Raw genomic sequence first — 90632 nt, 5'->3', positions numbered from 1 at the left:
CTGCAAAAGCAGTTGGCCGGCGTTAAGCTGCTCATCATCGACGAACTGGGCTTCGTGCCGCTCTCCAAGACCGGCGCCGAGCTCTTGTTCGAACTAATCTCGCAGCGCTATGAGCGCGGGTCCACGCTGATCACCAGCAATCTGCCCTTCGACGAATGGACCGAAACCTTCGGCACCGAACGCCTGACCGGCGCTCTACTCGACAGGCTGACACACCACGTCAACATTCTCGAGATGAACGGCGAAAGCTATCGCCTCAGCCAAAGCCGCGCCCGAAAGGCCCAAGCCGCTACCTGATCACACCTGACAGAATTGGCCCTCCGGGCCAATGCGCCATGGCACGCGCCAGCTATTTGGGCAGCGCACGCGCCATGGCGCTTAGTGCCCCGCCACTGGCCTACTTTTGCACCGCCACGTGGCCGGTTTTGTCTCCGCCGTTGACAGCTGACTCCAATCAAGGGAGTTCACTACCCCTGAGGGGTTTTTGCCTCCAAGGGTCGGCATTAATGTGGTTTGTAATCAGTTTTTCCTCATGATTATTGTTTATTTTCAAATGTCTAAAGGGATTTTTTGGCGGAGGAAATGAGTCATCGAAAATCTCGGCTCAGAGTCCCGCAGTCATACGCTGGCAGAACTGCACGCGCACGCTCGTCTCCAAGCGATTATTGATCGCTTTCTCTCGGTTACGTCCGGTCGGTACCTCCCAAAACGGGGGTGCTGATCGCCGCATGGATCCGCGCCGTCGTTAATCCAGACGGAATGCGCGGAACTGCGCAACTAACGGACTTGCCTCGCATTTTCTTTCACGCCTTCGTTCAAACGCAACCAAACCGAGTTGCTCGAATGGAGGACGACATGAAACGGAACTGCATGACTCAAAAGGAACTTGCCGATCGCTGGACCATCTCTCATCGCACCCTGGAGCGGTGGCGGTGGGCTGGTGAAGGCCCGGCATACATGAAGCTCGGCGGACGCGTCGTGTACCGCGTCAGCGATATCGAGGCGTTCGAACAAGAGGTCATTCACTCCACGGCTGACCAGCGGGTCGCCGCGTCCTGACGCCATTCCCGACCTCTCGAATGCGCGTCACGCTCCAACGCTCTGATTTGCGACGCATTTCGATTGCGCCACCTTCCCGGCTCGGCTAGCCTCGGCTCAGGCCCAGTAAATGGGCGCGCATAGTTAACGTGCGCATCGCCCGAGCCGGGAGAGCGTGATGGACAACGACAGGTCGGAACTTCGCTGGGGAGTCGAGCAGCGCCTCGAGTTCATTGAGTTCCGCCTGTTCTGGGAGGGACATGTGAACCGCAGCGACCTGATGGACCAGTTCGGGGTTTCGGTGAACCAGGCGTCCACTGACCTGAACCGCTACATCGGCTTCGCGCCAGACAACATGGTCTATGACAAGAGCGCGCGGACCTATGTCCGCGGCTCAGGCTTCAAGCCACAGTTCCTCGAACCTGACGCCAGCCGCTACCTCGCGCAGTTGCGATCGGTGGCGGACGGGATCCTCGACCGCGAGGACTCCTGGATCGCCGATCTCCCGCCCTATGCCTCGGCCCCGACTCCGGTGCGCGGCGTTAATCCGGTGACGCTCCGCTCCGTGGTCGGCGCCATCCGTCGCTCCGAGGCGATCGAGGTGAAGTACCAGTCCCTGTCCAGCCCGGACCCGCGCTGGAGGTGGATCGCGCCGCACGCCATCGCGTTCGACGGATTTCGTTGGCACACGCGGGCGTTCTGCCTGACCGACAAAGCGTTCAAGGACTTCCTGCTCTCACGGATCCTCGACATCCGCGGATCGCGGGAGAGCGAAACGTCGGCCGAGAATGACCGCGACTGGCACTCAGAGGTCACCTTGGAGGTCGGCCCCCACCCCGACCTCTCGGAGACGCAGGCGAAGGTCATCGCGCTCGACTACGCCATGCGGGGCGGCAAGGCGAAGATCAAGGTTCGGCGCGCGTTGCTCTATTATGCGCTCAAGCGCCTCGGACTCGATACCGCGCCCGAGGCGCGCGCGCCCCAGGATCAGCAGATCGTCCTCATCAATCGCGATGAGATCATCAGCGGCATTCCAGTACGCGGTGCTCGGGAGGCCACGGCATGAGAGGGTGTGTCCAGAAACGGCGGATCCTTGGCCGAAGGCTGGCAAGAACATTCGAGGAGTGTGAGATTGGGTAAACAAGCGGCATTCAAGACCAACCCGGTCAGCCTCGAAGAGCTTTTGCGCCAGTGCGGAAACGGCAAGATCCAGTTGCCCGACTTCCAGCGCAGCTGGGTCTGGGACGAGGAGCGCATCAAGGGGTTGATCGCGTCGATCTCGCAGGCCTTTCCGGTCGGCGCGTTGATGACGCTCGAGGTCAAGCTGGGTGCGGCCGATACGTTCGCGCGTCGGCCGATCCAAGGGGCGGATGCAGCAGTTGGAGATAGCGCACCTGACCAGCTCCTACTCGACGGCCAGCAGCGCATGACTTCTCTCTACCAGACCTGCCTGCGCCGCGAGGTGGTGCAGACGGTGACACCGCGTCTCAAGCTCGTGAAGCGCTGGTTCTACATCGACATCAGACAGGCCATGAATCCGACCGAGGACCGGGAAAACGCCATCGTCTCGGTGCCGGAGGATCGGCGGATCAAGTCGGACTTTGACCGGAAGATCGACCTCGACCTTTCCACGCCGGAGCTCGAATACAAGAACCTCATGTTCCCACTAAACCAGGTGTTCGACTGGGACGAATGGCAGGATGGGTTCAACGAGTACTGGTTGGAGAACGATCCGGAGACGCGCAAGCTGTTCAAGCCGTTCAAGGATGAAGTCCTTCAGAACTTCAAGTCCTACCAGCTGCCCGTGATCGCGCTGAGCCCGGACACCTCGCACGAGGCGGTTTGTCTGGTTTTCGAGAAGGTGAACACCGGCGGCAAGCCGCTCGACGCGTTCGAACTGGTGACGGCGATGTATGCTGCCCGTGGCCACCGCCTGCGCGATGACTGGCTCGGCGCCGACGGCCAGCCAGGGCTGCAGACCCGCCTTCAGCTCTACGGCCGCGCAGCCGAGCAGAAGTTCGGCGTTCTGGAAAAGGTCGCTGCGACTGACGTGCTGCAGGCCATTGCCCTCCTGCACGGAGTCGAGAAGCGCGCGATTGAAATCGCTGCCGGTCGAAAGGACTCCGAGCTCTCCGCCGTCCGCGCCACTCGCCAGTCGCTGCTCGACCTGCCGCTCGATGCCTACCTGAAACACCGCGGCGCGGTCGAGGAAGGGTTCAAGACGGCGGCTCGATTTCTCCGGCAGAACCACATATATCGCGTCATCGACCTGCCTTATCAGGGCCAGCTTGTCCCCTTCGCCGCGATCCTCGCGATGATCGGGCCCAAATTCGATCATGCGGCGGTGCGCGATCAGCTTGCCCGCTGGTTCTGGTGCGGCATCTTCGGCGAGCTTTACGGCTCGGCCATCGAGTCACGCTTCGCCAAGGACGTGCTCGAGGTTCCTGCCTGGCTCGACGGTGGGCCCGAGCCCAGCACAATCACCGATGGCCGCTTCCGCCCAGAGCGACTGCGCACCCTGCGCACCCGCCTGTCGGCGGCCTATAAGGGCATCCACGCACTGCTGATGGCCGAAGGCGCGCGGGATCTACGCTCCGGCCAGCACTTCAAGGACACGGTGTTCTTCGACGAGTATGTCGATATCCACCACATTTTCCCGCAGGACTGGTGCAAGAAGCAGAAGATCGAGCCCAAGGTCTTCGACACTGTCATCAACAAGAGCCCGCTCAGCTACAAGACCAACCGGATCCTCGGAGGTGTCGCGCCGTCAGTCTATCTGGAACGGCTGGAGGCCGGCGGGAAGGACACTCCCCTGATCGCCCGAGAAGCGCTCGATCAATACCTAGCCTCGCACGCCATGGATCCCGACCTCCTGCGCGCTGACGATTTCACGGGTTTCATGGCAGATCGCGAGGCGAGGTTGCTCGCGATGATCTCCAAGGCAACCGGCCATGCGATCACAAGGGCAGACGCCGCGCCCGAGGAAGGCGAGGATGTCATGCAGGACGACGAGGGCTTCGACCTGCCAGATCCCGATGCAGAGGAGACCGCCTGAATGGACCCCATTCTCAAGCGTCCCGTCGTTCGCGACCAATGGGTCGGAATCTTGCCTCCGGCGAAGCTCATTGAGGTCGCGCCGTGACCAGACTGGAAGACATCAAGAATGGTGCCTCCGTTGCGGGCGTCGTTCCGAACCAGACGGTTGAAGCGGTTTCGGTCGAATGGATCGGGGATCAAGCGATCAACCTCGTCTACCGAATTCCAGGTGGCAGCGTTTCGGAGACGACGCTCTATCGCGATGACGAGCATCGTCTCGCCGTCGAGCAGCGAGGCCGGGCATGGTCCTTCGATGCCGACGCGAGTCTGCTGCGGTTGGTCACCGAAGCGAACCGGATCAAGCTCGCGCATTACTTCGATCCGTATCTGGCGATCCACACGAGCCTCGTCGACCCGCTTCCGCATCAGATCACGGCCGTCTACGGCGAAATGCTGCCACGGCAGCCGCTTCGCTTCCTGCTGGCCGACGATCCGGGAGCAGGCAAGACCATCATGGCGGGACTCCTGATCAAGGAGCTGATCGCGCGTAGCGATCTCGAACGCTGTCTGGTCGTCGCGCCCGGCAGCCTTGTCGAGCAATGGCAGGACGAGCTGGGAGAGAAGTTCTCGCTCGAGTTCGACATCCTATCCCGCGACATGATCGAGACCTCGCGTTCGGGCAACGTCTTCAATGACCGCAACCGGCTGATCGCTCGCCTCGATGTTCTCGCACGGAATGAGGATCTCCAGCAGAAGCTCGCATCGTCCACGGAGTGGGACTTGATCATCTGCGACGAAGCTCACCGCATGTCGGCGAGCTACTTCGGCGGTGACGTCAAATACACCAAGCGATACCAGCTGGGCCAACAGCTCGGCCGAGTCTGCCGCCACCTGCTGCTGATGTCCGCTACGCCGCACAACGGCAAGGAGGAGGACTTCCAGCTTTTCATGGCGCTGCTGGATGGCGACCGCTTCGAAGGTCGCTTCCGTGACGGCGTGCATTACGCCGACAGTGCCGACATGATGCGCCGCCTGACAAAGGAAGAGCTGCTGAAATTTGACGGCAGGCCGCTGTTTCCTGAACGTCGGGCGTACACGGTGAAATACGACCTCTCGCCCGAAGAGGCAGCGCTCTACAGCGCAGTCACGGAGTACGTTCGGACGGAAATGAACCGCGTGCAGCGGTTCGCGGAGCAGGATGGCAAGAAGCGGAATAATGTCGGTTTCGCGCTTCAGATCCTGCAGCGTCGTCTCGCCTCGTCGCCTGCCGCAATCTACCAGTCCCTGAAGCGCAGACGAGAGAGGTTGGAAGCTGAGCTGGCCGAAGCCAGGCTGGCGCGCAAGGGTGGCCGCGCCGATTTCCGCGAGCCGAGCGTCCCGGACGAAGTGCTGAAGAACATCGACGAGTACGGCCAGGACGAGGTCGATGAGCTCGAGGATCTAATCTCGACCGGCGCAACGACCGCAGAAACGGTCGAGCAACTCGAGATCGAGGTCCAGACCCTCAATGGACTGGAGATCATGGCGCTCGACGTCCTTCGCTCGGGCAAGGATACCAAGTGGACCCAGCTCGATCGCATCCTCGACGATGAGCTAATGGTCGACAGCGATGGAAACCGCCGCAAACTGATCATCTTCACCGAGCCCAAGGATACCTTGCAGTACCTGCTGGAAAAGGTGCGCGCGCGCCTCGGAAAGCCGGGAGCCGTCGAAGTCATCCACGGCGGCGTCACCCGGGAGGAGAGGCGCAAGGTCGTCGAACGCTTCATGCAGGATCGGGACATGCTGGTCCTGATCGCGAACGATGCGGCCGGCGAAGGCGTGAACCTTCAGCGTGGCCACCTGATGGTCAACTACGATCTGCCCTGGAACCCGAACAAGATCGAGCAACGGTTCGGCCGCATTCACCGGATCGGCCAGACCGAGGTCTGCCATCTCTGGAACCTCGTCGCCGCTGATACCCGAGAAGGCGAGGTCTATGCTCGTCTCCTGGAGAAGCTCGAGGCGGCGCGGGAAGCCCTCGGCGGCCGCGTCTACGACGTGCTGGGCGAGCTGTTCGAAGGAACGGCGCTGCGCGATCTGCTGGTGGAAGCCATCCAGTACGGCGAGCAGGAGGACGTGAAGGCGAGGCTGTTTCAGGCGGTTGACGGCGCAGTCGATCAGCAACACCTCCTCCACCTTCTGGAGCGCCGAGCGCTCACGAACGACACCATGCCCGCCGCCCGCGTGCACGAGCTGCGGATCGAGATGGAGCGGGCCGAGGCGCAGCGTCTCCAGCCGCATCATATCCAGAGCTTCTTCGTCGAGGCGTTCAAGCACCTCGGTGGCCAGATCAAGCGTCGTGAGGAAGGCCGATGGGAGATCACCCACGTCCCGCTCAGCATCCGCGAGCGGGATCGCCAGGTCGGCACCGGCGCCCCGATCCAGAAGAAGTATGAACGGATCTGCTTCGAGAAGAACAAGATCAACCAGCAACCCGTCGCGGCCTTTGTCTGCCCGGGCCATCCGCTGCTGGAGTCGGTGATCAGCCTTGTGCGAGAGCAATACGATCACCTCATGAAGCGCGGAGCGATCCTGGTCGACGACACGGATCCGGGGGAAGAGATCGCGGCAATTTTTCTTCTGGAGCACAGCGTTCAGGACGGCCGGCCCACGGCCGCTGGCAGGTCCCACATCGTCTCTGAGCGTCTGCAGTTCGCCGCGATCGACCGGAACGGCGCCGCGTCCAACGCCGGCATCGCACCCCACCTGAACCTGCGCCCGGCGCGCCCCGAAGAGATCGCGCGCGTCGAGGATCTGCTGCAGGCCGACTGGCTGCGCACGGACCTCGAAAAGACCGCCGTCCGCTTCGCCACCGTCGAACTCGCCCAGAAGCACGTCGCGGAGGTCAAGGCGCGCCGCATCCCCGAGATCGACAAGGTCGAGCAGGAGGTGAAGGCGCGGCTCAAGAAGGAAATCAACTACTGGGACGCGCGCGCCTTCGAGCTGAAGGAGGAGGAGCGCGCCGGCAAGAAGACCCGCCTCAACTGGCAGAACGCGCAGCGACGGGCCGAGGAGCTGGCCGAGCGTCTGAAGCGCCGTTTGGAAGCGCTCGACCAAGAACGCTTCATCTCTGCCCAGCCTCCGCGCGTGCGCGGCGGCATGGTCGTCATTCCGCGCGGCCTACTGATTTCTCGCGCGCCAGCGGACGAACTCGCGGCGACCGCGAACGGATTTTCCGAGGATCCGGTCGCCCGGCGCAAGATCGAGATCGCGGCGATGGACGCGGTCATGGCCGTCGAGCGCGCTTTGGGGAACGCACCCACCGACGTCTCCGCTCAGAAGGTCGGCTACGACATCGCCTCCTACGACCCCAAGGCGGACCACCTGCGCTTCATCGAGGTCAAAGGCCGCATCGACGGCGCCGACACGGTGATGATCACGCGGCAGGAGGTCATCACCTCGCTGCACGAGCCCGACAAGTTCATCCTGGCCGTCGTCCAGGTCGAGAACGGCTTCGCCACTGCGCCGCGCTATGTCCGCGGCGCGCTCGACACGCGCGAGCCGCCCTTCGAGCACAACGCCATTCAGTTCAGCATCAAGAGTCTGCTCGCGCGGGCGGAAACGCCGATATGATCAAGGGGAGAAGCCAATGCCGACCAAGAAGATGACGGCCAAGCGAGCCGCATTGCTCGCAGAACTGGAATACCTGATTGGAAGCGAATGCTACAACGGTAGCATCCAGAATTGGGGCCCCAACGGAACTCAGTACTCGTCCGGCAGAGAGTTTCGCTATCCTCTGACGGTGGTCGATGAAGGTGGCGATAAGACCAAGTACCGCTACAAGGCCGCTTCCAGCGATGCAATCCAACTCAGCTCCGGCCACTACGCTTTCGGCGCCAACCGGCTTCATGTAGTCGAGGGATTGAACAAGGTGCTCGACTACCTCGAATCCAACCACGGATTGAAGCTGTAGCATCTGCGAACGAAATTCCCGGCTGTTCACGAACTCCCGCGGCGGTACCCGAAGGCACATAATGACCAACTACAAGAAGAAACTCATCGAAGTCGCCATTCCGCTCGAGGCGATCAATGCGGCGTCGGCGCGGGAGAAGTCGATCCGGCATGGGCATCCCTCCACCCTGCATCTGTGGTGGGCGCGGCGGCCGCTGGCGGCGTGTCGGGCGGTGTTGTTCGCGCAGCTGGTGGATGATCCCTCGTCCTGCGTCGATGAGCTGATGGCCGATCCGAAACTGCGCGCGCGGGCGGAGGCGGAGCTGCCGGGGCGGGTGGCGGCGTGGGAGAAGAGCAAGGCGGCGGCCAAGGGGGCGGCAGCGAATGCGCCGGAGCCGACGCTGGAGGATGTGGCGGTCGAGATCGAGCGCAAGCGGCTCTTTGCGATCATCGAGGAGCTGGTGAAGTGGGAGAACTCGACCAACGAGGAGGTGCTGGAACGCGCTCGGGCCGAGATCCGGCGCAGCTGCGGCGGCGTGCTGCCCCCGGTCTATGACCCGTTCTCGGGCGGCGGGTCGATCCCGCTCGAGGCGCAGCGGCTGGGCCTGCCCGCCTATGGGTCCGACCTGAACCCGGTGGCGGTGATGATCGGCAAGGCGATGATCGAGATCCCGCCCAAGTTCAAGGACATGCCCCCCATCCATCCCGGCATCAAGGAGCGGTCGTTCTACCGCAACGCCGAGGGGCTGGCCGAGGACATGAAACACTATGGCGAGTGGATGCTGGAAAAGGCGCGGGAGCGGATCGGTCAACTATACCCCCAGGTGGACTTGCCAAAGGAGTATGGGGGCGGCAAGGCCACGGTGATTGCCTGGATCTGGACGCGTACGGTGCCAAGCCCGGATCCGGCTTTCTCGGATGTCCAGGTGCCGATTGCCTCGAGTTTTCTCCTGAGCACAAAAAAAGGAAAAGAGTCTTGGATCGAGCCAATCATCGATCGGCACGAAAAGAAAATCACTTATCGTATCAGACACGGAGGCACCAAAGCTGAACTTGCCGCTGCAAAAGAAGGAACGAAGGCAGGACGAGCTACATTCCGCTGTGTAATGTCGAGCTCTCCGATCGCTGGCGACTATATCGATCGTTGTGCCAATGCCGGGAAGATGACGCCTGAACTGATGGCAATCGTTGCTGACACAAAGTCGGGTCGTGTCTACTTGCCTGCGGATAACCCTGCGCATCTCAACGCCATTGAGGAAGCAGAGCGCTTGATTGAGAAATTTGATCTTGAGCACGCGGAAGCGCCAGCAAGAGGGACTTTTGCAAGTAACGCTCAAGGGCGGATATATGGCTTCAAGCGTTTTCGGGACTATTTTACAAGTCGCCAACTTATAGCACTCAACACGTTTGGGGACCTCATCGAATCTGTCCGACAAAAGGTGCGTGAGGATGCCATAGCTAGCGGCATTCCAGACTCACAGATGGGCTTGGCTGCTGGTGGGAATGGAGCCAAAGCATACGGTGAAGCAGTTTCAGTTTACCTGCATTTCTGCTTGGGCAAGCTATCTGACCTCGCGAATTCTCTTTGCCGCTGGGAGCCTGTAGCACAGTGCCCGAGAAACCTCTTTGGAAGGCATGCGATCCCAATGATTTGGGACTTTGCAGAAGGGAATATATTCTCGACCTCATCGGGCAGCTTTGATGTTGTCCTGAATGGTGTAACGCGAGCTTTTGCGAAGAATACCTTTAATTACCCCAACGAGCCAAATGGCATTTTTCAATCTGATGCCAGAACCTTCGATTTTGGCGGAAGCGGAGTACTCATCTGTACTGATCCTCCTTACTACGACAACATAACCTATGCTGACCTCTCGGATTTCTTCTTTATCTGGATGAAGAAATCTCTCAAGCCTGTTTTCCCCGACCTCTTCTCGACAATCGTGGTTCCAAAATCAGATGAGCTTGTCGCCGAGTCATACCGACATGGGAGCCAGGAGGCTGCGGAGGCATTCTTCTTATCGGGGATGACCGCCGCAGTCGCGAATATGGCAAGGAATGATGGTGAGTACGGACCAGCCGCTATCTTTTATGCGTTCAAGCAGTCTGAGTTTGAACAAGAAGGGCTCTCATCTACGGGATGGGCCGTATTTCTTCAAGCCGTGATCGACGCAGGTTATAGCATTGTCGGTACGTGGCCAGTGCGTACCGAGAATGCAAGCCGAATGGTTGCATCGGGACGAAATGCGCTGGCCAACTCGGTCGTCCTCGTCTGCCGCAAGAAGGAGGCCACGGCCGACACGATCACCCGTGCCGAGTTCATTCGCGCCCTGAAACGCGAACTGCCCCCGGCCATCGCAGAGCTTCAGGCCGCGAACATCGCCCCGGCCGACATGCCGCAATCGGCCATCGGCCCCGGCATGGGTGTCTACTCGCGCTACCGCGCCGTGCTCGAGGCCGACGACAGCGCGATGACGGTCAAGACGGCGCTGCAGCTGATCAATGGAGAGCTCGACGAATATCTCGGCGGCATCCAGGGCGAGTTCGACGCCGACACCCGTTTCGCCATAACCTGGTTCGAGCAGAACGGCATGGGCAAGGGGGACTTCGGGGTGGCCGACAGCCTGGCCCGCGCCCGCGGCATCGCGGTCGACAGCGTGAAGCATGCCGGAATCGTCGAAAGCGCGGCGGGCAAGGTGCGACTGTTGAAACGCGACGAGCTCGACCCCGACTGGGCGCCGGAGGAGGACGGGCATCTGACCGTCTGGGAATGCCTGCAGCACCTCGTGCGCCTGCACGAGCGGACGGGCCTGTCGCACGACAGCGCGGCGCTGCTGAAACGCCTGGGGCCCCAGGCCGAGGCGGTGAAGGATCTGGCCTACTGCCTCTATGACATCGCCGCCAACAAGCGGCGCGAGGCGTCCGAGGCCACGGTCTACAACGCCCTGATCGCCGACTGGTCAGAGCTGAGCCAGATGGCCGCCACGGTTTCGCTTGAAGGGCGGAACCGGCAAACGCGATTTGAACTGTAAGGATTCCCTCGATGGCCAAATCTACCCGTCAGCACGTGTTCGAGGGCATGGAGCTTCTGCCCGAGGCGCTGATCCCCTTTGTCGAGAAGCGACTGGAAAGCTCATTGCAGGGCCATTGGCAGGTGCAAGTGATTGAGCGCGTCCGGGGCTTGCGGGCCAACGGCAACGGCCAGGTAAACTGGGACCAGCAGGGGCTGTTGCAGGCCATGATGGCGTTCTGGAAGGATGCCTTCGCGATGGTGCTGGGGCATCCGGAGCGGTCCTACGTCTCCGAACTGCTCGACGTGCGCAACAAGCTCTCGCACAACGAGGCCTTCACCTATGACGACGCCGAGCGCGCGCTCGACACGATGCGGCGGCTGCTGGAGTCAGTCAGCGCCAAGGAGACTGCCGAGAAGATCAGCGCCTCGCGCGACACGATCCTGCGCACGAAATATGCCGAGCTGGCCCGGAACGAGGAGCGGCGCAGGACGCAGCGCTCGGACATCTCGGTCGACACGGTGGCGGGGCTGATGCCGTGGCGCGAGGTGGTCGAGCCGCACCAGGACGTGGCCACGGGTGAGTTCCAGCAGGCCGAGTTCGCCGCCGACCTAGCGAAGGTCCACAACGGCAGCGCGCCGTCGGAATACCGCAACCCGCGCGAGTTCTTCGCACGCACCTATCTGACCGAGGGGCTTAGCACGCTGCTGGTCGGTGCGGCCAAGCGGCTGGGCGCCGGAGGCGGCGATCCGGTCGTCGAGCTGCAGACGAACTTCGGCGGCGGCAAGACGCACTCGATGCTGGCGCTCTACCACATGGTGAGCGGCACGCTGGTGGAGGATCTGCCGGGGCTCGACCAGCTTCTGTCGCGGAGCGGGTTGACGGTGCCGGGCAAGATTAACCGCGCGGTGCTGGTGGGCACCTCGCGCGGTCCTCAGGACGTGATCTCGCTGGAGGGCGGCCGGAAGATCCGCACGACCTGGGGCGAACTGGCGTGGCAGCTGGGCGGCGCCGAGGCGTTCGAGATGCTGGCCGAGAACGACGAGCGCGGGATCGCGCCGGGATCGAACTTGCTGGAGGCGCTGTTCAAGAAGTATTCGCCAGCGCTGATCCTGATCGACGAGTGGGTCGCCTACCTGCGCCAGATCTACAAGGTGGAGGGGCTGCCGTCGGGGTCGTTCGACGCCAACCTGTCCTTCGTGCAGTCCCTGACCGAGGCTGTGAAGGCCAGCCCCGGCGTGCTGCTGGTGGCCTCGCTGCCCGCCTCACAGATCGAGGTCGGCGGCGAAGGCGGACAGGAAGCGCTGGCGCGTCTGAAGCAGACATTCAGCCGCGTGGAGTCGTCGTGGCGACCGGCCAGCCAGGAGGAAAGCTACGAGATCGTCCGTCGTCGCCTGTTCAAGGAAATCCCCGGCGACAAGTTCCATCACCGCGACAACACGCTGAAGCAGTTCGCCAAGCTCTACCGCGAGAACGCGAACGACTTTCCGAACGGCTGCTCCGATGAGGATTACAGGCGGAAGCTGGAAAAGGCCTATCCGATCCATCCGGAGTTGTTCGACCAGCTCTACACCAGCTGGGGCTCGCTCGAGAAATTCCAACGCACGCGCGGCGTGCTGCGCCTTATGGCGCAGGTGATCCACGAACTGTGGATGGGCAACGATCCCTCGGTGATGATCATGCCCGGCAGCGTTGCAATCAGCTCGGCGCGCGTCGAGCCTGAGCTGCTGCACTACCTCGACTCCAGCTGGCAATCGATCATCGCAGGTGACGTCGATGGTGTGACCTCGACGCCGTACAAGATCGATCAGTCAGCCCCCAACCTGAACCGGTACTCCGCGACCCGTCGCGTTGCACGGGCGGTCTTCATGGGAACAGCGCCAACGCACGGTCAGGAGAACAAGGGGCTCGACGACAAGCAGATCAACCTTGGCGTCGTCCAACCCGGCGAACGTCCGGCGATCTTTGGCGACGCCCTGCGCCGCCTCGCAAACCAGGCCAAGTTCATGCACAGCGACCTTGGCCGATACTGGTACTCGATGTCCGCCAGCCTCAACAGACTGGCCGCCGACCGCGCCGCGCAATTCGAGGAAGCGCTGGTCCTTCATGAGATCGACAAGGCGCTCGGCGGCTACATCAACGGCGTTGCGGATCGCGGCCACTTCGACACCGTTCAGGTCGCCCCTGGCAGCTCGGCCGATATTCCCGACGAGCCCGGCGGGGTCCGCGCCGTGGTTCTCGGCGTCGCCCATCCTCACACCGGCCGGGACGGATCAGAGGCTCTGGCGGAAGCCAAGGACATCATGATGCAGCGAGGCAGCACGCCTCGCGTTTACCGCAACATGCTGGTTTTCCTTGCCGCCGAACAGCGGCAGCTGGACAATCTGAAGGCGGCCCAGCGTGCGGCTCTGGCATGGGCCGAGATCGTTCGGGAGACTAAGCGTCTCAACCTGACGCAGAGCGACAGCGCTCTCGCCGAAGCCAAGCTAAAAGAGGCAAGCGAGACGCTGAAAACGCGGATGAAGGAAGCCTGGTGCTATCTGATCTACCCGGTCCAGGAGAGCGCCCAGTCCGACGTAGAGTGGATGTCAGCCAAGGTTCCGGCGCAGGACGGGCTACTCGCTCGCGCCAGCAAGAAACTGGTCAGCGACCAGGGGATCTGGCCCGAGCTTGGCCCGGACAACCTGAATCGTCAGCTCGAAAAATACATCTGGAATGGTAAACCGCATCTCCATCTCAAGGATCTGTGGGAGTACCTGAACCGCTACACCTATCTCCCCCGGGTGAAGAATAGAGCTGTTCTTTCGAAGGCTGTGCACGCGGCTGTCAGCGGCATGCTGCCGGGGCCCTTCGCCTATGCAGAACGTTGGGACGAGACGAAGGGGAGCTATGTCGGCCTAGCGATTTCCAGTGCCACGAGCGCTCAGGTCGTGATCGATTCTGAATCAGTGATCATCAAGCCGGATGTCGCAGAACAGTACCGGCAAAAGCAAACAGCTGCAGCACCCGCAGAGGGCCCGGCCCCTGCCGTAACCCATGGGCCAGACACGACAACGCAGCCTGCTCCGGGAACGCCTGCCACCGCCCCAACCGAACAAAAGCCTACCCGTTTCCACGGGACGGTGATGATTTCGCCCGAGCGCCCTGCGCGCGACATTCACCAGATCGTGGAAGCGATCATCGAGCAGCTAACGACGTTGCCGGGTGCCGATGTTTCGATCAAGCTCGAGATCGATGCCGAGGTGTCCTCCGGTCTTGACCGAGCAAAGGTTAGGACGCTGGTTGAGAATGCGACGACGCTGGGCTTCATAGACAAGTTGGTGAAATGAAACCCGATCTTCGATCTCGCAGGCATAAAGCGACGAACTAATTTCAGCCGATCTTGCAGCCCCAGAAAGAGGTGTGATCGGCGGCGAAGTAGCCGTCCGCGACCCGGAAATACCCCTGCAGCTCGACGGTGTCGCCCGCGGTGAGCGGCACCATTGTCTGCAGCCAGATTGCGGTGGCGAGCGAGACGTGGGTGGCTGAGATTTCGCCGAGGGAGCCACGGATTTCGGTCGTGCCGTTCAGAACGAGCCGCCCGCGCATGCGGGCGGTCGTGCTGGCGTTGACCTTGTAGAGCAGCGTCGCGCCGAAGAGGTAAGTGCCGTCGACGGGCGCGACGAAGTGGTTGTTGGCGGCGTCGAAGGCGCCCTGATCGTTGTAGTCGGTGTTGTTCAGGCCAATCTTCGTCCAAGTCCCGACGCCCACGTAGTTGTCGTAGTTCGTCCAGGCCTTGAACCGCGGCAGCCGGGGCTGATCGACGATGCCGTTCGCGTTGTCGACGCTGAGCCCGTCGAAGAAGGTGCTGCCGTCGGCCGAGACGGCGAGCCGGAAGCGGTCCGAGCCGAAGAGGCCCACCAGCGCCTTAGTCACGAAGCCGGTCTGCAGGGTCAGCCCAAGATCGTCGCCCGCAGCCTCCTTGTTCATGGTGTAGAAGAGATCGCCCGTACCGCCCTCGGCCACGGTCTTCGCGGTCCAGAGCGCGGCGTTCAGCTTTGCCGAGAACGGATTCGAGGCGTCCGCCGTCGTGCCGATCCCCAGCAGCGCCATGCTCTGCAGCGTCGCGGGCGTGGTGCCGATCCAGCCTGCGCCGTCATAGACCAGCAGCAGGCCCTCGTCCTCGACCCACGCCCGCCAGCCGGTCCGGGGTGGCAGGCGAAGCCAGGCCCCGTCCGTGAACAGCGCGACGTTCAGGTCCCAGCCAGCCCAGTCGCCCGTCGCGCCCGAGCCGACGATGTAGCGGTCGCCATCGGCGGGCGAACCGGGCGGCGCGGTCAGGTCCCGGTCGAGGACGGAGAGCTGCACCAGCCCGTCGAGCAGCCGCAGCGCCTCGTTGTGGGTGACATGCTTCTGGGCCTGCGCCGCGAGGATGTAGGGCAGCAGGAGATGGGTCGTGGCGTCGGACATTGGCGGTCTCCAAAACGAAGAACGCCGCCTGCATGGCAGGCGGCGGATGAAGGCGCGGCGATGGTAGGTGGCGGGCTACCCGCGCTCGGGCGTCTCCGCCGGAATGGCCGACAGAACCGGGTCGGGCTTCGGCGCGTCCCACTTCGCGGTCATTGCGGCCCAGCGATCGATCTCGGCCCTGAAGGCCGGGTCGTCGATCCGCAGATGGAAGGTGTAGAGGCGATCCACGATCTCGCGCATGAGCGCGCGCATCTCGTCGTCGTCGATCCGAGAGACCTCGGACCAGGGAATACGGTTCCCCTCGGCGTCCACGACGATGACGTCGCTGCCGTCGCCCGCGTGGGAGACGGGTGCCGGACCCGCATGCAAGTCCTCGAGCTGCGTGTTGCGCACGCAGGCCACGGCCATCACTCTGGCAAGCTGGGCTGCTATACGGTCTTCGTCTTCAGGAAGCATGACCCAAGCTTACGCCGCAGGATGCGTGCCCTGCCAGAACTCATTGCGATGCCTCAGAAGCTCAGCGTGACGGACTTGGGCGCGCCCCGTCCCACGAGGGCGGAGAGCTGCAAGATGCGGACGGTGAGGCTATCGCCGGGGCCGAGCGGCGCGCCCCAGTCGGCGGTCTGCTGGGCGGAGGTGTAGACCGCGCTTGTAGTGGTCGCGCTCAGCACCCGCTTCACGGTGGCACCGTCCAGGATCTCGACCTCGTAGGCTTCGAGTTCTTCACCGAGCGGCACCTCAAGCCCGCCCCAGCTGTCGGCCGAGAGCGCGCGGGACCGGCGCGTCCAGCGGATCGTCAGATCGCCGGGCGTGCGGGGGCGACGCCACGGCTGCTCGACATGGGCGACGGAGAACGGTCGCAGCCCGACGCCCTCGGGCGCGAAGGACTGCGCGAGGTAGGTCTCGTCGCTGACCGGACGGCTCGCGGGGCCGATGCGCCAGTTCCACGGCAATCCGAGGTCAGCCTCGGCAATCGGCAGGGACGCCAGCGCGGTGTCCAGCACGACGACCCGGGCGCCAGCAGGCGCCGGGTTGGCCATCGCGCCCTCGGTGCCGCGCTGGCCGCGCAGGAGCCGGGTCAGCCGATACCGACCCGGCGCCAGCAGTTCCGCCGCGCCCGCCTGCACGATCTCCCAGACGCCCGGCGCACTCTCGATGGCGAGCGCATTGGTGCCGCCGAAGAGCGTCAGGTCTGTCACGCTCTCCAGCGTGCCGGTGAGCAGATCGACGATCACCGCGTTGCCGAGGTCGAAGCGCGACGTCGGCCCCGCGAAGAAGTCCGAGACCAGTGTCCCGAGCCGAGCCCGCGTTCCGAAGGTGGTCAGTAGCTCGAAGCCATCGGTCGAAGGGCTGCGGAACACCGCCATCTCGCCGGGCCAGGGTACGGCATGCGCCGCGATCAGCGGCCGATGCGCGGGCTGGTCCTCGGTCAGCTGCGGCAGATCCATCAGCACTGCATCCGGCGCGCCGAACACGACCGCGCGGGTCAGCGACGCTGCCCGGGGATCGCCGGGCGGCAGATCGTAGGTCGCGCGGTCCTGGCGCACCGCCTCGATCCCGCGCGCCTCGGCGTCGGCGATGGAGACCAGCCGCAGATCGACCAGCCGCCCGTCATGCTCCAGCCGGACCGCGTCGGCCGGATCGAGGGCGAGGCGCGAGGGCGGCAGACGGAACGCCGCCGTCTCGCGGCCCACCCACGCCTCCATCAGCGCGCGGCGGCAGCGGCGCTCGGCCTCCTCGGGCGGCACGGCCATCGGGAAGGACTCGGACGCGATCCGGGTCGTGTCCACGGTGATCCGTCGCGCCTCGACGAGGGCCGCGTCGTAATCCTCGTCGGCCAGCGCGACCTGCCACTTCAGCGCCTGCGGCAGCTCGGTCTCCTGGCCGCGTGTCAGTTCCAGCAGGTCGCCCTCGCGGGCGGCCACGAGATCGTCGGGCCCGAGGGTGGCGACGGAGGCCCGGCCGCGCATGACAAAGCGGATCACACCCTCGGTCTCGACGGCGTCGAAGCCGAAATGCCGCGACAGCGTGGTGATCGAGGCGCGCGGGCTTTCCAGCGCCGTGATGGCGTAGCCCTCGACCGCGCACCAAAGCCCGGTGACGTCGATCCGAGACTCGGGCAGCCCGGCGCGCAGGCAGAGGTGCCGGACGAGTGCCGCCAGCGACACCGCCCCGAGCCGACCGGTCAGCCAGTGGCCGAGCCTCCAGTTCGCTCCGTCCGTCCAGACCTCGGTCAGCGCCGGGAAGAAGGGATAGGGCCGCGCGTCCCAGGTCCAGGCGGCGCATTCCGGCACATGCACCATCCGGCCGCCGTAGACCGAGGACACCGGGTTGTTCCCGGCATCGCCCCACCAGAGGTACGTCACCTCGAGATAGGCGCGCTGGATGGCGTCATCCCGCCAGCCCCGCGAGAAATGCGGCGTGAAGCTCTCGGACGACTTCGGGTCGAAGAAGACGTTCGGCTGGTTCGTGCCCCGATCGATGGCGGGACAGCCCAACTCGGTAAACCAGATCGGCTTGGACTGCGGCACCCACGCCGTCGCTGTGCCGCTCTCCACCCCACCCGGGCGATTATAGTGCGGGTTCGACCACCAGGCGCGCAGATCCTTGTAGCGGAAGACCCATGGCTTGCTGGCGCCGCCGTCCGTGATGGGCGTGCGGACCTGCGCCGACCGATCCGCCGCGCTGGCATAGAACCAGTCGAAGCCTTCGCCGCCCGCGATGTTCCCCTGCAGGTAGGCCCGGTCATAGATCGCGGGCCAGCCCTCGGCCGCGTCGGCATGCTCGAACCCGTCCCGCCAATCGGAGAGCGGCATGTAGTTGTCGATCCCGACGAAATCGATCTCCGGATCGGACCAGAGCGGATCGAGATGGAAGAACACGTCGCCGGTGCCATCGCCGGGCTGGTGCCCGAAATACTCCGACCAGTCCGCCGCGTAGCCGATCTTCGTGCCGGACCCGAGGATCGAGCGGACATCCGCGAGCAAGTCCCGATAGGCCTGCACCGCCGGATAGGTGCTGGCGCCCGAGCGGATCGTGGTCAGCGCCGGCATCTCGGTGCCGATCAGGAAGGCATCGACCCCTCCCGCCGCGGCACAGAGATGGGCGTAGTGCAGCACCATGCGCTGTAGGCCCCAGTCGCCGGGCGTGCCTGTCCAGCTGACGCTCTCGCCTGAGATGCTGAAGCTGGCAGGCGTGGCCGCGCCGAACAACGCCGCGACCTGTGTGGCGGCTGTGGCGGTCCTGTCCACGGTCCCGGCGTAGCCCGCCGCAGGCGAACAGGTGATCCGGCCGCGCCAGGGGAAGGCAGGCTGGCCGGTCACGGAGGCGTTGTCGGAATACGGGTTCGGCAGCGTGTTGCCGGGCGGCACGTCCATCAGGATGAACGGATAAAAGGTCACGCGCAGCCCGCGCGCCTTCATCTCCTGGATCGCCTGCACCACCGCGAAGTCGGACGGCGTGCCGCCATAGACGGGGCGGTCCTGATCGTCGCGGCTGACCAGGAAGGCATTGGCGCGGCTCACGCCGTTGACCGACCAGCTGGCGGGCGTGGTCGATTTGGCCGACACCTCGACGCCCGGCCGCACCTTGCAGGATCCCGCACGCAGGTCGTCGCCGAACCAGGCCACCACGAGGCTGACGCTCTCGACCGCAGGGGCCATCGCCTGCAGCCGGTCCAGCGCCTCCACCATGTCGGTGGAATCGGCCAGCGCGTTGAGGTTCTCGGGCACCGTCGCGCCGCCGTCGGTCTTGCGGATCGCCTGCGTGGCGTAGGTGAACTCGCCCGAGGCCGGGATCATGGTGACGGCGCGGGTCAGCCCCTCGGCGGTGTCGGGATCCGCCAGCGGCCGGAACACCTCGAAGGAGAGTTGCGGCAGGCGGTTGCCATAGGTGGAAAGCGCGAGTTCCTCGAAGACCACATAGGCCGTGCCGCGATAGGCGGGGGTGTTGGCGGCACCCATCTTCGCCGCGATGAACGGGTCCGCCGTCTGCGCGTCGTCGCCCGGATACCAGCGCCAGGTGACGCCGGAGAGGTCCATCGGCTTGCCGTCGGCCCAGATGCGCCCGATGCCGGTGATCGGGCCCTCGCACAAGGCGACGGCGAAGCTCGCGTAGTAGAGATACTCGGTGGTCTTGACCTTGCCGCCCCCGCCGCCCTTGCCACCGCCCTGCGTGGTGGTCTTCGTCTCCTCACGGAAATCCGTCGCCCAGATGATGTTGCCGCCCATGCGCATGCGGCCGTAGAGCCGAGGGATGACCGCGCCTTCGGTGGCGGAGGTGATGCGCAAAGTGTCGAGCCGCGCGCCCTCGATGCGTTGCGTCGGCGCCAGCGACGAGATGATCCAGCTGTCGACGACCGAGCCGATGCTGGAGCCGATGAAACCGCCAATGGTGGCGGCGCTCACGCCGAGGATCGCGCCGCCGATCGAGCCGCCAATGGCGGCGCCAGCGGCACCGAGGACAAGCGTTGCCATGTTCGGGTCTCAGCGTTGCGGGAACAGGAAGGCGAAGGCGATGCGCCGCCGCCAGGATTGCGTGAGCGGTTCCTCGATCACGCCGAGCCGCTCGTAGGCGTGGAGGAAGGTTTCGGGCCCGGCGAGAATCCCGACATGCTTGGCGATGGCGCGGGGCTTCATGCGAAAGAGGACCAGCGCGCCGGGACCGGCCTCGGTGCGCGAAACCTCGATCATCATGGCGCGCGCGCCCTCGGCCAGAACCTCGCGCGGGCCGGTCTCGCCCCAGTCCCGGCTGTAGGGCTGGATCGGGAATGGCTCGGGGCCGACGACCTCGCGCCAGACGCCCCGTGCCAGTCCGAGGCAATCGCAGCCGACACCGCGCAGGCTGGCCTGGTCGTGGTACGGCGTGCCCAGCCATGACCGCGCGATGGCGATGACGCGCTTCGGATCGGCGTTCACAGCACGGACCCTTCGTGGCCACCGTCCTTCGTGGCGTAGCGAAGAACGGCGTCCTGGCCGGGGATGTGCGGGAATCCCCGGAAATTGGCGATGTTGGCGAACTTCGCGCCGCAGGTCTCCATGCGCTTGTCGCACCCTGCGCGGATGGTGAAGGCGTCGCCCTCGGCGATGGCCCGCACCGGCGCCTCGAGCAGGGTCAGGATCGCCACGCCGTCCGTGACGTCATGGCCCAGCACCTCGATACGCCGCCCCGCGTTCGCGCCGCTTGTACAGTCCAGCGTGCCGAAAGTGAACCAGCCGGCCTCGAACCCGCCGAGCCCCGAGGCGGTGAAGGCCCGGTCGCGCAGCATGTCAATGACGGTGCCCGTGCCCTTGAGGGCCGGGTCCTCCAGATTGACGCCGCAGCGCGCGTCGCCGAGCGCGGCATCGCAGGTCGCCTGGAACGTCCGCCCGACTGTCTGGCCCAACACATGGGCGAGCGAGCGCACCTCAGCCACGAAGGCGAGCCGCCCACGCCGGATCTGACCGATGGCGCCGCGCCGCATCAGCACGCGCTGGCTCGTGTCCGCCCAGTTCACCCGCCAGACCTCGACCTCGGCGTTGTCCCAGCGGCCGTCGAGAATGTCGGTCTCGGTGATCCGGTCGGAGGTCAGCACGCCCTCAGCATCCTGCGCGTCGACCGACAGGTCCGACCCCGAGCGCACCTCGGACGCCGTGAGCCCGCTTTCGGGCTCGAAGTCAGTCCCATCGAAGCCCAGCGCGCGGTCGTGGTCGGTAAATCCGAAACTCGTGCCGTCGGCGCGGGCGATCCGCCAGCACCAGGCGAGCGTGGTCGTGCCCTCGTCGAGATGGGCCTGCAGGGCGGGATCGAAGGTCTTCATCGGCAGGTTCCCGTCATGCGGTCGTCGAGATCGGCGATCCAGTCCGCCCAGTCAGGCGGGACGTTGGCGACCGTTTCGGCAGCAGGCCGGCCTAGCCGAGCCTCGGCGTAGGACGCGCAACCCGCATCACCAGCGCCCATAGTTGCGGCGCAGCCGCTCAGCAGGATCGCCAGCACCGCGGCCGTCGCGAACCGCGTCGCGCCCGCGCTCGACGCGGTTGTTCTTGTCTTCGATGGCATCGCGTTCCGCCTCCCGTTTGCCCGCGCGTTCCCCTTCCGCACGCCCCCAGACCCGGCCGAGGACGACACCTCCGACCGCGCCCAGAGCCGCGACCAGCCAGATCAGGAACTCAGCCACCGTCCCGCTCCCCGTGCGCGGCGGCGACGCAGAGGGTGACGACGAAGACCCCGAGACAGCCGCCCACGACCAGACCGGCGAGAAATTCAAGCATCGCCGCGGAACCCGCGCTCGATCCGGTCGCGCAGGCCGATCAGGCCCAGCCCGAGGAACATCAGCCCGGCCGGCGAGGCATCGCCCGAGCCGGCAAGCAGCGCGACGAGACGGGACAGTTCGCCGAGCGAACCTGTGGCGGGCAGCGCAAGAGACGCGATGCCGGTGAGCATGGCGAGCAGTCCCGCCCACCAGGTGAGCGAGTTGGGGCGAACGTAGCGCATGGGTCAGGCCCTCCGGATCAGGGTGGAGAAGAAGGCGGCCAGCCGGGCGAGCCAGCCGGTGCGCGCGTCGGGAGCAGGATCGAGGACCGGCGGCCTCGGCAGCGGCGACGGCCGCAGCAGCGCCAGAGCCTCGTCTTCGGCCAGGCGACGGATCGGCCGCGAGAAGTCCACACGGCCCGTGCGATCCACGGACCAGACCGGGATCGTGCCGTCGGGATAGCGGGCGTGGCGGAACAGGTCGCGCTCGGCCTCCCGGCGCGGAATGATCGAGGCCGGTCGCCGCCAGTTCAGAAACGCGTCGGCGGCTGCATCGCGATTTCCGGCATTGAGGTGCCGGGTCAGCGCGGCCTTCGCGATACCGCCAGTGTTGTAGTGGAAACTGACCAGTGCATCGAACTCGTGCGGCGCCAGCGGCACCTTGATGGCGCGCAGCACAGCGGCCTCGTAGCGCGCGAGGTCGGCGCGGAAAACCCGAAACGCCTCGCGGATCCCGGCATCGAGATCGGAGGGCATGCCGCGCGGCATCGTGGCCGGATCGGGCGCCCCTGCCGCGGCCGTGTGGCCGATGCCGAAGGTCCAGACCTGTTTCACATCGAGATAGGGCCCGGGCACGATTCCTTCGTGCCGGACGAGGGCCAGCAGGCCCCGGTCGGTCATGTGCATGGAATTACCGGAGAAGCGAGAGGATCAGGATCAGTGCCGCGACGACGAGACCGATACGCAGGCGATGGGCGAAAGCCTGCCGGGAGTCGGCGGGGTCACAGCGGAGAGAGCGCGCGAGGCGGAGAAGCTCATTCATCGCCGTCGCCCTGCTTGGCGCGGCGCAGGCGGGCGAGCAGCATTTCGATGAAGGCCGGCCCGAAGACCCCCACGAGATAGGCGGCCGACCCTGCCGCCCCGCCCGCGGGGATCGCCTCGGTCGGAAGGCCCATCCAGCTCGTGATAACGGCCATCGACAGGCTGCCCATGCCTGCGGCGATCAGACCGCCGAGCAGGATGTGCCGCAGCGCGTCGCGCAGATGCATCTTCGTCGTCAGCGCGTTCGTGGCGCCGCCGAGCGCGCCCCAGGCGGCGAGGATCACGGCCGTCGAGGCCGCGAGCTCACGCAGGACAGCGGCCACAAAGCTGCCGGTGTCGTTCATCTTCGGATCTCCAGAAGCGGGATGGAGGTGATCGAGCCGAGCCGCTCGAGGTCGAGCGTCACGTCGAGCACGTCGGTGTCGAAACGGACCGGCACGTCGAACTCGAAGCCCGCGGTGATGGCGACGCCAGCGCCCGGTGCGGTGCTGAAGGTGACGACGCCGCTCGTGGTGTCGACCGACCAGCCGGAGGGCTGCTCGACCCCGCCGAGGGCGATGCGCACGCTGCCGGTCACCGGCTTCGCGATGGCGCGCGTCCAGGATTGGGCGCCCGAGGTATAGCGCTTGACCAGCTGGAAGGCGGTCGTCGCGCCGTCGCCGGTGCCGAGGGCCTGGTCCGTTGGTCCCGTTGTCTCAGACGGCAGGCAGGACTTGTGATCGCCCCAGTCCTTGAAGCGGAAACCATGCAGTCGGCCGTTCCGCGCCTCGAAGAAGGCGACGACCGCCGCCAGATCGTCGGCACGGCGGATGCCATAAGCCACATCATAGCGGCGGCGTGAGTTGGCCCAGCTGGCGTTGCGTTCCTCGTCGCCCGAGGCGAGCTCGACGATCTGGGTGCGCCGCTCCGGCCCGCCCCGCGCGCCGCGGCTGATATTGTCGGGAAACCGGATCTCGTGGAACGCCATTGGTCAAAGCCCCCTGCGTCCGAGCGAGACGGCGCGGGCGATGTCGGCCGCCACCTGCGTGCGGGACTGCCGGAAGCTCTCGGCGTCGCGGGCCATGATGGTAACGTTGACGCCGCCGCCTGCTCCGTAGCTCTGGGCCTCACGCCGGGACAGCACGCGCTCGCCCCGCTGCAGGATCGCGGGCACCTCGTCATGGCGCAGCCCCGCCATGCCGCCTGAATGCATTCGCGGGGCGGCGGAGAAAGCCATGGCCGGGACCATCCGCGACGGTCCGGCCGATCCGACCATCCCGCCCGCATGCAGGACGTTGGCGAAGATGCCGCCCGCACCGGAGAACACGCCGGAGAGCGCATTGGCGATCGGCCCGAGGATGAACCGCCGCGCCGCCAGCTGGGCGAGATCGGCGAGCAGCGAGGTGACCAGATCGCGGAAGTTCAGCTTGCCGGTCCGCACGAACTCGCCCACTGCGTTCTCGGCCGACTGGAAGGCGCCGACGAGGCTCTGGCCGATGTCGCCGCCGATCTCGCGGGCCTTGCTGGCGTATTCCAACAGCGCCGCCGTGACCGCCCGCCAGCCCGTGACGGTCGTCTCGGCGTTAGGTTCAGCGGCGGCAGCCGCCGCGCCTGCGGCAGCGCCGGCATCGGTCGCGGCCTGTCCGGCGCCGTCGAGCGCGGTCTCGAACCGCTCCGCAGCGGCCGTGGCCTCGGCAAGCGCATCGGCCCCATCCTCGTCGGTGCCGCGCACGGCATCCCGCAGCGCCTGCCAGCTTTCGAGCGGCGCGCGGGCCCCTTCCGCCAGATCGCGTGCGGCGCCGCGATAGACGTTGGCGGACTCGAGCGCGCGAGCGGCCGCGTCCGTGAGCCCGAGATCGGGCGCGGTCAGCGGGTTGTCCTCGAAAGCCCGATCAAAGGCTGCCTGCCCCGCTGTCGTGGCAGCACTGGCCGCGCCCTCGAACCGGTTCTCGATCTCGCCGAGGTCGAGGTCGGGCACCAGCGAGATGCGGCGCTCCGACCCGAGCGCTTCCAGCCCCTGGTTGATGCCGCCAATGAAGCCGTTGATGCGCGAGACCACGCCGTTCAGCATCGCCTCGACGCCGTCGACCAGGCTGTTGGCCGCCTGGAACGCCAGATCGCCGATGGCGGCGGGAAGCAGACCCCAGATCGCCTTGATCGCCTCGTAGGCGCCCTCGAACGTGTTCGCCGCGGTGTTGCCGAAACCGACCACGCTCTCGATGGCGCTCTGCATGCCCGACGCCGCATCGGCCTTCAGGTCGAAGAACATCGCCGTGGCGGCTGCGCCTGCCGCAGCAGCGCCCATCCTGATCCGCTCCCAGACCTCGACGGCGACATCCTTCAGGAGTGACATCGCTTCGCCGAAGCCGCCCGCGCCGGAGACGAGACGCGTGAACTGGTAGACGAGCTCGCCCGCGCCGACGATCAGTGCGCCGATGCCGGTGCGGATCAGCGCCCCCCGCAGGACGACGAGCGCGGTGGCGAGACCACGGACCGAGAGCGCGGCGGCGGCCATGCCGGCGACCCAGCGCCCAGCCAGGAAGGCGGCGAAGGTCGCGGCATAGGTGGTCAGGCGGCCGATGTTGTCGAAAAGCCCACGGATCGCGATGCCAAGCGGGCCGGTGCGGCTGGCGACCGCCGCCATGGCGTTGGCGACCGCTTCCAGCGCGGGGGCTGCGGCGACAGCGAGCTGGTTCGATAGCCCGCGCCAGATCAGCCCGAGCCGGGAGATCGCGTCGTTCGTGCGCTCGATCTGGTCGGCATGCTGCTCGGAGACAACGACCCCGAAGGCAAGCACGTCCTCGGTCGCCTGGCGCAGCGTCGCGGTGTCGATCCGCGACATGGCGATGGAGCCTTCCTCGCCGAAAAGCTGCCCCGCGACGGCGGCGCGCTCAGCTGCGGGCACGAAGTTCTCGATGGCCGCGTTGATCGCACCGACCCTCTGGTCCAGCGGCAACGCGATCAGCTCATTGGCCGAAAGCCCGAGCCGGTCCAGCGCGTCTGCTGCGGGGCCGGTCCCAGCGGCCGCCTGGCTGAGACGGCGCGTCAGATCCTTCGTCGCCTGCTCAATGCCGGACATCGAGACGCCCGCCAGCTCGCCCGCCCGCTCCAGCGTCTGGATCGAGGCGACCGTGGTCCCCAGCGACTGCGCGAGCTTGGCCTGCGCATCGACCGTCTGCAGGCCGGACCGGATCATCGCCACGCCAGCAGCGGCAGCGGCTGCCACGGCAGCGGCGGCCGCGACCCGCACCCGCCGCGAGAAGGCCGCGAGCCGGGCGTTCGCCGCCTCCATCTCCCGGCTCAGCCGTCCGAAGCCGCGCGCGCCAGCCTCGCCCACGCCTTCGAGTTCGGCGCGCACCTGCCGTCCGCCCACGGCCGCGAGGCGGACGCTGACGCGTTTCTCGGCCATCGGTCAGACTCCTTGCTTTCGCCGTATCGGCGTCTTACGTTTATGCAATCGATCAAGTGAAGGTATGACCATGGCCGAGACCGCGACCCTGTCCTCGAAGTTCCAGATCTCGATTCCCAAGGCGATCCGGACCGCCCAGCACTGGGAGGCCGGGCTGACCTTTGCCTTCATCCCGAAAGGCACGGGCGTCCTGCTTGTGCCGGTGCCCAAGCGGGAGGCGCTGAAGGGGCTCGCGCGCGGCGCGTCCGCCACCGATTACCGCGACCGGACGGATCGGTTCTGATGATCCTCGTCGACACGTCGGCGTGGATCGAATGGCTGATCGGCTCGCCGACCGGCGAGAAGCTGTCCGAGCAGCTGCCCGAACAGGCCAAGTGGCTCGTCCCGACCATGGTCCAGCTCGAGCTGGCGAAATGGCTGACGCGCGAGGTCGGCGAGGACAAAGCCGATCAGGTGATCGCCTTCACGCAGGTCTGCCATGTGGTGCCGCTCGACACCGAGATCGCGCTGGCGGCGGCGGAGGCGTGCCGGGAGCACAAGCTTGCCACCGCCGACGCCATCATCTTCGCAACCGCCCGCGCGCAGGGCGCGACGCTGCTGACCTGCGACGCACATTTCGAGGGACTACCCGGCGTCACGCTGATCGAGAAGATCAAGGCCTGACCCCCGGGCCGCCATTCGCGCTCAGCTCCTCGTTCAGCTTCCGCACCATCACCGCTTCGATGACGGGCAGCAGTTCAGCCATGGCGAGCGGTGGCACGCCGAGCGCGTCGCCGAGCGCCAGCGCCGCCGACATGTCCCAGCCGATCACGGCGCCCGGCAGCACGCGCAGCTGACCGCCGAGACGGCCGACGAGGTCCCATACCTGCCAACCCTCCGGAGTTTCCGGACGGTTCAGCCGCGCCGGGCAGTCCGGGCAGGCTTGCTCGCGGCCCTCGCAGGGTGCGCAGGCTTCGCAGTATCGCTCACCCCCGCCGAAGGACCAGTCGGCGAGAGCGCGGAGGCGTTTTTTTCCTGTTCCAGTAGCAGGCCCTTCGAGACGTAGGTCAGTTGGAAGGCCTCGAAAATCGGCCAGACGTCGAGCAGCGCGTCGATGGCCTCCGGGCTCGGGTCGATGAGCTTGCCGTCCGCGTCGCCGATGCCCTCCCAGCCGAGCACCGCCCGCCGCGCCAGCGCCTTAGCGAAGGCGACCGCGCGCTCCTCGTCGGAGGCTTCCTCCGGAACTGCCTCGACGGCCGGGTCGCTCCGCGTCGCCACCATCAGCGCGGTGGTCAGCGGGCGCAACTGCACCCGAACGCCGGGGGCGAGGTCGTGCCAGCGCGGGGCGTTCGTCAGGTCGAGCGTGAGCATCAATAGGTCTCCACATCGTTCTCGAGGGTGGCGGTGCACATCCGGCCGACCACGCTGTCGCGCGCCGCCTGCCAGTCGAAGGTGGCCTGCACGCCCTGCGGCCCGGAGATCTCGATGCGCGGGCGCGGCAGGTAGACGGCGTGCACGGTGAAGGTGAAGCTCTCGCCCGAGGGCAGGCTGTAGGCGAACTCCATCTCGCAGGCCTCGCCATTGATCGCCTGCGTCACCAGCGTCTGGTCGGCGAAGCGCACCTCGATCCGGCCGGTCAGCGCGGCGATGGATGGGTCCGCCCCGTCGATGCGGCCGTCCGAGCGGATGGTCTCGATCCGGTCGAGATTGTTGGCATAGGTGATCTCGGCCGAAACCACATTGCCGAGGGCGCTGCCATTCCGCGTGATCGCGCCGTTGAAATGCCCGAAGCGCTTCAGCTCTAGCGCGGCAGGCGTTCCGGCACTGGTGGTCGTGCCCACCGTCTCGCCCTGCGCCACCAGCCGCGCGGTTGCGGTCAGCAGGCCAGACCGCTGCATCTGCCAGGTAATCTGGTCGAGCACGCAGCCCGAGTACATCGCGTACCGCGGAACCTCCGGCATGCCGGTCTCGATCGACATGCTGGGCAGCGTCCAGGACCCCGACTGGAACTCGTGGCTGTACGGGGCCTCCGCGCCCGTGGTCGTCGGCGCGCCGAAGGCCGCCTTCAGCCAGAAGCCGAAGGCCTCGGCGTCGAGCGGCACGACGATATCGCCGTCTGCCGTGACCGCATCCTTGATCGGCGCCAACGGATCGCGGCCGTAGCCGAGAAGCTCCGAATTCAGCAGTGGCTGCTCAGCCCCCAGCGAGGTGCTGGCGAAGGGCATTCGGGTGAAGCCGCTGGCGGGCGGCGTTCCATAGGTCGTCTCGAACGCAAGCGCCATCAGCGCCCGCGCCCCCTGGGCTCGTGCCATGGTGTTCTCCTCGGGTTGTCGGGATCAGCCGAGCGGATCGGCCGTGGAATAGTGCAGCACGACCGGGATCACGGCGGCCTTCAGGCTGGCCGCGCCCTCGACCGGCAGATCGACCGGGCGCGGTGCTTCCGCTTCGACCCAGTCGCAGAGCCCGCCCAGCGTGCGGTCGGCGGCGAGCGCCGCGCCGATGCCGGCCGTCAGCGTGTCGAAAGCGACATCACGGTCGACGCCCTGCACGACCGCCTCGATCTCGGCGCGGTGCTGGTAGTGATAGGCGAGCGGCGAGAGCGTCACCTCGGGCTCCCCCGGCTCGCCATCCCGCAGGATCAGCAGGCCCTCGGCCGGCACGCGCTCGGGCAGCACCTCACCGCGCAGGGCGGTGGCGGGCAGCGCCGAGAGCCGCGCGAGCAGCGCGGTTAGGATGGTTTCGCGTGGGCTGGGCATCAAGCAATAAGCCTTTATACTTCAGCACACTTCGTTTCTGTTTGGGGTGACCTCACGAAGGCGCGGCCGAAACAACGAAGCAGCCGGCATTGAGCCACCGAAGGTGTGAGACAGCTGATGGATGATTTTACTATAGCTGCGACCATTGCGGGCCTGCTTCTCACCGCGCTTGGAATTAGAAACACGGTCAACATTGCAAAGCGGCAGGGAGCCTTTCGACGGGAGCGCCTCTTCGTTTCTTTGTCGATACCGCAGCTTCTTTCGTTGGCGAGCGGAAAGCCAATGTTCTCAAAACAACTCGGCCCTCCAGGAGGTGGACGCATGGGTTCAGTCTATCCCCTAATGATGAAGCCTCCTCCATGTGTTGCAATCAACATCTCTGAAAATCCAGGCAAGCATATCTTCTTCATTCCCATTTGCGTTTGGAACGAAGGTGACAAGGGTTCCACCGAGGTTACCCTCAGGCTTGTGACATCAAGCAACCTCGCCGCCGAGAAGACAACTGAGATCGGCCGAATCAAGGGAATAGATACAGACAGGCGCATAATCGAAGATCACGGTGAGCTTCAGATTTCTCACGAAATCGGCAACATAAAGCCTCACGACAGCGCACTGATCGGAGAGGTATTTTCCGTCGATCCGGAAGTCATTGAGATCGGCAAGAAGGCTGCTCGAGTGCTATTAAACATCTCGGCCCAAAGCAGTGATTCTTACGCTCAGACCCAGATACTTCTCTTCCTCGTGAGAGTAGGCTCAAAAGCTGAACTGATGCAGAGTCTTGCGTACCATGCGAAGACAGACCATCGAAGCCGAACCAGCGCAATAGGCAGATTCCTCAAGCTAAATCGCGCGCACAAGGGACATCCATCTCTCTGGATACTTCCAGATTACGAAAAAAAGCCCGATGGGGTTTACGTGCACAAGTTCAATCGTCCCGGAGATGGCACCCAAGCTGGTTTGCTAGTCCCGGTACCTTTCGGGAACTTCATGGAGGTATAAAGCTTAGCGGGGGACGCGCCGACAAATGGCTCACCTTGACTCCACCCAATTCACCACGATCAATCCCGGCACGCTGTCCAACGCCCGGTCTGCATCCCGCGCGAGGTCCAGCCGCTTCGGCAGCTTGACCTGCGGCACCAGCAGGAAGATCGGCGCGGTGACCTTACCGCGCCCGGTCTTCGATCGCGACATCACGGCCTGACCCTTCGTGTTCAGCCGTCCCTCCGCCACCAGCAGGCTCGGACCCGTCCGGCGATAGACGAAGCGCAGGCGCAGGCCACGGCGGCGCTCCCATTCACCGGGGGTGATCCGGCCGCCGCGCAGGGACTTGCCTGCGGCGGGCAGCGGGATCGCCAGCCAGAACCCGTTTTTCGAGCGGATCAGCGGCCCCGTGTCATGCGCGCCCACGATGACCGGAGCCTTGGACCAGACGAGAGCTGCCGCGTCCAGGCTCTCGCCCGACCTCGGGAAGTTCTGGCTCCGGATCGAGTTGGCCAGCCGGAGCCCGAGCCCCGCGCCGGTGATCTGCAGCCGCCACGCCGATTTCAGCCCGGTCCCGGCCTCGCGCATGGCGGCGGTGACGGCGCGTTCGCCCGCTGCCACCTCCGCCGCCATCATCGCGACGATGTCGGGATCGATGTCGAGCTTCAGTTTCACGCGGGCCTCAGATCGACGGTCCAGACCAGCCGCTCGCGGTCGCGAACAGGCTCACCCTGAATGAGGAAGGCGTCACCGTCGATCTCGATGCGGTCGCCTGGACGCGGGTTCGGCACCTCGACGACGCGCAGGTCGATCCGGGTGGTCTCGGACCAAAGCCGCGCATCGCCGAAGTCGGTGACCGCGTCGGCGCGCCGGGCGACGACGCGCACCAGCACGGGCGCGCCGCCGTCGGCGATGTAGACCGCGTCCCGGCCGATGTTCGGATCGGCGAAGAGTGCGCCGACAGCGGCGGCGAAGGCGCTCATCAGAACGTCGCGTTCAGGCGGACCCGGCCGATTGTATCGCCCGCACCGCTCGCCACCGCCTCGACGGCCACGCCGATGAGAGTGTTATCGGTCGCCACCGTGGTGCAGCGCTTGTTGGTGTCGTCCCAATACACCTTGGCGCCGACGGTCCAGGCTTGGGAGCCGACCTTGGTGATGTCGAAGACGCCGACGAGCGCCGTCTCGACAGGCTCGCCGAGGGCGGCCGCTCCGGCGGCGACGCCGAAGATGGAGCCGACGAGCAGCCCATCGCCGGAGGCGACGGCGTAGGGCGCGGTCAGGGTGATGGTGTTGCCGGGCTGGACGTAGTTTTTCATGATGGGGATCCTCTTGGAATGACGAAGGGCGGCCCATCAGGACCGCCCGGATGTCAGGCTTCAGCATGGGGTGCGGGTTACGCGCCCGGGTTCTTGTAGAGGCCGCGCCAGTCGATGGCCTTGGCGCCGAAATCGAGGCGGCACTTGATCTCGACGCCATCGACGTCGAAGCCGTTGCGCGTCTCGATGTAGGCGCCCTGCTGGCCCTCCAGATAGGCGTACTCGATGGTGTCGATCTGGTTCGGGCTGGCCGCCAGATACCACGCCGTTTCGCTCGCGGCGTCGAGGCGCGGCTCGCTGATCGGCGCGAGCGTGCGGATCGACTGCGGCACCACGCTGGACGTCGCGGCGGGCACGAGGTTCTGGGCGACCAGCTGCTCGGCTTTCAGTTCCAGCGAGGCGGGCACGATCAGGAAGGCTGGGCGGACGTTCAGCACCGTCTTCTTGTCGAGACCCGTCTGCTTGGCCATCGCCGCCCGCGCCGCGCCCACCGCATCGACCGCCAGCGCCGCGCCGGTGCCCGCGAGGTTCTTGTGGGTCGTGTGGAACAGCGCGTTGCCGTCGGCCATCGCCGGGTTGGCGGTGATGATCCCCCAGACCACGTCCGACTCCAGCTGGGCGATGGAGTTGCCGTACATCGCCGGGATGCGCGTGAAGGCGTCGAGATCGTCGTTGATCAGCGTCTGGCGGGTGATCGCGACCACGCGGCCATAGGTCTTGACCTTGTAGCTCTCCTTGCTCTCGCCGAGCGTGCCGCGCTTGAACTCGCCGCTCTCGCCCACCTCCAGAAGCTGCGGGGCTTCGCCGAGCTGGACCCGGTGCATGGCCTTGAAGTCGGTGGCGAGCACCTGACGGCAGAACAGCATGAAGGTGCGGGGATAGGCCTCGTAGGCCTGCCGCAGGGTCTTGTTCGTGACCGCCGACAGGATCTCGGGGAAGTCCGAGGTCGAGTGCAGCGCGCGCGTCGCCACCTCGTCGCGCGACAGGCCCCGCGTGTTGACCCCGGCATTGCCGAGGCTTTCGCGGGCCAGTTCCAGCAGCGTCATGCCGCGATACTGACGCGCGGCGTCTTCCAGCTGGAACAGCGTCGGGCTGTAGCGGTGCAGCAGCGCATTCGCCACGGCGTCGCGGCGGGTGATGCGCTCGTCGCGGCCGCCGAGCGGGACGGAGACATGGCCGAAGGTCCGGGTCTCGTCCGACTTCGCGGCGACCTGATCGAGGATCAGCCGGCGGGACTCGTCGACGCTGACGCCGCGCTTGACCAGATCCTCGGCGAAACCGCGCTCGAGGTTCAGGCGGCCCGCGAGATCGTAGATGGTGGACACACGCTCGCGCTCGGCCTCGCGGGCGCGGGTCGCGACCGCCTCTGTGTCGGGCGCGGGCGTTGCCTGCGTCTTCGGCTGGCTGCGGGTTTCGACTGCGGCGACCTTCGGGTCGGGCGCAGCCGCTTTCGGCTCGGTCATGGGGGTGTCCTCGGTTTCGACCGGCTCGGTCGGCTGGGTGGTGGCGGGCGTTGCGGCGTCGCGCGCCGGGATCTGGATCTTGTCCGTCATCGGGGATGCTCCTTGCGGTGTGGGGGCGTCCCGGCGGTGGAGGACGCAGTCGTGAAGGGGGTGCTGGGCGCGGAAGCCCGCGGCGGGGTCGGCGCCGACCGCGACGGCGGAGACCTCGAACGGCGTCCAGTCCACCGCGCGCCAGAGTTCGCGCGCGGCCTCGGGCTTCGAGACCTCGAAGCGGTGGACCTGGTAGCCGATGGAGACCGCCCGGATGTGGCCCGCCTGGATGTCGCGCCAGATCGGCTCGACATCGGCGCGTTCGCTGATCCGCACCAGCGCGATGCCGCGCCCGTTCTCGATCCGGGCCGAACCCGGCACGACCGAGCCGATCACTGCATCGAGCGTGTCGAGCTCGTGCACCTTCAGGAAGGGTGCCCCGGCATTCAGCCGGTCCAGCCGGACATGGGCGGGATCGAGGCTCAGTTCCTCGTCATAGGGCTCGCCGAAGAAGCTGGCGCGGCGCACGCGGGCCCCGGCCGACCAGACGACCTCGACGGTGCGGCTGTCGGCATCGGCGGTGTTCGGCGCAAGTTCCGCCGACCGGCGCATGGCCGGCAGTTCGATCATCGTGTCCATGAAGGTCAGTCCTGTTGGTCGGCCTGCGCCGGGTCTGTTTCCGCGTCGGCGGCCGGGTCGTCCGTGTCCCGTTCGTCAGCGGCCGGATCGGTCGCCGGATCGCTGGTCTGCGCGCTGCCGGTCTTGGTGACGCGGCGCGGATCGCTGTCGAGCACTAGCCCCAGCGCGTCGAGCTTGGCGTTCGTCGCGGCGATTTCGGCCAGCACGGCATCCGGATTGCGGCCCTGTTTCGCGATGACCTCGGCCAGCGTCATGGTGCCGGAGCGGATCGACAGCAGGTTCGCCATTGCGTCCTTCTGCGGATCGACCGCCTCGAACTTCGGCGGCGACCATTCGACCGGCACATCCGGCGTTGGGATCTGGCCCGCCGCCCATGCGGCTTCGGTGAACCAGCGCCAGACCGGGGCGCAGAACATCGGGATGAACAACTGCCACTGCACGGCGTCGATCTGGCGACGGAACTCCACCAGCCCGGCCCGGATCGAGGAATAGTTGACCTGGGACAAGTCCCCGGTGAGCAACTCGTAGGGCACCCGGAATCCGGCCGAGATGGTGTGCAGGCTCGCGCGCTTGTATTCGCCATAGCCGCCGGTGGCGGCGGGCTGGTTGAAGCGGATGTCCTTGCCGCCCCGGGCATAGGCGATGAGCCCCGGCTCGAACTGCTCGACGCGGTTGCCATCGGCATCGACCACGGAAGGCGCGATACCCTGCTGGGCCTCGTCATCACCGAAGACGATGGCGGTGACGCAAGCCTCGGTCTTCTTGCGGACCAGTTCCGCCACCTCGTAGTCGTCGAGATCGCGCAAGCTGCGGATCACCGGTGCGCCCCACGGGACGCCGCGCGCCTGCGTGCGCTGCTTCTCGTAGACATGGGCGATCTCGCTCGCCGGGACCGGGCGGCTCTGCAGACCGTTCTGCAAGGCCCCGTAGGCGTCGCCCGGATGTTCAGCGTGCAGCCAGTAGGCCCGGCGCTTGCCGAGCGGATCGAACTCGATCCCCTGGACCAGCCGCCCCGCGCCGAGGGCGCCGGATTTCGTCGCGTCGAGGAAGTCGGCCTCCAGCACCTGCAGCTGCAGCGGTACCGGCAGACCATCCGACGACCGGCGCAGACGGCGGCGCACCAGCACTTCGCCAGCCTCCACCATCTCGCGGCAGATCAGCGTCTGCAGGCCGTAGAAGTCGAGCTGGCCGTCGGCGTCGCACTCCGCCGTCCAGCGTTCGAACAGGGCATCGACCTTCCGATCGAGCTTGTCGTCGCCGCTCGCGGCGCGGGGCATGATGCCCGCGCCGATGATATTGTTCACAAGCACCGCCACGGCCTTGGCCGCATGCGGGTTGTTGCGCACCAGATCGCGCATCCGGTCGCGCAGCAGCGCCCCCGCCACGCCGATCTCGGTGTCGGCCGAGGATCCCGGTGCGCGCCAGCCCTCCGTCCGCCGCCCGCGTGCGGCGCCGTCATAGCCCCGCGTCAGGGTCTCGAAGGCCTGACGCGCCATCACGCGGCGGGCCGCCATGCGCGGCGCCACCGTGGCGATGGCGTGATCGAACCAGTTCGCCGACATCAGCGATCCCCGCGCGAGAAGCCAGCGAGCCCGGCGACCGGCAGTGGCCGGGTCGTCCCCGCGATGGCGCGTTCGATGGTGCGGATGCGGGCCAGCAGATCCTCGGCCGAGCCGTAGTCCACCGACTTTCCGTCATAGCTGACCCGGGTCGTGCCGCTGGCATAGGCGCGGCGCAGCGCCGAGAGCTCGGTTTCCGTCCAGTCGGTCATCAAAACCATCCTCCGCGCCGCCCGAGCCAGTCGGAGCGGCGCTTGCCCTGCGGGGCCTGTCCCGGCCGGTTGATCTGCCCGGCGTGATCGGTGTCGGTGGGGGCGGCCCCGAGCTGATCCTCGAGGTCACGCCATTTCTCGTCGGGCCAGCGGTCTGCGCCCGCGATCCAGGCGGCGGCGCGGGCGTAGACCCGGCAGTCCAGCGCTTCGTTACGTTCTCGCAGCTTCTGCCATTCCAGCCGGGCGAAGCCGCGCTTTGTGCGGACCGTCACCAGCTGTTCGGCCACGAATTGCTTCAGCCATTCGTTTTCGACCCAGTGCGGCAGATGCACGGATCCGGGCGGGAACGCCGCCCCGTCGGCGATGTCCTCCTCGGTCGGGCGCGCGAGCCGCAGGAAGCGGTAGGTCTCGGCCTTGAAGGTCGACACCGCCACGGTCCAGAGCCGCGCCCCGCGCCGGAGGCGTTTGCCGCCCTCGGTCGCATCGACGAAGGTCGGCCCCGACACCGGGCTCGAGCGGTTGAACCCCTCGACGCCCTTGACCGGCGACACCTGCCCAAACCCCTGCGCCCGCGACCAGGAATAGACCGCCGGGGCCTCGTAGCCGGTGTCGATGGCGAGCCGCGCGATGCGCAGATGCGCGCCGCGCTCGTGCAGCCAGCTTCGATCCAGCAGCGCGGTCAGCTCCGACCAGGCGTCATGCCGGTCGGGCCCGCCCTCGATGACGACATGGTCGACGAGCCACGACTCAAGTCCGCGCCCCCATGCCCAGACATCGACCTCGATCCGGTCCTTCTGGACATCGGCCCCGGCCGTCAGGAACAGTCCGCCCGCAGGCACCGTGCCGGATGTCCAGCGCTCGCGCCGGTCGTAAAGCCGCTGCCAGTCGGGCGCCTCCCCGGTTTCGACCCAGGTCTCGCCGAGGATCGTGTTGCGAAACGCCTTGATCGCCTCGTCCGACCCCTGTGCCGCGTCCCATGCCCGCACGATCCGCTCCCAGCTCAGCCAACCGATCGGCGAATAGAGCGCCGAGAGGTGATAGCCGACGGTGCCGGGATCGGCTGCGGTCGCCGTCGCCCGCCATTCGCCTGCGTCCAGCATTGCCGTCTTGTGATGTTCGGCGATGGGCGTCTCGCAGCCCTCGCAATGATACTCGGCCGTCTCCGGGCGGCCCTTCTGCCAGCGCAGCCGGTCGAACTTCAGCCACTGCATTGCGCCGCAATGCGGGCACGGCACAAAGAACCGGCGCTGGTCGCTGGCCTCGTATTCCCGTTCGATCCGGCTCAGCCCCCGGATCGTCGGCGTCGAGACAAGGAACACCTTGCGCCGGTGGGCGAAGGTCAGCGAGCGCGCCTCGGCCAGCGTGACGGGGTCGCCTTCCTCGTCGGCCGAGGCCGGATAGGCGTCGACCTCGTCGAGAAAGATGTAGCGTGCCGGGGTGGAGCGCAGCCCGACCGCCGAGTTCGCGCCGGTCATGATCAGGATGCCGCCCGCGAATTCCTTGGACAGCATCGTGTTGCCCGCGTCGCGCGAGCGCGCCGGTTTGACCCTCTCCCGCAGCTCGGGGCTCTCGTCGATCAGCGGGTCGATCCGCTGGCGCGAGTTGCGCTTGGCCAGTTCCACGGTCGGCTGGACCGCCAGCATCGGGCCCGGCGCCTGGTGGATCGCAAAGCCGATCCAGTTGTTTCCAGCCTCGGTCGCGCCGACCTGCGCGGCCTTCATGAACACGATCCGCTGCGTGGGATCGCCGGGCGAGAGCCGGTCCATGATCTCGCGCATGTAGGGCGTGCGCACCGTGCGATACCGCCCGGGCTCGGCCGAGGCGCGGCCCGAGAGCATCCGGTGCCGGTCCGCCCATTGCGAGACCGTCAGGTCCGGGTCGGGCCGGAGCCCATTGCCCCAGGCGCGCAGGATCTCGCCCGCGCCGTCGAAATCCGTCAGTGGGTCAACTTCACCGGAAGTCGGGCCGGACCTCGGCGAGTTCGTCGAGGTGGGCGCGTACATGTCTCTCCAGCACCTTCTGCATCGCGGCTGGCTCCACGGTGATCTGTTGACCCGTCGCGTCGCTGCACGAGGCCGAGAGCTCGGCCGCCATCAGCGCCGCCGCGCGCGCAGGCCAGTTCACCCACGCGTCCCGTTCCTCCCGCGCCAGGCGAAACACCAGCGCCAGCGCGCGGGCCCGCTCGATCAACTCCCCTTTCAGCTTCTGGAGCCGGATGCGCCGCTCCTGCGCCTTCAGCACCTCGTTCGCGGTCTTCGCCTGCAGGAAGGTCGTGCCGCCGCCGACTGCCGGGACCGCCAGCCCCTGTTCGCGGAGCGTGTCGCCGACAGCGGTCACCGCGGCTTCGGGGACAGGCTTCAGCTTCGGTGCGGGCGGCTTGCGGGTCTTCGACGGGTCCGTCGTCTCGGCCCGTCTGGCGTCGCTGGCCGCCGCGTTGATGCTGCCGTCGGGATAGAGCACCAGCCGCTCGGCCGTCTTCGCCTTCTGGATCGCGCCCCGCGACAGCCCGACATGGGCGGCGTACTGGCGCTCGCTCATGCCCTGCATCGATAGCTCCGATTATCATTCAAGATCATGTGCTTATCGAGTTGATAAGCGCGCCGGACAGAGCGAACGTCACTCCAACGAAGCGATGCAACTCACCAAGGAGCCACCCCGATGACCCGCCGCGCCACCGACAACACGAAAGCCCTCGACGCCTTCCTCGCCGCCAAGTTCGAGATCGACGCGATGCTGGAGCGGCTCGCCGCCCTCAGCGCGGACCATTTCGAGACCCACCCCGACGAGATCAACTGGGGCCATGTCGGCACCCTGAACCACTACCGCGCCAAGCTGCGCGAGATCACCGACATGGCCTTCAGCGAAGGCGAACACGCCGAGTGAGACGACCCGCTCGCGGTCCCGCCCGCCGACTGGCGGGCTTGGCCTCGTAGAAGGGCCCGCATCCCGCGCGCCCCGATACGGGAGACGACGATGACCAAGCTTTCCGACACCCAAGCCCTGATCCTGAGCGCCGCCGCCCAGCGGCCCGAGCATATCGCCCTGCCGCTGCCCGAGAGCCTGCGCGGCGGCGCCGCCGCCAAGGTGGTCGGCGCGATGATCGCGAAGGGGTTCCTGCAGGAGGTCGACGCCGACATGCGCAAGGGCGAACCCATCTGGCGCGAGACCGGCGACGGCCACGGCGTCACGCTGGTCGCCACCGACGCAGGTTTAGTCGCCGTCGGCATCGAGACCGAGGACGCGGACACCGCGCCTGCGGGCGCGACGGACGCGCCGACCGAGCAGCCCGCGCCGGACACCCCCACCGAGACCGAGCCCGCGCCCAAGACGCGCACGCCGCGCGAGGGCACCAAGCAGGCCACGCTGATCGCCATGCTGCGCGCGCCGGACGGTGCGACCATCGAGGAGATCATGGCCGCGACGGGCTGGCAGTCGCACACGGTGCGCGGCGCGATGGCCGGGGCGCTGAAGAAGAAACTCGGGCTCGAGGTGACCTCGGAGAAGGTCGAGAACCGGGGGCGCGTGTACAAACTCCCCGCCGCCTGACGCACCGGACCCCGACAAGTTGATGGACGCCGTCCCTCCGGGGCGGCGGCTTCTTGGTTTAGCGGCGCCTCCGGCCAACGTGAAACAGCCGGTTTCACGCGCGATTGTCGCGGTCCTCGCGCGAAGATCGCACGTCACGCACGATATTGCATTTTCATGCAAAGAACCTATCTTCCGTGCGAACCCGGATGAAAGGCAGATACCTATGGCATTTCGAGCAGACGAGGCGGCACAGGACGGCTACGAGCGGGCGCGACGGATCTTGGTCCTGTCGCCCGGGGTCGATGCCGACCAGCGAGAGAAGGCGGACGGCGCGCTGCAGGACCTGATCGACACGCATGGTCCGGTCGTGCGCGGGTATCCGACATGGCACCCCTTGGTGCCGCAGGACAATCCGCAGATGCCGGTGACGGACCCCAGCGATCGTTGCGGGTATCAGGGTCTGGACCACACGATCTATTTCGCACACGCGTTCGTGTCGTGCCCCTACGGAGATGGCTTAAAGATCATCGAGTCTGTCGAAGCGATGGAGCCACATCCCTGCGCCACGATTACCGCCGAGCGGCTGGACGTTCCCTTCTACAATTCGGGTACCACGCCGATCCTCGTCCGCTGCGACTGGCACGAAGCATTTCCCGAGCGCCACATGGTGCCCAAGAAGCTCGCCGTGCCGCTGATGATCCAGCAAGAGATGCGAATGTGGCACCGCGCTGAAGTCGGCGAGCGGTGGGATACGATGCGTCCCTACCTGCTCGGTGATCCCCATGGGTCGCGCTCATCGCTGTTCGTCAATCAGGAGACGGCGATGGCGATGAAGCGCGTTTACGCGGCGATGGTGGAGTCCGGCATGTTCGGGCCGCTGCGAATGGACTGACGCGTCGTTCATCATCGCGGCCGCGCGCTCGATGTTCGGAGCTTTCGCACCCGTATTGCCTCGAACAGCCGCCGCAGGACGTAGGACCGCGCGATGCTCACCACGGTGAACACCGCACCCATCTTCAGGTTTTGCGCCAGCGTCGTGTGCAGCCCGAAGACCGGGAAGATCAGGATCTGCGTCACGACCGCGACGCCGTAGCCGACGACCACATTGGCGATGGACTCGACCAGCGACATGAGGCGGGACTGCTTCATGTCGCCACCTCATCCATCGGCCAGCAATTCAGCCGCGAGAGTTCGCAGCGCATCCGCCGCAACCAGCGGGACCACTCCGTTGCCACAGAGCCGAAGCCGGTCCACCCGGTGGGCCAGCCCATCAGCGCCTCGACGAACAGCGGGTTCAAGGTCCGGCGCAGCGCGGAGGTATCGCGCCCAGCCATCGGCGTCACCAGGACCTGGCGGCCAAGCAGGCCGTTCACCGGCGTGTTCGCCAATGTCGTCGCCCCATCCTTGTGATCGCGGGCCGTCGGCGTCATCCACATCCCCGCCGCATGGGTCAGGTCGGCGGTCCGGCGGTTGCCCGCGCTCGGCTTGCAACCGTCGTTGGCCATCGGCGTCGGCCAGTCCCGCGCCATGCCGTCCAGACCCTTCTCGTGCTTCCGCTCGCCGCCCCGGCTGCGGAAACTGTCGATCTGTGGCGTCGGCCACATCGCGGCCGTCGTCGCGAGGTTCATGCCGTGCTGACCCGCTGTCTGCGATGGCGTCGGTTTGGTCTGCCGGTTCTCGTTGGCGCTGGCCCTCGGCGTCGGCCAGAGCCGCAGCAATTCCGTCCGGTTCCCGCCACTCGACCGGGTTCCAGAGCAGGCGCGCGGGGTCGGCCAGCTCGTCTCCTTCGCGGAGGGCGAGGATGAAGAGCCGCTCGCGCTTGTGGGGCGCGCCAACTTCCGCCGCCGTAAAGAGGCCTGCCGCAAGGCGGTAGCCCATGCCGACCAATCCTGCGGCGACTTCGGGGAAGCCGAGGCGGAGATGATGGGCGACATTCTCGAGGAAGACGAAGGGCGGCTCGATCTCGCCGATGATGCGGGCGACATGCGGCCAGAGGTGGCGCGGGTCGTCCGCGCCCCGGCGCTTGCCAGCGACGGAGAACGGCTGGCACGGATAGCCCGCAGTGACGATGTCCACCGCGCCGCGCCAAGGTCGGCCATCGAAGGTTCCAACATCGTCCCAGACAACAGCCTCATCCAGGGACGCGTCTTCCATCCGCGCCACGAGAGTGGCTGCGGCGTAGGTTTCCCGTTCGACATGGCCCACAGTACGATATCCGGGGATGGCGATGGTGAGCCCGAGATCGAGACCGCCTGCGCCGGAGCACAGGGAGAGGCCGAACAGGCATGCGTCTCCGGCTCCGGCAGCGCGTCCGGAGGAAGGTAAAGCCAGGTCATGCATGTCACGCGGCGGTCTTGCGCTTTCGCGCGGGTTCGGGGGCGGTGTCCGTAGCCAGGGGATCGGCCGGGGGTGCGGCGTCGTCACCCAGCCGCTCGGTCCTCACCTCAGCGAAGGTCCGGCCGTCGCCATCTAGGATCGCGTCGCGGCCGGTCTCGGCCTGCCAGCGTTCCACGGCCACGTCGACGTAGGCCGCGCTGATCTCCATCGCGAACACCCGGCGGCCATTGGCCTCGCCCGCCATGATCTGCGATCCGGAGCCCGAGAACGGCTCGTAGCAGAGCCCGCCGCGCGCGACGTGCTGGCGCATCGGGATGCCGAAGGCGTCGATCGGTTTCGGCGTCGGGTGGTCGGGCCGGTCGTCCTTGGCGAAGCTGGGCAGCGCCCATGTCGATGGCAGCGTCTCCTCGGCGACCTTTGGCGGACGGTTCGGGCGGCGCCAGCCCATGAAGCAGGGCTCGTGCTTCCACAGGTAATGCGACCGGGTCAGAACCCCGCGGTCCTTCACCCAGATGATCTGCTGGTGGACGAAGGCCCCGGCCTTTTCCCAGCAGGCCTCCAGCATCGCCTGGCGGCGGGAGGCGTGCCAGCAGTACCAGGCGGCGTCCTCGGTGATCGCCTCGGCCACGGCGGCCGCGATGAAACCGTCGTAGAGTTCCGCGCCCTGCGAACTGTCGTCCCACGTCGTGCCGTAGGACGCCGACCAGTCCTTGTTCCGCGTCGGGTGGTTTGAGCCGTCGTAGTCGACGAGATACGGTGGATCGGTCGCGAACAGGATTGCGCGCTCGCCATTCACCAGGCGGCGCACATCGTCGTGGCTTGTGCTGTCGCCGCAGAGCAGGCGGTGGTCGCCGAGGATCCACAGGTCGCCCGTCCGCGAGGCCGGGTTACGCGGCGGTTCGGGGATCGTCACCGGCGGCACGGAGCCCCCGGCGCCACCTTCTTCACCGTCGTCTTCCGCGACGTAGGCCAGCAGTTTATCGAGCTCGCCGTCTGAGAACCCGACCAGCGACAGGTCGAAATCCTCGGCCAACAGGTCGTTCAGTTCAGCCGACAGCAGCGCCTCGTCCCAGGTGCCGAGCTCCGTCAGCTTGTTGTCCGCGATCCGGTAGGCCCGGCGCTGCGCCTCGGTCAGGTGCCCGAGCACGATCACCGGCGCCTCAGTTAGTCCCAGCTGCGTCGCCGCCAGCACGCGCCCGTGGCCCGCGATCAGCTCACCGTCCTCGGCGACGAGGCAGGGCACGGTCCAGCCGAACTCCGCCATGCTGGCCGCGATCTTCGCGACCTGATCCGGCCCGTGCGCCTTCGCGTTCTTCGCGTAGGGCTGGAGGCGCGACAGCGGCCACATCTCGATCGCGTCCGGGGCGAAGCTCAGCGTCATGGTGGGCAAGGTTCCTCGGTCGGGTGGATACCGGTGGCTTCCGGACCTCCGATGCCGGGCCGGACTCCAAGCGGAGTCCAGCGGCTACCAGCGGTATCCAGTCGGAAGGCCAGCGTTCATTGGTGTTTGCGCGGGGCGCGCGTGGCTCCGGCTTCCGGGTGGCTTCCCAAAAATCCGGCCCTGTCGCTGGCGATCTTCCGCGCTTCGCCCGCCAGCATACGAATGTCGCGCAGAAGGAACCGCGAAGTCGTCTGAGGGGGGGGTGGCGTGGGCGGACAGCGGCCCGCAAGGAAAGGATCAGCGCCTTTCCTTTATTAGCGCGCCCCGCCAACGAAAGGATGGTTTCGTTCGGGACCGCGCCGCGCGCGCCTCTCCCGAGTATATCCACTTTCTAGCCCGGGAGAGGCGTTTTTGTCTGCGCGAAAACCCTCTACACGAGACTTTCCTACAGGCTGCGCGCCAGCTTGATGATCTCGAGGATCGGCAGTTTCCGGTTGAAGGGCTGCCTGTTGAGGTTGAGCGCGATGAGCGACAGCCCGTAGCGCCAGTGCTGGTGCGCCGCGGCGTGGCAGAGACCGACGTGCCAGCAGATGTTCTTCCAGCGCTCGTCATGCGCCTTCATCCAGACGATCTTGCCGTCGATGGGCTCGAGGCAGTTCGTCCAGGTCAGCGTCTCCTCCATCCGCGCGATGTCCCGCGGCGAAGGCGAGACGCGCATGGGCTTCGGCTCCTGGCCCACCTTGTCGGCGAAACCGTGGACGATCTCCGGCCATGTGCTGAAGTATCCGTTGCGCCGGGGCTCCGGCAGACGGCGCAGGATCATACCCGCCTCGGAGAGCCGCGCCTCCACGTCGGCTGGTGTCCAATGGGTCATTTCCTCACCTCTCGTTGTGTTGGGCGCGCGCCGTAGAGACGCTCGCCGAGTTGCCGCACCAGCTCCCGCTCAGGCCAAGTAAGTCTCTGGTCGTCAAGGGAAACTGCGAACACGCGTTGCTCCTTCCAGCCGTCGCGCTTGACCTGTTCGGGGTTGCGGCGCTCGCCGCCATAGCCACGGGGAAACCGCCTCATTGCAGGCCCCCCTTGGTCTCCAGCGCCCAGAGCAGGATCGCGATGGCGTCGGCCTCGTTGTCGTCGGCGGGGCTGAAGCCGCGGGCGCGGGCCGCGGCGATCATCGCCTCCTTGGGCGCGTTGCCCTTGCCCGTGGCATGGCGTTTGATCGTGCCGACCGGGACGCCCTCGTAGGGAATGCCGCGCAGTTCGGCCCATGCGGTCAGCGTGGCCATCAGCCCACCGTAGACATGGGCCGCGTCGGTGGCCGCATGGCGGCGGACCTCCTCGAACCAGATGGCGGCGACGGGTCCGGACAGCCGGTCGATCTCGGTCAGCCAGTTGGTGAAGCGGAGATACCGCATGCCGCCACCGTCGAAGCGGCCGGGGCGGAAGGACACCGTGCCGGAGGTGATCAGCCCGTCGATGCCGTGCAGCGCCCATCCCGTCGTCGTGCCGAGGTCGAGCGCCAGCATCGCGCGGTTGGCCCGGACGGCGGGCGGCAGATCGGGGATTGCCTCGCGGCGGTGTGTGGCGAGAGTCATGTCAGCCATGGGTGGTCTCCTCTTCTGGTTGGCTGCTCGGGTGGAAGACGACGGCGGTCTGGTGCTTGGCGGTACGGGGCCGCCGTCGTCGGATCGGAAGGTTGGCCCGTGGGCAGGCCACGCGCGCGAAACCCCTGGGGGTGGGCGTGGGAGAACCCGCCTGCGGCGTTCTCCCCCACCCCCGTAGGGGGTGGTTTCACCCCCGAAACTGGAAAACTGCAGCAACACACTGACAGAAAACAGGAATTCCTGTTTAGGGAGTGCGATTCCGGCGGCCCCGGCCGAAACTGGTTGCCGAGTAGCGGTTGCGGTCCGAGCGCAATCCTGCAGGGGCAGTTTCGGAAGCGGGCCGAAACTGGCCACATCGGATGCATGCGGATTTCCGCGCAATAGTGGCGGGGCAGTTTCGGCAAGGCCCCGCATCTGGCTCAAACTGGCCCCTGCGCAATTCTGCGGGGAACGATCTGCAGGGGCGATCATGGCCGTTCCCCCTCCGGATAGACCCAGACATGCGGGTTCTCGACCTCGAGCAGCGCCCCGGTCTGCGGCGATTTGTAGTGGGTGGGCAGCACTGCGATGCTGGCGAGAGTGACCTCTCCGGTCGCCGGATCGACATCCTCGCCGTCCGTGGGCATGACCATTCCCTCGACGCAGAGGTATCCGAAGCGTGAGCGCGAAGGCCCGAGGCCGTAGGGCGCGCCGTCGCGGATGAACTTGATGGTGCCCTTGGTCGCTTGCACTGCGATCCGGTCGCGGATCGTGTCCTTGCCGCCCAGACCGCCCTTGTTCTCGAAGGCCTCAGCGAACTGGTTGATGGTGTAGAGCCGTCCCTCGGCCGCCTCCTCGATCAGGATCGAGAGGATCACGTCCCGCTTGCGATCGCGCTCGGCGTCATGCTTCGCACCGACTTCAGGGCGCACCAGTCGCTCGTTCATCGGGTTGATCTCGACCCACTTGCCCTTGACCTTGTCCACCAGCTTCGCGGGTAGCGCGGGGCCGTTCCGGAGTTCGATCTCCAGGCGGCGCTGGGTCGAATCCTCCTCGGGCCGGTGGAGGATCAGGCCGGTGGTGTAGAAACCCCTGAGCGCGCTGGCGCCGGAAAGGGCGAGGAACGGGTCCTCCTTCACCTGGTGCTTCGAGAGCTTCTTGGTGTGGTGGACGAGGATCACGCCGCAGTCGGGATTGACGTGGTCGCGCAGCACCTCGACCCGGTCCTTGAGGAAGAACATCATCGCGGCGTTGTCGTTCTCGCCACCGCCATCGGGCCCGCCGTCGAAGAGATTGCGGATCGGGTCAATGCAGAGGATGTCGAGCGGCGCATCGGGGAACGCGGCCTTGATCGCCTCGGCCACGCGGGCGCTGCCCTCGGCATCGAGCAGCATCCGCAGCTTCGGCGTGACGATCAGGTTGTCGCGCGCGGCGGCGATCAGCTCGGGTGGCAGGCCGATCTGCTGCATGCGTTCGCGCAGGTAGTGGTATTGGATCTCGGCCTGCAGGTAGAAGATCCGCAGCGGCCGTGGCGGAGTGAAGCCGAGGAAGGGCACGCCCGCCGCCATGTGCACGAGCAAGGCGATCAGAAGGTCGCTCTTGCCGACCTTGGGCGCGCCGCCCAGCACCAGAAGCCCGCCCGGCGTCAGCACGCGCGGGCCGATGATGTCGTCGGGCATCGGGCTCGTGTCGTCGAGAAGCGCGCCCAGCGTGAAGGTGGGCAGGTCAGTTTGCGCGGGCGCCGCACTGTCGAGGCGGATCAGCGGCGGCCCGTGCCGTTTGATGTGCAGCTCCCACAGCCGGTTCGTCTCGCGCTTCAGCCGGTCGAGCGGCCAGGCGGGGCGCAGCATCGCAGCGTTGTAGCCGCAGATCGCCGTCCAGCCCTCGTCCATCGAGATCCGGCCCTCGTGGACCAGCCGCAGGAAATAGCCGATGGCGGCAGAGGCGCCCTCGAAACGGGACCAGTCGTCCGCGCCGCCCTCGTGGACCGGGGTCACGAGCACGTCGTCAATGGCGGGTTTCTCGCGGGGCTCAGCCGTGGCCATGCCGACGCCGGGCATGGGCAGCATGTCGGCGACGCGCTCGGCCATCTCCGCGAGTTCGACCTCGAGCTCGGTCGCCTCGCGGATCTGCACCAGCCGCGTGAGCCCGCCCTTATGATAGACGGTGCCGGGCACGCGGATCGGCTGATGGGCCGAGCGGAAATGGGTGTCGCCGCCGACCTTCAGTGCGATCTCGCCGCGCAGCTGGCAGAGCCGGGCAAGGTCCGCCCCCTCTATGGGCTCGGTCAGCTTCCACCAGACATGGAGCTTGGTCGCGCCCTCAGGCGTGCGCCCGCCGCTCTCGACGATCAGGGTCGGTCGGCCAAGGTGGTGGACGAGATGATCGAGCTTGGCCGGGATGTCGCCCGAGTCGAGATCGACCACGAGGCTCTGCATCTGCAGGACGTCTGCGGCCCGGGCCTGGCCGGTCTCCGCCACCGTGCCGGGGATGACATAGACCGCCGCGCCCTCGCGCGCGGCCCAGCCCGCGAAGGTCGCGAGCTTCTCGGGCGCGGTGCCGTCCGCGTCGATCCAGATGTTGTGTGGGCGGCCGTCCTTGCCCTGACCTTTGTCGACGAAACCGCGAACCGGGATCAGCCCGTCGGAATAGCCAAAGACCACATCGACGAAGCGGGCGATCTGGTCCGCGTCCGGTTCGACCGCGAAGGGATCGTCCAGCGGCGCCGCGTCGTTGAAATCGCGCCACGGGTTGAAATGGATGATGTTGTCTTCGCTCATGTCGGCAGGCTCCAGCAGCGCTCGGCCCAAGGGCAGAACCGGCATTCGAAGAAATCGCGATTGGCGGCGATGCGCGGGAGCAGCTCGCCCGCGTCGGTGGCTCGCAGGATCCGGACGCCGCGGTCGGACATGCGCTGCGCGAGATCGGCATCGAAGGGCACGAGCTCGTGGTGCAGTTCGGCCGTGTCCTTGTTGATCGCAGTGAAGAGCGCGGGGTTCGCGCTGATGCCCGGCACCGTCGCTTCCATGTAGGCCTGGTAGAGCGCGATCTGGGCGGCATAGACCGGCTTTGCCACGGTCACGCCCTTGGCCACCGTCTCGCGCCAGTTCTTCGCGTTCATCGTCTTGCATTCCCAGAGCGCCGGGGTGCGCAGCCCCAGCGCCGCCGGGGCCTCGGCGACGATCCCGTCGACATGACCGCGGATGCGGCCCCCGGCGACCGAGAAGCCGAACTGCTCGCCGTCCGGGCGGTTGCCCTTGCGGGTGTAGAGATCGAGCCCCGCCGCCCGCAGCCAGCGGATGGCGAGATCCTCGAGCTGGTGCCCGATCGCGAAGATCCGCAGCGACCGGCCGGAGAAGTCCTGGCCCTCGTCCTTCGGCGCGCGCGCGAACTCGAACTGCAGCGCGCGCTCGCAGGCAAGGCCGAGCCGGGACGCCCCGAGATAGTCGCGCGGCGGCGTGGCAGCGCGTTCAGCCTCGAGCGCGGCATCCACCGCGGCGTTGATGCGCTCCGCGATGCCGGGGCGGTGGTTGTAATCCAGCATCAGAACGGGATCTCCGACTGGCTGGCGATCTCGGCCATCTCGGCGCGGAACGCCTCGACGGTGGTGACGATGAGACGGTGCATGTCATTCTGCGTCAGCTGGCCCAGCGGCCGGTCCCAGCCGATGCGCTCCATCTCGGGGGCGAGCGCGCGCATCACGGCGGGCAGCGCCTGGGTTTCCTCTTCGGTGAAATCGACCATGCTCAATCCTCTCTTCGCTTTGCGGGTGAAGGCCGCCTGGCAGCCCATGGAGCAGAACCAGCGGTGGGTGCGGTGGGGGCGCGGCCGGTGGGGATCGAACCAGCCGAAGCCGCGCGTGCGGGATGTGCAGACGGCGCAGAGCATCGGCAGCGGATGCCAGAGGCGATCACAGCCGGGTCGATCCGGAGCCTCTGCGGGCGGGGATGGGACTTGCGCGACATGGCTCACGCCGCCCTCCGCTCGGGCGCGGCCGACATGACGAGACGCCGGATGTCGCGGCGGTTGAACTGGAAGGTGATCAGCGCAGACGCCCGATAGCGAGTGAGCCCGTAATCCTGCTGCTGTTCGGGCGAGAGGTATTGCAGCTGCTTCTCGGTCGGCGGCTGGCTCAGCCAGCGCTTCGACTTGAAGGCGCTCTCGTCGCTCTCGTGGGTGTTCAGCCAGTCGTCGGCCCGCGCGAGGCAGACGGTGCGATCGCCAACCCCAAGAAGGCAGGTCGCCTGTCCCTTCGCCCCGCCCACGGCATGCCATCGGCCCTCGAGGAAGAATACGCCGCCCCAGGCGCCGAACCCGCTCGCCATGAGCGCGGCGTCGTCGCCGAAGAGGTCCTCCCAGGCGAAACTCGACCGATTCAGGAGGTCGATCTCGGACATGACGAACCCGGACAGGCTGCCGGTCCCGGCCTCCTGGCTGTGCGCCTCGTCCTCGGGTTCGTCAAGCAACTCGCCGCAGAGCGGGCATTCACGGGAGCCAAGCGGAATGTCGGCCGCGCAGGCCGGACAGGTCTTTGTCGGCGCCTCGCCCGTGGGCGTGTGGCCGTCTAGGTCGACGTCCTGTTCCAGCGTGCCGTGGGTCAGGCTCGACGTCCCGAAATCCAGCACGATGCAGTCGGTCTTGACGATGCCGGGATGCTCGGCCGGATCGACGGTGCGCAGACCGCGCCCGACCATCTGGATCATCGTGGACTTGTAGGAACTCGGCCGAAGCAGCACGACGCAGGAGGTCGGCGGGTGGTCCCATCCCTCGGTCAGCACCGCGACGTTGACGACGACGCGGATGCGACCGGCGGCATAGGCGTCAAGGATCCCCTTGCGCGCGCCCGCCTCGAGCGTCCCGGTGATGAGCGCGGCCGAGACGCCGGACTCGCGGAACGCCTCCGTCACATGCTCGGCATGGGCGACGGTCGAGCAGAAAACGACGGTCTGCCGGTCGCCCGCCTTTTCCTTCCAGTGGCGGATCACCTCGTCCGTGACCGGTGCGCGGTCCATGATTTCCGCCACCTCGGCCATGTCGTAATCCGACATAGTCTTGCGTACCGAACGCAGTTCGTCCTGCACGCCCACGTCGATGACGAAGGTCCGCGGCGGCACGAGGTGGCCAGACGCGATCAACTCGCCCAGACGCACCTGGTCGGCGACGTTGTCGAAGACCTCGCGCAGGCCCTTCCGATCGCCCCGGTTGGGCGTCGCCGTCACGCCGAAGACGCGGGCCTCGGGGTTGGCATTGCGCACCCGGTCGATGATGCGGCGGTAGCTCTCGGCCACCGCGTGATGCGCCTCGTCGATCACCAGCAGATCGAGCTTCGGCATGGCCTGCAGATTGGCGGCGCGTGACAGCGTCGGCGCCATGGCGAAGGTGACCTGTCCGTTCCAGGACTTGGTCGTGGCATCGACGACGGAGGTGTCCATGTCGGGATTGACCCGGGCGAACTTCGCCCGGTTCTGGCTGGTCAGCTCGTCGCGATGCGCGAGCACGCAAGCCTTGGCGCCGTCCCCGGTCATCCTGCCGGTGACGGCCGAGAGCATGATGGTCTTGCCCGCGCCTGTGGGCGCAACGCCCAGCGTGTTGTCGCGGGCGGAGAGCGCAGCAAGGCTGCGCTCCACGAAGAGTTTCTGGCGGGGACGGAGGAGCATCGTGCCCTCACTGCGCCCATGCGGGACGTCCCGGCACCGGCGCAGCCGCGGGCTGCTGGACCGGCGCCTGCGCCGCAGGCTGCGCGGGCGGCTGATACCCGTGCTGCGCTGCCAGCCCCATCACCTGCGCATAGTCACGATGATCGGGCGTGACCGCGGCGCGGATCTCGTTCTTCTCCTCGCCCATGGCGTCGCTGCCGACGTCGATCCGGGCTATGAACTCGATCCCGTCGAGATCGGCGAAACCGTTTATGCGCCGCGCCGCCTGCGCCTGCGGGGATTGATCCTTGTCGGAGATCCCGCGCGCCGAGTTCAGCATGCCGCGCACGAGGCTGCGGCCCATGTTGGCCCAATCCGGACCCTTGGGGCTGTAGAGACCGATCAGCGTGAAGATCTTGCGCCGGGCATATTGGCCCTCGGTGACCGTGAACTCGCCGTTGAGGTAGACAGCCCCGGTCGAGCCGCGGGTGGCATAGCCCCCGGTCCAGCCCTGCGACGGGTCGTCGAAACCGCCGGGGCGGATCGTCAGCCGCACCTTGGCGAGCGTCCCCTTGGGGATGAGGTTCGTGTTGGACTGCGCATCGTTGAAGTCGTTCCAGAGACCGGACATGGCTCGGGTCCTTTCAGTTGGTGGGATAGGAATGGGTGTCGGTCGCCGGCGCACCGGGCGGGGCGGGCAGCTGCGGTGGCGAATATGTCAGCCGCCGTTCCGCAGGGATCAGCGGGCCGCGGATCTTCTCCATCAGCCGGCCGAGATGAGGCTCTTCGACCAGGTCGAGGCGGCCGGAGCGGTCCTTAGCCGGGTAGCCCCACGGGTTCAGCGTCTGGCAGACGAAAGCCCGCTGAGGCCGGTTCATCTCGTCCGGAAGGCTGGCCATCGTGATGACCTGATCGACGATGCCGGGCAGCTCGAGCCCGGTCTTCGAGCCGTCGATCTGCGGGACGAATACCTTGCGATTGAAGTCGTCGAGCTTCTCGTCGAGGATCCCGACGAACCAGACATTCTTGCCGCGCGTGTGCTGGAGGTGGGTCAGCCAGCCGATCATCTCGCGCCCGTGAAGCCCGTAGGCGCCGCGGACATCGGGTTTCCCGGTCTTTTCCGAGTGCGCCTCCGGTTGCCCGCGGCACCACTGGAAGCAGAGCCGCCCGGCCACGGTGATCGAGTCGATGAAAACGGTGTCGTATTTGGCGAGGACGCGCGGATCGCCGAACCGGCCGCACACCTCGTCGAAATGCGCCTGGCTGTAGGGCTGTTCGGGCCGGAGCGCCGGGTTCGGGCCGCCGATGAAGACCGCGAAGTCCCGACACTCCTTCCAGGTGCGCGGCCGGACCACGTCGATGTGGAGCCCCTCGATGGCGAGGTCGCCCGCCTCGAGGTCGAAGAACAGCGTGGTCGAGGCTTCGAGGGTCCAAAGCAGGCTGGTCTTGCCGATCCCGGAGGGGCCAAAGATCACGCCCTTGATGCCCCGCGTCTCGGCCAGCCGCTGATCGGCCGTGATGATGGGGAGGCTCACGCGTGGTCCTCCTGCGGCAGGATCGCGATCTTCAGCGCGCCGGCCTTCACCGTGCGGGCGGGCTCGAAGCCTTGGCGGATCGCCTCGGGCCAGGCGAGATAGGCGCGCTCGGGCACCTTGAAGCTGATCTCGACGTATTCGGACGGGTCGTCGCCCGCGGCGCGGATTCGCTCGACCATGGCGGCGAGCTGGGTCTGGTCCCATTCGACGCGCTTCGGCAGATCGGCGACCACGGTGAAATCGCCATCGGCGAGGCGAACGGTGCCGGTGTCCTTGCCGCAGGCGCGGCGGCCTTCGGCGGCGCGGGCAGCGTAACGGACCTCGAGGGCGGTCGAGAAGCGCGCGGTGACGGCCTTCATCTGCTTCGCGGCAGCGTCGATCTCGCGCTGCATTGCGGCCAGAAGCTCGACCGGAAGCTGGGCGATCTCGCCCGCCGGCAGGTTGATCAGCTCGTCGATGGAGGGGGTGTTTTCAGGGAACGGCATGGGGATCTCCGTGATGGGGGATAGGGTCAGGCGGCCTCGAGGAGGCGCATCGAAAGGGCGGCGCCGGCGGGGCCGGGCTTCGGCCGGGCGACGGCGATGTAGGCGAAGTGGTCGGGGCCGAGCCGGGCCTGCACGAGGTGGACGAGCCGCTGCTCGGCGGCGCGCAAGGCGGCGGCCGCGACACCGCGCAGGATGCGCTGGCGCTCGGGCGTGAGGTTCGAGACGGCACCGGTGGCGTCGACGGCGAGGAACCCGCGGTGATAGACCAGCGCCTCGCCCGGGGCAGCCTGCGCGATCCAGGCGGAAAGCCCGACCTCGTCGAGCGCGGGACCGGCGGCGCCGAAGATCGACACGACGCTGCCGTGGATGGCGGACCGGCGCTTCATCATGCCGCCCCCCGCGCGCTGTCAGCGGTGTGCGTGAGCTGGTCCTTCTCGAAGGCCAGGATGTCCTCGAGCCGGTAGACCACCCGGCCGCCGAGTTTCATGTACGCGGGGCCTTCCCCGGCCCATCGCCAGCGCTCGAGCGTGCGGTGCGAGATCGTCCAGCGCCGCGCGAGCTCCTTCTGTGTGAGGCAGGTCTTCTGCTGCATCGTCGTCTCCCGGTGTCGTTTGTCGGGAGCACGATGCGAAATCCCGCGAGGGGATGTCGTCAGGATTGGAGTGGGATGCGGAGGGGGATCGTCAGGAGCCTTTCAATCCAAGGGAGAACGGCTCTGTGGGGGATCGCCATCCCCCTCTCATCCCCCGGCGCATCCCACCGTAGGGATCGGGAGGGCGCGCGGATGGGAGGGATGGCGCGAGATCAGAGCCCGAGCAGGCGATAGGCGCCGCGGCCGTCCGACTCGATCAGCAGCCGCCAGTTCTTCTTCGACTTGAAGACATCGGACATCTTGAGGCTGCGCGAGCCCGCGGCGGCGAGGATGGCCTTCCCGCTCTGCCAAGGCTCGCCGCGCCCGGCAGCCTCGTGCAGCGCGCGCACGACCTGCGCCTGGATCGCACCGAGGCGAAAGTGCTGACCGTTGCAGCAGACGTCCTGGTAGTCGGCCGAGGCATGGAAGGCACCGGGCATTTGTCCTGCCGCTGCGCCTGCAAATCCGGTCTCGGCCTCGAAGCGGTCGCGTTCCTCGCGCCTTAGCAGCACGTCACGCTTGCGCACGGTGATCTGCTCGCGCTCCCCGGTCAAGCAGGCGTAGTCGGCCTTGTGCGAGCGGAAGCGGCTGAGCTTCACCTCGCCATGACGGAACAGCTGGAAGACGTCATGGGCGTGGAGATCCAGGAGCCCGTTGAACGGGCCCCGCTCGAAGGGCACGGAGAATCGCTCCCCCTCTGGTGTCTCCTCGTAGTCGCCGAGCTCGACGGCCAGGTTGAACACCCGGATCGACAGCCGCAGCTGGTCGTTCTCGGCGAGGTAGACGAGGTCCGCCTCGGACATGGACCAGCGATCGAGGATCTCCGGCAGGGTGAAATACGACTTCTCGATCTCCATCCGGACCCCCGATTCCCATGTGCGATTGTTTAGGTTTTGTTCTAATCGCTTGACGGGTCCGCATCAATCCTGTTTTATCCTATTTCATCCACATACCCTTGGGGAAAACATGACCGAGCAGCACACCCTGGCCGACCGCCTGCGGGCCCGCGCCAACCAGCTTGGCCTGACGCCTGCCCATGTCGCCGAGATGGCCGGCGTGCACCGCTCTTTCGTCTACGACATCCTGCGAGGCCGCTCCGCCCGCCCCGGCCTCGACCGGCTGGCCGAGGTCGCCCGCGTGCTTAAGGTGGACCGCGACTGGCTGATCCACGGTATCGGCGAGGTCGAGGGAACGCCCCCCTTCGTGGACAATCCCGACGATGCCTTCGTGGCCATCGCGCACGCCACGCCTCGGCCCTCGATGGGCGGCGGTGCGGTGGTGATCGAAGATGGCGATACGCCCGGCCGTGTCTATCACTTCCGCCAGTCGTGGATCCGCCACAAGCTTAAGGCCAGCCCGTCGCAGCTGCGCATCATGCACGTCGAGGGCGACAGCATGGCGCCGACGCTGCTGAGCGGCGACGCGGTGCTGGTCGACATGACCCGTCGCGCGCCGAACCCGCCCGGCATCTTCGTGCTGGATGACGGGATGGGGCTGGTCGCCAAGCGGCTCGAGCACATCCCGAACAGCGACCCGCCCGCGGTCCGCGTCATCTCCGACAACAAGCACTATCCCGAATATGAGCGAACGGCCGACGAGATCCACATCGTCGGCCGCATCCGTTGGTTCGCTAGGGAGATCTGAGCATGGCCCACGTCATCATCCGGGGCGGAAACGGCCGCCGTCATGAAGTGGACTTCGAGGACGCCGACATCACCGTGGAGCTGCACGCCAGCGAGGATCACGTCGAACTGGTGATCGAGGCGTCATACGACGAGGCTCCATCGGACAAGAAGCGCTTTGCGCTGATCAACATCCCGCGGCATCTGCTGAGCAAGGCCATGGCGGATCTGGCGCGCAAAGATCGGCGATCATGATCGCGTTTCAGGAAATCGACGATGCCGATCTGGCGTTGGCGCACTCTCCGATGGTGCGCGGAGTCGAGAAGACCCTCGCCTGGATCGGTGAGCATGGCGGGATCCCCCTAACACCGTCCAAGGCGTTTAAGCGGGTGTTCGTGCACCAGGCCGCGGCCGAGTTCGACTGGCCCGGCCACACCGAGGCGGACCTCTTCACCGTCAACAAGGTCCTGAATGAGCCGGACTTCGCCCCGCTCATGGTGCTGCACGACCTGATGATCGCGATGAAGCTCGGCCGACACTACAAGGGCGAGTTCCGCCTGACCAAGGCAGGCGAGGCGCTGGCGGGCCATCCCGGTCGGATCTTCGGCACGGTCGTCCCGTTCTTCCTGTTCCGCATCAACCACGCCAGTATGTCGCGCTTCGAGGGCGCCCCGATCCTCGGCAACTGGGATGTGTTCCTGAACGTGCTGAACGTCGAGACCGAGGACGGCGCAACCGGCGCTCACCTCCGCCGCGTTCTCTTCGGTGAGCCCGAGGAGGGGCCACTCCCGCGCTATGACGAGGTGATGGGCCAGCTCTACATCCAAGTGCTGCGCCCGCTGTGTTGGGCGGGACTTCTGCAGCAAGAGCGAGGAACGCCGAGCTATCGGTTCGAGGGCGCGGTGTTCATGAAGACGCCGTTGTGGCGGGCGACGCTGCGGCTGGAGACCGATAAGATGGTGCTACGTTCGATGCGACATTGAAGCCGACTGCCGACACACACCCGTATTCTCCACTAATTGATTCAATCGGAACCTTGGCCAGAGGTTTCCCCTTCATCCGACTCAGTTCTTTCCGAAAAAGCATCTACAACTACGAGAAAGGACTCACATGGCAGTTCCCCGAGTTGCAGTGCATCATCGAACGCGGAAAGTGTCTTTCTAAGATATTTTGCCGCGAGCATACACCAATGAGTGTCGGGTTCTAATGAGGGCAAGATGGGTAGGAAGTGGAAATTATGAGATGGGTTCTCGCAATATTCTACATTGATCCTGCCCACATGCGACCAGTAGGAATGGACCGCTGCGCTAAAAGGCTGGAAAACATAGTTGTAGAAATCGATACAGCCCGCCTCTTCAGCCATTATTCTTGTATTCTTTCCAGACCAGCTCCCAAGGTTAACCTCTACCAGAAACTCAAGCCTCTGCGATTCAAGCCAATTCTTGAGGTATTCGGTGTAAGCGTTGTGCTCGTCAGTTGCCGCGCTTGGGTTGCGTTTTATCTCCTCCTCCCGATGCGCAATCTCCAATTTTATCGCTCCCAGCCCATCGGACACATACATCGGGACCCTGACTTTTGGATCACCAAGAAGCCAAACAAGTGTGATGTGAACATCTGCCATTGCGCGAAGCAATACAGGTGCAACATTTGGGTTCCAGGTGCTTGGCGCCGACACAATTTCGATAGCCAGAGTCGCTTGACGCGCAAGGAGGGCAAGCAGAACTTGCTGCTCCTCAACGTTTCCCAAGTCAATCTTCCAAGCGGCCTGTCTCGATCTGACATCCTTGTTGGCAAAATGCCTATATGCAATAATGAAGCCTTCGATCCCCTCAGTCACTTCCGGAAGCTCTGGAATATCTTGGTGCTTCCCGATGCAGCCACCTAAATCAGAAATTGTTTCCCAAAAGGACGCGGCCCAATTGCTAAGTTTTTGATCGCCAGCACCATTGTCGCCAAGCAGGAACATTGGCGCCATGGCCCTGAAGAACGCTCCAGCTGCCCGCGATTCATCGGTGGATGGATATTTCTCTATATCCCGGAGAGCCTCTTCTGCCTTTGTCGCCATTTCGGATGCAAGAACAATTCGCCCCTGGGTCAGGCCGAGGTAGGCCGCCGTGGTCACAGCTAGCGTGGCATCTCTTCCACGCCTATCATACAGTGCCTCAAGGATATCGGAGATCTTATCAAGCGCAACGCTTGAACTTTGTGCAGATGAAATACCCAGAAAAGCGAGTGGAAAATCTGGCCAAATCGCAGAAACTGGCTCCAGCGCAGTTCTCAATCGTTCCAAAATGCAGGATGGGATTTTATGCGTTACTTCCTCTCCCTCCTCTGGGCTTAGTTCGGAGAATGAGGAAAGTTTCGCAAAAAGTGGCTTAGGATCTTTCGAGCTCGTGTCGCTGGCGGTTTTCCCTAAGACTTGGGCAGCTTCGACGCCGTCTTGCATCCCAAACTCACGGGTCAAGATTGATAACCAGAAGAACTCCGGAACAAGTTGCGTCGCCCAAGAGTATGGCGAGTAGTTCTGCCCCATCATTGCAAGCAAGGGCGGCACCAACCGGCGCCGCCGTCGAACATGATCCTTCAATACCAATTTCTGACCTTTCAATCTGAATAGAGACAGGGGGATCAACGTCCGGTTCCGCTGAGGTTCACAACCGTTGACGGGCTATCGCCTTCAATGAATCAAGCTTTTCTAGAATTCAGCGTCAAGTGAACACCAGCGCAACATGCACGACCTGCTGCGCAAAGCTACTCCCCCTTTCGACAACTCCTTGTTTTGACTTGAAATCCATCGCCGCGAGCGGTGAACACGGAGCAAATCGCCTCACGAGGTTCGCTCCCCATGCCAGACGACATCGCCTTCGCGCCGCCCGCAGAGACGCTCACCACCAATGAGCGGCTGGCGGAACTGGCCGCCATCCTCGCCAGCGCTATCGCGCGCACCAACCCACGGGAAACGAACGAAAAGTCTCCGCTCGACGGAGACAGTTCGCTGGACATTCTCGCCCTCAGACGCCGTCGTCGGAGACAGGTGCAAAACCGAGTTGGAGACGACGCATGAGGAAAAATACAAGGAAATCAGCAGCAAAGGCTACGCTCGCGCGCCAAGCGGAGGGGATCGACGTCCTGGCCGAACTGGCCGGGCTGAAGGCGATGACGGTGCCCGAGCTGCAGGGGAAGTGGCGGGTCATGTTCGGCGAACCCGCGCCGAACGCCAGCCGGGGGAACCTGGAGCTCCGGATCGGCTACCGCATCCAGGAACTCGCCCATGGTGGCATCAAGCCCGCCACGCGCCGCACGCTGGACGCGCTGGCGACCGAGGTCGCCTCGGGGGCGGCGGGTCCGCTGATCGCGGATCCCCGCCGCCCGATCCCCGGCACAAAGCTGGTGCGCGAGTGGCAGGGCGAGGAACATGTCGTCACAGTCCTGACCGACGGGTTCGAATGGCAGGGGCGGCGCTTCAAGTCGCTCTCGGCCGCGGTGCGCGCGATCACCGGCAGTCACTGGAACGGGTGGAAGTTCTTCGGGCTCGCCCATGGTGCGGAGGCCCGCTCATGAACCGCACCAACCCCGAACCCGTCCGCCGCCTGCGCTGCGCGATCTACACCCGAAAGTCGAGCGAGGAAGGACTCGACATGGAGTTCAACAGCCTCGACGCGCAGCGGGAGGCCTGCGAGGCCTACATCGCCAGCCAGAAGGCCGAAGGCTGGGTGGCGCTGCGGGACCGCTATGACGACGGTGGCTTTTCCGGCGGGACGCTGGACCGGCCTGCGTTGCAGCAGCTGATCGCCGACATCGAGGCCGGGCTGATCGACGTGGTCGTGGTCTACAAGATCGACCGCCTCAGCCGCGCGCTGATGGATTTCTCGAAACTGGTCGAGGTCTTTGATCGCCACGGCGTCACCTTCGTCTCGGTCACGCAGTCCTTCAACACCACGACGTCGATGGGGCGGCTGACGCTGAACATCCTGCTCAGCTTCGCCCAGTTCGAGCGCGAGGTGATCGGCGAGCGCATCCGCGACAAGTTTGCGGCCTCGCGTCGGAAGGGCATGTGGATGGGCGGCCCGGTGCCGCTGGGCTACGTGGTGAAGGACCGCAAGCTGGTGATGGAGCCCGCCGAAGCCGAACAGGTCCGCACGATCTTCCGCCTCTACGCCCGCTCCAGTTCCACCGCACAGGTGCTGAAGGAACTGCACGCGCGCGGGATCCGCACCAAGCGCGGGGCGGTGTTCGACAGGGGCTACCTGCTGAAGTTCCTGCACAACAAGGTCTATCTCGGCCTCGCCGTGCACAAGGATGAGGTCTATCCCGGTGAGCACAAGGCGATCATCGACCAGAAGCTATGGGACGAGGTCCACGAGGTCATCGCCAACAACCGCGTCGCCCGCGGGGCGGTGGCGCGGGCGGCGCAACCGGCGCTCCTGCGCGGGCTGATCTTCACCGAGACGGGCGCCGCCATGACGCCCCACCACACCAAGCGGAAGGGCAAGCGCTACTGCTACTACACGTCCATGGACGTGATCCGGAAGCGCCCAGCGGCCGAGCTGCGCGGGCCCCAGCGGTTGCCGGGTGCCATGGTCGAGGAGGCCGTCATCGGCGAAATCCGCCGGATGCTGCGCACACCCGAAGTCGCGGCGCGCACCGCGCGAGCGGTCCGGAAGGACCGTCCCGATCTCGACGAGACCAAGGTCGTCGCCGCTCTGGCGCAGTTCGACGATCTCTGGAGGGCGCTGATCCCGGCCGAGCAGGCCCGCATCGTCCAGCTGCTGGTCGCGCGCATCACGGTAAGCGAGGCGGGCCTCGCCATCGACCTGCGCCACGACGGCCTCGGCGCCATCGCGGCCCTGATGGCCCCGCCGAAGAAGGCGGTGGCCTGATGCGCGAGCCTGAGACCCTGCGCGTCCACATCCCGCTCGAACTCCGCCGTCGCGGCGGTCGCCCCCGGATCCTGCCGCCGAAGAATGTCGAGGCCGCCATGGGTCGTGGGCAGGATCCTCACCTGCTGCGCGCCATTGGCCGGGCATGGGGCTGGCGGCAGCGGCTGGAACGCGGCGACGTCGCCACGCTCGCCGATCTCGCCGCCGACGAGGGCCTGTCCGACCGCTACGTCAGCCGCCTCCTGCGCCTCGCCTGGCTCGCGCCTGACGTCCTCGAGCGGCTGGTGATCCACCGAGAACCCTCGACGATCAGCATCTACGACCTGTGCTTCGTGGCGTCTCTGCTGTGGGACGAGCAGCCGGGGCGGGTGTTCGACTGAGCCTCAGTGAAAGCTCGCCCGATACGACGTCGCCGTCAGCGAGACATGGGCATCGAGCAGCGGGCGCAGTTCAAAGGCCTTCGGCTCGCGTGAGAAGTTCCACAGCCTGAACAAGCACCATTCCGCACGCCGCTCCTCGGCCACGGCCAGTTCGTTGCGCGTGATGTGAAATGGTGTCCGGTCCCAGCCGTTTGTCGTCTTCACCTCGATCAGTCGCGACCGGCCGTCCCGCTCGAAGCTGGCAATGTCGTAGCCGGCACCGTCCCCGTCCTCCTCCGACACCCAGCGAACCTTGCGCGCCAGGTCATCGCGCCCCGCTGACCGCAGCACCGACCGCTCGTAGGCCAGCACGCGTTCCTCTCCCGCGCGGCCAAGGACACGGTTACGCTCGTCGCGGCCGGCCACGTCGGACTTCCTGGCGATCCGCAACATCAGGTCCAGCTCCTGCGGTGGCGGCTGGTTCGACATCGTCGGCGGCGGCCCGATCCAGATCTGCGCCGCATCATAGAGGCCGTTGGGTGGTCGGCTGCCCGGGGCCCGCAGGACCCATTCCGGATGCGAGCTCATCCATCGCAGAACGGCATCCTCAAGCGAGCTCTGGAAGTTGAAGGCGGGTGCGAGGCCAGTCAGCCACGTCTCGCCCAACGCCTTGAGCACAGCACTGATGTTCTGGTGCTTGTATTCGATTGCCTTTGCGGACCGATCGATCCGGTCTGCAAGCTGTCGATATGATGCCGCCTTGTTCATGGGTTTCCCCGCGAGATCATCGACCAGCATCGCGAAGTAATCCGCGACGATCAGATCGTTCTCTTCGTCCGTCCAAGGCCCGTTCGACATTGCGCCAGGCTACGGGCGGGAAGTCCTTTTGTCATCAAGGCTTTCCAGCTTGAACCCGGCAAATCACCGTCATCGCTACGCGCCATTCTGCCAGCGCACCCAACGGCTGCGCCTCCCTTGCGTTGCGGTTCCGTTCCCCTCGAAGGCGATTGACACAAGGCCCGAAGTTTTGGCGGGGTTGAAACTCAGGCCATTGGAAAAGCGTGAAAAAATCCAACCGAACCGAATTCGGTGAGGTTCGCCCGAACAGAGACGGAGCGGCGTTCAGAGCCCGAAACGGGCTTGGCGCGTAGTCTCAGAGGTTCGCATGGGGGAGGCAAAGCCCTTTGAAAACACAACTATTTCCGCGCCGCGATGGGCGCCTGTCTGTGTTCGCAACAGGGATGATGGCGGAGGGGATGGGCCTGAAAGACAACCTTCTCCACTCATCAAGCCATTGATATCATTTACATGCCGAGAGATTTGAATGGAGGTCCGGTTCGGTCGCGACTGGCAGTGACACGGGTGACAGATGGCCAGCATCGCGCGCACAAGGTCGCCGTCATCCTGTCTACCAACCAGGTCGATCAGCGCAATTCTGTCGTCGGTCATTGTCATCTCAGTATCGGCTCAATTCTCGCAACCCGAACCTTCCTTCAGAGGCGAGTGATCAGGAAGGGAGGATGTTGTCTTCGGTCATTCGCTTTGCCTTGTCTCGGGGCGGTCAGTCAGCCGCCGCGAAATGTGCTATCTGGTCGGAATGAGCCTTTTTGAAGGCCGGCCGCGCCGTGATCCGCGCCACATATGACTCGGTCGCCGTTCGGTCACCGAACGCACGAACCTTTCCGACACGTAGCACGTCCGCCATGAGAAGATCGGCGATGGTGAAACGGTCAGCGGCCAGCCATTGCCGCTCTGCAAGGACGCGCTCCATGTGGTCCAGACGACTTTCCAGCCACGCGGTCATTCCGTTTTCCTCGGCGCCTGTCACCTCCAGAAACCACCACGGCAGCGAAACCATTTCAATTGAGTTGAGCGCCGCAATGACCCATTGCAGCGTCTCCGCCTTGCCTGCCGGATCGCGCGGCATCAGGATTTCGCTCTTCCCTGCCAGATGCAGCAGCCCCGCCCCACTCTCGAAAATCGACAGGTCTCCATCGGTAAGCCACGGCGCCTGCCCGAACGGCTGGTGTCTGAGATGATTCTCTCCCCTTTCCTTGAACGGCGTGGATTTCACCTGATAGGGCAGACCTGCTTCCTCGCAGGCCCATCTCAGCCGCAGGTCGCGTACGAAGCCGCGCGGTTCCTCGGGAACCCAGTCGTAGACCCATATGGTCAGTTCGGTCATGCTTCACCTTCCAGAAACGTTTGCAGTTCACTCAACCAGCCGGACCATCCGACATGGTGCCTCTCAACAGCGTCCTCGTCTTGCAGCCCTTTATGCGTCAGTGAAATTTCGGTGCCGGTCTCAACAGCTCTGCGAAGACAAAAGGTGCGGGACGAAGTTGTCTTTTGGAAGCAAAGCGCAAAGGTCTCGAGTGGACCTGGATGCCGACGGTCCGGTTTCCGCAGGGAGATGCATAACGTCGACATTCGGCATCCGACTCCAATTCAGACATTTGCCCATCACTCTGGCACGGACCGCCTCCCGCCGAACTCAGTCCTTCAGCTTGATGGCCACGATGGTCTTGCGCTTGTCTTCGTCGGGTTCATCCAGCGGGCCATTGGGGTAAAACTCGACACGACTGGCGAAATGGTCGCCGTCGGAATCCGGACGCATGTCGAACACCAGATCGTTCGCGCGCGACCAGTCGATCAGCACGCCATTCACCTTCGTCAGATGGCGGTACGGCCCGACATAGGTCAGTTCAGCATAGCGCCCTGCGGGCAAGATGCCGGTCGTCAGCGCGCCGGTCGTAGGATGCGCACTCCGGGTCTCGAACCCGAACTCCATCTCCAGCTCCGGCATCTTGACGACGTTGTATCTGAAGATCGCGGCACCCGTCCCCGCGATCCCTTGCCTGTCGATCTCCAGAACCAGTCGGTCCATGGTTTCGGTCGCAACCTGCCCAATGGGCATCACCACCTGACGCCGTAGCGCGACGTAATGCCGGGCGGCGTAGTCAACGACCTTCGGGGTGCCGATGTTCATTCGCCTTGTCCTCGATCTCTTGCGCGTGGCGTGCTTCAGCCGCTGCGAAATCTGCCGCAACCCCGTCGATGCGAGGGCGGCCTTTGGGCCGCCAGTCCTCGATCCCGAAGATCAACAGATAGGCGCTCAGCAAATCGAAACTGCTGTTCCATCCCCGGCTGTGACCATCCCGTTCGGCGCGATTGAGGAACGGCGTCTGCCTGAACAGCATCCGCGTGGTACCATCGGGCTGCGCGATGAAGTCCATGGTCACGATGGTCTCGAAGCCGTCGCGTTCGTTGGTATAGGTGAAGCTCAACCGGTGCGGTTCGTCGATCGCGATGAATTCTCCGAAGATTACGTGGGCATGGCCGGGGCGAGCGGTCATCGTGCGGCGCCATTTCCCGCCGGGGAGAAAATCCTGCGCGCACTGACTCAGCGCGCAGCCCTCGGGGCCGTGCCAGCGCACCAGATGTTCAGGGTCTTTCCACAAACTCCAGACCAGCTCTCGCGGCGCGGCGAACACCCTGTCGATGTCGAGCGATAGCGCGCGTTGCTCTGGTGTCGGGTCAGTTTTTGGCATTGGAGTCACCTTTCTGTAGCTCGGCCAGGTAGTCATCCATGCGGTCGAACGCGCCTTGCCAATGCTGGCGATACGTTTCGACCCAGTTGGCGACCTCGGCCAAGGGGGCAGCATTGAGTTGCACCGGCCGCCATTGCGCATTCCGGGTCCGTATGACGAGGCCCGCACGTTCCAGCACTTTCAGATGTCGAGAGATCGCTGGCATCGAAATATCAAAGGGTTCGGTCAGCTCCCCGACCGACGCCTCTCCTTCGCTCAGTCGCTGCAGGATGGCCCTGCGGGTCGGGTCACCCAGTGCTGAGAACGTGAGAGAGAGGGAATCAGCTTGCATTGAACCGTCCTGTTAAGTAACAGGTGTGTTAAATGCGAAAAACCTTCGGTCGTCAATATGCAGTGGCGCGTACTGAGGGATAGGCTGCTGAGGGCAGCGATGGGATGAAAGCTATGGCGGACGCCGCAGGCGCGATGAAATCACTCGGTCCTTTTGTGGGTCTCTGGAATACCAGGGGGAAGATCGGAGCCAGCGATATGGCCGAAGAAAAGACCATGTCCGCCACTGATTCATACGAGTGGCTGCCTGGAAAGTGCTTCTTGCTCCATCGGGTCGACGCCAGAATGGGCGACGACATCATCAGATCGACAGAGATCATTGGCTGGGACGCTGATGCTGGAGCGTTCTTTTCCACCTCATACGATGCTCGGGGCGGAACATCACGCTTCAGGTGCGCGCTGGATGGTAATAAATGGAAGATCGACGGCCCGGGTATCAGGTTTCGCGGCGCCTTCGACCAGGATTGGAACAGGATGACAGGCATATGGGAAATGGAGGAAAGCGAGTTGTGGTCGCCGTGGATGGACATTTCTCTGACTAGAGCTGACTGAGATTCCGAAATTTGCTTCGCAGCCACTGTGGTGCGTGGTCGTTGAACTTCATCATGCATGAGTACGGTCTGGGGCCTCCCCATCTGAATTGGTCCACCTTTATGTCTGGGAAACGGAGGGCAGGTAATGGCGATCAAAGAACACAAGCCCGAGGAAATCGTTCAGGAGTCGCGGCAGGTTGGTGTGCTTGTCGGCCAAGATCGATGTCGCCTCCGTCGAGGCCGCGCGGCGCGGCGTGTGATGTGGTCACGCAGGGCCGACCTGCCCGGCGCCCCATGCGAGAGCGAGGTCGAAGGATCATGAGACGACTGATCGCCTGGAACGTCATGACGCTCGACGGCCGCTTCGAGGGCGCGCAGCCCTGGCAACTCGACATGCACGGTACCGTCTGGGGCGAGGAACTTGAGGCCTTCTCGCTAGAACAGGGAGCAGAGATCGGCACGCTCCTTTTCGGCCGCCGCACCTACGAGGGCATGCGCGACTACTGGATGAAGGAGACGGGGCCGGTCGCCGAGATGATGAACGACCTGCCCAAGGCCGTGGCCTCGCGCACGCTCGACGAGGCCGACTGGTCGAACAGCCGCCTCCTGAAGGGCGAGGCGTCCGACGCGGTGCGGGCGCTGAAGCAGGAGGACGGTCGCGACGTCTTCGTCTTCGGCAGCGCCGACCTTCTCGCGACTTTGATGGCCGAAAACTTGGTCGACGAGTACCGGATCTGCCTCGCACCGGTTGTATGGGGCGAGGGCACGCCGCTGTTCAGGCCGCAGGGCGGCCGCACCCATTTCACGCTCCGCGAGGCGCGACCGCTCCTCACGGGCGGCGTGATCCTCTTCTACGAACGGATGTCCGACCAGTCTTGCCAGCCAATACCAGCTTCCTCCTGAGCAATCGACTTTGTCCGCCGGCCCAACTCGGCCAACACCACGACATGAACAAACGAAGGCTTTGGGCAAAACATGGGCAAGTTCAATCCGCCTTCGATGAGACGGTGATGCAGAAAACAGACAAGAAACTTGAAAGGGACAATTGATGCCGAAATTCTTGACCATTGGGTATGGAGATCGAGATGGCTACGACCGAACGCCAGAGGTGATCCGAGCCGCCGCGCACGAACAAGACGCCAAACTAGTCGCAGAGGGTGCGCTTATGGGAATCGCCGGGCCGCCGGTGCAGGTCCGGAATCCAGGGGCAGCGGGCGTCGAGACATGTGTGGGACAATTTATGACCACAGACCTTCCTGTCGCAGGTTTTGCAGTTATTGAAGCGAAATCCATCGAGGATGCCATTGAAAAGGTATCGGGCGTTCCATGTGCAGTGGCGCATGGCGTTGTGGAAGTCTGGCCCCTGAGCTGAATTACCCCCAAAGCCGACCATCGCCGCATTATGTCAATTTGACAGCTCAGGTGAAGGATTTCCAACGCGTACCGATCGACCACCCGGCCGCACGGTAAGGCCGAGGCCCTCATCGAATTGCCTTCACCATAGCGGCCATGCAGCATGGCAACGGTCAACGGCGGGTATGGAACGACCGCTGGGCAGGCGACACCAGGCAGACCCTGGTGTTGAGGTGGACGCAACTGGGTCGGATTTTTCCGATCGCGCGCCGTCGGCCTGAAGCCGACTTAAGTCCCAGAACCTTGACGGCGTCTTTTTGGAACAATATGCTTCCGGAAGCATTTGATTCCATAGGAGGCTGCCTTGACCGAAGCAGAACTCGACCGCGTGTTCGGCGCCCTGTCGGACCGAACGCGTCGTGCGATACTTGCCCGCTTGCGGCACGGCGAGGCCTCGGTTGCCGAACTGGCCGAGCCTTTCGACATGACGGTTCGCGCTGTCAGTCGCCATATCGCTGTGCTCGAGGCCGCAGGGCTTGTCGCCAGAGGTCGCGATGCGCAACGCAGACCGAGCCGCATAGACCCCCGCTCTTTGGAATCCGTCGACCAGTGGTTGGGAGATTACAGGTCTCTGTGGTCGTCCCGTTTCGATCAACTGAGCAAAAGGCTCGAGAACAAGGAGTGACATCATGAACATTCAGGATTCGGCGGGATTCCAGATCCGGTTGGAGCGATACATCGATGCACCGCGCGAGGCGGTCTTTGCCGAATGGCTCGACGCCAGTTCCTTGCGCGAGTGGTTCGCCCCCGCGGGGTCCGATGGCATCGAAGCCGCGGCGGACCCTACACCTGGCGGCAGATGGCGCGTCGTCTTTGCCGGCAAGGATGGTGTACGCATTACCGAAACGGGTGTCTTCGAACTCATAGACAAACCCCGGCGCATTGAATTTACGTTGGGGCAGGACCTTCCCGACGGCGTCTCCAGCTCCCGGGTGACGGTGGACTTCGAAGTGGAGGGCAAGGGAACACGAATGCGCTTCTGCCAAACCGGCATGAAGTCTCTTCAGCAGCGCGACGGCGTGGCGACGGGTTGGGGAACGTGCTTCGACCGACTGGAAAACCGCCTGGGTGAAGCCGCCGTCAGGGCAGAGTTCGAAGACTGGTTCGCGACATCGGAAGCCAAGGACCTCGACGCCGCGATGTCAAAAATTGCGTCAGATATCGTCAGTTTCGAACATACTTCCCCTCTTGAGGTCCGTGATATCGAAGGCCTGCGCGCTGAATGCGCCAAGGGGTTCGCGGCTGCGGGACCAGAATTTCGCTGGGACATTCCGGACCATCGGATTGTCGTCCGAGGCGACATCGCCGTTTGCTGGGGTCTCAACCGCATGACCTCCCGGCAGGACGGAGCCCTGCTCAACGAGATGTGGTCGCGCGGGACGCGTGTCTTTCAGAAACGCGACGGCCAATGGAAAATGATACATCAGCACGTTTCCTTCCCGATGGATCCCGCGACCGGTATGGCAGCCACCGACCTCGATCCGGCGTCCTGAACGGCAAGATCGCAACACCTGGCGACCGCAGTCAGCCTCCGTTCGGTGCCCGTCACCCGCCAGTTTCGCAACCTGCGCGGCGCATTCCAGCCATCAATGCGCCGTGCGCCAAGAAAGAATTCCGCCATTTCGGGCAATTCAAAGGACCCAGCTGGAGATGCACTTCACAAAGCCACGGATCATTGAAGCGTGGCGGGTGCCATCACACAACGATGGCTGCATCTCCGCGAGCGCCGATCCCTGTGGCAGCAAGGCCAGCTCCTCGGCCGCCCGCGCCTGGAATTCCCTGCCATACTCGACCACGGGCGGGCATGTCGCCAGCCTCCCGTTCTCAGAACGAACCGTCGCGCAGCCGCTCAGCAAGCTCGTGGTGATCGCGAGGACGGCGAGCCGCCGCTTCCAGCATCCGACGTTGGACGTCATTGGCCTTCTCCGTGGTTTCAAGGCGTTCGGCGAGGCGACCCGCTCGCTCCCCGGAGCGCCGAAGCGAAAGCAGGAACAGGAGCACTGCCAGCGCGATGGCTCCGTAGCGCAGCGCCGCCCGCATCCATGGGCTCGTGGCGATCCCGCCGAGGAAGGTGCCGATCACCGCCGCCCCTGGCGCCAGTCATCGAGGCGGGCGTAGATCGTGACCGCGATGCCGCCGAGCGCCACTGCGATGAACACCCAGCGCAGGGTATCGAGATACGGGACCAGCGGTAGGACGGCGCTTTGCGTCTCCGCCAGCACCTGCTGGGCCACTTCCACCCCGGCCACGCCGAGCGTCGCGACACCCGCCGCGCCACCGCCCTTCATGGTGCGGCTGTCGGCCAGCACCTCCCGCGCGGGCGGAGTCTCAGCTGCAAATGCGGTCGCCCGTACCGGGAACCGCTCGCCCCACTGTCGCGCAGGGCCGAGGTCGACATGGATGAACCCCGAGCGCGGATAGAAGCCGAAGCCGAGGAACCCCACCTCGCGCGCCGTGGCCTCGAAGGCCACCGGGTCGTGGTTCGCCATGGCGATGTCGAAGGCGGCGCCGTCGAGGTGCTTCGAGCGGGTTGCGCCGCCGACGGCGCGGTTGTGTTCCGGGCTGCGATAGGCGGAACGCACGATCAGCGGCTTGCCCAGCCGGTCGCGCAGCGCCTGCAGTTTGTCGAGCGCCAGTTCGTTGACGAGCAGCTTGCCGGTGCCCCGGCAGGCGATCTCAGCCGGGCTGAAGTTCGGCCAGCGCCAGGCGCTTTCCGGAACGTCGCGCCAATGGCGGTGGAAGGTCGTGGTCATGGGGTCCTCCGAAAACGAAAAACCCGCCTCGAGGGCGGGTGCAGTTGGGCAGATGGATGGGGTGGTGGGCGGCTACGGGCCGCCGCCGAAGATTTTCAGCTTGATGGCGATGCCCGCCAGCAGCGCCAGCAGGACCGCGGTGGTGATCATGCGCACGGCGGTCTGCATGGCGGTGCGGCGTACCAGGCGGATGCAGTCGACGAGCGAGCGCAGGTCGCGGATGTCGAGTGCGGCCTCGTCGCCATCGAGGCCGACATCGGCGAGCGCGCGCCTGGCGCCTTCCTCGGCCGCCCGCGTCAGGATCGCCTCGAACTCGGCGTCGGGCATGCGCACGATGCCCTCGGATCGGGGTGGTGTCATCGGAGCCTCCTTCCGCCGCTCAGCCGATCTTGCAGCCCCAGAAGGACGTGTGGTCGGCGGCGAAGTAGCCGTCCGCGACCCGGAAATACCCCTGCAACTCGACGGTATCGCCCGCGACGAGGGGCACCATGGTCTGCAGCCAGAGCGCGGTGGCGAGGGAGACGTGGCCGCCGCTGATCTCGCCGAGGGAGCCGCGGATTTCGGTCGTCCCGTTCAGCACGAGCCGCCCGCGCATGCGGGCCGTGGTGCTGGCGTTGACCTTGTAGAGCAGCGTTGCGCCAAAGAGATATGTGCCGTCGACCGGTGCCACGAAACGGTTGTTGGCGGCGTCGAAGGCGCCCTGATCATTATACTCGGTGTTGTTGATGCCGATCTTCGTCCAGGTATCGACGCCGACATAGTTGTCGAAGTTGGTGTAGCCCTTGAAGCGCGGCAGCCGGGGCTGATCGACGATGCCGTTGGCGTTGTCGACGATCAGACCGTCGAAAAAGGTGCTGCCGTCGGCGGAGACCGCGAGGCGGAACTGGTCCGTCCCGAAGAGGCCGAGCAGCGCGCGGGTGGAAAAGCTGGTCTGGAGCATGAGCCCGAGATCGTCGCCCGCGGCCGCCTTGTTCATGGTGTAGAACAGATCGCCGGTGCCGCCCTCGGCCACGGTCTTCGCCGTCCAGAGCGCCGCGTTCAGCTTGGCAGAGAACGGATTGGCGGCGTCGGCGGTGGTGCCGAGGCCCAGCAGCGCGAGGTTCTGCAGCGCCGCCGGGGTTGTCCCGATCCAGGTCGCCCCGTCATGGACCAGGAGCAACCCTTCGTCCTCGACCCACGCCCGCCAGCCGGTGCGCGGCGGCAGGCGCAGCCAGGCGCCATCGGTGAAAAGCGCGACGTTCAGATCCCAGCCTGCCCAGTCGCCGGTGGCACCGCTGCCGACGATGTAGCGGTCGCCGTCGGCGGGGCCGCCGGGCGGCGCGGTCAGGTCGCGGTCGAGGACGGCGAGCTGGACGAGTCCGTCCAGCAGCCGCAGCGCCTCGTTATGGGTGACATGCTTCTGGGCCTGCGCCGCCAGGATGAACGGCAAGAGCAGGTTCGTGGTGGCGTCGGCCATGATGTGTCCTTCAGAAATTCAGGGTTGCCGTCCGGGTGGTGCCCCGCCCGAGGCGCGCGGATAGCTGCGCGATCCGGACGTCGAGCGTGTCGCCGGGCCCGAGCGTGGATCCCCAATCCGCCGTCTGCTGGGCGGCGGTGTAGACCGCGCTCGTGGTGGCAACGGTCAAGGTTCGCTTGACGGTTACCCCGTCGAGGATCTCGACCTCGTAGGCCTCAAGTTCTTCGGCCAGCGGCGCCTCGACGGTGCCCCAGCTGTCGGCCGAGAGCGCGCGGGATCGCCGCGTCCAGCGGATGGTCAGATCGCCGGGGCTGCGCGGCCTGCGCCATGGCTGCTCGACATGGGCGACGGAGAACGGCCGCAGCCCGACGCCCTCGGGCGTGAAGCTTGCGGCGACATAGGTCTCGTCGCTGACCGGGCGGCTCGCGGGTCCGATGCGCCAGTTCCAGGGCAGCCCGAGATCGGCCTCGGCGATTGGGAGCGATGCCAGCGTGCTGTCCAGCATCACGACCCGCGCGCCTGCGGGGGCCGGATTGCCCATGGCACCGTCGGTGCCGCGCTGGCCGCGCAGCAGGCGGGTCAGGCGATAGCGCCCCGGCGCCAGCAGTTCGGCCGCGCCCGCCTGGACGATCTCCCAGACCCCCGGCGCGCTTTCGATGGCGAGCGCATTGGCGCCGCCGAACAGGGTCAGATCCGTGACGCTCTCGAGCGTGCCGGTGAGCAGATCGACCACCAGCGCGTTGCCGAGATCGAAGCGCGCGGTGGGGCCCGGCCAGAGATCCGACACCAGCGCGCCGATCCGGGCGCGGCTGCCAAAACTGGTCAGCAGATCGAAGCCGTCGGTCGCGGGGCTGCGGTAGACCGCCATCTCGCCCGGCCAGGGCACGGCGTGCGCCGCCATGAGCGGCCGATGCGCGGGCTGCTCCTCGCTGATTTGCGGCAGGTCCATCAGCACCGCCACGGGCGGGCCGAACACGACGGCCCGTGTGAGCGCCGAGGTCCGGGCCTGCCCGGGCGGCAGATCGTAGGCCTCGCGGTCCTGGCGCACGGCCTCGATGCCGCGCGCCTCGGCGTCGGCGATGGAGACGAGGCGCAGCGGGACAAGCCGACCGTCATGCTCAAGGTTGACGACATCGGCCGGGTCGAGCGCCAGCCGCGACGGCGGCAGGCGGAACGCTGCCGTCTCTCGGCCCACCCACGCCTCCATCAGCGCGCGGCGGGCGCGGCGCTCGGCCTCCTCGGGCGGTACCGCCATCGGGAAGGTCTCGGAGGCGATCCGCGTCGTGTCAACGGTGATGCGCCGGGCCTCGACGAGGGCGGCGTCGTAGTCTTCGTCGGCGCGCGCGATCTGCCATTTCAGGGCCTGCGGCAGTTCGGTCTCCTGGCCCCGCGTCAGTTCGAGCACATCGCCGTCGCGGGCCCCGCTGCCTGCGTTCGGGGCGACCAGATCGTCGGGCGTGACGGTGGCGACCGCCGCCCGGCCGCGCATGATGAAGCGGATGACGCCCTCGGTCTCGACGGCATCGAAGCCGAAGTGGCGGGCGAGCGGGGCGATCGAGGCGCGCGGGGATTCGAGCGCGGTGATCACGTAGCCCTCGACCGCGCCCCAGAGGCCGGAGACGTCGATCATCGCCTCGGGCAGACCGGCGCGCAGGCAGAGGTGGCGCACCAGCGCGGCGAGCGACACCGCGCCGAGCCGGCCGGTCAGCCAGTGTCCGCGCCGCCAGTTCGCCCCGTCGGTCCAGACATCACTGAGTTCGGGGAAGAACGGATAGGGCCGCGCGTCCCAGGTCCAGGCGGCGCATTCGGGGACATGCACCATCGGGTCGCCGTAGACATTGGAGACCGGGTTGTTGGTTGGATCGCCCCACCAGAGCCAGGTCGCCTCCAGATAGGCGCGCTGGATCGCGTCGTCGCGCCAGCCCCGCGAGAAATACGGCACCGCGCTTTCCGCCGACTTCGGGTCGACGAAGACGTTGGGCTGGTTGGCGCCCCGGTCGATGGCCGGGCAGCCGAGTTCGGTGAACCAGATCGGCTTGGATTCCGGCACCCATGCCGTCTGCGTTCCGCTCTCTACCCCGCCCGGACGATCGAAATGCGCGTTCGACCACCAGGCGCGCAGATCCTTGAAACGAAACACCCACGGTTTGCTGGCGGCGCCGTCGGTGATCGGCGTCCTCACCTGCGCGGCGCGGTCGGCGGCGGTGGCATAGAACCACTCGAACCCTTCGCCGCCCGCGATGTTCGACTGCAGATAGGTCCGGTCGTAGATCGCGGGCCAGCCCTCGGCCGCATCCGCATGCGCGAATCCGTCGCGCCAGTCGGAGAGCGGCATGTAGTTGTCGATGCCGACGAAATCGATCTCCGGATCGGCCCAGAGCGGATCGAGGTGGAAGAACACGTCGCCCGAGCCATCGCCCGGCTGGTGGCCGAAATATTCCGACCAGTCGGCGGCGTAGCCTATCTTTGTCGACGGCCCGAGGATCGCACGCGCATCGGCCGCGAGCATCTGAAATTCCTGCACCGCAGGATAGCTGTCGCCGTCCGAGCGGACGGTGGTCAGCCCGCGCATCTCCGAGCCGATCAGGAAGGCATCGACCCCGCCGGCGGCGGCGCAGAGATGGGCATAGTGCAGCACCATGCGGCGCAGGCCCCAGTCGTCCGCCGCGCCGGTCCAGGACACGGTCTCGCCCGCGGCGGCGAAGTCGGTCGGGCTGGCGCTGCCGAAGAAGGCCGCGACCTGTGTGGCGGCCGCCCCTGTCTTGTCGACCGATCCAGCATAGCCCGCCGCCGGAGAGACGGTGATCCGCCCGCGCCACGGGAAGGCGGGCTGACCGATCCCGGCGGCATTGTCGGAATACGGGTTCGGCAGCGTGTTGCCGAGCGGCACGTCCATCAGGATAAACGGATAAAAGGTCACCCGCAGCCCGCGCGCCCTCATCTCCCGGATCGCCTGCACCACCGCGAAATCCGCCGGCGTGCCGCCGAACACCGGCCGGTTCTCGTCGTCGCGACTGACCAGATGCGCATTGGCGCGGGCCACGCCGTTCACGCTCCATGTCTTCGGCGTCGTGGTCTTCGCTGCCAGCTCGACGCCCGGCCTGATCCGGGCCGCGCCCGCGCGCAGGTCGTCGCCGAACCATGTCACGACGAGGCTCACGCTCTCGACGCCGGGCGCGCTGGCCTGCAGCCGGTCGAGCGCCACCACCATGTCGGCGGTGTCCGGCAGCGCGTGCAGGTTGTCGGGGTCCGAGGAATCGCCGCCGCCCTTGCGGATGCCTTCCGTCGCATAGACGAACTCGCCCGAGGCCGGGATCATGGTGACGGCGCGCACGAGCCCCTCGGCGGTGTCGGGATCGGCGAGGGGTGCGAAGACCTCGAAGCTGAGCTGCGGCAGGCGGTTGCCGAAGCTCGCGAGCGCCAGCTCCTCGAAGACGACATAGGCGGTGCCGCGATAGGCCGGCGTGCTGGCCGCGCCCATCTTCGCCAGGATGAACGGGTCCGGCAGTTGCGCCTCGTCGCCGGGATACCAGCGCCAGGTGACGCCGGTCAGGTCCATCGGCTTGCCGTCGGCCCAGATGCGCCCGATGCCGGTGATCCCCCGCCCTGCCGGGCCTCCTCCGCCTCCATTCTCTCCACTGGAGAGAATGGTCCCTCCGGGACCGGCTTCGGAGCCCTCCGAGAGCGCCACGGCAAACGAGGCGAAGTAGAGGAATTCCGTGGACTTGACCTTCGGCGCGCCGCCCTTGCCGCCGCCCTGGCTGCTGGTTCGGGTCTCCTCGCGGAAATCCGTCGCCCAGATGATGTTGCCGCCGAGCCGCATGCGACCGAAGATGCGCGGGATCACCGCGCCTTCGGTGGACGAGGTGATGCGCAGGCTGTCGAGCCGCTGGCCCTCGATCCGCTGGGTGGGCGCCAGCGACGAGACGATGAAGCTGTCGACCACCGAGCCGAGGGTGGAGCCGACAAAGCCGCCTATCGTCGCGGCGCTGACGCCGAGAATGCTGCCGCCGATGCTGCCGCCGATGGCGGCGCCAGCGGCGCCGAGGACAAGCGTTGCCATGACAGATACTCAGCGTTGCGGGAAGAGAAAGGCGAAGGCGATGCGCCGCCGCCAGGCGCGCGTGAGCGGTTCCTCGATCACGCCGAGCCGCTCGTACGCATGCAGAAAGGTGCCGGATCCGGTCAGGATCCCGACATGCTTGGCGATGGCGCGCGGCATCATCCGGAACAGCGCCAGCGCGCCGGGTGGGGCGTCGGCGGGGTCCACCTCCACCATCATCCGGCGCGCACCCTCGGCCAAGACTTCGCGAGGCCCGGTCTCGCCCCAATCCCGGCTGTAGGGCGGAATCGGGAACGGCTCGGGCCCCACCACCTCGCGCCAGACGCCACGGGCCAGCCCGAGGCAGTCGCAGCCAACGCCGCGCAAACTGGCCTGGTCGTGATAGGGCGTGCCGAGCCAGTCGCGTGCCGCGGCGATGACACGCTCGGGATCGGCGGGCGTCACAGCACCGACCCCTCGTGCCCGCCTTCCTTGGAGGCGTAACGCAGGATGGTGTCCTGCCCCGGAATGTGCGGGAAGCCGCGAAAGTTCACGACATTGGCGAACTTCTCCGCACAGGTCTCGATCCGCTTGTCGCAGCCCGCACGGGCGGTGAAGGCGTCGCCAGCGACGATGGCGCGCACGGGCGCTTCGAGCAGGGTCAGGATCGCGACGCCGGAGGTCACATCGTGACCCAGCACCTCCGTCTTGCGCCCGGCATTCGCGCCACTGGTCCACTCGATGGTGCCGAAGGCGAACCAGCCTGATGCGAAGCCGTTGAGCCCGGCGGCGGTGAACGCCCGGTCGCGCAGCAGATCGATCACCGCGCCCGCGCCCTTGAAGGCGGGATCCTCCAGATCGACGCCGCAGCGGGCATCGCCGAGCTCGGCGTCGCAACTCGCCTGGAAGGTCCGCCCGACCGTCTGGCCGAGGACATGGGCGAGCGAGCGCACCTCGGCCACGAAAGCGAGCCGCCCGCGCCGGATCTGGCCGATGGCGCCGCGGCGCATCAGCACGCGCTGGCCGGTGTCGGCCCAGTTCACCCGCCAGACCTCAACTTGCGCCGCGTCCCAGCGGCCGTCGAGGATGTCGGTCTCGGTGATCCGGTCAGAGGTCAGCACACCCTCGGCGTCCTGCGCATCGACGGACAGGTCCGAGCCCGAGCGCACCTCGGAGGCCGTCAGCCCGCTTTCCGGCTCGAAGTCCGTGCCGTCGAAGCTGAGCGTCCGGTCGTGATCGGTGAAACCGAAGGTGACGCCATCGGCCCGCGTGATCCGCCAGCACCAGGCGAGCGTTGTCGTGCCCTCGTCGAGATGGGATTGCAGCTCTGGCGAGAGGGATTTCATCGGCAGGTTCCCGTCATGCGGTCATCGAGATCGGCGATCCAATTCGCCCAGTCCGGCGGCACCTCCGCGACGGTCTTGGCGGGCGGTCGGGCGAGCCGCGCCTCGGCGTAGGAAGCACAGCCCGCGTCACCAGCGCCCATCGTTGCGGCGCAGCCGCTCAGCAGGGTCGCCAGCGCCGCGACCATCGCGAACCGCCGCGCGCCCGCGCCCCACGCGCTGGCTCTTGTCTTCCATTGCATCGCGTTCCGCCTCCCGTTTGCCATCGCGCTTTCCTGTCATCCGGCCCCAGAGCCGCCCGAGGACGACGCCCCCGACAGCGCCCAGTGCCGCGGCCAGCCAGATCAGAATGTCAGCCATCGTCCCGCTCCCCGTGCGCGGCGGCCACACAGAGGGCGACGATCAGCACGCCAAGGCCACCGCCCACGAACAGACCTGCGAGGAACTCAAGCATCGCCGCGGAACCCGCGCTCGATCCGGTCCCGCAGGCCGATCAGCCCGAGCCCGAGAAACATCAGCCCCGCGGGCGAGGCGTCACCGCTGCCGGCCAGCAGCGCGACAAGGCGGGCGAGTTCGCCGAGCGGGCCGGTGGCCGGCAGCGCGAGAGACGCGATGCCGGTGAGCATGGCGATGAGCCCGGCCCACCAGGTGAGCGAGGTCGGTCGGATGTAGCGCATGGGTCAGGCCCTCCGGATCAGGGTGGAAAAGAATGCCGCCAGCCGGGCGAGCCAGCCGACCGGCGGGATTGGTTCAGGCGGGACGGTCGGTTTGGCTGGTGCGGCCTGGCCGGAGAGTTCCGTTGGCACGGGCTGCGGGCGCAGCAGCGCCAGCGCTTGCGTCTCGGTCAGCCGTCGGATCGCCCGCGAGAAATCGACCCGGCCGTCGCTGGCGACGGCCCAGACCGGGATGGTCCCGCCCGGATAGCGGCCATGCCGGAACAGGTCGCGCTCGGCCTCGCGGCGCGGGATGATCGCGGCCGGTCGCCGCCAGCCCATGAAGGCCGCCGCAGCGGCCTCGCGGTCGCCCGCGTTCATGTGCCGGGTGAGCGCCGCCCGCGCGATGCCGCCGGTGTTGTAATGGAATGACACCAGCGCATCGAACTCGTGCGGCTCGAGCGGCGCCTTCACCGCGCGCAGCACCTCCGTCTCATAGCGCGCGATGTCCGCGCGGAAGAGCCGGAACGCCTCGCGGACGCGCGCCTCGAGATCGGCGGGCATGCCGCGCGGCATGGAGCCCGGATCGGGCGAACCGGCGGCAGCGGTGTGGCCGATGCCGAAGGTCCAGACGGCCTTCGCATCGAGATAGGGTCCGGGCACGAGACCCTCAAACCGGACGAGGGCCAGCAAGCCCCGGTCAGTCATCTGCATGGGATTATCCGATGAACGAGAGGATCAGGATCAGCGCCGCGACGGCGAGGCCGATGCGCAGACGGTGGGCGAAGGCCTGCCGGGGATCGGCGGGTTCGCAGCGGAGGGCGCGTGCGAGGCGGAGAAGCTCATTCATCGCCGCCGCCGTCCTTCGCGCGGCGCAGGCGGGCGAGCGCGACCTCGATGAAGGCCGGGCCGAAGACGCCGACGAGATAGGCCGCCGAGCCCGCGGCCCCGCCCGCAGGGATCGCCTCGGGCGGAAGGCTGAGCCAGGCGGTGATCACGGCCATCGACAGGCTGCCCATCCCGGCCGCGATCAGCCCACCGAGCAGGATGTGCCGGAGCGCGTCGCGCAACCGCATCTTCGTGGTCAGCGCATTGGTGGCGCCGCCGAGTGCGCCCCAGGCGGCGAGGATCACCGCCGTCGAGGCCGCGAGGTCGCGCAGGACAGCCGCGACAAAGCCGGGCTCATTGTTCATCGCCGGATCTCCAGAAGCGGGATGGAGGTGATCGAGCCGAGCCGCTCGAGGTCGAGCGTCACGTCGAGCGCGTCGGTGTCAAAACGGACCGGCACGTCGAACTCGAAGCCTGCGGTGATGGCGACGCCAGCGCCCGGTGCGGCGTTGAAGGTGACCAGTCCGGTGGTCGTGTCGACCGACCAGCCGGTGGGTTGTTCCAAGCCATCGACTGCGATACGCACCGTGCCCGCGACGGGCTTCGTGATGCTGCGCGTCCAGGATTGCCCACCCGAGGCGTAGCGCTTCGCCAGCTGGAACGCCGTCGCCGCACCGTCGCCCGCGCCGATCACCTGGTCGGTTGGCAATGGCGTACCCGAGGGCGGGCTGGACTTGTGGTCGCCCCAATCCTTGAAGCGAAAGCCATGGAGGCGACCGTTCCTCGCCTCGAAGAAGGCGACCACCTCTGCCAGGTCGTCGGCGCGGCGGATGCCGTAGGCCACGTCGTAGCGGCGGCGCGAGTTGGCCCAGTTGGCGTTGCGTTCCTCGTCGCCCGAGGCCAGTTCGACGATCTGCGTGCGCCGCTCCGGTCCGCCCCGTGCACCCCGGCTGATGTTGTCGGGAAACCGGACCTCTTGAAACGCCATCACATGCCCCTCCGCCCGAGCGACACGGCGCGGGCAATGTCCGCCGCAACTTGCGTGCGCGATTGCCGGAAGCTCTCTGCGTCGCGGGCCATGATGGTGACGTTGACGCCAGTGCCTGCGCCAAAGCGCTGCGCCTCGCGGCGCGACAGCACCCGCTCGCCGCGCTGCAGGATCGCCGGGACTTCGTCGGGCCGGAGGCCCGCAAAGCCAGAAGTGGGTCGAAGCCCGGCGACCCCGCCGGAATGCATCCGGGACGCAGCGGCAAACGCCATGGCCGGAACCATCCGCGAGGGGCCAGCGGAGCCAACCATGCCGCCCGCATGCAGGATGTTGGCGAAAATGCCGCCCGCGCCACCAAGCGCGCCGGAGAGCGCGTTGGCGATCGGCCCGAGGATGAAGCGGCGCGCCGCGAGCTTGGCGAGATCGGCCAGCAGCGAGGTGACGAGGTCGCGGAAGTTGAGCTTGCCGGTCTTCACGAACTCACCGACCGCGCTCTCGGCGCTCTGGAAGGCGCCGACGAGGCTCTGGCCGATATCGCCGCCGATATCGCGCGCCTTGCTCGCGTAATCGCTGAGCGCCGCCGTGACCACCTGCCATCCGGTGACGGCGGCCTCCGTCGCAGGCTTGGCGGCCGCACCGGCACCCGTGGCGGCGCGCCCGGCATCGTCAAGGGCGGTCTCGAGCCGCTCGGCCGCGCCGGTGGCCTCGGCCAGCGCGTCCGCGCCATCCTGATCGCTCCCGCGCACCGCATCGCGCAGCGCCTGCCAGCTTTCCAGCGGCGCGCGCGCACTCTCGGCCAGATCGCGCGCCGCCCCGCGAGAGAGGTTGGCGGACTCGAGCGCCCGGTTCGCCGCCTTGGTGAGACCGAGATCCGGCGCGGTCAGCGGGTTGTCCTCGAAGGCCCGGTTGAAGGCCGCCTGCGCCGCGGTGGTCGCGGCGGTCGCAGCACCCTCGAAGCGATTCTCGATCTCGCCGAGGTCGAGATCCGGCACCAGCGAGATGCGCCGCTCCGACCCGAGCGCTTCCAGCCCCTGGTTGATCCCGCCGATGAAGCCGTTGATGCGCGAGACCACGCCGTTCAGCATCGCCTCGACACCGTCGACCAGGCTGTTCGCCGCCTGGAACGCCAGATCACCGATCGCGGCGGGCAGCAGGCCCCAGATCGCCTTGACCGCCTCAAAAGCGCCCTCGAACGTGTTCGCGGCCGTGTTGCCGAAGGCAACGACGCTCTCGATGGCGCTCTGCATGGCCGACGCCGCATCGGCTTTCAGGTCGAAGAACATCGCCGTGGCTGCGGCCCCCGCCGCTGCAGCCCCCAGCTTGATCCGCTGCCAGACCTCGACGGCGACGTCCTTCAGGAGCGACATCGCTTCGCCAAACCCGCCCGCGCCGGAGACAAGGCGGGTGAACTGAAACACAAGCTCGCCCGCGCCGACGATCAGCGCGCCGATCCCTGTGCGGATCAGCGCCCCGCGCAGGACGACCAGCGCCGTGGCGAGGCCACGGACCGAGAGGGCAGCAGCGGCCATGCCCGCCACCCAGCGGCCCGCGAGGAAAGCGGCGAAGGTGGTGGCGATGGCGGTCAGGCGGCCGATGTTGTCGAAGAGGCCGCGAATGGCGATGCCGAGCGGCCCGGTGCGGCTGGCCACGGCGGCGATGGCATTCGCGACGGCTTCCAGCGCGGGGGCCGCTGCGACGGCCAGCTGGTTCGACAGCCCGCGCCAGATCAGCCCGAGCCGGGAGATGGCGTCGTTCGTGCGTTCGATCTGGGCCGCGTCCTGGTCCGAGACCACCACCCCGAAGGCAAGCACGTCCTCCGTCGCCTGGCGCAGTGTCGCGGTGTCGATCCGGGTGAACACCAAGGCCGCGCGGTCGCCGAAGAGCTGGGAGGCCACGGCCGCGCGCTCGGCCTCCGGCACATATTGCCCCAGCGCCTGCTGGATCGCGGCGATGCGCGCATCGAGCGGCAGGCGCTGCAGATCCTCGGCCGTGAGCCGCAGGCGGCGCAGCGCCTCCACCGCAGGACCCGTGCCGGAGGCGGCCTGGCTGAGCCGTCGGGTCAGCTGGACCGTGGCCTGCTCGACCTGACCCATCGACACGCCCGCCAGATCGCCCGCGCGTTCGAGCACCTGGATGCTGGCGACGGTGGTGTCGAGGGAGGTCGCCAGCTTGGCCTGCGCATCCACCGTCTGGAGGCCGGAGCGGATCATCGCCACGCCAGCGGCGGCAGCGGCTGCCACGGCTGCCGCCGCCGCGATCTTCACCCGGCGCGAGAAGGCGGCCAACCGGGCGTTCGCCGCCTCCATCTCCCGGCTCAGCCGTCCGAAGCCGCGCGACCCGGCTTCGCCCACGCCTTCCAGTTCGGCGCGCACCTGCCGTCCGCCGACCGCAGCGAGGCGGACGGAGACACGTTTTTCTGCCATCGCTCAGGATCCTTGCTTTCGCCGCGCGGGCGTCTTACCTTTGTGGCATCGATCAACAGTAGGTATGACCATGCAGGCGACGGCGACCCTCTCCTCGAAGTTCCAGATCTCGATCCCGAAGGCGATCCGCGCCGCGCAGCATTGGGAGGCGGGGCTGACCTTCGCCTTCATCCCCAAGGGCACCGGCGTGCTTCTGGTGCCGGTCCCGAAGCGGGAGAGCCTGAAGGGACTGGCGAAAGGCGCCTCGGTTACCGATTATCGCGACCGCTCGGACCGCTTCTGATGGTGCTGGTCGACACCTCGGCCTGGATCGAATGGCTGATCGGCTCGCCGACCGGCGACACGCTGGCTGGGCATCTGCCCGATCAGGCCGAATGGCTGGTGCCGACCATGGTCCAGCTGGAACTGACGAAATGGCTCACCCGCGAGGCAGGCGAGGACAAGGCCGATCAGGTGATCGCCTTCACGCAGGTCTGCGCGGTCGTGCCGCTCGACACCGAGATCGCCCTCGTGGCCGCCGAGGCCTGCGGTGAGCACAAGCTGGCGACGGCGGACGCGATCATCTTCGCGACCGCCCGGGCCCATGACGCGGCGCTCCTGACCTGCGACAGGCATTTCGAGGGGCTGCCCGGCGTCACCCTGATCGAGAAGATCAAAAGCTGATCCCGGGTCGGCCCTCCGGTCGTTCCATCTGTTCGTTGAGCCTCAAAACCATCACCGCCTCGATGACGGGCAGCAGTTCGGCCATGGCGAGCGGGGGCACGCCGAGGGCGTCACCAAGTGCGAGCGCCGCCGACATGTCCCAACCGATCACCGCGCCGGGCAGCACGCGCAGCTGGCCGCCGAGACGACCGACCAGGTCCCAGACCTGCCAACCCTCCGGCGTTTCCGGCCGGTTCAGCCGCGCCGGGCAGTCCGGGCAGGCTTGCGCGCTGGCTCCGCAGGGTTCGCAACCCTCGCAGTAGCGCTCGCCCCCGCCGAAGGACCATTCGGCGAGAGCGCGGAGGCGTTTTTTTCCTGTTCCAGCAGCAGGCCCTTCGAGACATAGGTCAGCTGGAAGGCCTCGAAGATCGGCCAGATGTCGAGCAACGCGTCGATGGCCTCCGGGCTCGGGTCGATGGGATTTCCGTCGGCGTCGCCGATGCCGTCCCAGGCCAGCACCGCCCGTCGCGCCAGTGCCTTGGCGAAGGCGACCGCGCGCTCCTCGTCGGAGGCCGCCTCCGGCACCGCCTCGACAGCGGGATCGGTCCGTGTCGCCACCATCAGCGCCGTGGTCAGCGGGCGCAGCTGCACCCGGACACCGGGTGCGAGATCATGCCAGCGCGGCGCGTTGGTCAGATCGAGCGTCAGCATCAGTACGTCTCCACATCATTAACGAGGGTGGCGGTGCACATCCGGCCGACGACGCTGTCGCGTGCGGCCTGCCAGTCGAAGGTCGCCTGCACGCCCTGCGGTCCGGATATCTCGATGCGCGGGCGCGGCAGGTAGACGGCGTGCACGATGAAGGTGAAACTCTCGCCCGTGGGCAGAGTATAGGCGAATTCGATCTCGCTTGGGTCGCCGTTGATCGCCTGCGTCACCAGCGTCTGGTCGGCGAAGCGTATCTCGATCCGGCCGGTCAGCGCTGCGATGGAGGGGTCCGCGCCGTCGATGCGGCCATCCGAGCGGATGGTCTCGATCCGGTCGAGGTTGTTGGCATAGGTGATCTCAGCCGAGACAACATTTCCGAGCGAGGCGCCATTGCGCTTGATCGCCCCGTTGAAATGGCCGAAGCGCTTGAGCTCCAGCGCGGCGGGTGTCCCCGCGCTCGTCGTGGTCCCGACCGTCTCGCCCTGCGCCACCAGCCGGGCCGTCGCGGTCAGCAGGCCGGAACGCTGCACCTGCCAGCTGATCTGGTCGAGCACGCAGCCGGAATACATGGCATAGCGCGGCACCTCGGGCATGCCGGTCTCGATGGAGAGGCTGGGCAGGGTCCAGGCGCCCGACTGGAACTCGTGGGTGAACGGCCCCGGCGCAGTGCCCGTCGTCGCGGGTGAGCCGAAGGCCGCCTTCAGCCAGAAGCCGAAGGCCTCGGCGTCGAGCGGCACCACGACGTCGCCGTCGGCCGTCACCGCGTCCTTGATCGGCGCAAGCGGGTCACGGCCGTAGCCGAGAAGCTCCGAGTTCAGCAGCGGCTGCTCCGCGCCGAGCGAGGTGCTGGCGAAGGGCATGCGGGTGAAGCCGCTGGCGGGCGGCGTTCCATAGGTCGTCTCGAACGCAAGCGCCATCAGCGCCCGCGCCCCCTGGGCTCGTGCCATCGTTGTCTCCTGTGGTCGGTTGGGTCAGGCCAGCGGGTCGGCCGTGGAATAGTGCAGCACCACCGGGATCACGGCGGCCTTCAGGCTGGCAGCGCCCTCGACCGGCAGATCGACGGGCCGTGGCGCTTCCGCCTCGACCCAGTCGCAGAGCCCGCCCAGCGTGCGGTCGGCAGCGAGCGCCGAGCCGATGCTGGCGGTCAGCGTGTCGAAGGCAGCGTCACGGTCGGCGCCCTGCACGACCGCCTCGATCTCGGCACGGTGCTGGTAGTGGTAGGCGAGCGGCGACAGCGTGACCTCTGGCTCCCCCGGCTCGCCGTCGCGCAGGATCAGCAGGCCATCGGTCGGGACACGCTCGGGCAGCACGTCGCCGCGCAGGGCGGTGGCGGGCAGCGCCGAAAGCCGCGCATGCAGCGCGGCGAGGATGGTTTCGCGAGGGGTGGGCATGTGCACTCAGATCTGGATTTGTTCGATGTGGCAAAGGTCGAGTCGAACCCGGCCATGACGTTTGCCGACTATGTCCAAGGTCCGCCTTATGCTTGCGCGACGGGCCTGGATACCGGCTGCGCCGTCAGAAGCAGCACCAGCACACCCGCCCCGACGGCAAGCCACAGAGATCCCGTCCACAAGATGCCATAGCCGCCCGTTGTGTCGAAAACGAAGCCACCAAGCCAGGCCCCCATGGCGCCCCCGATGGCGTGTCCGGCCGAGATCATTCCCATTGCCAGGCCCATTACCTTGATCCCGACATGGCTGGCCACCAGACTGGCGGTCACGGGCACCGTCGCGTAATCCACCGCGCCGAACAGGATGGCAAACACGAACAGCATTTCGACAGATGTGCCGGGCAGATTGCCGAGAAGAATGAAGGTGAGCGCCCTCGCCAGGTAAATGGCGGCCAGAAGCACCGGGCGGTTCACCCGGTCGCTCAGCCAGCCGGCGGCGATCATGCCGACAAGATTGATCAGAGACAAGACTCCATAGGCCGTCGCACTGGGGATCGGAGGAAAGCCGCAGAACGAGGCGAAGGGCAGCAGATGCGTCTCGATGACCCCGGTGGTCGTGAAACCGCAGATCAGAAAGCTCCAGAACAACAGATGAAACGCCGGGCGCCGGAGGATCAGGGCGAGGTCGGCGGCCATCCCGGACGCGGCCGGGTCTTGTTCCCGCGCTGCGTCCGAGGGCGCAGCGGCGCGCAGGCTCATCCTGATGCAGGGGATCAGGGCAAGGCTTGCCAGGGCCAGCGCCCCAAAACTCCACCGCCAACTGGCGAAGGCCAGTAGGGCGGCGATGAGCGGGACAATGAGGAACTGGCCGCCCGTCGCGCCGGATGTCGCGATGCCCGTGGCCAACCCACGATTGGCGGAAAAACTCCGGGTCACGGCTGTTGCCACAACATGGGTGGCGACGATCCCGAAGCCAACGGCGCAAAACCCCGCAAAGCCGATGACAAACATCGCCTTGCCGTCCATCAGAGCCACAATCGCACAGCCGATACCCAGCAGGCCCATGCCGAGGTTCAAGGTGAATTGCGGCCCGCGACGATCCACCAGGCGGCCTGCGAAGGGCGCGATGACAGCCATGACCACCAGGGCGGTGGCTCCCACCCCCGACACATAGCCACTCGACCACCCAAACTCCGCCTGCCAGACCGGCATGATCAACCCAAGCGCGGCGCGGCCTGAAAACGCCAGTGACAGGGCGAGAAACCCGAAGGCAACGACCGTCCATTTCTGGCGGGAATGGGGGGTGATCGTGTCAGACATGGGGCTCTCCTTGTCCGACCGAAATGCCGTGAACCGCGCATCATGCCTAACGAGAAACTGGCCAAATCACTTTAGCCACCCTAAAGTGAACTATGGCTATACGGATTCAGGATCTCTACACGTTTTACGTCGTCGCCCGGACCGGCACGATGCAGGATGCCGCCCATGAGCTTGGGGTGACCCCCGGCGCGATCAGCCAGCGCATACATGCGGTGGAAGAGCGCCACGGTCTTCGCCTGTTCACCCGCAGCAAAAAGGGCATTGCCCTGACCGCAGCGGGTGAGGAGCTGCAATCGGAGATCGGCGCCGCCTTCACGGCGATCGAAGCGGCCCATCGCAAACACTTCGCCGACCCCAGAAATGCCATTCGGATCAACGCAGCCCCGATGTTTGCCTATTCGGCGCTTGTATCCGGTCTGGGGAAATTCTCGGACCAGCACCCATCCATCCACCTGTCTGTCGAAACCGAAAATCGCCTGGTCGATCTCAAGAGCGAGCCTGTCGATCTGGCCATCCGCCATGGGCTCGGTGACTATCCGGGCCTGATCTCGGAATGGTTGTGTTCGCCCGAACTCTTCTTGGTTGGAAACCCGGATCTGCTCCGCAAGAAAGGACCGCTGAAAACCCCTGCCGATTGTCTCCGCTACACATTGCTTCCCGACGCGACGGGCAAGGACTGGTCGCTCTGGTTCCTCGCTCAGGGAATTGATGACGGTTGTGCGCGGTATGGCACAGTGTTCAAGGACGGCTTCCTGACTGTCCGGGCGGCGATCGAAGGGCAGGGACTGGCTTTGCTGAGCGATGTTTACGTGCGCGAGCATCTGGCATCGGGCCGGTTGGTGCAGGCGTTGGATATCAGCTGGCCGACACAGTTTGCCTATTATGCTGTTGCCCTGCCGCAGACCTTTGAAAGACCAAGGGTCAGGACGCTCATCGCGTGGCTCAAGCATGAATTGAACCCGGAACCAGTGCGGGCGGGAGTGGCAACGGGCAACTGAATTCAAGCTCCTTGCCGGTATCCTACCTGGTGCTGACATTCATCCAAGGGCGGCTATGTCCGTAACTGTGACATTCATCGAATTCGCACCTCCACCCACTTCCCCACGATCAGCCCCGGCAGGCCTTCATGCGCCCGCTCCGCGTCCCGCGCCAGATCCAGCCGCTTCGGCAGCTTGACCTGCGGCACCAGCAGGAAGATCGGCGCGGTGACCTTGCCTCGGCCGGTCTTCGAGCGCGAGACGACCGTCTGACCCTTGGTGTTCAGCCGCCCCTCGGCGACCAGCAGGCTTGGGCCCGTGCGGCGATAGACGAAGCGCAGGCGCAGGCCGCGCCGCCGCTCCCATTCGCCGGGGGTGATCCTTCCGCCGCGGAGGGACTTGCCAGCGGCAGGCAGCGGGATCGCCAGCCAGAAGCCTGCCTTCGAGCGGATCAGCGGGCCGGTGTCATGCGCGCCGACGATGACCGGCGCCTTCGACCAGACCAGCGCGGCGGCATCGAGGCTTTCGCCCGATCTAGGGAAATTCTGGCTCCGGATGGAATTGGCCAGCCGGGGCCCAAGCCCCGCGCCGGTGATCTGCAACCGCCAGGCGGTCTTGAGCCCGGTCCCGGCCTCACGCATGGCGGCCGTCACCGCGCGCTCGCCCGCCGCGACTTCGGCCGCCATCATCGCGACGATGTCGGGATCGATGTCGAGCTTCAGCTTCATCGGGGTCACGCAGGCCTCAGATCGACGGTCCAGATCAGCCGCTCACGGTCGCGGAGGGGCTCGCCCTGGATGAGGAAGGCGTCGCCGTCGATCTCGATCCGGTCGCCGGGGCGCGGGTTCGGCACCTCCGCCGCGCGCAGGTCGACGCGCGTGGTTTCCGACCAGAGCCGCGCATCGCCGAAGCCGGTGATGGCATCGGCACGCCGGGCGACGATGCGCACCAGCACGGGCGCGCCGCCGTCGGCGATGTAGACCGCGTCGCGGCCGATGTTGGCATCGGCAAAGAGCGCGTCGAGCGCGGAAGCGACGGCATTCATCACGTCCGCCGCGCCTGGCGCAGCACCTGCGGGCGGGTGCAGATCGGCAGCGGGTTCGACTCGATCTCGAGGCGCACCCATTCGTCGCGGTCCCGGTCGGGGATGGTGCGGGCGTAGAGCGGCAGGCCGAGGGTATTCACCGTCTCGAAGGTGTCGGCGGGGGCGTGGTAGATCTCGAAGAGCCCCTCGACCCCTTCGGGATAGAAGAAGGCCTTGTCGGTCGGCACGCCGAAGCCGGCGCCACCGCGGTAGCGGCGGAAGGTGATGCCGCCGAAGCTGACCTCGTCGGCCACGCGGCCGCGCAGATCGGCGGCGGCGGCGGTGTTGAGATAGGTCTCGCGCACCTCCTTGTGGGCGACGAGATCGGCGAAGAAGGCCGAGCCGCATTCGGCGCGCACCTGCACGGCCCCGGCGGCGAGCCCGCCCATGCTGTCCTCGACGCTCTCGATCAGCGCCTGGCTGAGTTTTCGGAGCGCCCCCGAGGCCGGGGTGGCGTTGTCGAGATCGAAGTCGATCTCTGCCGCCGGGGTGATCGCGAACTCGGTGAAGTAGTTGATCACCGTGGCGCCGTCCTTCGGATCCTTCACGATGCCCTGAATGCCGTTCAGCAGGTGATATTCGAACGTCGCCTCGGCGTCCTGGCGCAGACGGCCGAGCTTGCGCGCGACCTCGCTCTGGATCTGCTGGGTGGCGCTTTCCGAGCCGAAGTCGCGGATGCCCTGGATCTCGGATGCCCAGAGCACGTCCTGCTTCTTGAACTGGCGGCAGACGAAGGCGCGCATGTCGCGGCGCTCGGGCACCTGTTGCTCGAAGGCCGAGCCGCGTTCCGAGAACGGGATCAGCGACAGCGTGCCGTCGCGGCTCTCGATCACCACGGTGCGGGCGCGCACGCCGCGCGGCGAGAACAGGCCCGTCCCCGACAGGATCGCGGGCTTGAAGGGGATGTTCTCCAGCGCGCGGGTCAGTTCGATGATGGTGAAGGCATCGCCTTCGAAGATGTCCATGGTGGCCATTGTGCGTGCCTCCTTGAGAGTTTGATCAGCGGACGAGGATGCCCGCCGCCAGCAGGGCGGCATGGGCGGCGGCGATCTCGGCCTCGCTGGGCGTGCCTGCAAAAACGAGATCGTTGCGGTTGACGATGGCGGGGCCGCGGACCAGGGCGACGGCGGGCGCGTCGCCCGCGCTCGCGTCGGCCTTGCCCCAGAGCACGGCGACGGCGGTCTCGGTGCCATCGATGGCGGCGGGATCGTGCGCGGCGTATTTGCCCGACGCGGTGATCCTGCCGAGCACGGTGCCGGGCTCAAACGCGCCGGAGGCGACGGTGATGGTCTCGCGGGTGTAATCGCGGAACGCCTCCCAGACGAGGAAGCCGCCGGGATGGGTGGTCTCGGTGAGCGTGGGCACGGGGTTATCCTTTCAGGCGGAAGGTGCGGGCGACGATCTCGCCCCAGGGACGGGTGTTCGACGGGCGGCCGGGCTGCGGGTGATGCCCGGCAATCTCGGGCCCTGCCTCGGACCTCAAAGCGATGAGGGCGGCGCGGACCTCGTCGAGGTCCGCGTCGGTTTCCAGAAAGCGCCCGGCCATTTGCGGCTGCCCGGCAAGGCGGCAGAGATCGACGACGGCGCGGGCATGCGCCATGGCGTCCGCGCGGATCGCCGCGGGATCGGGTGGCGCGGGAGGCGGCGGCGGGGGCATGTTGCCGGACACGACATGCCCCTCGGTATCGTCGGATCGACCATCGGCGCTGGCCTCGCCTGCCGGGTCTTGCGGTCCGACAGGGCTGGCAGCGGGATCGCCGTCGGAACCGTTCCCCTCCGGAACGGTTTCCGTGCCGTCCTGGCCTTCGGCCTCCACCGCCTCGGCCTCCACCGCCTCGATCAGCGCGGGCGGCGCGTTGCGGAAGCGGCCGATGTCGAAGCTGGCGGCGATCCGCACCGGCTCGGCCAGCCGGTCGGCAAAGCCGAGCGCCAGCGCCTCGGTCGCATCGAGCCAGGTCTCGGCGGCCATCAGCGCCGCGATCTCCTCGGCCGTCCGGCCGGATTTCGCGGCATAGCCCGCGGCGAGGCTGTCGCCCACCTTGTCGAGCGCCTCGGCCATCGCCCGCATGTCGGTGGCGGTGCCCATGACGAGGCCGGCGGGATCGTGGATCATCAGGAAGGCGTTTTCCGGCATGACGATCTCGTCGCCCGCCATGGCGACATAGGACGCCGCCGAGGCGGCGATGCCGTCGATCCAGACCGTGACGGTCCCCTCGTGCCGCCTGATCGCGTTGTGGATCGCGACCGCGTCGAACACCGACCCGCCGGGGCTGTTGAGGCGCAGATCGATCGGCGTCCCTTCGGGCAGCGCGCCGAGCTCGGCCAGAAAGCCCTTGGCCGAGACGCCATGCGCGCCGATTTCGTCATAGATCGCCACTTCCGCGCCGGTGGCTCGGGCGCGGATCGCATACCAGCTGGCCATGCTTTCACTCCTCTTCAGATGTCCCGTCAGCGCTTGGACCAGAGCCGCTGCCTGCGCCGCTGCCCGCATCCGGCAATTGCGCCGGGGTCGCCCGCGCGCCCTGCGTCTCTCCGGGGCTGGTGCGATAGCGCAGGCCGAGCGCCGCGACGCGGGCCGCGTCGGCCGCGTTCTCGCGGTCTATTTCCTCGACGTCGTAGCCGGTGGCCTCGACCACCTTGCGCCGCGAGATGATCCCGGCCTCCATCGCCAGCACCTGCGCCTGGATGTCCTTCAGCGGATCGACCCAGTCCCAGCGCGGCGGGATCCATTGCACCGGGCGGTAGCGCGCCGGATGGCCCGCGAAGCCCGGCAGATCGAGCGCGCCCGAGAGCACCGCCGTCTCCAGCCAGCGCGCCCAGACCGGGCGGCAGAGCTGATGCGCGATCACCCCGTGCTGCAACTGCTCGACGCGGCGCCGGAACTCGACCAGTTCGGCGCGCAAGGAGGAATAGTTGGCCTGCCGCACATCGCCGGTCACCAGATGATAGGGCAGGCCCAGCGAGGCCGCGACGCTGAGCAACGTGCGGTACTGGAACGCCTCATAGCCGCCGCCGACGTCCGCCGGCGACGAGAACTTCACGTCTTCCCCCGGCAGCAGCACCTGCATCGTGCCGGGCTCGAGGCTGGCGATGGCAGAACCGTCGAGATCGGCCTCACTTTCACCCATCAACGGCTCTTCCGGGGCGGTCTTGGTGATGAAGCCCGCGAACATCGCCGCCGTCTTCTTCCGGTCGAGTTCCGCATCGTCATACTGATCGAGCAGGAACAGCCGCACCATGGCTGGCGCGATGTGCGGCAGCCCCCGGATCTGGCCCGCGTCGATCGGGCGATAGACGTGCAGCACGTCCGCCGCCGGCACGCGCACCGTCTCCGGGATCGCCGCCCCCCGGTCGGTGCTGTCGCCCGGATGGCGGCGGCGGAAATGATAGGCGACCCGCCGCCCGATCAGGTCGAACTCGATGCCGCAGCGGATGCGGTTGCCCGAGGGCAGGACTTCCGTCTTCTCGAAGGGCAGCATCTCGGACTGCAGAAGCTGCGCCTGCAACGGCACCAGCAAGCCATCCTCGGCCCGGCGCGGGCGCAGCCGCACGAAGCATTCGCCCGCCACAAACATCTCGCGCGCCACCATCGCCTGCAGCCCGTAGAAATCGGTCAGCCCGTCGGCATCCGCCTCGTCGGTCCAGGCCAGCCACAGCCGCTGCACCCGGTCGCGCAGGTCCGGATCCCCGATCAGCGACGAGGGTTTGATCCCGTCGCCGACGAGGTTCGAGGCAAACGCCTCGCAGGCATTGGCGGCATAACCGTTGGTGACCACCAGTTCGCGCGAGCGCGCCAGCAGACGCGGCCCACCCGAGGCAACGAGCGCGTTGATGTTCTCCAAGGGCGGGTTCCAGCCGCGCAGCCTGCGCTTCGCCATCGCGCCTTCGAGCCGGGCGCGCAGTCCGGAGGGACCGTGGCTCCGGGGGAGCCGCGTAAGCCCGGATGACGCAGGATCGCCCCGCGCAGGACGGCGGAAGAGATCGAACAGCCCCATGCTCACAGACCCTTCGCCGTCGTCACCCGGACCTGGCGCACGATCCGCCGCCCCTCGGCCGCCGCGATCTCGCGGTCGAGCGCCTCGATGGCCCGGTCGATCTCGGCGACGCTGCGATAGTCGACGGTCTTGCCGTCATAACTGACCCGCGCCACGCCCGAGGACCTCTGCGCGGCCAGCGCTTCGCGCCGGGCGCGGAGTTCACCTGCCGTGGCCATGGATCACCTCATGTAGTTTGAGCGCACCGTGCGCCGGCGCGGCGCCGTCCGCCGTGAAACGGGTGTGGTGTTTCCGGCCCCACCATCAACCGTGTCTTGTGCCGTGACCCCGAGTTGGGCCTCCAGATCGTCCCACCGCGCCTCGGCCCAGCGGTCAGCCCCGAGGATCCACACGGCGGCGCGGGCATAGACCCGGCAATCCAGCGCCTCGTTGCGCTCGCGCAGTTTCTGCCATTCCAGCCGGGCAAAGCCGCGTTTGGTGCGCACGGTCACCAGTTGCTCGGCGGTCAGCTGCTTCAGCCATTCTCCGTCGGCCCAGTCCGGCAGATGGATCGTGCCGGGCGGGAACGAGGCACCGCCCTCGATCTCTTCCTTCGTCGGCCGGTCCTGGCGCAGCAAGCGATAGGTCTCGGTCTTGAAGGTCGAGGTCGCCACCGTCCAGAGCCGCGCGCCCCGGCGCAGGCGCTTGCCCGCGATGGTGGCATCCACATAGGTCGGGCCAGTGACCGGGCTCGACCGGTTGAAGCCCTCGACTCCCTTCACCGGGGCCACCTGCGCAAACCCCACCTGCCGCGACCAGGCATAGACCGCCGAGGTCTCGTAGCCGGTGTCTACGCCCAGCCGCGCCAGCGTCATGTGCTGGCCGCAGGCATGCGCCCATGTGCGGCCGAGCAGATCGGTGAGCCGTTGCCAGCAGGCCGGATCGCCGGGCCCGCCCTCGAGGACCAGATGATCGATCAGCCAACTCTCCAGCCCGCGCCCCCAGGCCCAGACATCGACCTCGATCCGGTCCTTCTGCACGTCCGCCCCGGCGGTCAGGAACAACCCGCCCGCAGGCACCGTGCCCGCTGGCCATGCTTCGCGCCGGTCCGCCAGTCGCTGCCAGTCCGGCGCTTCGCCGGTCTCGACCCATGTCTCGCCGAGGATCGTGTTGCGGAACGCCTTGATCGCCT

105 protein-coding genes and 1 pseudogene (1 of these 106 only partly in view) are annotated in these 90632 nt (G+C 66.5%); 29 read left to right on the top strand and 77 right to left on the bottom strand.

Going from position 1 to position 90632, the window contains the following annotated elements; translation table 11 throughout:
* The 8 genes from ABIE57_RS06485 to ABIE57_RS06450 all read left to right on the top strand — a co-directional run.
* On the top strand, window positions 1-297 hold a 297-nt coding region (locus ABIE57_RS06485; protein WP_354538185.1), incomplete at its 5' end, for an ATP-binding protein.
* Window positions 298-855: 558 nt separating this feature from the next.
* On the top strand, window positions 856-1059 hold the full coding sequence (locus ABIE57_RS06480; RefSeq protein ID WP_354538184.1) for a helix-turn-helix transcriptional regulator: 204 nt from the start codon (window positions 856-858) through the stop codon (window positions 1057-1059).
* Window positions 1060-1216: 157 nt separating this feature from the next.
* Window positions 1217-2104 carry a WYL domain-containing transcriptional regulator gene (locus ABIE57_RS06475; protein ID WP_094020047.1) on the top strand — a complete coding sequence of 296 codons (888 nt, stop codon included), beginning with the start codon at window positions 1217-1219 and terminating at the stop codon, window positions 2102-2104.
* A 66-nt stretch (window positions 2105-2170) separates the two neighbouring features.
* Entirely contained in the window at window positions 2171-4093 is a 1923-nt protein-coding gene (locus ABIE57_RS06470; protein ID WP_354538183.1) for a GmrSD restriction endonuclease domain-containing protein, read from the top strand.
* 83 nt (window positions 4094-4176) lie between these two features.
* Window positions 4177-7689 (top strand): DUF8742 domain-containing protein, encoded by a 3513-nt coding sequence (locus ABIE57_RS06465; RefSeq protein ID WP_354538182.1) that lies wholly within the window; start codon window positions 4177-4179, stop codon window positions 7687-7689.
* Between the two features lie 16 nt (window positions 7690-7705).
* A complete protein-coding gene (locus tag ABIE57_RS06460; RefSeq protein WP_354538181.1) occupies window positions 7706-8029 on the top strand; it encodes a hypothetical protein in 324 nt (107 codons plus the stop codon).
* A gap of 61 nt (window positions 8030-8090) precedes the next feature.
* On the top strand, window positions 8091-11036 hold the full coding sequence (locus tag ABIE57_RS06455; RefSeq protein WP_354538180.1) for a DUF1156 domain-containing protein: 2946 nt from the start codon (window positions 8091-8093) through the stop codon (window positions 11034-11036).
* Window positions 11037-11047: 11 nt separating this feature from the next.
* A complete protein-coding gene (locus ABIE57_RS06450; RefSeq protein ID WP_354538179.1) occupies window positions 11048-14344 on the top strand; it encodes a DUF499 family protein in 3297 nt (1098 codons plus the stop codon).
* A gap of 43 nt (window positions 14345-14387) precedes the next feature.
* On the opposite strand, the gene ABIE57_RS06445 is transcribed toward ABIE57_RS06450, so the two are convergent.
* From ABIE57_RS06445 to ABIE57_RS06390, 13 genes are all read right to left on the bottom strand, one after another.
* Window positions 14388-15464 (bottom strand): DUF2793 domain-containing protein, encoded by a 1077-nt coding sequence (locus tag ABIE57_RS06445; RefSeq protein WP_354538178.1) that lies wholly within the window; start codon window positions 15462-15464, stop codon window positions 14388-14390.
* Window positions 15465-15539: 75 nt separating this feature from the next.
* Window positions 15540-15872: a hypothetical protein gene (locus tag ABIE57_RS06440; RefSeq protein ID WP_354538177.1), complete on the bottom strand. Its 333-nt coding sequence runs from the start codon at window positions 15870-15872 to the stop codon at window positions 15540-15542.
* Window positions 15873-15973: 101 nt separating this feature from the next.
* Window positions 15974-19939, bottom strand: a complete 3966-nt coding sequence (locus ABIE57_RS06435; RefSeq protein WP_354538176.1) for a baseplate multidomain protein megatron — start codon at window positions 19937-19939, stop codon at window positions 15974-15976.
* A 9-nt stretch (window positions 19940-19948) separates the two neighbouring features.
* Entirely contained in the window at window positions 19949-20380 is a 432-nt protein-coding gene (locus tag ABIE57_RS06430) for an NlpC/P60 family protein (RefSeq protein ID WP_354538175.1), read from the bottom strand.
* Window positions 20377-21261 carry a phage/gene transfer agent baseplate hub protein gene (locus ABIE57_RS06425; RefSeq protein WP_354538174.1) on the bottom strand — a complete coding sequence of 295 codons (885 nt, stop codon included), beginning with the start codon at window positions 21259-21261 and terminating at the stop codon, window positions 20377-20379. Before ABIE57_RS06425 ends, ABIE57_RS06430 begins: the two co-directional genes overlap by 4 nt.
* A gap of 126 nt (window positions 21262-21387) precedes the next feature.
* The gene (locus tag ABIE57_RS06420; RefSeq protein ID WP_354538173.1) at window positions 21388-21618 is read right to left on the bottom strand and encodes a hypothetical protein; all 231 of its coding nucleotides are present in this window, start codon (window positions 21616-21618) and stop codon (window positions 21388-21390) included.
* Window positions 21611-21712: a DUF3789 domain-containing protein gene (locus ABIE57_RS20595; protein ID WP_454283768.1), complete on the bottom strand. Its 102-nt coding sequence runs from the start codon at window positions 21710-21712 to the stop codon at window positions 21611-21613. Before ABIE57_RS20595 ends, ABIE57_RS06420 begins: the two co-directional genes overlap by 8 nt.
* The gene (locus ABIE57_RS06415; protein ID WP_101498973.1) at window positions 21705-21935 is read right to left on the bottom strand and encodes a hypothetical protein; all 231 of its coding nucleotides are present in this window, start codon (window positions 21933-21935) and stop codon (window positions 21705-21707) included. The genes ABIE57_RS20595 and ABIE57_RS06415 overlap by 8 nt, the downstream gene beginning before the upstream one ends.
* Window positions 21936-21938: 3 nt before the next feature.
* Entirely contained in the window at window positions 21939-22598 is a 660-nt protein-coding gene (locus ABIE57_RS06410) for a lysozyme (protein WP_354538172.1), read from the bottom strand.
* A gap of 4 nt (window positions 22599-22602) precedes the next feature.
* Window positions 22603-22734: a hypothetical protein gene (locus ABIE57_RS06405; protein WP_354538171.1), complete on the bottom strand. Its 132-nt coding sequence runs from the start codon at window positions 22732-22734 to the stop codon at window positions 22603-22605.
* A complete protein-coding gene (locus ABIE57_RS06400; RefSeq protein ID WP_111431321.1) occupies window positions 22727-23077 on the bottom strand; it encodes a hypothetical protein in 351 nt (116 codons plus the stop codon). Before ABIE57_RS06400 ends, ABIE57_RS06405 begins: the two co-directional genes overlap by 8 nt.
* Window positions 23074-23700: a phage distal tail protein, Rcc01695 family gene (locus tag ABIE57_RS06395; RefSeq protein WP_354538170.1), complete on the bottom strand. Its 627-nt coding sequence runs from the start codon at window positions 23698-23700 to the stop codon at window positions 23074-23076. The genes ABIE57_RS06400 and ABIE57_RS06395 overlap by 4 nt, the downstream gene beginning before the upstream one ends.
* Window positions 23701-23703: 3 nt before the next feature.
* Window positions 23704-26121, bottom strand: a complete 2418-nt coding sequence (locus tag ABIE57_RS06390) for a phage tail tape measure C-terminal domain-containing protein (protein WP_354538169.1) — start codon at window positions 26119-26121, stop codon at window positions 23704-23706.
* Between the two features lie 70 nt (window positions 26122-26191).
* Here ABIE57_RS06390 and ABIE57_RS06385 point away from each other — a divergent pair, with 70 nt between their 5' ends.
* Together ABIE57_RS06385 and ABIE57_RS06380 are read left to right on the top strand one after the other, a co-directional pair.
* Window positions 26192-26404, top strand: a complete 213-nt coding sequence (locus ABIE57_RS06385; protein WP_354538168.1) for an AbrB/MazE/SpoVT family DNA-binding domain-containing protein — start codon at window positions 26192-26194, stop codon at window positions 26402-26404.
* Complete coding sequence (locus tag ABIE57_RS06380) at window positions 26404-26784, top strand: type II toxin-antitoxin system VapC family toxin (RefSeq protein WP_354538167.1); 381 nt, start codon at window positions 26404-26406, stop codon at window positions 26782-26784. Before ABIE57_RS06385 ends, ABIE57_RS06380 begins: the two co-directional genes overlap by 1 nt.
* Here ABIE57_RS06380 and ABIE57_RS06375 read toward each other — a convergent pair.
* From ABIE57_RS06375 to ABIE57_RS06360, 4 genes are all read right to left on the bottom strand, one after another.
* Entirely contained in the window at window positions 26774-26947 is a 174-nt protein-coding gene (locus ABIE57_RS06375; protein ID WP_231565667.1) for a DUF7697 family protein, read from the bottom strand. The genes ABIE57_RS06380 and ABIE57_RS06375 overlap by 11 nt on opposite strands.
* 68 nt (window positions 26948-27015) lie before the next feature.
* A complete protein-coding gene (locus ABIE57_RS06370) occupies window positions 27016-27471 on the bottom strand; it encodes a phage-derived protein YdaY family protein (RefSeq protein ID WP_354538166.1) in 456 nt (151 codons plus the stop codon).
* A complete protein-coding gene (locus ABIE57_RS06365) occupies window positions 27471-28412 on the bottom strand; it encodes a phage tail tube protein (RefSeq protein ID WP_354538165.1) in 942 nt (313 codons plus the stop codon). Before ABIE57_RS06365 ends, ABIE57_RS06370 begins: the two co-directional genes overlap by 1 nt.
* 24 nt (window positions 28413-28436) lie before the next feature.
* Window positions 28437-28856 carry an acyl-CoA transferase gene (locus tag ABIE57_RS06360; RefSeq protein WP_354538164.1) on the bottom strand — a complete coding sequence of 140 codons (420 nt, stop codon included), beginning with the start codon at window positions 28854-28856 and terminating at the stop codon, window positions 28437-28439.
* A 117-nt stretch (window positions 28857-28973) separates the two neighbouring features.
* On the opposite strand from ABIE57_RS06360, the gene ABIE57_RS06355 reads away from it, so the two are divergent.
* Window positions 28974-29855, top strand: coding sequence for a hypothetical protein (locus ABIE57_RS06355; RefSeq protein WP_354538163.1), 882 nt, complete (start codon window positions 28974-28976; stop codon window positions 29853-29855).
* A gap of 30 nt (window positions 29856-29885) precedes the next feature.
* Here ABIE57_RS06355 and ABIE57_RS06350 read toward each other — a convergent pair whose 3' ends face one another.
* From ABIE57_RS06350 to ABIE57_RS06315, 8 genes are all read right to left on the bottom strand, one after another.
* On the bottom strand, window positions 29886-30512 hold the full coding sequence (locus ABIE57_RS06350; RefSeq protein ID WP_354538162.1) for a DUF6441 family protein: 627 nt from the start codon (window positions 30510-30512) through the stop codon (window positions 29886-29888).
* Window positions 30509-30820, bottom strand: coding sequence for a head-tail joining protein (locus ABIE57_RS06345; protein ID WP_354538161.1), 312 nt, complete (start codon window positions 30818-30820; stop codon window positions 30509-30511). Before ABIE57_RS06345 ends, ABIE57_RS06350 begins: the two co-directional genes overlap by 4 nt.
* Window positions 30820-31155 (bottom strand): DUF2190 family protein, encoded by a 336-nt coding sequence (locus ABIE57_RS06340; protein ID WP_354538160.1) that lies wholly within the window; start codon window positions 31153-31155, stop codon window positions 30820-30822. Before ABIE57_RS06340 ends, ABIE57_RS06345 begins: the two co-directional genes overlap by 1 nt.
* A gap of 77 nt (window positions 31156-31232) precedes the next feature.
* On the bottom strand, window positions 31233-33287 hold the full coding sequence (locus ABIE57_RS06335; protein ID WP_354538159.1) for a prohead protease/major capsid protein fusion protein: 2055 nt from the start codon (window positions 33285-33287) through the stop codon (window positions 31233-31235).
* A 5-nt stretch (window positions 33288-33292) separates the two neighbouring features.
* A complete protein-coding gene (locus ABIE57_RS06330; RefSeq protein ID WP_354538158.1) occupies window positions 33293-34849 on the bottom strand; it encodes a phage portal protein in 1557 nt (518 codons plus the stop codon).
* Window positions 34849-35058, bottom strand: a complete 210-nt coding sequence (locus ABIE57_RS06325; RefSeq protein ID WP_028030714.1) for a phage head-tail joining protein — start codon at window positions 35056-35058, stop codon at window positions 34849-34851. The genes ABIE57_RS06330 and ABIE57_RS06325 overlap by 1 nt, the downstream gene beginning before the upstream one ends.
* Window positions 35058-37061 (bottom strand): phage terminase large subunit family protein, encoded by a 2004-nt coding sequence (locus ABIE57_RS06320; protein ID WP_354538157.1) that lies wholly within the window; start codon window positions 37059-37061, stop codon window positions 35058-35060. The genes ABIE57_RS06325 and ABIE57_RS06320 overlap by 1 nt, the downstream gene beginning before the upstream one ends.
* Window positions 37009-37605 (bottom strand): hypothetical protein, encoded by a 597-nt coding sequence (locus tag ABIE57_RS06315; RefSeq protein ID WP_354538156.1) that lies wholly within the window; start codon window positions 37603-37605, stop codon window positions 37009-37011. The genes ABIE57_RS06320 and ABIE57_RS06315 overlap by 53 nt, the downstream gene beginning before the upstream one ends.
* A gap of 111 nt (window positions 37606-37716) precedes the next feature.
* Between ABIE57_RS06315 and ABIE57_RS06310 the strand changes: the two genes are divergently transcribed.
* The 3 genes from ABIE57_RS06310 (at window position 37717) to ABIE57_RS06300 (ending at window position 39478) form a co-directional block, all read left to right on the top strand.
* On the top strand, window positions 37717-37941 hold the full coding sequence (locus ABIE57_RS06310; protein WP_354538155.1) for a hypothetical protein: 225 nt from the start codon (window positions 37717-37719) through the stop codon (window positions 37939-37941).
* A 90-nt stretch (window positions 37942-38031) separates the two neighbouring features.
* On the top strand, window positions 38032-38604 hold the full coding sequence (locus ABIE57_RS06305) for a DUF3489 domain-containing protein (protein ID WP_354538154.1): 573 nt from the start codon (window positions 38032-38034) through the stop codon (window positions 38602-38604).
* Between the two features lie 205 nt (window positions 38605-38809).
* Window positions 38810-39478 (top strand): hypothetical protein, encoded by a 669-nt coding sequence (locus tag ABIE57_RS06300; protein ID WP_354538153.1) that lies wholly within the window; start codon window positions 38810-38812, stop codon window positions 39476-39478.
* Between the two features lie 11 nt (window positions 39479-39489).
* Here ABIE57_RS06300 and ABIE57_RS06295 read toward each other — a convergent pair whose 3' ends face one another.
* The 17 genes and pseudogenes from ABIE57_RS06295 to ABIE57_RS06215 all read right to left on the bottom strand — a co-directional run bounded on the left by ABIE57_RS06295 (window position 39490) and on the right by ABIE57_RS06215 (window position 53028).
* Entirely contained in the window at window positions 39490-39735 is a 246-nt protein-coding gene (locus tag ABIE57_RS06295) for a DUF7220 family protein (RefSeq protein ID WP_354538152.1), read from the bottom strand.
* Window positions 39732-40214 carry a hypothetical protein gene (locus ABIE57_RS06290; RefSeq protein WP_354538195.1) on the bottom strand — a complete coding sequence of 161 codons (483 nt, stop codon included), beginning with the start codon at window positions 40212-40214 and terminating at the stop codon, window positions 39732-39734. Before ABIE57_RS06290 ends, ABIE57_RS06295 begins: the two co-directional genes overlap by 4 nt.
* Window positions 40215-40404: 190 nt before the next feature.
* Window positions 40405-40926 (bottom strand): annotated as a pseudogene (locus tag ABIE57_RS06285) (DNA cytosine methyltransferase); the annotation flags it as partial.
* A 1-nt stretch (window position 40927) separates the two neighbouring features.
* Window positions 40928-42304 carry a site-specific DNA-methyltransferase gene (locus ABIE57_RS06280; protein ID WP_354538151.1) on the bottom strand — a complete coding sequence of 459 codons (1377 nt, stop codon included), beginning with the start codon at window positions 42302-42304 and terminating at the stop codon, window positions 40928-40930.
* Window positions 42305-42749: 445 nt separating this feature from the next.
* Complete coding sequence (locus ABIE57_RS06275) at window positions 42750-43178, bottom strand: DUF6362 family protein (RefSeq protein ID WP_036719356.1); 429 nt, start codon at window positions 43176-43178, stop codon at window positions 42750-42752.
* Window positions 43175-43372 carry a hypothetical protein gene (locus ABIE57_RS06270; protein ID WP_081962562.1) on the bottom strand — a complete coding sequence of 66 codons (198 nt, stop codon included), beginning with the start codon at window positions 43370-43372 and terminating at the stop codon, window positions 43175-43177. The genes ABIE57_RS06275 and ABIE57_RS06270 overlap by 4 nt, the downstream gene beginning before the upstream one ends.
* Window positions 43369-43905, bottom strand: a complete 537-nt coding sequence (locus tag ABIE57_RS06265; protein WP_454283769.1) for a crossover junction endodeoxyribonuclease RuvC — start codon at window positions 43903-43905, stop codon at window positions 43369-43371. The genes ABIE57_RS06270 and ABIE57_RS06265 overlap by 4 nt, the downstream gene beginning before the upstream one ends.
* Window positions 43906-44372: 467 nt before the next feature.
* Window positions 44373-46664: an AAA family ATPase gene (locus tag ABIE57_RS06260; RefSeq protein ID WP_354538150.1), complete on the bottom strand. Its 2292-nt coding sequence runs from the start codon at window positions 46662-46664 to the stop codon at window positions 44373-44375.
* Window positions 46661-47428 carry a PD-(D/E)XK nuclease family protein gene (locus ABIE57_RS06255; protein ID WP_354538149.1) on the bottom strand — a complete coding sequence of 256 codons (768 nt, stop codon included), beginning with the start codon at window positions 47426-47428 and terminating at the stop codon, window positions 46661-46663. Before ABIE57_RS06255 ends, ABIE57_RS06260 begins: the two co-directional genes overlap by 4 nt.
* A complete protein-coding gene (locus tag ABIE57_RS06250; protein WP_043869444.1) occupies window positions 47428-47628 on the bottom strand; it encodes a DUF6511 domain-containing protein in 201 nt (66 codons plus the stop codon). Before ABIE57_RS06250 ends, ABIE57_RS06255 begins: the two co-directional genes overlap by 1 nt.
* A 224-nt stretch (window positions 47629-47852) precedes the next feature.
* The gene (locus ABIE57_RS06245) at window positions 47853-49541 is read right to left on the bottom strand and encodes a DEAD/DEAH box helicase (RefSeq protein WP_354538148.1); all 1689 of its coding nucleotides are present in this window, start codon (window positions 49539-49541) and stop codon (window positions 47853-47855) included.
* Between the two features lie 7 nt (window positions 49542-49548).
* Window positions 49549-50151 (bottom strand): hypothetical protein, encoded by a 603-nt coding sequence (locus ABIE57_RS06240; RefSeq protein WP_354538147.1) that lies wholly within the window; start codon window positions 50149-50151, stop codon window positions 49549-49551.
* 13 nt (window positions 50152-50164) lie between these two features.
* A complete protein-coding gene (locus ABIE57_RS06235) occupies window positions 50165-51055 on the bottom strand; it encodes an ATP-binding protein (RefSeq protein ID WP_354538146.1) in 891 nt (296 codons plus the stop codon).
* The gene (locus tag ABIE57_RS06230) at window positions 51052-51540 is read right to left on the bottom strand and encodes a hypothetical protein (protein ID WP_354538145.1); all 489 of its coding nucleotides are present in this window, start codon (window positions 51538-51540) and stop codon (window positions 51052-51054) included. Before ABIE57_RS06230 ends, ABIE57_RS06235 begins: the two co-directional genes overlap by 4 nt.
* Window positions 51541-51566: 26 nt before the next feature.
* Window positions 51567-51929, bottom strand: a complete 363-nt coding sequence (locus ABIE57_RS06225; protein ID WP_354538144.1) for a hypothetical protein — start codon at window positions 51927-51929, stop codon at window positions 51567-51569.
* Entirely contained in the window at window positions 51926-52132 is a 207-nt protein-coding gene (locus ABIE57_RS06220; protein ID WP_007425318.1) for a helix-turn-helix transcriptional regulator, read from the bottom strand. The genes ABIE57_RS06225 and ABIE57_RS06220 overlap by 4 nt, the downstream gene beginning before the upstream one ends.
* Window positions 52133-52344: 212 nt before the next feature.
* A complete protein-coding gene (locus tag ABIE57_RS06215; RefSeq protein WP_354538143.1) occupies window positions 52345-53028 on the bottom strand; it encodes a hypothetical protein in 684 nt (227 codons plus the stop codon).
* 109 nt (window positions 53029-53137) lie between these two features.
* Here ABIE57_RS06215 and ABIE57_RS06210 point away from each other — a divergent pair, with 109 nt between their 5' ends.
* From ABIE57_RS06210 to ABIE57_RS06200, 3 genes are read left to right on the top strand one after another with little or no spacing between them, the layout of a single operon-like run.
* Window positions 53138-53815, top strand: coding sequence for an XRE family transcriptional regulator (locus ABIE57_RS06210; RefSeq protein ID WP_354538142.1), 678 nt, complete (start codon window positions 53138-53140; stop codon window positions 53813-53815).
* A gap of 2 nt (window positions 53816-53817) precedes the next feature.
* A complete protein-coding gene (locus ABIE57_RS06205; protein WP_354538141.1) occupies window positions 53818-54048 on the top strand; it encodes a hypothetical protein in 231 nt (76 codons plus the stop codon).
* Window positions 54045-54776 carry a hypothetical protein gene (locus ABIE57_RS06200; protein ID WP_354538140.1) on the top strand — a complete coding sequence of 244 codons (732 nt, stop codon included), beginning with the start codon at window positions 54045-54047 and terminating at the stop codon, window positions 54774-54776. Before ABIE57_RS06205 ends, ABIE57_RS06200 begins: the two co-directional genes overlap by 4 nt.
* A gap of 41 nt (window positions 54777-54817) precedes the next feature.
* On the opposite strand, the gene ABIE57_RS06195 is transcribed toward ABIE57_RS06200, so the two are convergent.
* Window positions 54818-56425 carry a DUF5677 domain-containing protein gene (locus ABIE57_RS06195; protein WP_354538139.1) on the bottom strand — a complete coding sequence of 536 codons (1608 nt, stop codon included), beginning with the start codon at window positions 56423-56425 and terminating at the stop codon, window positions 54818-54820.
* A 213-nt stretch (window positions 56426-56638) separates the two neighbouring features.
* Between ABIE57_RS06195 and ABIE57_RS06190 the strand changes: the two genes are divergently transcribed.
* The 4 genes from ABIE57_RS06190 to ABIE57_RS06175 are packed head-to-tail and all read left to right on the top strand — an operon-like array spanning window position 56639 to window position 59053.
* On the top strand, window positions 56639-56857 hold the full coding sequence (locus tag ABIE57_RS06190) for a hypothetical protein (RefSeq protein WP_354538138.1): 219 nt from the start codon (window positions 56639-56641) through the stop codon (window positions 56855-56857).
* Complete coding sequence (locus ABIE57_RS06185) at window positions 56854-57354, top strand: DUF2924 domain-containing protein (protein WP_354538137.1); 501 nt, start codon at window positions 56854-56856, stop codon at window positions 57352-57354. Before ABIE57_RS06190 ends, ABIE57_RS06185 begins: the two co-directional genes overlap by 4 nt.
* Window positions 57351-58673: a recombinase family protein gene (locus ABIE57_RS06180; protein WP_354538136.1), complete on the top strand. Its 1323-nt coding sequence runs from the start codon at window positions 57351-57353 to the stop codon at window positions 58671-58673. Before ABIE57_RS06185 ends, ABIE57_RS06180 begins: the two co-directional genes overlap by 4 nt.
* Window positions 58673-59053, top strand: a complete 381-nt coding sequence (locus tag ABIE57_RS06175) for a ParB/RepB/Spo0J family partition protein (RefSeq protein ID WP_354538135.1) — start codon at window positions 58673-58675, stop codon at window positions 59051-59053. Before ABIE57_RS06180 ends, ABIE57_RS06175 begins: the two co-directional genes overlap by 1 nt.
* Window positions 59054-59056: 3 nt before the next feature.
* On the opposite strand, the gene ABIE57_RS06170 is transcribed toward ABIE57_RS06175, so the two are convergent.
* From ABIE57_RS06170 to ABIE57_RS06150, 5 genes are all read right to left on the bottom strand, one after another.
* Window positions 59057-59890 (bottom strand): protein NO VEIN domain-containing protein, encoded by an 834-nt coding sequence (locus ABIE57_RS06170; protein WP_354538134.1) that lies wholly within the window; start codon window positions 59888-59890, stop codon window positions 59057-59059.
* Between the two features lie 703 nt (window positions 59891-60593).
* Window positions 60594-61217 (bottom strand): glutathione S-transferase family protein, encoded by a 624-nt coding sequence (locus ABIE57_RS06165; protein ID WP_354538133.1) that lies wholly within the window; start codon window positions 61215-61217, stop codon window positions 60594-60596.
* A 309-nt stretch (window positions 61218-61526) separates the two neighbouring features.
* Window positions 61527-62021 (bottom strand): GyrI-like domain-containing protein, encoded by a 495-nt coding sequence (locus ABIE57_RS06160; protein WP_354538132.1) that lies wholly within the window; start codon window positions 62019-62021, stop codon window positions 61527-61529.
* Complete coding sequence (locus tag ABIE57_RS06155) at window positions 61993-62583, bottom strand: SRPBCC family protein (RefSeq protein WP_354538131.1); 591 nt, start codon at window positions 62581-62583, stop codon at window positions 61993-61995. Before ABIE57_RS06155 ends, ABIE57_RS06160 begins: the two co-directional genes overlap by 29 nt.
* Window positions 62570-62914: an ArsR/SmtB family transcription factor gene (locus ABIE57_RS06150; RefSeq protein ID WP_354538130.1), complete on the bottom strand. Its 345-nt coding sequence runs from the start codon at window positions 62912-62914 to the stop codon at window positions 62570-62572. Before ABIE57_RS06150 ends, ABIE57_RS06155 begins: the two co-directional genes overlap by 14 nt.
* Window positions 62915-63027: 113 nt before the next feature.
* Here ABIE57_RS06150 and ABIE57_RS06145 point away from each other — a divergent pair, with 113 nt between their 5' ends.
* The 5 genes from ABIE57_RS06145 to ABIE57_RS06125 all read left to right on the top strand — a co-directional run bounded on the left by ABIE57_RS06145 (window position 63028) and on the right by ABIE57_RS06125 (window position 66352).
* Window positions 63028-63465, top strand: a complete 438-nt coding sequence (locus ABIE57_RS06145) for a DUF1579 family protein (RefSeq protein ID WP_354538129.1) — start codon at window positions 63028-63030, stop codon at window positions 63463-63465.
* Between the two features lie 299 nt (window positions 63466-63764).
* Entirely contained in the window at window positions 63765-64349 is a 585-nt protein-coding gene (locus ABIE57_RS06140) for a dihydrofolate reductase family protein (RefSeq protein ID WP_354538128.1), read from the top strand.
* 145 nt (window positions 64350-64494) lie between these two features.
* A complete protein-coding gene (locus ABIE57_RS06135; protein ID WP_354538127.1) occupies window positions 64495-64818 on the top strand; it encodes a YciI family protein in 324 nt (107 codons plus the stop codon).
* Window positions 64819-65163: 345 nt separating this feature from the next.
* The gene (locus ABIE57_RS06130) at window positions 65164-65484 is read left to right on the top strand and encodes an ArsR/SmtB family transcription factor (RefSeq protein WP_354538126.1); all 321 of its coding nucleotides are present in this window, start codon (window positions 65164-65166) and stop codon (window positions 65482-65484) included.
* Window positions 65485-65488: 4 nt separating this feature from the next.
* Window positions 65489-66352: an SRPBCC domain-containing protein gene (locus tag ABIE57_RS06125; protein WP_354538125.1), complete on the top strand. Its 864-nt coding sequence runs from the start codon at window positions 65489-65491 to the stop codon at window positions 66350-66352.
* Window positions 66353-66683: 331 nt separating this feature from the next.
* Here the strand turns inward: ABIE57_RS06125 and ABIE57_RS06120 are convergent, their stop codons facing one another.
* From ABIE57_RS06120 to ABIE57_RS06045, 16 genes are all read right to left on the bottom strand, one after another.
* The gene (locus ABIE57_RS06120) at window positions 66684-66941 is read right to left on the bottom strand and encodes a hypothetical protein (protein WP_454283696.1); all 258 of its coding nucleotides are present in this window, start codon (window positions 66939-66941) and stop codon (window positions 66684-66686) included.
* The gene (locus ABIE57_RS06115; RefSeq protein ID WP_354538124.1) at window positions 66938-67612 is read right to left on the bottom strand and encodes a YcbK family protein; all 675 of its coding nucleotides are present in this window, start codon (window positions 67610-67612) and stop codon (window positions 66938-66940) included. Before ABIE57_RS06115 ends, ABIE57_RS06120 begins: the two co-directional genes overlap by 4 nt.
* 72 nt (window positions 67613-67684) lie before the next feature.
* The gene (locus ABIE57_RS06110; RefSeq protein WP_354538123.1) at window positions 67685-67972 is read right to left on the bottom strand and encodes a DUF6127 family protein; all 288 of its coding nucleotides are present in this window, start codon (window positions 67970-67972) and stop codon (window positions 67685-67687) included.
* Between the two features lie 19 nt (window positions 67973-67991).
* Window positions 67992-69068 (bottom strand): DUF2793 domain-containing protein, encoded by a 1077-nt coding sequence (locus ABIE57_RS06105; protein WP_354538122.1) that lies wholly within the window; start codon window positions 69066-69068, stop codon window positions 67992-67994.
* A 10-nt stretch (window positions 69069-69078) separates the two neighbouring features.
* Window positions 69079-73131, bottom strand: coding sequence for a baseplate multidomain protein megatron (locus tag ABIE57_RS06100; protein WP_354538121.1), 4053 nt, complete (start codon window positions 73129-73131; stop codon window positions 69079-69081).
* A 9-nt stretch (window positions 73132-73140) separates the two neighbouring features.
* Window positions 73141-73575 carry an NlpC/P60 family protein gene (locus ABIE57_RS06095; RefSeq protein ID WP_354538120.1) on the bottom strand — a complete coding sequence of 145 codons (435 nt, stop codon included), beginning with the start codon at window positions 73573-73575 and terminating at the stop codon, window positions 73141-73143.
* Window positions 73572-74456 carry a phage/gene transfer agent baseplate hub protein gene (locus tag ABIE57_RS06090; RefSeq protein ID WP_354538119.1) on the bottom strand — a complete coding sequence of 295 codons (885 nt, stop codon included), beginning with the start codon at window positions 74454-74456 and terminating at the stop codon, window positions 73572-73574. The genes ABIE57_RS06095 and ABIE57_RS06090 overlap by 4 nt, the downstream gene beginning before the upstream one ends.
* Complete coding sequence (locus ABIE57_RS06085; RefSeq protein ID WP_354538118.1) at window positions 74453-74596, bottom strand: hypothetical protein; 144 nt, start codon at window positions 74594-74596, stop codon at window positions 74453-74455. The genes ABIE57_RS06090 and ABIE57_RS06085 overlap by 4 nt, the downstream gene beginning before the upstream one ends.
* Window positions 74583-74813: a hypothetical protein gene (locus ABIE57_RS06080; protein ID WP_354538117.1), complete on the bottom strand. Its 231-nt coding sequence runs from the start codon at window positions 74811-74813 to the stop codon at window positions 74583-74585. The genes ABIE57_RS06085 and ABIE57_RS06080 overlap by 14 nt, the downstream gene beginning before the upstream one ends.
* On the bottom strand, window positions 74806-74907 hold the full coding sequence (locus ABIE57_RS06075; protein ID WP_354538116.1) for a DUF3789 domain-containing protein: 102 nt from the start codon (window positions 74905-74907) through the stop codon (window positions 74806-74808). The genes ABIE57_RS06080 and ABIE57_RS06075 overlap by 8 nt, the downstream gene beginning before the upstream one ends.
* Entirely contained in the window at window positions 74900-75130 is a 231-nt protein-coding gene (locus ABIE57_RS06070; RefSeq protein ID WP_354538115.1) for a hypothetical protein, read from the bottom strand. Before ABIE57_RS06070 ends, ABIE57_RS06075 begins: the two co-directional genes overlap by 8 nt.
* Before the next feature lie 3 nt (window positions 75131-75133).
* The gene (locus ABIE57_RS06065) at window positions 75134-75820 is read right to left on the bottom strand and encodes a lysozyme (protein WP_354538114.1); all 687 of its coding nucleotides are present in this window, start codon (window positions 75818-75820) and stop codon (window positions 75134-75136) included.
* Window positions 75821-75824: 4 nt separating this feature from the next.
* Entirely contained in the window at window positions 75825-75956 is a 132-nt protein-coding gene (locus ABIE57_RS06060; protein ID WP_354538113.1) for a hypothetical protein, read from the bottom strand.
* Window positions 75949-76299: a Clp protease/crotonase-like domain-containing protein gene (locus ABIE57_RS06055; RefSeq protein WP_354538112.1), complete on the bottom strand. Its 351-nt coding sequence runs from the start codon at window positions 76297-76299 to the stop codon at window positions 75949-75951. Before ABIE57_RS06055 ends, ABIE57_RS06060 begins: the two co-directional genes overlap by 8 nt.
* Window positions 76296-76922: a phage distal tail protein, Rcc01695 family gene (locus ABIE57_RS06050; RefSeq protein ID WP_354538111.1), complete on the bottom strand. Its 627-nt coding sequence runs from the start codon at window positions 76920-76922 to the stop codon at window positions 76296-76298. The genes ABIE57_RS06055 and ABIE57_RS06050 overlap by 4 nt, the downstream gene beginning before the upstream one ends.
* Window positions 76922-79345 carry a phage tail tape measure C-terminal domain-containing protein gene (locus tag ABIE57_RS06045; protein WP_354538110.1) on the bottom strand — a complete coding sequence of 808 codons (2424 nt, stop codon included), beginning with the start codon at window positions 79343-79345 and terminating at the stop codon, window positions 76922-76924. Before ABIE57_RS06045 ends, ABIE57_RS06050 begins: the two co-directional genes overlap by 1 nt.
* Before the next feature lie 70 nt (window positions 79346-79415).
* Here ABIE57_RS06045 and ABIE57_RS06040 point away from each other — a divergent pair, with 70 nt between their 5' ends.
* Both ABIE57_RS06040 and ABIE57_RS06035 read left to right on the top strand, forming a co-directional pair.
* A complete protein-coding gene (locus ABIE57_RS06040; protein ID WP_354538109.1) occupies window positions 79416-79628 on the top strand; it encodes an AbrB/MazE/SpoVT family DNA-binding domain-containing protein in 213 nt (70 codons plus the stop codon).
* A complete protein-coding gene (locus tag ABIE57_RS06035; protein WP_354538108.1) occupies window positions 79628-80008 on the top strand; it encodes a type II toxin-antitoxin system VapC family toxin in 381 nt (126 codons plus the stop codon). The genes ABIE57_RS06040 and ABIE57_RS06035 overlap by 1 nt, the downstream gene beginning before the upstream one ends.
* On the opposite strand, the gene ABIE57_RS06030 is transcribed toward ABIE57_RS06035, so the two are convergent.
* From ABIE57_RS06030 to ABIE57_RS06010, 5 genes are all read right to left on the bottom strand, one after another.
* Complete coding sequence (locus ABIE57_RS06030) at window positions 79998-80174, bottom strand: DUF7697 family protein (protein WP_454283694.1); 177 nt, start codon at window positions 80172-80174, stop codon at window positions 79998-80000. The two genes, ABIE57_RS06035 and ABIE57_RS06030, sit on opposite strands and share 11 nt — an antisense overlap.
* 68 nt (window positions 80175-80242) lie before the next feature.
* Window positions 80243-80698 (bottom strand): phage-derived protein YdaY family protein, encoded by a 456-nt coding sequence (locus tag ABIE57_RS06025; RefSeq protein ID WP_354538106.1) that lies wholly within the window; start codon window positions 80696-80698, stop codon window positions 80243-80245.
* A complete protein-coding gene (locus ABIE57_RS06020) occupies window positions 80698-81642 on the bottom strand; it encodes a phage tail tube protein (protein WP_354538105.1) in 945 nt (314 codons plus the stop codon). The genes ABIE57_RS06025 and ABIE57_RS06020 overlap by 1 nt, the downstream gene beginning before the upstream one ends.
* A 24-nt stretch (window positions 81643-81666) precedes the next feature.
* Entirely contained in the window at window positions 81667-82086 is a 420-nt protein-coding gene (locus ABIE57_RS06015; RefSeq protein ID WP_354538104.1) for an acyl-CoA transferase, read from the bottom strand.
* 86 nt (window positions 82087-82172) lie between these two features.
* A complete protein-coding gene (locus ABIE57_RS06010) occupies window positions 82173-83405 on the bottom strand; it encodes an MFS transporter (RefSeq protein ID WP_354538103.1) in 1233 nt (410 codons plus the stop codon).
* Between the two features lie 92 nt (window positions 83406-83497).
* Between ABIE57_RS06010 and ABIE57_RS06005 the strand changes: the two genes are divergently transcribed.
* Entirely contained in the window at window positions 83498-84403 is a 906-nt protein-coding gene (locus ABIE57_RS06005; RefSeq protein ID WP_354538102.1) for a LysR substrate-binding domain-containing protein, read from the top strand.
* A gap of 74 nt (window positions 84404-84477) precedes the next feature.
* Here ABIE57_RS06005 and ABIE57_RS06000 read toward each other — a convergent pair whose 3' ends face one another.
* The 8 genes in view from ABIE57_RS06000 to ABIE57_RS05965 are tightly spaced (at most 25 nt apart) and all read right to left on the bottom strand, a layout consistent with a single transcriptional unit that may run on beyond the window.
* Entirely contained in the window at window positions 84478-85110 is a 633-nt protein-coding gene (locus ABIE57_RS06000; protein ID WP_354538101.1) for a DUF6441 family protein, read from the bottom strand.
* A gap of 5 nt (window positions 85111-85115) precedes the next feature.
* Entirely contained in the window at window positions 85116-85427 is a 312-nt protein-coding gene (locus ABIE57_RS05995; protein ID WP_354538100.1) for a head-tail joining protein, read from the bottom strand.
* Window positions 85427-86440 (bottom strand): major capsid protein, encoded by a 1014-nt coding sequence (locus tag ABIE57_RS05990; protein ID WP_354538099.1) that lies wholly within the window; start codon window positions 86438-86440, stop codon window positions 85427-85429. The genes ABIE57_RS05995 and ABIE57_RS05990 overlap by 1 nt, the downstream gene beginning before the upstream one ends.
* 25 nt (window positions 86441-86465) lie before the next feature.
* On the bottom strand, window positions 86466-86831 hold the full coding sequence (locus tag ABIE57_RS05985) for a head decoration protein (RefSeq protein WP_354538098.1): 366 nt from the start codon (window positions 86829-86831) through the stop codon (window positions 86466-86468).
* A 4-nt stretch (window positions 86832-86835) separates the two neighbouring features.
* Entirely contained in the window at window positions 86836-87888 is a 1053-nt protein-coding gene (locus tag ABIE57_RS05980; protein WP_354538097.1) for a head maturation protease, ClpP-related, read from the bottom strand.
* Between the two features lie 4 nt (window positions 87889-87892).
* Window positions 87893-89461, bottom strand: coding sequence for a phage portal protein (locus ABIE57_RS05975; protein ID WP_354538096.1), 1569 nt, complete (start codon window positions 89459-89461; stop codon window positions 87893-87895).
* Between the two features lie 2 nt (window positions 89462-89463).
* Window positions 89464-89679: a phage head-tail joining protein gene (locus tag ABIE57_RS05970; RefSeq protein ID WP_354538095.1), complete on the bottom strand. Its 216-nt coding sequence runs from the start codon at window positions 89677-89679 to the stop codon at window positions 89464-89466.
* 3 nt (window positions 89680-89682) lie between these two features.
* Window positions 89683-90632 carry the 3' portion of a phage terminase large subunit family protein gene (locus ABIE57_RS05965; protein ID WP_354538094.1) on the bottom strand. 1051 nt of this gene lie beyond the right edge of the window, so only the last 950 of its 2001 coding nucleotides appear in the window; the start codon falls outside the window, past its right edge — the gene reads right to left on this strand; the stop codon is at window positions 89683-89685.

Origin of the sequence: Roseovarius sp. MBR-6 (genome assembly GCF_040547525.1) — a bacterium.
GTDB lineage: Bacteria > Pseudomonadota > Alphaproteobacteria > Rhodobacterales > Rhodobacteraceae > Roseovarius.
Note: the sequence above shows the minus strand (reverse complement) of the source record. Positions and strands in the feature narration are given on the sequence as shown.

Bases quoted from the DNA above. Each gene is read 5' to 3' on its own strand.
- ABIE57_RS06265 (WP_454283769.1), bottom strand. From the start codon at position 43,905: ATGGCTGACATGACTCTCGCCACACACCGCCGCGAGGCAATCCCCGAT.
- ABIE57_RS06480 (WP_354538184.1), top strand. From the start codon at position 856: ATGAAACGGAACTGCATGACTCAAAAGGAACTTGCCGATCGCTGGACC.
- ABIE57_RS06045 (WP_354538110.1), bottom strand. From the start codon at position 79,345: ATGGCAGAAAAACGTGTCTCCGTCCGCCTCGCTGCGGTCGGCGGACGG.
- ABIE57_RS06390 (WP_354538169.1), bottom strand. From the start codon at position 26,121: ATGGCCGAGAAACGCGTCAGCGTCCGCCTCGCGGCCGTGGGCGGACGG.
- ABIE57_RS06475 (WP_094020047.1), top strand. From the start codon at position 1,217: ATGGACAACGACAGGTCGGAACTTCGCTGGGGAGTCGAGCAGCGCCTC.
- ABIE57_RS20595 (WP_454283768.1), bottom strand. From the start codon at position 21,712: ATGCTTGAATTTCTCGCCGGTCTGGTCGTGGGCGGCTGTCTCGGGGTC.
- ABIE57_RS05975 (WP_354538096.1), bottom strand. From the start codon at position 89,461: ATGGGGCTGTTCGATCTCTTCCGCCGTCCTGCGCGGGGCGATCCTGCG.
- ABIE57_RS06165 (WP_354538133.1), bottom strand. From the start codon at position 61,217: ATGACCGAACTGACCATATGGGTCTACGACTGGGTTCCCGAGGAACCG.
- ABIE57_RS06220 (WP_007425318.1), bottom strand. From the start codon at position 52,132: ATGCAGCAGAAGACCTGCCTCACACAGAAGGAGCTCGCGCGGCGCTGG.
- ABIE57_RS06015 (WP_354538104.1), bottom strand. From the start codon at position 82,086: ATGCCCACCCCTCGCGAAACCATCCTCGCCGCGCTGCATGCGCGGCTT.
- ABIE57_RS06035 (WP_354538108.1), top strand. From the start codon at position 79,628: ATGGTGCTGGTCGACACCTCGGCCTGGATCGAATGGCTGATCGGCTCG.
- ABIE57_RS06000 (WP_354538101.1), bottom strand. From the start codon at position 85,110: ATGAAGCTGAAGCTCGACATCGATCCCGACATCGTCGCGATGATGGCG.
- ABIE57_RS06105 (WP_354538122.1), bottom strand. From the start codon at position 69,068: ATGGCCGACGCCACCACGAACCTGCTCTTGCCGTTCATCCTGGCGGCG.
- ABIE57_RS06100 (WP_354538121.1), bottom strand. From the start codon at position 73,131: ATGGCAACGCTTGTCCTCGGCGCCGCTGGCGCCGCCATCGGCGGCAGC.
- ABIE57_RS06200 (WP_354538140.1), top strand. From the start codon at position 54,045: ATGATCGCGTTTCAGGAAATCGACGATGCCGATCTGGCGTTGGCGCAC.
- ABIE57_RS06190 (WP_354538138.1), top strand. From the start codon at position 56,639: ATGCCAGACGACATCGCCTTCGCGCCGCCCGCAGAGACGCTCACCACC.
- ABIE57_RS06380 (WP_354538167.1), top strand. From the start codon at position 26,404: ATGATCCTCGTCGACACGTCGGCGTGGATCGAATGGCTGATCGGCTCG.
- ABIE57_RS05990 (WP_354538099.1), bottom strand. From the start codon at position 86,440: ATGGCCACCATGGACATCTTCGAAGGCGATGCCTTCACCATCATCGAA.
- ABIE57_RS06345 (WP_354538161.1), bottom strand. From the start codon at position 30,820: ATGAGCGCCTTCGCCGCCGCTGTCGGCGCACTCTTCGCCGATCCGAAC.
- ABIE57_RS06215 (WP_354538143.1), bottom strand. From the start codon at position 53,028: ATGGAGATCGAGAAGTCGTATTTCACCCTGCCGGAGATCCTCGATCGC.
- ABIE57_RS06025 (WP_354538106.1), bottom strand. From the start codon at position 80,698: ATGCTGACGCTCGATCTGACCAACGCGCCGCGCTGGCATGATCTCGCA.
- ABIE57_RS06260 (WP_354538150.1), bottom strand. From the start codon at position 46,664: ATGAGCGAAGACAACATCATCCATTTCAACCCGTGGCGCGATTTCAAC.
- ABIE57_RS06115 (WP_354538124.1), bottom strand. From the start codon at position 67,612: ATGACCACGACCTTCCACCGCCATTGGCGCGACGTTCCGGAAAGCGCC.
- ABIE57_RS06225 (WP_354538144.1), bottom strand. From the start codon at position 51,929: ATGATGAAGCGCCGGTCCGCCATCCACGGCAGCGTCGTGTCGATCTTC.
- ABIE57_RS06210 (WP_354538142.1), top strand. From the start codon at position 53,138: ATGACCGAGCAGCACACCCTGGCCGACCGCCTGCGGGCCCGCGCCAAC.
- ABIE57_RS06150 (WP_354538130.1), bottom strand. From the start codon at position 62,914: ATGCAAGCTGATTCCCTCTCTCTCACGTTCTCAGCACTGGGTGACCCG.
- ABIE57_RS06175 (WP_354538135.1), top strand. From the start codon at position 58,673: ATGCGCGAGCCTGAGACCCTGCGCGTCCACATCCCGCTCGAACTCCGC.
- ABIE57_RS06145 (WP_354538129.1), top strand. From the start codon at position 63,028: ATGGCGGACGCCGCAGGCGCGATGAAATCACTCGGTCCTTTTGTGGGT.
- ABIE57_RS06415 (WP_101498973.1), bottom strand. From the start codon at position 21,935: ATGCGCTACGTTCGCCCCAACTCGCTCACCTGGTGGGCGGGACTGCTC.
- ABIE57_RS06395 (WP_354538170.1), bottom strand. From the start codon at position 23,700: ATGGCGTTCCACGAGATCCGGTTTCCCGACAATATCAGCCGCGGCGCG.
- ABIE57_RS05980 (WP_354538097.1), bottom strand. From the start codon at position 87,888: ATGGCCAGCTGGTATGCGATCCGCGCCCGAGCCACCGGCGCGGAAGTG.
- ABIE57_RS06070 (WP_354538115.1), bottom strand. From the start codon at position 75,130: ATGCGCTACATCCGACCGACCTCGCTCACCTGGTGGGCCGGGCTCATC.
- ABIE57_RS06445 (WP_354538178.1), bottom strand. From the start codon at position 15,464: ATGTCCGACGCCACGACCCATCTCCTGCTGCCCTACATCCTCGCGGCG.
- ABIE57_RS06400 (WP_111431321.1), bottom strand. From the start codon at position 23,077: ATGAACGACACCGGCAGCTTTGTGGCCGCTGTCCTGCGTGAGCTCGCG.
- ABIE57_RS06080 (WP_354538117.1), bottom strand. From the start codon at position 74,813: ATGGCTGACATTCTGATCTGGCTGGCCGCGGCACTGGGCGCTGTCGGG.
- ABIE57_RS06385 (WP_354538168.1), top strand. From the start codon at position 26,192: ATGGCCGAGACCGCGACCCTGTCCTCGAAGTTCCAGATCTCGATTCCC.
- ABIE57_RS06090 (WP_354538119.1), bottom strand. From the start codon at position 74,456: ATGAAATCCCTCTCGCCAGAGCTGCAATCCCATCTCGACGAGGGCACG.
- ABIE57_RS06055 (WP_354538112.1), bottom strand. From the start codon at position 76,299: ATGAACAATGAGCCCGGCTTTGTCGCGGCTGTCCTGCGCGACCTCGCG.
- ABIE57_RS06370 (WP_354538166.1), bottom strand. From the start codon at position 27,471: ATGCTCACGCTCGACCTGACGAACGCCCCGCGCTGGCACGACCTCGCC.
- ABIE57_RS06010 (WP_354538103.1), bottom strand. From the start codon at position 83,405: ATGTCTGACACGATCACCCCCCATTCCCGCCAGAAATGGACGGTCGTT.
- ABIE57_RS06240 (WP_354538147.1), bottom strand. From the start codon at position 50,151: ATGTCCGGTCTCTGGAACGACTTCAACGATGCGCAGTCCAACACGAAC.
- ABIE57_RS06040 (WP_354538109.1), top strand. From the start codon at position 79,416: ATGCAGGCGACGGCGACCCTCTCCTCGAAGTTCCAGATCTCGATCCCG.
- ABIE57_RS06300 (WP_354538153.1), top strand. From the start codon at position 38,810: ATGGCATTTCGAGCAGACGAGGCGGCACAGGACGGCTACGAGCGGGCG.
- ABIE57_RS06135 (WP_354538127.1), top strand. From the start codon at position 64,495: ATGCCGAAATTCTTGACCATTGGGTATGGAGATCGAGATGGCTACGAC.
- ABIE57_RS06425 (WP_354538174.1), bottom strand. From the start codon at position 21,261: ATGAAGACCTTCGATCCCGCCCTGCAGGCCCATCTCGACGAGGGCACG.
- ABIE57_RS06275 (WP_036719356.1), bottom strand. From the start codon at position 43,178: ATGACCCATTGGACACCAGCCGACGTGGAGGCGCGGCTCTCCGAGGCG.
- ABIE57_RS06255 (WP_354538149.1), bottom strand. From the start codon at position 47,428: ATGCTGGATTACAACCACCGCCCCGGCATCGCGGAGCGCATCAACGCC.
- ABIE57_RS06245 (WP_354538148.1), bottom strand. From the start codon at position 49,541: ATGCTCCTCCGTCCCCGCCAGAAACTCTTCGTGGAGCGCAGCCTTGCT.
- ABIE57_RS06315 (WP_354538156.1), bottom strand. From the start codon at position 37,605: ATGCAGGGCATGAGCGAGCGCCAGTACGCCGCCCATGTCGGGCTGTCG.
- ABIE57_RS06205 (WP_354538141.1), top strand. From the start codon at position 53,818: ATGGCCCACGTCATCATCCGGGGCGGAAACGGCCGCCGTCATGAAGTG.
- ABIE57_RS06340 (WP_354538160.1), bottom strand. From the start codon at position 31,155: ATGAAAAACTACGTCCAGCCCGGCAACACCATCACCCTGACCGCGCCC.
- ABIE57_RS06270 (WP_081962562.1), bottom strand. From the start codon at position 43,372: ATGAGGCGGTTTCCCCGTGGCTATGGCGGCGAGCGCCGCAACCCCGAA.
- ABIE57_RS06085 (WP_354538118.1), bottom strand. From the start codon at position 74,596: ATGGGCGCTGGTGACGCGGGCTGTGCTTCCTACGCCGAGGCGCGGCTC.
- ABIE57_RS06075 (WP_354538116.1), bottom strand. From the start codon at position 74,907: ATGCTTGAGTTCCTCGCAGGTCTGTTCGTGGGCGGTGGCCTTGGCGTG.
- ABIE57_RS06060 (WP_354538113.1), bottom strand. From the start codon at position 75,956: ATGAATGAGCTTCTCCGCCTCGCACGCGCCCTCCGCTGCGAACCCGCC.
- ABIE57_RS06455 (WP_354538180.1), top strand. From the start codon at position 8,091: ATGACCAACTACAAGAAGAAACTCATCGAAGTCGCCATTCCGCTCGAG.
- ABIE57_RS06335 (WP_354538159.1), bottom strand. From the start codon at position 33,287: ATGGACACGATGATCGAACTGCCGGCCATGCGCCGGTCGGCGGAACTT.
- ABIE57_RS06355 (WP_354538163.1), top strand. From the start codon at position 28,974: ATGGATGATTTTACTATAGCTGCGACCATTGCGGGCCTGCTTCTCACC.
- ABIE57_RS06460 (WP_354538181.1), top strand. From the start codon at position 7,706: ATGCCGACCAAGAAGATGACGGCCAAGCGAGCCGCATTGCTCGCAGAA.
- ABIE57_RS06410 (WP_354538172.1), bottom strand. From the start codon at position 22,598: ATGCACATGACCGACCGGGGCCTGCTGGCCCTCGTCCGGCACGAAGGA.
- ABIE57_RS06320 (WP_354538157.1), bottom strand. From the start codon at position 37,061: ATGTACGCGCCCACCTCGACGAACTCGCCGAGGTCCGGCCCGACTTCC.
- ABIE57_RS06295 (WP_354538152.1), bottom strand. From the start codon at position 39,735: ATGAAGCAGTCCCGCCTCATGTCGCTGGTCGAGTCCATCGCCAATGTG.
- ABIE57_RS06170 (WP_354538134.1), bottom strand. From the start codon at position 59,890: ATGTCGAACGGGCCTTGGACGGACGAAGAGAACGATCTGATCGTCGCG.
- ABIE57_RS06110 (WP_354538123.1), bottom strand. From the start codon at position 67,972: ATGACACCACCCCGATCCGAGGGCATCGTGCGCATGCCCGACGCCGAG.
- ABIE57_RS06180 (WP_354538136.1), top strand. From the start codon at position 57,351: ATGAACCGCACCAACCCCGAACCCGTCCGCCGCCTGCGCTGCGCGATC.
- ABIE57_RS06230 (WP_354538145.1), bottom strand. From the start codon at position 51,540: ATGCCGTTCCCTGAAAACACCCCCTCCATCGACGAGCTGATCAACCTG.
- ABIE57_RS06250 (WP_043869444.1), bottom strand. From the start codon at position 47,628: ATGGTCGATTTCACCGAAGAGGAAACCCAGGCGCTGCCCGCCGTGATG.
- ABIE57_RS05995 (WP_354538100.1), bottom strand. From the start codon at position 85,427: ATGAATGCCGTCGCTTCCGCGCTCGACGCGCTCTTTGCCGATGCCAAC.
- ABIE57_RS06330 (WP_354538158.1), bottom strand. From the start codon at position 34,849: ATGTCGGCGAACTGGTTCGATCACGCCATCGCCACGGTGGCGCCGCGC.
- ABIE57_RS06325 (WP_028030714.1), bottom strand. From the start codon at position 35,058: ATGACCGACTGGACGGAAACCGAGCTCTCGGCGCTGCGCCGCGCCTAT.
- ABIE57_RS06160 (WP_354538132.1), bottom strand. From the start codon at position 62,021: ATGAACATCGGCACCCCGAAGGTCGTTGACTACGCCGCCCGGCATTAC.
- ABIE57_RS06310 (WP_354538155.1), top strand. From the start codon at position 37,717: ATGACCCGCCGCGCCACCGACAACACGAAAGCCCTCGACGCCTTCCTC.
- ABIE57_RS06365 (WP_354538165.1), bottom strand. From the start codon at position 28,412: ATGGCACGAGCCCAGGGGGCGCGGGCGCTGATGGCGCTTGCGTTCGAG.
- ABIE57_RS06020 (WP_354538105.1), bottom strand. From the start codon at position 81,642: ATGGCACGAGCCCAGGGGGCGCGGGCGCTGATGGCGCTTGCGTTCGAG.
- ABIE57_RS06305 (WP_354538154.1), top strand. From the start codon at position 38,032: ATGACCAAGCTTTCCGACACCCAAGCCCTGATCCTGAGCGCCGCCGCC.
- ABIE57_RS06290 (WP_354538195.1), bottom strand. From the start codon at position 40,214: ATGAACCTCGCGACGACGGCCGCGATGTGGCCGACGCCACAGATCGAC.
- ABIE57_RS06155 (WP_354538131.1), bottom strand. From the start codon at position 62,583: ATGCCAAAAACTGACCCGACACCAGAGCAACGCGCGCTATCGCTCGAC.
- ABIE57_RS06140 (WP_354538128.1), top strand. From the start codon at position 63,765: ATGAGACGACTGATCGCCTGGAACGTCATGACGCTCGACGGCCGCTTC.
- ABIE57_RS06065 (WP_354538114.1), bottom strand. From the start codon at position 75,820: ATGCAGATGACTGACCGGGGCTTGCTGGCCCTCGTCCGGTTTGAGGGT.
- ABIE57_RS06280 (WP_354538151.1), bottom strand. From the start codon at position 42,304: ATGACGCTGAGCTTCGCCCCGGACGCGATCGAGATGTGGCCGCTGTCG.
- ABIE57_RS06125 (WP_354538125.1), top strand. From the start codon at position 65,489: ATGAACATTCAGGATTCGGCGGGATTCCAGATCCGGTTGGAGCGATAC.
- ABIE57_RS06440 (WP_354538177.1), bottom strand. From the start codon at position 15,872: ATGGCCGTGGCCTGCGTGCGCAACACGCAGCTCGAGGACTTGCATGCG.
- ABIE57_RS05970 (WP_354538095.1), bottom strand. From the start codon at position 89,679: ATGGCCACGGCAGGTGAACTCCGCGCCCGGCGCGAAGCGCTGGCCGCG.
- ABIE57_RS06050 (WP_354538111.1), bottom strand. From the start codon at position 76,922: ATGGCGTTTCAAGAGGTCCGGTTTCCCGACAACATCAGCCGGGGTGCA.
- ABIE57_RS06405 (WP_354538171.1), bottom strand. From the start codon at position 22,734: ATGAATGAGCTTCTCCGCCTCGCGCGCTCTCTCCGCTGTGACCCCGCC.
- ABIE57_RS06435 (WP_354538176.1), bottom strand. From the start codon at position 19,939: ATGGCAACGCTTGTCCTCGGTGCCGCTGGCGCCGCCATTGGCGGCTCG.
- ABIE57_RS06360 (WP_354538164.1), bottom strand. From the start codon at position 28,856: ATGCCCAGCCCACGCGAAACCATCCTAACCGCGCTGCTCGCGCGGCTC.
- ABIE57_RS06450 (WP_354538179.1), top strand. From the start codon at position 11,048: ATGGCCAAATCTACCCGTCAGCACGTGTTCGAGGGCATGGAGCTTCTG.
- ABIE57_RS06005 (WP_354538102.1), top strand. From the start codon at position 83,498: ATGGCTATACGGATTCAGGATCTCTACACGTTTTACGTCGTCGCCCGG.
- ABIE57_RS06185 (WP_354538137.1), top strand. From the start codon at position 56,854: ATGAGGAAAAATACAAGGAAATCAGCAGCAAAGGCTACGCTCGCGCGC.